Origin of the sequence: Cedecea neteri, from assembly GCF_000758305.1 — a bacterium.
GTDB lineage: Bacteria > Pseudomonadota > Gammaproteobacteria > Enterobacterales > Enterobacteriaceae > Cedecea > Cedecea neteri_C.
The window spans coordinates 2,695,710-2,811,052 of the sequence record NZ_CP009458.1; the positions used below are offsets into that span (position 1 = coordinate 2,695,710).

Consider the following 115,343-nt stretch of genomic DNA (forward strand, 5'->3'; position numbering starts at 1 on the left):
GTGGAGGGGCTGTTAGCCTGGCATCGAGTGGATAGCAGCGGCTGTGTGGGGAACGTCGACAGCACTCAGGAAAATATCTGGCCGCATTGGTACCGGCAGCGGGTTGAAGTGCTCTGGACTACGCTCAACCAGTACCAGAACACCGGGTTAACAATGCAGGACAAACGCATTTTGTTCCGCACTCGCGAATGTTTGCCGCGTATGTTTGAAGACTTCAGCGATAACTGCGTGCTTATCCACGGCAATTTTTCCCTTCGCAGTATGCTAAAGGATTCCCGAAGCGATCAATTGCTGGCAATGGTTAACCCCGGGGTTATGCTTTGGGCACCACGAGAATATGAGCTGTTTCGTCTGGCTGAGCCCGGCCAGGCCGAAAGTCTACTTTGGCATTATTTACAGCGTGCTCCGGTCGCCGAATCTTTCCTCTGGCGGCGCTGGCTATATGTGCTGTGGGATGAGGTTGCGCAGTTGCTGCAAACCGGCCGCTTGAACAGGCCGGTTTTTGACAATGCCTCTAAGTCATTGCTGCCCTGGCTCTCCTGAAGGGCTCTTCAGCCACTGCCACAGGCGCCCGAGGGTTTCATAGCCTACGCGTTCACTGTGCATCAGCCACACCGGGTCGGGGATAGCCTTTTCCCACGGGTTTAGCGGAGAGGTTATCGCCAACTGATTAGCCGGGGCGGGAAGAGGATTCAGCCCGGCCCGGGTAAAGAAGATCATCGCCCGTGGCAGGTGTGAAGCTGACGTCACCAGAATAAACGGCTGCTGGCCTATCAGCTTCGCGACGGCATGTGCTTCCTCTTCTGTGTCTTTTGGCGAGTCCAGCGTAATGATGTCGTCTCTGGCAACACCGAGGCTTTCCGCAACCCTGGCGCCCGCTTCCGCGGTACTGACGGAGTTTGTCATCGCTCTGGCTCCGGTAAAGATAAGTTTTGCCCCCGGATTGAGCTGTTTCAGACGAATCGCTTCGGCGAGCCGCGGTAAACTGTTATCGATCAGATTTGAGCTGGGGGCCCAGTCCGGGTTCCAGGTATAACCGCCCCCCAGCACAACGATGTAGCGAGCGTTGTCCCCGTGCTGACGAGTGGCGTAAGTGTCCTCGATAGGCTTTAGCATCCAGTCCGCGACGGGCTGCAGGCTAATCAGAAAAAGCACCAGCCAGCTGGCCGTAAGTAACCCTTTGGCTGTTTTTTGCCAGCGGGTAAACCACAGCAGCGCCAGAGCCACGCCCATGGTTAACAGCAGGAATGGTAGGGGAAGCAGCAGACCACCAATGATTTTTTTCAGTATAAAAAGCATGAAATTCGGATCCTTTTTAACCATCCAGCAGGTAAACCCCCGTGATATTACACCAGATGGGTTCATTCTCGCCCCGCCTGTGCCAAAATAGCGGTTTTGTCAGATGACCTCTTTTGCCACGGAGCTGTACCCATGGGTGACCGCAATTTTGACGATATTGCCGAGAAGTTTTCGCACAATATCTATGGCACAACCAAAGGCCAGTTGCGGCAGGCGATTCTCTGGCAGGATCTGGATGCTTTCCTGGCAACACAGCCCGCAACCCTAAAGGTGTTGGATGCCGGTGGTGGGGAGGGGCAAACGGCTACCCGTTTTGCTGAACGGGGTCACGAAGTCGTGCTTTGTGATGTCTCCGCCGAAATGATTGCACGTGCAAAAATACTCGCTCAGGAGAAAGGTGTGAGCGACAACATGCATTTTGTACAATCTGCCGCTCAGGATATGGCTCAACATTTGGAAAGCCCGGTTGATCTGATATTGTTTCATGCGGTGCTTGAATGGGTCACCGATCCTCAGGCCGTGCTAAAAGCGCTTTGGGATTGTTTGCGTCCCGGCGGCACTTTGTCGCTAATGTTCTACAATGCAAACGGCCTGCTGATGCGAAACATGTTTGTCGGAAACTTCGAATATGTACTGCAGGGGATGAAAAAAAATAAGCGCAAAACCCTTTCGCCCGACAATCCGCTGCAGCCAGAACAGGTTTACCACTGGCTGGAGCAAATTGGCTGGCAAATTACCGGTAAAACCGGCGTGCGGGTGTTTCACGATTACCTGCGAGATAAACACAAACAACGAGATGGTTTTGACGATTTGCTGACGCTGGAGACGCGTTATTGTCGGCAGGAGCCGTTTATCAGTCTCGGCCGCTATATTCACGTAACCGCGTTTAAGCCGCAGAGCCAAGGATAAATTATGAGTGATTTTTCCCAGACAGTGCCTGAACTGGTTGCCTGGGCCAGGAAAAATGATTTTTCGATCTCGCTACCTACGGAGCGCCTGACGTTTTTGCTGGCCGTGGCCACCTTAAACGGCGAGCGTCTTGATGGCGAGCTGAGCGAGGGAGAGCTGATTGATGCTTTTCGTCACGTCAGCGATGGTTTTGAGCAAACGAGCGAAACCATCAACGTGCGCGCTAACAACGCCATCAATGATATGGTTCGTCAGCGTTTGCTAAATCGCTTTGTAAGTGAGCTAACCGAAGGCAATGCCATTTATCGCCTGACGCCTCTGGGGATTGGCATCACTGACTACTACATTCGCCAGCGTGAGTTTTCCACGCTGCGTCTGTCTATGCAGCTTTCTATTGTTGCGGGCGAACTTAAGCGCGCAGCTGATGCGGCCGATGAAGGTGGCGATGAGTTCCACTGGCATCGCAATGTTTATGCGCCGCTGAAGTATTCCGTGGCGGAGATTTTCGACAGTATCGATCTCACCCAGCGCATCATGGATGAGCAGCAGCAGCAGGTAAAAGATGACATTGCCCAACTGCTGAACAAAGACTGGCGAGCGGCGATTTCAAGCTGTGAGTTGCTGCTGTCAGAGACATCCGGCACGCTACGTGAACTGCAGGATACGCTCGAAGCCGCAGGGGATAAGTTGCAGGCCAACCTGCTGCGCGTTCAGGATTCAACGCTGGGCCGCGACGATCTTCACTTTGTAGACCGCCTGGTGTTCGACCTGCAAAGCAAACTCGATCGCATTATCAGCTGGGGCCAGCAGGCTATTGACCTGTGGATTGGCTACGACCGCCACGTGCATAAATTTATCCGTACCGCTATCGATATGGATAAAAACCGTGTCTTTGCTCAGCGTCTGCGTCAGTCGGTGCAAAGCTACTTCGATGCGCCATGGGCGCTGACCTACTCCAGCGCCGATCGCCTGCTGGATATGCGTGACGAAGAGATGGCGCTGCGGGATGAAGAGGTCACCGGCGAGTTGCCAAGTGAGCTCGAGTTTGAAGAATTTAACGAAATTCGCGAACAGCTGGCGGCGCTGATTGAAGCGGCGCTGCAGGTCTACAAAACCCAACAAGCTCCTCTTGATTTGGGCGTTGTGGTACGTGACTACCTCGTGCAATACCCGCGCGCGCGTCACTTCGACGTGGCGCGTATTGTTGTAGACCAGGCGGTACGTCTGGGCGTAGCGGAAGCGGATTTCACAGGATTGCCTGCCAAGTGGCAAACCATTAACGATTACGGAGCCAAGGTACAGGCGCATGTCATCAACAAATATTGAACAAGTGATGCCGGTTAAACTGGCACAGGCGCTGGCCAACCCTCTTTTTCCTGCGCTCGACAGCCAGCTGCGCGCCGGGCGTCATATTGGCCTCGAGGAACTGGACAACCACGCCTTTTTGATGGATTTCCAGGAATATCTGGAAGAGTTTTACGCGCGTTATAACGTTGAGCTGATTCGTGCGCCGGAAGGATTTTTCTATCTGCGTCCACGTTCCACTACGCTAATCCCGCGCTCAGTGCTTTCCGAGCTGGATATGATGGTGGGAAAAATCCTGTGCTACCTCTATCTCAGCCCGGAACGACTGGCCAACGAAGGGATCTTCACCCAGCAGGAACTTTACGACGAGCTGCTAACGCTAGCGGATGAAAACAAGCTGCTGAAGCTGGTGAACAACCGCTCCACCGGGTCCGACCTTGATCGCCAAAAGCTGCAGGAGAAAGTGCGTGCTTCACTGACGCGCCTGCGCCGCCTCGGCATGATCTGGTTTATGGGGCATGACAGCAGCAAATTCCGCATCACAGAATCAGTCTTCCGCTTCGGTGCTGATGTGCGTACCGGCGATGACCCGCGTGAAGCTCAGCTGCGCATGATTCGCGACGGTGAAGCCATGGCGGTCGAAAGCCGCCTGCAGCTCAATGATGAGAGCGATGAATCGCAACCAGGACTGGATAACGCGGAGGATGAACAGGAATGATTGAACGCGGAAAATTTCGCTCGCTGACGCTGGTTAACTGGAACGGTTTCTTCGCACGCACCTTCGATCTCGACGAACTCGTCACTACGCTTTCCGGCGGTAACGGGGCGGGTAAATCCACCACCATGGCGGCCTTCGTCACGGCGCTTATCCCGGATTTAACCCTGCTGCACTTCCGTAATACCACGGAGGCCGGTGCTACCTCAGGCTCTCGCGATAAAGGTCTTCACGGTAAGCTGAAAGCGGGTGTGTGTTACTCCACGCTGGACGTCATCAACTCGCGCCATCAGCGCGTTGTGGTGGGGGTTCGCCTGCAGCAGGTCGCCGGGCGCGACCGTAAAGTCGATATTAAACCGTTTGCTATTCAGGGCTTGCCGACCTCTATTCAGCCGACGCAGTTACTGACTGAAACGCTGAACGAGCGTCAGGCTCGCGTACTCAGCCTGCAGGAACTGAAAGATAAAGTTGAAGCCATTGAAGGCGTACAGTTCAAGCAGTTCAACTCCATCACCGACTACCACTCGTTGATGTTCGATCTGGGTATTGTGGCTCGTCGTCTGCGCAGCGCCGCAGACCGTAGCAAATACTATCGCCTGATTGAAGCCTCGCTGTACGGCGGTATTTCCAGCGCGATCACCCGTTCCCTGCGTGATTACCTGCTGCCTGAAAACGGCGGCGTGCGTAAAGCCTTCCAGGATATGGAAGCAGCGCTGCGTGAAAACCGCATGACGCTGGAAGCGATTCGCGTCACCCAGTCCGACCGTGATTTGTTTAAGCACTTAATCTCGGAAGCGACTGACTACGTGGCGGCGGACTATATGCGTCACGCCAACGAACGCCGTATCCACCTGGATAAAGCGCTGGAATTTCGTCGCGAGCTGCTTATCAGCCGGCAACAACTGGCCGCCGAACAATATAAGCACGTTGATATGGCGCGCGAGCTGGGCGAGCACAGCGGTGCGGAAGGCGATCTGGAAACGGATTACCAGGCCGCAAGCGATCATCTGAACCTGGTGCAAACGGCGATTCGCCAGCAGGAAAAGATCGAGCGCTACGAAGCGGACCTCGACGAGCTGCAAATTCGTCTTGAAGAGCAAAATGAGATCGTTGCCGAAGCGCACGAGCAGCAGGAAGAAAATGAGGCCCGGGCCGAAGCCGCCGAGCTGGAAGTGGATGAGCTGAAAAGTCAGCTTGCCGATTACCAGCAGGCGCTGGACGTGCAGCAGACCCGCGCGATTCAGTATCAGCAGGCGCTACAGGCGCTGGAGCGTGCTCGAGAGCTTTGCCACCTGCCAGATTTAACCGCAGATAGCGCCGATGAATGGCTGGACACTTTCAAAGCGAAAGAGATCGAGGCAACCGACAAGCTATTGTCGCTCGAGCAGAAAATGAGCGTCGCTCAGGCGGCGCATAGCCAGTTCGAACATGCTTACCAGCTGGTGACGGCGATCAGTGGCCCGGTGAGTCGCAGCGAAGCCTGGGACACCGCGCGTGAATTACTGCGCGACAGCAGCAACCAGCGCCATCTGGCCGAACAGGTCCAGCCGCTGCGTATGCGTCTCAACGAGCTGGAACAACGCCTGCGCGAACAGCAGGAAGCTGAGCGTTTGCTCGCTGACTTCTGTAAACGCCAGGGCAAACAGTTCGATCCGGAAGAGCTCGAAGCGCTGCATGAGGAGCTGGAAGAGCGAATCGGCGCGCTGCAGCAAACCGTTTCTGATGCAAGCGAGCAGCGTATGGCGCTGCGTCAGGAGCTGGAACAGATTCAGGCCAGCATCAAAACGCTGAACCTGCGCGCGCCAAGATGGATTGCGGCGCAAACCAGCCTGACTCAGCTGTGCGAGCAAAGCGGGGAGCAGTTCGAAGCCAGCCAGCAGGTAACTGAGTACATGCAGCAACTGCTGGAGCGCGAGCGCGAATCCACCGTTGAGCGTGACGAAGTCGGGGCGCGTAAGCGTGCCGTAGATGACGAAATCGAACGTCTCAGCCAGCCTGGCGGTGCCGAAGACCCGCGCCTCAACGCGCTGGCCGAGCGTTTTGGCGGTGTGCTGCTGTCTGAAATTTATGACGACATCGGCCTTGAAGACGCTCCGTACTTCTCCGCGCTGTACGGCCCGTCCCGCCATGCCATTGTGGTGCCGGATCTTTCTCTGGTGCGTGAGCAACTGGAGAATCTGGACGATTGCCCTGAAGACCTGTACCTGATTGAAGGGGACCCGTCTTCGTTCGATGACAGCGTCTTCACCGTTGAAGAGATGGGTACGGCAGTGCTCGTCAAAACCGCTGAACGCCAGTGGCGCTATTCACGTTTGCCAGAACTGCCGCTGTTTGGCCGCGCCGCGCGTGAAAACCGCCTTGAAGCCCTGCATAACGAACGTGAGTCACTGGCCGAGCGCTTCGCGACGCTTTCTTTCGATGTGCAGAAAAACCAGCGTCTGCACCAATCGTTTAGCCGCTTTATCGGCCAGCACCTGGGCGTAGCCTTTGAAGACGATCCTGAGGCGGAAATTCGCCACCTCAATAGCCGTCGCGGCGAGATTGAGCGGGCGATCAATAACCACGAAAATGATACTCAGCAGCAGCGTCAGCAGTTTGAGCAGGCGAAAGAGGGCGTGGCCCAGCTTAACCGCCTGCTGCCGCGCATTAGCCTGCTGAATGACGAAACGCTGGCCGATCGCTGCGATGAAATCCAGGAGCGCCTGGATGAAGCCGAAGAGTCAGCTCGCTTTATTCACCAGCACGGCAACCAGTTGATCAAGCTGGAAGGTGTTGCCAACGTGCTGCAGAGCGACCCTGAACAGTTTGAACAGCTCAAAGACGACTATGCTCATGCGCAGCAAATACAGCGTGATGCCCGTCAGCGCGCGTTTGCGCTGACCGAAGTCGTGCAGCGTCGCGCCCACTTCAGCTATAGCGATTCTGCCGCCATGCTGGACGGTAATAGCGACCTGAACGAGAAACTGCGTCAGCGTCTGGAACAGGCTGAAATAGAGCGGACGCGTTCCCGTGAAGCCCTGCGTCAGCATGCTCAGCAGTTAGGCCAGTACAGCCAGTTGATGGCGTCGCTGAAAAGCTCGTTTGATACCAAGAAAGAGTTGCTGACCGATCTGCATAAAGAGCTGCAGGATATTGGGGTTCGCGCGGATACCGGTGCAGAGGAAAGAGCGCGTGCACGTCGCGATGAGCTGCATACCGCGCTCAGCAACAACCGCTCTCGCCGTAATCAGCTTGAGAAACAGCTGACTTACTGCGAAGCAGAGATGAACAACCTGACACGCAAACTGAAGCAGCTGGAGCGTAATTACTTCGAAATGCGCGAGCAGGTTGTGACGGCTAAAGCAGGCTGGTGCGCAGTCATGCGTATGGTGAAAGATAACGGCGTTGAACGCCGTCTCCACCGTCGTGAACTGGCTTACCTTTCCGGGGACGATCTGCGTTCCATGTCGGATAAGGCGTTGGGTGCGCTGCGCCTGGCGGTGGCTGACAATGAACATCTGCGCGATGTACTTCGTCTATCGGAAGATCCGAAACGCCCTGAACGTAAGATTCAGTTCTTCGTCGCGGTTTATCAGCATCTGCGCGAGCGTATTCGCCAGGACATCATCCGTACTGACGATCCGGTTGAGGCCATCGAGCAGATGGAAATTGAGCTGGGCCGCCTGACAGAAGAGCTGACGTCACGCGAGCAGAAGCTGGCGATCAGCTCCCGCAGCGTGGCGAACATCATTCGCAAGACGATTCAGCGTGAGCAGAACCGTATTCGCATGCTCAACCAGGGCCTGCAAAGTGTCTCCTTCGGTCAGGTGAAGAGCGTTCGTCTGAACGTCAACGTGCGTGAGGCTCACGCGACGCTGTTGAACGTACTTTCCGAGCAGCACGAGCAGCATCAGGATCTGTTTAACAGCAATCGCCTGACCTTCTCAGAAGCACTGGCGAAGCTTTATCAGCGTCTGAACCCGCAAATCGACATGGGGCAGCGCACGCCGCAGACCATCGGCGAAGAGCTGTTGGATTATCGTAACTACCTGGAAATGGAAGTTGAGGTAAACCGTGGTTCGGACGGCTGGTTGCGTGCAGAGAGTGGGGCGCTATCCACCGGGGAAGCTATCGGGACCGGGATGTCTATCCTGGTGATGGTTGTTCAGAGCTGGGAAGATGAATCGCAGCGCCTGCGTGGGAAAGACATTTCCCCTTGTCGCCTGCTGTTCCTTGACGAAGCGGCGCGACTGGATGCCAAGTCCATCGCCACGCTGTTTGAGCTGTGTGAACGCCTGGAAATGCAATTAATTATTGCGGCTCCAGAAAACATCAGCCCGGAAAAAGGGACCACCTATAAGCTGGTGCGTAAGGTCTTCCAGAACAGCGAGCACGTTCACGTTGTTGGCCTGCGTGGCTTTGCGGCCCCGGCGCTGCCAGAGCCGCAGCAAGGTTCGGAAACGGCGGACGCCTCGTAAACTACCGAGGCGGGATGCGAAATTACCAAGCGGGCTACGGCCCGCTTTTTCTTTGTCGCGAACAGTCTTAATCTTTAATTTTCTTTACATTTTGTCAGGCAAATGGTTTTTACTGTTTATATACTAGTGGTGAATACTTCCCGCCTTTGACGGTGAGCACAGTAAAAAAACAGGGGGCAAGGGATGTTGCTTAGAAAAGTTAAAGATTTTCGATTGTCGGCAGTCGGTTACTGCCTGGCGCTCAGTTTCGCTCCGCTGTTTGTGGCCCAGGCCGACGAGCCTGCCGTCGTTCCCTCCGACAGTTCTGCTTTCCAGACCGATCGGCCCACGGAACTCAATCAGCCTTTGGCACAGTCTACGGCGACGGCCACGATGGCCGGGACTTTGCCAACAAACACCTCCACGATGTCGGCGGCACAAAGCCGGTCGCAGCTTATTGCAGGCCTGCCTGCAGGATACACGCCGGTTTATCTCAACGCCCTGTCGGCCTTCTATGCCGCGCGTGATATGAAGCCGATGTGGGAAAACCGCGATGCGGTTAAAGCCTTTCAGCAACAGCTGGCGGAAGTGGCCATTGCCGGAATACAGCCGCAGTTTAACCAGTGGGTTGAGCTGTTGACCGACCCAGCAGTGACCGGTATGGCGCGAGATGTGGTGCTTTCTGACGCCATGATGGGCTACCTGCAGTTCGTTTCAGGGATCCCGATCGACGGCAATCGCTGGCTTTATAGCAGTACGCCTTACAAGTTAAAAACGCCGCCTTTGTCGGTGATTAACCAGTGGCAGGTGGCCGTTGATCAGGGTTCTCTGGTGAACTTTATCGACAGCCTTGCGCCTCAGCATCCGCAGTACGCCCAGCTGCATCAGTCGTTGATTCATCTGCTGGCTGACACCCGTCCGTGGCCGCAGATGGCTGGCAAAGAGACGTTGAGGCCGGGGCAGTGGAGCAACGACGTGGGGGCGTTGAGAGAAATTCTTGCCCGAACCGGCATGCTCCAGGACAAGTCATCGGGGGTGACCAGCGTAGCCGATGTCACCGTAAGTCCGTCCGCGATTAACGTCGAAGACGCATCTCCTCAGGCAGGCAAGAAGAAATCTCAGGCTGCAGCCCGCGGCGTTTACAGCCGCGATCTAGTGGATGGCGTTAAGCGCTTCCAGCAATGGCAAGGGCTAGGCTCGGATGGCGCGATTGGCCAACTGACGCGCGACTGGCTTAACGTCACGCCTCAGCAGCGTGCGGCGCTTGTTGCATTGAATATTCAGCGTTTACGACTGCTGCCGGACAAACTCGAAACCGGCATTATGGTGAACATCCCTAACTATTCGCTGGTGTATTACCTTAACGGTAATGAAGCGTTGGCTTCTCGCGTTATCGTTGGGCGCCCGGATCGTAAAACCCCGATGATGAGTAGCGCGCTGAACAATGTCGTGGTTAACCCGCCGTGGAACGTGCCGCCGACGCTGGCGCGCAAAGATATTTTGCCAAAGGTTCGGCAGAATCCGGGTTACCTCGAGCAGCACGGCTATAGCGTGATCCGCGGCTGGAGCAACAATGCCGAGATGATCGATCCGTGGCGCGTAGACTGGTCGACGATCACCGAGAATAATCTGCCGTTCCGCTTCCAGCAGAAGCCCGGCACGCAGAACTCGCTTGGGCGCTATAAGTTCAATATGCCGAGTTCTGACGCCATCTACCTGCACGACACGCCAAATCATAACCTCTTCCAGAAGGATGCAAGGGCGCTGAGTTCAGGTTGTGTGCGCGTCAATAAGGCGTCCGAACTTGCAAATATGCTCCTCCAGGATGCCGGGTGGAATGATTCCCGGATATCCAGCACGTTGCAGGAAGGTAATACCAAATACGTCAATATCCGCCATAACATTCCGGTTAACCTCTACTATTTGACCGCTTTTGTCGGAAAAGATGGCCGTACCGAGTTTCGTACAGATATTTACAATTATGATCTCACCGCGCGATCTGGCGCACAAAACCTCGCAAAAGCCGGGTTATTAATCCGCTAAACGCAACATTTCTAATGAATTAGTGGTCGTAGAAAATGTAAAACTCAGCCGGGTCCTCTACAGGGCCCGCCGTTGCTGGGTTTTATCGTGCCTTGACTCCCCGGATTCGGGCAGTTATGGTGCGATGGCTGTGCGCAAAAGTGCATATTAAACCATCATTTTATTACCTGTAGACCTGGATATCATGGACAAATTTGACGCTAATCGCCGCAAGCTACTGGCTTTGGGGGGCGTGGCTTTCGGTGCCGCTCTCATGCCTTTGCCGTCGTTTGCCACCCTCTCGACACCACGCCCGCGCATTTTGACTCTCAATAACCTGCATACTGGAGAGTCACTGAAAGCTGAGTTTTTTGATGGCAGAGGCTATATTCAGGATGAATTAGCAAGACTTAATCACTTCTTCCGGGACTACCGGGCGAACAAGATTAAATCTATCGATCCTTCTCTGTTCGACCAACTCTATCGCCTGCAGGGGCTTTTGGGGACTAACAAACCGGTCCAGCTGGTTTCCGGCTACCGTTCCATTGACACCAACAATGAACTTCGTGCTCACAGCCGCGGTGTGGCGAAAAAAAGCTACCACACCAAAGGCCAGGCGATGGATTTCCACATTGAAGGCGTTTCGTTAAGCAATATTCGCAAAGCAGCATTATCTATGCGGGCAGGTGGTGTAGGATACTACCCCAGCAGCGACTTTGTGCATATTGATACCGGGCCGGTAAGGCACTGGTAAAACAACGGAATCCGGCTTTGTTGTCGGTAATGGAGCAGCATGAACTATCACATTATTCCGGTCACGGCTTTTGCCCAGAACTGTTCTCTTATTTGGTGCGAGGAAACGCAGCAGGCGGCGCTGGTGGATCCCGGCGGTGACGCGGCGCGCATTAAGCAAGAGGTGGCGCAGAAAGGCGTGCAGATTAGCCAAATCCTGCTGACGCATGGTCATCTCGATCACGTCGGCGCGGCGGCTGAGCTGGCGGCACATTATGGCGTGCCTGTTGTGGGACCGGAAAAAGAAGATGAGTTCTGGCTGCAGGGACTGCCGCAGCAAAGCCGAATGTTTGGCCTCGACGAGTGTCAGCCTTTGACGCCGGACCGCTGGCTAAATGAAGGGGAATGTGTCTCCGTAGGGAATGTAACTTTACAGGTGTTGCATTGTCCGGGGCATACGCCCGGCCATATCGTTTTCTTCGATGCGGCCTCTCGTTTGCTGGTCTCGGGAGATGTCATCTTTAAAGGCGGAGTGGGGCGCAGCGATTTCCCGCGTGGCGATCACGCGGCGTTGATTAATTCGATCAAACGTAAGCTGCTGCCGCTGGGGGATGATGTAACCTTTATCCCCGGTCATGGTCCAATGTCTACGCTGGGTTACGAGCGCCTGCATAATCCGTTTCTGCAGGACGAGCAGCCGGTCTGGTAAAACGGATTTTCAGTAAAAAAAAAGAGCCGCTTATGCGGCTCTTTCAGACTGCTGATAAAACTCTGATGACAGAAGAAATACCAGACGGCTTTTTAAAGAAAACAGGAAAATCAATTTATTGGTTTTCGGCTGATAACCACAAAGAGGGAAAAACCACGTTTTTTCCCTCTTTGTCAGCAATATTAGAGCCGCTTATGCGGCTCTTTTGCTATGCATGGCTGTTACAGCACGGCAACGATGGCTTCGCACAGCGGCGCCATGTTATCCGGCGTCATGCCCGCCACGTTAACGCGGCCAGATGCGACGGCGTAAACGCCAAACTCTTCACGCAGGCGCAGCACCTGTTCTTTGGTCAGACCGCTGAACGAGAACATCCCGTTCTGATTAATGATGAAGCTAAAGTCGCGGTTGGCGCCTTTCTCCTGCAGGGTATTCACAAACAGCTGACGCATGCGGTGAATGCGCTGGCGCATATCGGTCAGCTCTTGTTCCCACATGGTACGCAGTGCGTCGTTGCTCAGAATAGTCGCCACAACGGAGGCACCGTGCGCTGGCGGGTTGGAGTAGTTGGCGCGAATAACCGATTTCACCTGGCTGAATGAACGGTCAGCGGTGTCGGCATCGGCGGCAACCAGCGTGAAAGCACCCACGCGCTCGTTGTACAAACCGAAGTTCTTGGAGTAGGAGCTGGCCACCAGCAGTTCTTTGTGACCGGCTGCGAAAATACGTAGGCCTTCGGCATCTTCTTCCAGACCACGAGCAAAGCCCTGGTAAGCAAAGTCAAACAGCGGCAGCCAGCCTTTGGCCAGCGACATCTCCGCCAGCGTTTTCCACTGTTCAGCGGTAGGATCGATCCCGGTTGGGTTATGGCAGCAGCCGTGGAACAGCACTACATCACCGGCTTCCGCCGCCTGCAGGCTGGCCACCAGGCCATCAAAGTCCAGGCTGTGATTTTCCGCATCGTAATAGGCGTACTCTTTCACTTCCAGGCCCGCGGAGTTAAACACGCTTTTGTGGTTAGGCCAGCTTGGATTACTTACCCAGACGCGTTTTGCCGAGGTGTTTTTCGCCAGGAAATCAGCGGCGACGCGCAGCGCACCGGTCCCGCCTGGGGTTTGTGCCGTACGCGCGCGTTTGTCAGAGATAAGCGCGTTGCTTTTGCCGAACAGCAGCTCTTGTGTGCAGCGGCCAAACTCTGGAATACCATCAATGCCCAGATAGTTTTTGGTGGTCTCATTTTCCAGCAAATAAAGCTCTGCTTTTTTCACGCTGGTCAGGACAGGGGTCTTACCGGTCTCGTCCTTATAGACCCCGATGCCGAGGTTAATTTTGGTTGGACGGTCGTCGGCGCGAAACAGGTCGGCCAGACCAAGAATAGGATCGGCAGGGGCAGCGGTAATGTTCTCAAACATGACGGGTTCCATTAGTGATATCGGGGGAAATCGCTTTCAGGTTAACTGCTGTTTTACGAATTGCCAACCGTTTGCGACAAAAAGAGACGGTTAGCGATAACATCGGGTTTATTCTACTTTTTTGCCATAAAAAAACAGGGCCGAAGCCCTGTTTTTAAACATTTCAGACAAACAAATGGCTGAAATTAGAACTGGTAGGTCACGCCAACTGCTGCCTGGTCGTCAGAACCAACCCAACCGCCGTCAGTTTTAGCTGCTTCGCTGTCGCTCAGCAGGTTGAAGCGGTAGTCAAAGTAAACGTTGAAGTTTTTGTTGAAGTAGTAAGTCGCACCAGCTTCGATGTATTTAGCCAGATCAGCGTTGCCGCCGTCTACGCTAGCCAGTTTTTTGCCTTTGGACTGAACGTATGCCAGGGATGGACGCAGGCCGAAGTCGAACTGGTACTGAGCGATAACTTCAAAGTTCTGAGTCTTCTTCGCTACGCTGAAGTAGTTCGGGTTATCAGCCTTTTCTGGGCTGTTATAAACGTTGTTGCTCAGACGGCTCATGTTACGCGTTTCGGCATAAACCGCGGCCAGGTAAACGTTGTTCGCGTCGTACTTGGTACCCAGAGCCCACGCTTCAGCTTTGTTGCCGTTGTCGTCTAATTTCTGCTTGGTGGTGCGGTTGGAGTTGCTGTATGCACCAATTGCAGAGAAGCCAGCACCGAAGTCATAGCCCAGAGAGTAGCCTACGCCGTCGCCGTTTGATTGGGCTGGGTTTGCATTCTCATTTTTGGCCTGGTACTGAATACCGACGTTCAGACCGTCAACCAGACCGAAGAAACCGCTGTTGCGGTAGGTCAGCAGACCGTTAGCACGGCTGGTCATGTAGTTATCTACATAGCCACCGCCCCAAGTTTCGCCAGACCATGATGGTGCCATATCGGTATAGGATTCAACATCGTAAACGATACCGTAGTTACGGCCGTAGTCGATGGAACCACCGTTAGCGATTTTCAAGCCTGCGAATGCCAGACGGGTAGAGTTAGTCTGGTTGCCTTCGCCGCCGTTTGCACGAGCACGATATTCCCACTGGCCATAACCGGTCAGATCGCTGTTGATCTGAGTTTCGCCTTTAAAGCCGATCTGGCCGTAGTTGACGTCGGTATTGCCTTTACCACCGGTGGTGGTGAAGTCACGCTCACCAACAACTTTACCGTACAGATCCAGTTTGTTGCCGTTTTTGTTGTAGATTTCTGCAGCGTTAGCTGCACCGGCTACCAGCAGAGCAGGGATTACCACTGCCAGAATATTGCGCTTCATCATTATTTATTACCCTCATTGTGGTTTTTATGGACACCTGCCACTGCCGTCAATAATTCTTTACGGAACTATTGATGATAGTTTGGTGTCTTTCTGTATCTGTCAGGCATCTTTCCATCCATGAAACCGTTTCGCTAGCCTGAAAGTGCTACAAATGTCTAAACTGAGTTTCAAAAAGAAAATATGTGTAACTAAATATTAATTTTAGGGAACTTTGTGAACCATTTCAAATTTCACTCTCAGTGCAACTCGAATGTGTGTTTTCTAAGCATATATATATGAATTACTTATGTTTAATTTGCATAAAGTTATGAAGTGAATATTTCTTGTTCACAATTGTTCATTTTTTGACTTATTTTTGGATGGCTGGACGTCTGTGTGAAAAGTGAGCAAATATGCTATGCCAATCACTATTTAGAAGTGCTAGCAAACTTAAGCGCAATTTTTGTTAAAGAGTGTGAGACAGAAATAGTTGGTAACGGGGCAGTTGGGAATGAGGGTTGAAATTGACGTTTGTTTAATAAGCGTTGAAGAAAATAGACCTTTTGTCCTGATATGTAAAAAAGGCCAGCGGAAGCTGGCCTTTTGTTTTCTTTAACTTAGAAGCTTGCGTTACGCGGCGTACGTGGGAACGGAATAACATCACGCACGTTCTGAACACCGGTGACATAGGCGATCAGGCGCTCAAAGCCCAGGCCGAAACCGGAATGTGGCACGGTGCCGTAGCGGCGCAGGTCGCGATACCACCAGTAATCTTCTTTATTCAGACCCATTTCAGCCATACGCGCGTCCAGCACATCCAGGCGCTCTTCACGCTGGGAACCACCGATGATTTCACCGATACCTGGAGCCAGAACGTCCATAGCGGCAACGGTTTTACCGTCTTCGTTAAGGCGCATATAGAAAGCTTTGATGTCTTTCGGGTAGTTTTTCACCACCACCGGTGCCTTGAAGTGCTGCTCGGCCAGGTAACGTTCGTGCTCGGAGGAGAGATCGACACCCCAATAAACCGGGTTTTCGAACTTATGCCCACAGTTCAGCAAGATCTCCACCGCATCGGTGTAGTTCACCTGAGCAAAGTCTGCGGAGATGAAGCGTTCCAGGCGCTCAATGGCCTCTTTGTCCACGCGCTCGGCAAAGAACTTCATGTCGTCCATGCGTTCTTCCAGGACGGCTTTAAAGACGTACTTGAGCATCGCTTCGGCCAGGCCGGCAACGTCGTCCAGATCGGCAAAGGCCACTTCTGGCTCCAGCATCCAGAACTCCGCCAGGTGGCGGCTGGTGTTGGAGTTTTCTGCACGGAAGGTTGGCCCGAAGGTATAAACCTTGGACAGCGCGCTCGCATAGGTTTCGCCGTTAAGCTGGCCGGAAACGGTCAGGAAGGCTTCTTTACCGAAGAAGTCTTTATCAAAATCGACTTTGCCTTCTGCGGTGCGAGGCAGGTTTTCCAGATCCAGCGTTGAAACGCGGAACATCTCGCCGGCGCCTTCGGTATCGGAAGCGGTGATCAGCGGGGTAGATACCCAGAAATAACCATTTTCGTGGAAGAAGCGATGCAGAGCCTGAGCCAGCGTGTGACGCACGCGCGCTACGGCACCAATCATGTTGGTACGCGGGCGCAGGTGAGCGACTTCGCGGAGGTATTCGATGCTATGACGTTTGGCCGCCATCGGATAGGTATCCGGATCGTCAACCCAGCCGGTCACTTCGACTTTGGTGGCCTGAAGTTCGAAAGCCTGGCCCTGGCCCTGAGACTCGACGACCACGCCGGTAACAATCACGGAGCAGCCGGTGGTCAGGCGCAGAACGTCTTCATTGTAATTGGGCAGAGAATTATTAATGACGGCCTGTACAGGATCAAAGCAGGAACCGTCGTAGACGGCGAGGAAGGAGATACCAGCTTTTGAATCTCTTCGAGTACGTACCCACCCGCGCACGGTGACTTCGCTGTCAACGGCGGCACGGCCCTGGAGTACGTCGGCTACAGGCACAACGCTCATAGTTTTCTCTCTATTAAATGGTCAATGACAAAAAAAATAGTAACCCACAGATGGGGGTTATCTATGTTACCTGTCGCGCGCCATCAGACAAGCAGAATTCGCGTTACTTATGAAGAAATAAAGGAAAGAGAGAAGGGCGGTGAATAGCGAGGTCGCTATTCACCGATTATCGCGGAATCAGCTGGCTTTTTTAACCAACGGTAAGTCAAAGGCTTTGCGTAAGGCTCGCACAAAGGCTTTATCGTGGCAGATGGTTTTTCCCGGGCTGTCCGAGAGCTTCGCGACGGGCTTGCCGTTGCACTCTACGAGCTTAATCACGATGTTCAGCGGCTTAACCTGCGGAATGTCGCAGGTAAGACGGGTGCCGATACCAAAGCTGAGGTTCACCCGGGATGAGAAGCGGCGATATAGCTCCACGGCTTTGTTTAAATCCAGGTTGTCGGAAAACACCAACACTTTGCTTAACGGATCGATACCAAGCTTTTGGTAGTGGGCAATGGCTTTTTCTCCCCACTCAACGGGATCACCTGAATCGTGGCGCAGCCCCTGATAGCGCGTGGCAAACTCTTTGCCGAAATCGCGCAGGAAAGCATCCATGGTGATGCAGTCAGTCAGAGCAATCCCGAGCTGATCGGGATATTCGTCCAGCCAGGCCTGCAGCGCCGCACGTTGACTGTTCGCCAGGTCCGGGCTTATCTGCTGATGCGCCTGGAACCACTCGTGGGCCTGAGTGCCCATTGGCGTAAGGTCGAGGCGGCGAGCCAGATCGTAGTTGCTGGTGCCGATAAACCACGGCTCCTGCTTGAGGCGCTCTACAATGGCCTGCTGTACTTCCCGAGAGAAACGGCGGCGGGTGCCAAAGTCCATCAGGCGGAAATGTGAAAGATCGAGCCCGTCAGTCAGCGCGTTAAATTCCCGCAGCTTACTTTCCAGGTGATCCAGCGCCATTTTTGGCGTCACGCCGGGGGCGCGATGCTGGTGAACGACTTCACTGATTACCGCCAGCAGGGGAACTTCCCACATGATGACTTCGCGCCAGGGGCCGCTGAGGCGGATATCCAGATGACCATGATTATTGGTCACCTGAACCTGGGAAGGGTCATAGCGGAAATCACGCAGCCAGTCGAGGTAATCGGCTTTGAAAAAGGGCAGGCTTTTCAGCCACTGAAATTCTTCGTCGCTAAGGCGCAGGTGCTGCATAGCCGCAACCTGCTCACGAATAGCCTCGGCATGAATGCCCAGCAGATCGTCGCCGCGGCAGCGGAATTCCGCTGCGACATTTACGTCGTAATAGCGGTGATAAACCGCTTGCTGCATATGAAGCTTATAGGCGTCAGTATCCAGAAGCGTTTGCAAAATCGGGGAAGCGTGTCGTGTCATGGCGCGTTTCAGCATCCTCTCACAGGAGCGTTTCCATCAGTCCGGGCAAATTAAGACGCGGGAGTATACCCTGATTATCTGTTTATTGAAGCAGGATCACAACAATAGGGAGGCAGCCTCTGGAGTGGTTTATGGCCTCTTTAGCGCGAGAATATAGTTCAATGCGTTGAATTAAATGGTGTTTAGAGTACTAAACAAAACGTGCGACATCCTTTTCTCAGTGAAATCACCGGCGGTGAATGGCCGCCGATGTGTACTGGCAATTAACGAATGCGAAGACTGCCGTTCTCCGCTTTTTCACGCAGGGTGTGATTCAGAGATTGAAGTTGTTCGAGCGTCATTCTGCCCATATTCGTTGTGCCTGACCCCAGCAGCGCGTGACTAAATCTGGCGAGTGCGGATGCATCCAGATACAGCGCTTTCAGCCCATGCTGTTTTTTTTCATTCGGGGTGGGGTTGATACGAATCAGGGCGTCTTTCGGTAACGCGACGTTTTGTACCTTACAGGCAAGCGTCAGCGTGGCGAGATCGGCCAGGGATTTCACTTCAATTTCTTTCAGCTTGCCGCCGTTGGCCGTCCCGCTCAGGGGATGATTTTCAGCCTGATAGTTGAACATCGAGGCGGTGTTGCTCAACGAATTATGGATGGTATGCGTTTTCAGGTTATTCACTTTACTGAAGCCAAACACCAGCGGCAGGGTTTGCCCATCGTTGAGCAGATTCAGAAACGGTAATTTCCCACTCACCATTTCGTTTTCAATACGCTGAAAGGCGCTACCGATCAGTTTCCGCGTTTGTTCCGCGGAAGGCGGGTGGCTGTTATCAACGAATTTGATATGCGCCGGGACACCGGTTTGCTGCAGGATTTGCTCCGGTGTTTCCTTTTTTAGTCGATAACCGCTATTCGACAAAAGACGTACCAGGCTGTCATACACCGCCTCTTCCAGATTATTGCTGCTTTTTAGCGTCAACGTTGAGGCCGGGAAATGGCTGGCAGAAGAAGCATGATTGATGGCTTTGCTCAACACATACAGGTTTGATCGCGTCTCTACGGTGGTGGGCTTAATGCCCAGTCCTTTGGCGTACACGCGTGGTTTCTGGCGAAGATTCTCACGCGTTTCAAATTTGTTGCTCGATTCCCGCGTCCTGTCTGAGAAAAATACTTTTCCCTCCAGCGACTGTGAACCGCCTTTAGGATCGTTCACGCCGCCTTTCAGCGCGCCGCTGCGCAATATTTCAAAGCCCCAGGGAGAGCCATGAAATGCTTCCGGCTTGATATAGCCCGGCGGCGCACTGGGATTCAGCGAAGCCAAAAGGCTGTGGTAAAGCCGCGCCCGCGAAGTGCCGTCAATATCACGGCGGTTAGCCAGCGCATCCAGCGGCGAGTTTCCGTGCTGGTCCAGGGCGACAGGTTTGTAGCCCTGCTGTCTTAGCTTTTGGATAGTTGCAATATCGTTTTGGGCAACGGCCTGATGAAAAGCCATGGGGCCGGAAGGGGGAATACGCATATTAAGCTCTCTCAGGAGGAAGGGGCGACATTGAGTGGCGGAGAAAAAGGAAGAGTTCCGTGCCAGAAGGTGCAGGAGAGAAAAGCGTAATACCGCATAAAGCGGTAAAAAATTTGGGCTATCGGCCGCCAAAGATGAAGATTCTGCGTAGCAACATTCCGGCAACAGGAATAGACTGAAGTTCGTTATCTTACGGACGATGTATAAGGTTTTTTATGACACAACAGCCACAAGCCAAATATCGCCACGACTATCGCGCGGCGGATTATACGATAACCGATATCGATTTGACCTTTGACCTTGATGCCGCAAAAACGCAGGTCACCGCAGTTAGCAAAATTGTCCGTCAGGGCGAAGCGGGCGCCCCGCTGCATCTTGATGGTGAAGACCTCACGCTGGTTTCCATTGCCGTAAACGGTAGCGCCTGGCCGCACTATCGCCAGGAAGATGGCGCGCTCATTCTGGAGCAGGTCCCTGACGTCTTTACGCTGACGATTGTGAACGAAATCAGCCCGGCAACCAACACCGCGCTTGAAGGACTGTATCAATCCGGCGAAGCGTTATGTACCCAGTGTGAAGCTGAAGGCTTCCACCACATCACCTGGTACCTGGACCGCCCGGACGTCCTGGCGCGCTTCACGACCAAAGTCATCGCTGACAAAAACAAATATCCGTATTTGCTGGCTAACGGCAACCGCATTGCCGAAGGCGAGCTGGAAAATGGCCGTCACTGGGTGCAGTGGCAGGATCCGTTCCCAAAACCTTGCTACCTGTTTGCGCTGGTGGCGGGTGATTTTGACGTCTTGCGCGACAGCTTCAAAACCCGTTCTGGCCGTGACGTTGCGCTGGAGCTGTTTGTTGACCGCGGGAATCTGGATCGTGCTGACTGGGCGATGACCTCGCTCAAAGCGTCTATGAAGTGGGACGAAACCCGCTTCGGCCTGGAGTATGACCTCGACATCTATATGATCGTCGCCGTCGACTTCTTTAATATGGGCGCGATGGAAAACAAAGGGCTGAATATCTTCAACTCGAAGTATGTCCTGGCCCGAGCCGAAACCGCGACTGACAAAGACTACCTCGACATCGAACGCGTCATCGGCCACGAATATTTCCACAACTGGACGGGCAACCGCGTCACCTGCCGTGACTGGTTCCAGCTTAGCCTGAAAGAGGGCCTAACCGTCTTCCGCGACCAGGAATTCAGCTCTGACCTGGGTTCTCGTGCAGTTAACCGTATTCAGAACGTGCGCACCATGCGTGCGATGCAGTTCGCCGAAGACGCCAGCCCGATGGCGCACCCGATCCGCCCGGACAAAGTTATCGAAATGAATAACTTCTATACCCTGACGGTGTATGAGAAGGGCTCAGAAGTGATTCGTATGCTGCACACGCTGCTGGGTGAAGAAAACTTCCAGAAGGGCATGCAACTTTACTTTGAACGCCATGACGGCAGCGCGGCAACCTGTGATGACTTTGTGCAGGCGATGGAAGACGCGTCCAACGTTGACCTGTCTCATTTCCGCCGCTGGTACAGCCAGGCCGGGACGCCGGTTGTCACCGTGCGTGACGACTACAACCCGGAAACTGAGCACTACACGCTGACTATCAGCCAGATGACGCCGCCGACCGCCGAACAGCAGGAAAAACACCCGCTGCATATCCCGTTTGATATCGAGCTTTACGATAACGAAGGGAAGGTCATTCCGCTGCAGAAGGACGGTCACCCGGTGCACCACGTACTGAACGTGACCCAGGCCGAGCAGACTTTCGTTTTCGACAATGTCTACTTCCAGCCGGTGCCATCTTTGCTGCGTGAATTCTCTGCGCCGGTGAAGCTCGAATACAAATGGAGCGACCAGCAGCTGACGTTCCTGATGCGCCACGCACGGAACGACTTCTCCCGCTGGGATGCGGCGCAGAGCCTGCTGGCAAATTACATCAAGATCAACGTGAACCGCAGCCAGCAAGGGCAGCCGCTTTCTCTGCCGCTGCACGTGGCCGATGCATTCCGCGCCATTCTGCTGGATGAGAAGATCGATCCGGCGCTTGCCGCGGAGATCCTGACGCTGCCTTCGCAGAATGAAATTGCCGAGCTGTTCCAGACCATCGATCCAATCGCCATTGCTGAGGTTCACGGGGCGCTGACCCGTACCCTGGCCGCAGAGCTGGCTGATGAGTTCCTGGCTATTTATAACGCCAATAAGCTCGACAGCTATCGTGTGGATCACGGTGATATCGGCAAGCGCGCGCTGCGCAACACTTGCCTGCGCTATCTGGCGTTTGGTGACGTTGAACTTGCTGAGCAACTGGTACGCGAGCAGTATCAGCAGGCGGACAATATGACCGATTCTATCGCCGCGCTGTCCGCAGCGGTGGCCGCGCAGCTGCCATGCCGTGAAGCGTTGCTGGCTGAGTACGATGAGAAATGGCACAAAGATGGCCTGGTGATGGACAAATGGTTTGTGCTGCAGGCAACCAGCCCGGGTAGCAACACGCTGGCTAAGGTTCGCGAGCTGCTGACTCACCGTTCCTTCAGTCTGGGTAACCCGAACCGCGTACGTTCTCTGATTGGCGCGTTTGCTTCAGCTAACCCGGCCGCGTTCCACGCCAAAGACGGCAGCGGCTATCAGTTTATGGTAGAGATGCTGACCGAACTGAACAGCCGCAACCCGCAAATTGCTTCTCGTCTGGTAGAGCCGCTGATTCGCCTGAAGCGTTATGATGCAGAACGTCAGGCCAAGATGCGTGCCGCGCTGGAGCAGTTGAAAGGCCTGGAGAATTTGTCCGGGGATCTGTTCGAGAAAATCGCCAAAGCGCTGGCGTAAGTTCTGTCCCTCTCCCAATGACAAAAGGGAACGGCAAGTTTCCCCCTCTCCCTCCCAGGGAGAGGGACGGGGTGAGGGTATAAAATCAGCCGGTGCGCACCGCGCGCGCCGGCTCCTCTGAACCTCGTTTCATCACTCTGGCAAGCACCTCAGCCTCCAGCTCCGCAAGCTTCACCGATCCCAGGCGGCGCGGGCGCGGTAAATCAACCGTGAGATCCAGGCCGATTTTTCCTTCTTCTATAAGCAACACGCGGTCGGCCATGGCGACGGCTTCGCTAACGTCGTGGGTGACCAAAAGCACGGTAAAACCGTGCTCCTGCCACAAAGAAACAATCAGTTCCTGCATCTCAATACGCGTCAGGGCATCCAGCGCGCCCAGCGGTTCGTCTAGCAACAACAAACGCGGGCGGTGAATGAGCGCCCTCGCCAGTGCCACACGCTGCTTTTGCCCGCCGGACAGTGCCGCCGGCCATTCATTGGCCCGATTTTCCAGACCTACGGCGGTAAGGGCCTGAAGTGCCGCGTCACGCCAGTTATTTTTAAGCCCGAGTCCGACGTTATCTATCACCGTTTTCCACGGCAGCAGCCTGTCGTCCTGAAACATCAGCCGCGTATCGTCCTGACTGTCTCTCAGCGGTGCACTGCCTGCGAATAGCGCCCCGTGATTAGGGTTTTCCAGCCCGGCAAGCAGACGTAATAGCGTACTTTTGCCGCCGCCGCTGCGGCCGACCACCGCCACGAACTGCCCTGCGGGGATACGCAGTTCTAGTTGATTGAGAATGCTTTTATCGCCGTAGCGTTTGCTTACGCCGTTGAGCCACAGCGGTGTGCCCTGGTTCAGACGAGCAGTTGTCATACCGTCTCCTCCTTTAATTGATAAGCTGGATGCCAGCGTAGCCAGACGCGTTCCAGCAGGCGGGCGCTGACATCGGCGAGTTTGCCCAGCAGCGCATACAGCACGATGGCCACCACCACCACGTCGGTTTGCAGAAACTCCCTGGCATTCATCGCCAGATAGCCAATCCCGGAATTTGCCGAGATCGTTTCGGCGACAATAAGCGTCAGCCACATCAGGCCCAAAGCGAAGCGCACGCCGACCATAATGGACGGCAGCGCGCCCGGCAGAATGACGTGCACGAACAGGCTAAACCCGGAAAGGCCGTAGCTGCGGGCCATTTCCAGCAGCCCGCGATCGATATTGCGGATGCCGTGCCAGGTATTGATGTAAATCGGAAATAGCGTGCCGAGCGCGACCAGAAAGATCTTGGCCGTCTCATCGATACCAAACCACAGGATCACCAGCGGGATCAGCGCCAGGTGTGGGACGTTGCGTAGCATCTGAATAGAGCTGTCCAGCAGGCGCTCTCCCCATCGCGACAGGCCGCTGATCAGGCCTAAGATCAGACCCAACGATCCGCCGATGCTGAAACCAATCACTGCGCGCCAGGAACTGATAGCCAGATGCTGCCAGAGTTCACCGCTGGCTGAGAGGTTCCAGAAAGCCAGCACTACGCCCTCGGGAGAGGGTAAAATACGGGTGGAAAGCCAGCCTGCAGACGAAGCTAATTGCCAGAGAAGAACGATAGCCACCGGCAGCGCCCAGGGGGCCAGGCGCAGCAAGACTTTGTGCACGGACGCTTGCATGGTGCCTCCCTAGCTTTGCGCCACTTTACGCGGGATAAAGTCGTTAGCGACAACTTCGCCTTTTTCCTGAACCTGTCGCGGCTGAGGAATTTCTGGGATGGCCACGTCAAGGTGGGGGAACAGCAGCTCGCCTGCGCGGTAGGCTTCCTCCAGGTGCGGATAGCCGGAAAGAATAAAGCTGTCGATACCCAGGTCGGCGTACTCGTTTATGCGGGCCGCGACGGTGGGTCCATCACCCACCAGCGCGGTGCCTGCGCCGCCGCGGACCAGACCGACACCGGCCCAAAGATTCGGGCTGATTTCCAGTTTGTCTCGTTTACCGCCGTGGAGGGCGGCCATACGCTGTTGCCCGACCGAATCGCTGCGGGCAAAGGCGGCCTGTGCTTTGGCGATTGTGATGTCATCGAGGTGAGAAATAAGTCGATTAGCTGCCTGCCAGGCTTCTTCGTTGGTTTCCCGCACGATAACGTGCAGTCGGATACCAAAGCGAACCTGCCGCCCCTGCGCTTCAGCTTTCGCCCGCACTTGCTCGATCTTTTCTTTTACCAGATGGGGAGGTTCGCCCCAGGTCAGATAAAGGTCAACCTGCTCGGCCGCAAGATCCTGGGCAGCCTCGGAAGAACCGCCAAAATATAGCAGTGGGCGAGGTTGCTGAACCGGAGGATAGAGCAGTTTCGCTCCTTTCACTTTGATGTGCTTGCCGTCGTAATCGACGGTTTCGCCTTCGAGAACGCGCCGCCAGATGCGGGTAAACTCTGCTGATGCCTCATAGCGCTCTTCATGGTCAAGAAATACCCCTTCTGCAGCCAGTTCCTCGGCGTCACCTCCGGTCACCAGGTTGAACAATGCCCGCCCGTTGGAAAGGCGGTCCAGCGTGGCGGCCTGGCGAGCGGCAAGAGTAGGGGAGACAACGCTCGGGCGCAGCGCGACCAGGAACTTAAGTCGTTGAGTGACCGGGATCATTGAGGCGGCGACCAGCCAGGCATCTTCGCAGGAACGGCCGGTCGGGATCAGCACGCCGGTGAAACCGATGCGGTCGGCGGCCTGGGCGATTTGCTGCAGATAGCCGTAGTCGACCGGACGCGCGCCCGTATCGCTGCCAAGATAGTGACCATCACCGTGGGTGGGTAAAAACCAGAACAGGTTAAGACTCATGACTTAGCTCCTTGTGTCGCGCCAGCGGGTTGCCAGATGCGGGTTCGGATATCGACTTTCTTTGGAACAAGGCGATTTTCATAAAACAGGTCGGCGGTATTTTGCTGTTTTGCGGCCGTCGCTTCGCTGACCGGCGTAATTTCAGAAGGAGGGCGATGGTCGAAATAAGTGGCGATCACCGCCTCTGGCAGGCCCATCGTTTTGGCGAGTAGAGCGACACTTTCTGCCCGCTGCGTGCGGGTGAGTGCATCGGCATCGCTAAAGGTTTTCAGGACCTGTTGAAGAAACGGGCCATTCGCTTCCGCATAAGGGCGGGAAGCTAAATAGAACGATCCGGTTTGGTTCAGTTCGCTGCCGTCCGTTAAGACGCGAACGCCGCCGTTTAACAGTGCGGCCGAATAGTACGGATCCCAGATAGCCCAGGCATCGACATTCCCCTGCTGAAAGGCCGCGCGGGCATCGGCGGGGGTCAGGTAAGCGGGCTGAATATCGGAAAACTTCAGTCCGGCTTTTTGCAGCGCGCGCAAAACCAGGTTGTGGGAGCTGGAGCCTTTCTGGAAGGCAATCTTATGGCCTTTTAAATCCGCCACGGTTTTCAGGGGGCTATTTTCGGGGACCAGGATCACTTCCGCTTTCGGTTTAGGCGGCTCGGCACCGACATACAGCAAATCTGCCCCGGCGGCCTGTGCGAAAATAGGCGGGATATCACCTGTGCTCCCCAAATCAATGCTGCCGACGTTCAGCGCCTCCAGCATCTGTGGCCCGGCGGGAAACTCAACCCACGAGACTTTGGTGTTCGGATATTGCTTCTCCAGGAGCTGGTGGCTCTTGGCTAACACCATACTGACGGAGCCTTTTTGGTAACCAATGCGCAGCTGTTCCGGGCTGCTGTCTGAGGCATTGCTGTAGGTTGAAAAGGCGAGCAGGCCGGCAAATGCCAGCCACGGAGAGCGGCGTTTGAGCAGATTAAACATGGCTCACCCCCCGGGCGTCAAACGGCGACGGGACCGCAAAGTCACGGCGGTGCAGAGCCTGCCAGAAGGTTTCCAGCGCTTCGTCCAGACGTTTTTGTAGGTTGGGCGTGAACTGAGGTTTGTGTTGGTAATCGGCTATCTGGCTGTCGTCGGCAAAAACGCCGTGCAGAATCTCCTGCGCTTTGAGCGCATTCAGCACCGGCTTAAGGGCATAGTCCACGGCGAGCATATGCGCCACGGTACCTCCGGTGGCGAGAGGCAGGACAACCTTCTTCTCTAATGCACGCTCGGGGAGTAAATCGAGCAGCGTTTTTAGCGCCCCTGAAAACGAGGCTTTATAGACCGGGGTGGCGATAATCAGGCCATCGGCGGTGCTGAGTTGTTCGGTGAGTGCCAGCAGCGCCGGGCTGTCGAAGCGGGCGTAGAGCAAGTCTTCCGGCGCGAAGTTCTGTAAGTGCCAGTGATAAACTTCAACATCCAGGGCGCTCAGCTTCTCCCGCGCATACTCCAGCAGCGAGCTGGAACGGGACGGGTAGTGAGGGCTTCCGGCCAGGGTAATCACACGCATCACGACTCCTTATAACTAATTGTTTGCTTTTATCTAACATTGATAACAATTAGCGTGATACTCGCAGAGATGATTTCCGTGGCTAAGTGATTTTTCCGGGATAGATTTGCGAAAAAGCGCATATTGCGCGGCGGATAAGAAAACGTTTGCTTCTATTCAGGCTTTTTTGCGACAGGTCAATTCCAATCATCCCCGGGATCGTGAATAATAACGCCCCGGTCTGCACACCGGGAATCCAGGAGAGTTCATGTACTACCCCTTCGTTCGTAAAGCCCTTTTTCAGCTCGATCCAGAGCGCGCTCATGAGTTAACTTTTCAGCAATTACGCTTTGTCACCGGAACGCCGCTTGAGTGGCTGGTGCGTCAGAACGTGCCGTCAAAACCTGTGACCTGCATGGGGTTAACGTTCAAGAATCCGCTGGGCTTAGCCGCGGGCCTGGATAAAAACGGGGAATGCATTGATGCCTTCGGGGCGATGGGCTTTGGCTCCATTGAGATTGGCACCGTCACGCCGCGCCCGCAGCCGGGGAACGATAAGCCGCGTATCTTCCGTCTGGTGGAAGCCGAAGGGCTGATTAACCGCATGGGGTTTAATAATCTCGGGGTGGATAACCTGGTCGAAAACGTAAAAAAAGCGCATTTCGACGGCGTGCTCGGGATTAATATCGGCAAGAACAAAGATACCCCCGTTGAACAGGGTAAAGATGATTATCTGATCTGCATGGATAAGATTTATCCATATGCTGGCTATATTGCGATCAACATCTCATCACCGAATACGCCAGGGCTGCGTACCTTGCAATACGGTGAAGCGTTAGACGATCTTTTAAGCGCCATTAAAAATAAGCAACAAGCGCTGCAAGCGATCCACCATAAATATGTTCCCGTGGCAGTGAAGATCGCGCCGGATCTTTCTGAAGAGGAATTGATCCAGGTGGCAGATAGTTTAGTTCGCCATAATATTGACGGGGTCATTGCAACCAATACCACTTTAGACCGTAGCCTTGTCCAGGGCATGAAGCACTGCGATGAAACCGGGGGCTTGAGCGGGCGTCCTGTGCAATTAAAAAGCACGGAAATTATTCGTCGTCTGTCTCAGGAATTAAATGGTCGGTTACCGATTATCGGCGTCGGTGGTATTGATTCAGTCGTCGCCGCTCGCGAGAAGATGGCAGCGGGAGCTTCACTGGTTCAAATATACTCAGGTTTCATTTTTAAAGGCCCACCGCTGATTAAAGAAATCGTTACCCATCTCTGATCATTTACCTTTTACAGACAACCAGGGCTTTATTTTCAGCCCTGGTTGTTTTATATTCCGCTACTGTTGCTTATTTAAACATATTGGTCTTTTATTAATATGGTGAGAATTTGAGTAGCAATTCAGCAGCGGGATAAATGAAGGGTAAGCATTATGCGAATAAAACCGGACGATAACTGGCGTTGGTATTTCGATGAAGAGCACGATCGAATGATGCTCGATTTGGCCAATGGTATGCTTTTCCGTTCGCGCTTTCCTCGCAAAATGCTAACCCCGGATGCCTTTGAAAATTCAGGCTTTTGTGTGGATGATGCGGCACTTTATTTTTCTTTTGAAGAAAAATGCCGTGATTTACCGTTAGGGAAAGAACAGCGTGCCGAGCTGGTGCTCAACGCCCTGGTCGCGATTCGCTTCCTCAAGCCGCAGATGCCGAAAAGCTGGCATTTTGTCTCGCATGGTGACTGTTGGCAGCCGGGTATCGGAGATGGTGCCTGCGTGTGGCTAAGCGAAAATATGCAGCAGGTTAACCTGCTGGTGGTTGAAACCGGTGATAACGCCGCGCTTTGCCTGCTTGCTCAGCAGGGGCTCACGTTAGCGGGCCGAACCATGCAGCTAGGGGATGCCATTAAAGTCATGAATGACCGACTGAAACCGCAGCCTTTAAGCAGCGGCCTCAGCCTCGATCAGGCCGTTTAGCGCAGCGCCACGCTCACATTCCCTGCGGGCACGCAGCTGCAGCATAAGATGGTGCCGTCCGCGCCAATCGCGCCTTTCTTCAATGCCTTCACTTCGCCATTCAGTAACCGAATCCGACAGCTTCCGCAGATCCCGGCCCGGCAGGAATAGGGGACGCGGATCCCTTTATTTTCCAGCTGTTCCAAAAGGATCTGTTGGTTATTGCCCTGGAATGTCGTGCCTTCCCAGTCAATATTGACGCTACTTTCAGGCTGGCTCTGAGGTTCGAGGCTTTCCACCACTTCACCTGGGCCATAAACATTCGCCGGCCTGTGGGCCAGGACTTCCAGTTCGTCACCCACACGGATAACTCCGCTGTTGCGGGCAATTAAATTCTGACCGAAATCTACTGCGCCACTATTATCCTGCGCGGTGCGGAACCCCTGCAGCGTTTTGAGCGGTTCTCCGCTCGGATGTTTCAGGCCGCGCTCCGGGCTAACCGTCGTAAAGATACAGCGGCTGCAGGGTTTAGCCACGTCGAACGTCACACCGCCAATGCGCACAACTTTCCAGGTATCTTCCGCCCACGCAGCAGCCCCGGTCACCACGATATTCGGGCGAAACTGGGTCATTTTAACGCTGGCGGGGCAGCGGTTTTGCAGGTCGCGCAGCGAAGCTTCGTTGGTCAGTAAATAAGGGAAACCGTCGGCAAAAGAGAGCGGCACTTCTTCATGTCGTTTCACCCGGCGAGTGGGCTGCTCGCCAACCCAGCGCAGCTGCACCGGACGGGAGAAGAACCCGCTCAGCCACTGATTAATTTCATCGGGAGCAATAAGCGCGGTAAAGTGCGTGCCCCAGACTTCGGTTGGCTCCGGCGTTGCGGCGAAATCAGCAAAGCGAATGCTGGCCGAGCTGCCGTCCGGGGCGGATAAATAAAGGCCGTCATGTAGGAATGCGGGAGTGAACAGCACCATCTGCGGATGCTGGCGGGCGGTAATAAAGGTGCCATCCAGCTCGGTAATCATAAAGATGCGGTCAAAAGCCAGGCCGCTGATAGTTGCCTGCGCGTGGGAGAGCGCCAGGCCGCGCATGGATTTTACCGGGTGAACATAAAGTTGAGACAGAGTAATCACGACGCCCTCCGTGGGAAGTAAATATAAGAGGGCAACTTTATGACATGCGTTGCGGATTAGCTATAATGCGCCACAATTTTCTTTTTACCTGATAAGTGACGATATGAATTCTCTGTTTGCCAGTACGGCGCGTGGGCTTGAAGAGCTGTTAAAAACTGAACTAGAAAACCTGGGGGCCCAGGGCTGCCAGGTGGTTCAGGGCGGCGTACATTTCCAGGGGGATACTCGTTTACTCTATCAAAGCCTGATGTGGAGCCGCCTGGCTTCGCGCATTTTGCTGCCGCTCAGCGAATGCAAAGTTTACAGCGATCTCGACCTTTATCTCGGGGTGATGGCGATCGACTGGCCGGCGCTGTTCGGGCCGGGTGCCACGTTTGCCGTGCACTTCAGTGGCCTGAACGAAACCATCCGCAACAGCCAGTACGGGGCGCTGAAGGTAAAGGATGCGATTGTTGACTCCTTTACCCGTAAAAACCTGCCGCGTCCGGATGTCGATCGCGAGCAGCCGGACCTGCGCATTAACGTCTGGCTGAATAAAGATACCGCCAGCATTGCCCTGGATCTCAGCGGCGAAGGCCTGCATCAGCGCGGCTACCGCGATGCAACCGGTGCAGCTCCAATTAAAGAAACGCTGGCGGCGGCTATCGTGATGCGTTCCGGCTGGCAGCACGGCACCCCGCTGTTGGATCCGATGTGTGGCTCCGGCACGTTGTTGATTGAAGGGGCGATGATCGCCACCGATCGTGCGCCGGGTCTGCACCGTAAGCACTGGGGCTTCCTGAACTGGGCGAAGCATGATGCTGACGTCTGGAAAGAGGTGGTAACCGAAGCGCAGGTTCGCGCCCGTCGCGGCCTGACTGAATATCAGTCTCGTTTCTATGGTTCAGATAACGACAGTCGTGTGATTGAACGCGCCCGTGCCAACGCCCGCCGTGCGGGTCTGGCGGACGTGATTAGCTTCGACGTTAAGGATGTGGCTAACCTGGTCAATCCACTGCCGGAAGGCCCGGCGGGGACGGTTATCAGCAACCCGCCATACGGCGAACGTCTGGAAAGCGAGCCAGCGCTGATTGCCCTGCATAGCCTGCTGGGCCGTCACCTGAAAAACCAGTTCGGTGGCTGGCATCTGTCGCTGTTCAGCGCCTCCCCTGAACTGCTGAGCTGCCTGCAGCTGCGCGCCGACCGCCAGTTTAAAGCGAAAAACGGCCCGCTGGATTGCGTACAGAAAAACTATCAGCTGGCGGCTAACCCTGCTGGCGTTGCCGCGGGCAGTGGCCAGATTGCCGAAGATTACGCCAACCGCCTGCGTAAAAACGTCAAGAAGCTCGACAAGTGGGCGCGTCAGGAAGGCATCGAATGTTATCGCCTGTACGACGGCGATCTGCCTGACTACAACGTGGCGGTTGACCGCTACGGCGACTGGGTCGTGGTGCAGGAGTATGCGCCCCCGAAAACCATCGACCCAAACAAAGCGCGTCAGCGCCTGTTTGACGTCATCGCGGCAACGCTTGCGGTGCTTGAGCTGCCGACCAACAAGCTGGTGCTAAAAACCCGTGAACGTCAGAAAGGCAAAAATCAGTACCAGAAGATGGGCGAGAAGGGCGATTTCATGGAAGTGAGCGAATATGACGCTCGCCTGTGGGTCAACCTAACCGACTACCTGGATACTGGCCTGTTCCTCGACCACCGTATTGCCCGTCGCATGCTGGGGCAGATGAGCAAGGGCAAAGACTTCCTGAACCTCTTTTCCTACACCGGTAGTGCCACGGTGCACGCGGGGCTGGGCGGAGCGAAAAGCACCACGACGGTAGATATGTCCCGCACCTATCTTGAATGGGCGGAGCGTAACCTGCGCCTGAACGGCTTAACTGGCCGCGCCCATCGCCTGGTGCAGGCTGATTGCCTGGGCTGGCTGCGCGACAGCGACGAACAGTTCGACCTGATCTTTATTGACCCGCCGACATTCTCCAACTCCAAGCGTATGGAAGACTCTTTCGACGTGCAGCGTGACCACATTGCGCTGATGAAAGATCTGAAGCGCCTGCTGCGTCGCGGCGGCACCATTATGTTCTCCAACAATAAACGTGGCTTCAAAATGGACTTCGCCGGCCTGGCGGAGCTGGGCCTGGTTGCACAGGAAATCACACAAAAAACGCAGTCGCAGGACTTTGCGCGCAACCGCCAGATCCATAACTGTTGGTTAGTCACTCACGAATCCCGGGATTAATAGTCATGTCATTAATTAGTATGCACGGTGCCTGGCTGTCGTTTAGCGACGCGCCGCTGTTAGATAACACTGAATTACACATCGAAGAAAACGAACGCGTTTGTCTGGTCGGCCGTAACGGCGCGGGCAAATCAACGCTGATGAAGATCCTCAACCGTGAGCTGCCGCTGGACGATGGCCGCATGGTTTATGAGCAGGATCTGATCGTCGCTCGCCTGCAGCAGGACCCGCCGCGTAACGTTGCGGGCACGGTGTATGACTTTGTTGCGGAAGGCGTGGAAGAGCAGGCGGAATACCTGAAGGCCTACCACGACATCTCCCACAAAGTGATGAGCGATCCGAGCGAGAAGAACCTCAACGAGATGGCTCGCATTCAGGAAATCCTTGACCATCAGGGCCTGTGGCAGCTCGACAGCCGCATTAATGAAGTGCTCGAGCAGCTTGGTCTGGAAGCGGATACCGAGCTGTCTGCGCTGTCCGGCGGTTGGCTGCGTAAAGCGGCGCTTGGGCGTGCGCTGGTCAGCTCTCCGCGCGTATTGCTGCTGGACGAACCGACGAACCACCTCGATATCGAAACCATTGACTGGCTGGAAGGCTTCCTGAAAGAGTTCCAGGGCAGCATTATCTTTATCTCCCACGACCGTTCGTTTATCCGCAATATGGCCACCCGCATTGTCGATCTCGATCGCGGCAAGCTGGTCTCCTACCCTGGCGATTACGATCAGTATCTGCTGGCGAAAGAAGAAGCCCTGCGCGTGGAAGAGTTACAGAACGCCGAGTTTGATCGCAAGCTGGCCCAGGAAGAAGTGTGGATCCGCCAGGGCATCAAAGCGCGCCGAACCCGTAACGAAGGGCGCGTTCGTGCCCTGAAAGCGATGCGCCGCGAGCGCGGTGAGCGTCGTGAAGTGATGGGCAGTGCGAAGATGCAGGTGGAAGAAGCGAGTCGCTCGGGCAAAATTGTCTTCGAGATGGAAGACGTTAACTATCAGGTTGCCGGTAAAACGCTGGTGCGTGATTTTTCCGCGCAGGTGCTGCGTGGCGATAAGATCGCGCTGGTAGGACCTAACGGCTGCGGCAAAACGACTCTGCTGAAGCTGATGCTGAGCCAGCTTCAGGCCGACAGCGGCCGCGTACACTGCGGCACCAAGCTGGAAGTGGCCTACTTCGATCAGCACCGCGCCGAGCTGGATCCTGACCGTACCGTGATGGATAACCTGGCGGAAGGTAAGCAGGAAGTGATGGTGAACGGTAAGCCGCGCCATGTGTTGGGTTACCTGCAGGACTTCCTGTTCCATCCAAAACGCGCGATGACGCCGGTGCGTGCGCTTTCTGGTGGAGAGCGCAACCGCCTGCTGCTGGCGCGTTTGTTCTTAAAACCTAGCAACCTGCTGATCCTCGATGAACCAACCAACGATCTGGACGTCGAAACCCTGGAGCTGCTGGAAGAGCTGATTGATGGTTACCAGGGCACCGTGATGCTGGTTAGCCACGATCGTCAGTTTGTCGATAATACCGTGACCGAATGCTGGATCTTCGAAGGACAGGGCAAAATTGGTCGCTATGTCGGTGGTTACCATGATGCAAAAGGGCAGCAGGGTTCCGCTCAGCCGCTGCGTCAGGCTGCTGCGACTAAATCCGAGAAGGTCGAATCGCAAAAAGCAGAACCTGTTAAACGTGCCAATAGCAAACTAAGCTATAACCTGCAGCGCGAATTAGAGCAGTTGCCTCAACGGCTTGAGCAGCTTGAAGCTGATTTGGGCACGCTGCAGGCGAAGGTCGCTGACGCTGATTTCTTCAACCAGCCGCACGATGTCACCCAAAAAGTCTTGGCGGAAATGGCCACGGCTGAACAGGCTCTGGAAGAAGCATTTGAACGCTGGGAGTACCTGGAAGCGCTGAAAAACGGCTCGTAATCTAAGGAGAGTTACGATGTGTGCCACGCACCACCATCGCTCGCATATTCTGTGTCGACAATGTGATTTGCTGGTGGCGCTGCCCGCCCTGCAGGATGGCCACAAAGCCTCCTGCCCGCGCTGTGGCACTCCGTTGGTCACGCAGTGGTATTTGCCGCGCCAGCGGCCAACGGCTTACGCTTTAGCGGGGCTGTTTATGCTGCTGCTGGCTAACCTGTTTCCTTTCATCAATATGAAGGTGGCCGGGATCAGCAGCGAAGTCACGCTGATGCAAATTCCTGGCGTGATGTTTTCTGAGGATTACGCCAGCCTCGGCACCTTCTTTCTGCTCTTTGTCCAGGCCGTCCCGGCTTTTTGCCTGATAACCATCCTGTTGTTAGTCAATCAGGCCAAATTGCCTTTTGGGCTTAAACGCTGGCTGGCGCGGGTGCTGTTCCAACTGAAGAGTTGGGGTATGGCGGAAATCTTTCTCGCCGGTGTATTGGTCAGCTTCGTGAAGCTGATGGCCTACGGGGACATTGGCGTGGGCAGCAGCTTTATTCCCTGGTGCCTGTTTTGCATTTTGCAGCTTCGCGCTTTCCAGTGCGTGGATCGGCGCTGGCTTTGGGATGACATTGCACCTATGCCGCCGGTACATCAGCCGCTAAAAGTCGGCGTGTCGGGCATGAAACAGGGGCTGCGCTCATGCTCTTGCTGCACGGCAATCGTTGAGGCGGATACGCTTGCTTGCCCACGTTGCGGAACACACGGTCACGTTCGCCGCAGGCACAGCCTGCAGTGGACGCTGGCGCTGCTGATCACCTCTATTATGCTTTATCTGCCGGCCAATATTTTGCCGATCATGATTACCGAAATGCTGGGGAATAAATATCCCTCTACAATTTTGGCTGGGGTGATCCTGCTGTGGAGCGAAGGATCTTATCCGGTGGCGATGGTAATTTTTATCGCCAGTATTATGGTGCCCACGCTAAAAATGATTGCTATCGCCTGGCTGTGCTGGGATGCAAAAGGGCACGGCAGGCGCGATAGTGAGCGAATGCACCTGATTTATGAAGTTGTTGAATTTGTTGGCCGCTGGTCGATGATCGACGTGTTTGTGATTGCCGTTCTCTCCGCGCTGGTGCGCATGGGCGGGCTGATGAATATCTACCCGGCTATGGGGGCGTTAATGTTTGCGTGTGTGGTGATTTTGACGATGTTTGCTGCGATGACCTTTGACCCTCGTTTGTCCTGGGATCGCGCTGACGATGTAACTGATGAGGAGTCTTCCGAACATGGAAAATAAGCACGGCGAGGCGAAAGTGCAGAAGGTAAAAAATTGGTCGCCGGTTTGGATCTTTCCCATCGTAACGGCGCTGATTGGCGCCTGGATCCTGTTTTATCACTACAGCCATCAGGGGCCGGAAGTGACCCTGATCACCGCCAACGCCGAAGGAATTGAGGGCGGTAAAACCACCATCAAAAGCCGTAGCGTAGATGTCGGGATCGTGGAGAGTGCACAGCTAACGGACGATCTACACCATGTAGAAATTAAGGCGCGGCTAAATTCCGGGATGGAGAAGCTGCTGCACAAAGATTCCGTGTTCTGGGTGGTTAAACCGCAGGTGGGTCGTGAAGGGATCTCCGGGCTCGGCACACTGCTGTCCGGTGCCTATATTGAGCTGCAGCCGGGGACCAAAGGCGAGCAGCCGGAAAATTATGCTTTGCTGGATGCTCCGCCGCTGGCACCACCTGATGCTAAAGGCATTCGTATTACGCTCGACAGTAAAAAAGCGGGCCAGCTTACCCCCGGGGACCCGGTGCTGTTCCGCGGCTATCGCGTAGGCTCGGTGGAAACCAGCACCTTCGATACCAATAAGCGAGCGATTAGCTACCAGCTGTTTATTGCGGCACCCAACGACAGGCTGATTACCAGCAACGTTCGTTTCTGGAAAGACAGCGGCATCGCCGTGGATATGTCCGCCCAGGGGATGCGCGTGGAGATGGGGTCTTTGACCACGCTGTTTAGCGGGGGCGTCAGCTTCGACGTGCCTGAAGGCTGGGAGTGGGGCAAGCCGGTTGAAACGGGCGCTGACTTCCAGCTGTTCGACGATCAGAAAAGCATTCAGGATTCGCTGTATACCAACCATATCGATTACCTGATGTTCTTCAAAGATTCGGTGCGTGGCCTGCAGCCGGGTGCGCCGGTGGAATTCCGCGGTATTCGCCTGGGGACGGTGGCACAGGTTCCGTTCTTCAACGAAAAAATGCGCCAAAGCCTGAATGACGATTTCCGCATTCCGGTGCTGATCCGCATTGAGCCAGAACGCCTGAAAAATATGCTCGAAGATGGCGCGGATATTTCGACCAATCTGCAGGTACTGATCAAGCGCGGGCTGCGTGCCTCGATGAAAACCGGGAGCCTGGTGACCGGGGCGCTGTTTATCGATCTCGATTTCTATCCGAAAGAGAAAGCGCTGGGCGATCTGCCTCAAATCGCGGGCTACCCGCTTATTCCAACGGTGAGCGGCGGCCTGGCGCAAATTCAGCAAAAACTGCTGGAGACGCTGGATAAAATCAACAATCTGCCGATTAACCCGATGCTGGAGCAGGCCACGAATACGCTGGCTGAAAGCCAGAAAACGATGCGCCACCTGCAGCAGACGCTGGACAATCTGAACAAGATTACCTCCAGTCAGTCGATGCAGCAGCTACCGGAAGATATGCAGAAAACGCTTCGCGAGCTGAACCGCAGTATGCAGGGCTTCCAGCCGGGCTCCGCGGCCTATAACAAGATGGTGGCGGATATGCAGCGTCTTGATCAGGTGCTGCGCGAGCTGCAGCCGGTATTGCGTACGCTGAACGACAAGAGCAACTCGCTGATATTTGAAGCGAAGGATAAAAAGGATCCGCAGCCGAAGAGGGCACAACCATGAAAAAGTGGCTCACGCTAGCCGCCGTCTTAGCGCTTTCCGCCTGTAGTGGGAGCGATAATGGCAAAACGTACTACCAGCTGCCGCAAACTTCACAGCCTGCTATGCAGGCCGTGAGCCAGCCTGGAAGCCACTTACTGTGGGTCGATCAGGTCACCGTGCCTGATTTCCTCGCCGGCACAGGGGTGGTTTACCAGACAACCGATGTGCAGTATGTCATCGCCACCAGCAACCTTTGGGCCAGCCCGCTTGACCAGCAGCTGCGTAATGCGTTGGTCAGTAATCTCAGCAGCGCATTGCCAGGCTGGGTGGTTGCCTCCCAGCCGCTAGGCCACGATCAGGATGCGCTCAGCGTGAATGTGACCGGCTTCCACGGCCGCTACGATGGCAAGGTTATCGTCAGCGGAGAGTGGCTGCTGAAGCGCCAGGGCGAGATCATTAAGCGCCCGTTCCATATCGAACTGAAGCAACAGGATGACGGCTACGATTCCACGGTGAAAACCCTGGCTCAGGGCTGGCAGCAGGAAGCGAAGAGTATTGCTTCGGCGCTCACACGCCTTAATTGATAGGTAAAATGATTTGTACAAAAAAGCTGCGATTTTCACCTTCGGGTGGTCGCAGCTTTTCTTTTTTGCTGAACCGGTTAGCGGCAGGCGCGCCACAGTTTTTGTCGAAAAGATAACCAGAATATCGCGGAAATATGACATTGGCGTGAATTTTGCGCATTGACGGTCGCGGAATTTCGCGTTATTGCTTATCCGTGGTTGCACATTTTGTAATCACTGTTTTCTTTTCCACCAGACAATGTAATGAGGGAAACGAGGCATGAAGAGACAAAAACGAGATCGCCTGGAACGGGCACATCAACGTGGTTATCAGGCAGGTATCGCCGGACGCTCAAAAGAGATTTGTCCATATCAGACTCTGAATCAGAGGTCCTACTGGATGGGAGGCTGGCGAGAAGCCATGGAAGACAGGGCGGTTACTGCGTAATCACTGTCTCTTTAGAAAAAGAAACCTCCGCCTCGCGGAGGTTTCGCCTTTTATAACCTTTGCAAAATCAATCAGGGCTTAGGGAAAATCCAGACGTGTTGTTCGGGCAACTGGAGATGATGCGGTTGAGCATCACGCATATCATTGCCATAGGCGCGGATCACGAAATCATCTCCAGAGGTTCGGAAGAGGTATTCCCAGCGGTCGCCCAGGTACATGCTGGTCAACAGCGGTAGCGTCATGCCGTTTTCCCCCGGCAGATCGGCAATTCTTACGCGTTCAACGCGGATCACCGCCGTCCCTTCCTGCCCGGCCACTACGCCAGCTCCAGCTTTGCCCCAGAGCGCCCAGCCGCTGCCCTCAATGCGTGCTTTACCGTCACGAACCTCAGTCACTTTACCGTTCAGGCGGTTATTACTGCCCATAAACTCGGCGGTGAACAGCGTTTGCGGTGAGCCATACATCTCCTGTGGTGTGCCCTGTTGCTCGATTTTGCCGTTATTCAGCAGCAGGATACGGTCGGAAATGGCCATCGCTTCGTTCTGATCGTGGGTGACCATTAATGCCGACAGCCCTAGCTTGATAATCAGTTCTCTCAGGAAGACGCGTGCTTCTTCGCGCAGCTTCGCATCCAGGTTGGAAAGCGGTTCATCCAGCAAAATCACCGGCGGGTTATATACCAGCGCCCGGCCAATCGCGACGCGCTGCTGCTGCCCGCCGGATAGCTGATAAGGGTGGCGCTGGCCGAGGTGCCCAAGCCCCAGTTGATCCAAAACAGCCTGTACGCGCTGGTTGATTTCCGCCGCCGCGACTTTACGCAGCTTAAGTGGGTAAGCGACGTTTTCAAAGACGGTTTTATGCGGCCACAGGGCATAAGACTGGAAGACGAGGCCAAGATTACGTTCTTCAGCCGGGATCTCTTTGCGGGATGCGCCGTCGTACACGTTGCTTTTGCCGATAACAATGGTGCCCTGGGTAGGTTTTTCCAGGCCGGCGACCGCGCGCAGCAGCGTCGTTTTGCCGCTGCCGGAAGGGCCAAGCAGAGACACGACTTCGCCGCGTTTCAGATCCATGGAAACGCCTTTCAGCACGGGGTTGTCGCCGTAGGTTAAGTGCAAGTTCTCGACCGATAACTCAATCATGTAATTTCACTCCAAAACGAAGGGCAATGCCGAGCCCTAACACCACGAACAGAATATTAATAAAGGAAAGTGCGGCGACAATATCGATGGCGCCTGCGGCCCACAGCGAAACCAGCATGGAGCCGATGGTTTCCGTACCGGGAGAAAGCAGGTAGACGCCGGTGGAATATTCGCGCTCAAAGATCAGGAACATCAGCAGCCAGGAACCAATCAGACCGTAGCGTGACAGCGGGATGGTGACGTGGCGGGTAATCTGTCCGCGACTTGCTCCGGTGCTGCGAGCGGCTTCTTCCAGCTCTGGCCCAACCTGCAGCAGGGTAGACGAGATAAGACGCAGACCATAGGCCATCCACACGACGGTATAGGCCAGCCAGACGCTGAATATCGTGCTGCGCAGCGAGCGTAGCCAGACGATAAGGTTATCCCGCAGCCACTGGGACCAAGGCATACCGGAAAGCCAGCCGGACTTCAGCGCGTTATCCAGCCACATAGGCAGGAATAAAAACACCCACAGGAAGGCCAGACCGGCCAGCAGGCCAGGCACAGCACGAGGCACCAGAACGCTGTAGTCAAGGAAGCGGGTTACGTTGTCTGGTTTTCTGTGCATAGCGATGCCGATAAACAGGTAGCAAACCACGGCCAGCGCCCCGCCGATGACGCCAATCGCCATTGAGTTGACGATGGCCCGCAGCAAGTTGGGCTGTTCCCAGATAGTGCGGAAGGTATTGAGCGACAGTTCATCCCACAGTGAAACGCCTACGCCCCAGTTGGAAATAAAGGATCGCAGGATAACGCCAATCAGCGGTACGCCGATGGTGACGGTCAGCCAGAATGCCACGACTGCCCCTGCGACCCAGCGCCATTTCCCCAGCGGCAAGGCTCGCGCCTGAGAGGCTTTGCCTTTGACGGTAACAAAGCGGTTTGCCGTGCGCATCAGTCGGCGCTGCAGCATGACCAACGGGATAGTGATACAAATCAGCACGACGGCGACGGCAGCCATCAGATGATAGGACGGCGTGCCGAGCTTATTGGTGAGTTTGTAGAGGTATGTCGCCAGCACCATGTTGCCTTCCGGGTCACCCAGTACGAGCATCAGGCCGAACACTTCCAGCCCGAGGAAGAACAGCAACACGGTGGCATAAAGCATTGCCGGGCGCACCATCGGCAGGCTGACGGCGGTCATCACCTGAAGCGGCGTTGCGCCTGCAGTTCGAGCCGCTTCCTCTACATCGGAACCTACGCTGCGCAGGGCCGAGGATATGTAGAGATAGGCGTGGGGAACATGTGTCAGGCCTGCGATCACCACGATGCTCGACATATCGTAGATATTCCACGGCACGAAGCCAAGCAGCGACTGCGCCCACAGGGAGAAGAAGCCCACCGGGCCTGCGGCCACCACGTAGCCGAATCCCAACACCATCGGTGAAACAAAGATAGGCACCAGAATAAGCGGCTCAATGATGCGCCTGCCCGGCAGGTCAGTACGCACCATCAGGAAAGCCAGAATGCCGCCCAGCGGGATGGCAATCACCACCAGGCCAAAGGCCAGAATAAAACCGCTCTTCAGTGCCAGGTAAAAATCGGAGTCGGTAAAGATAAATTCAAAAGATTCGAGGCTCCACTCCTTCGACGGGGAAAAGAAGGGGGCCGAGAGAAAACTCTGTATAACGATAAACGACAGCGGAATATAGATAACCAGCGCAGTTATCAGCACCACAATGCCGCGCGGCAGGCTCTGCCACTTTCTGCGTAATGCATCCATGTAACGATCCCTCAGGTCAGTTAGCCTGAATAGCCTAATGTGTTCGGATTAAGCGAGGCGCAGCCGGACGGTGCGCCTCATCAAAGGATTATTTCGCGGCGGCTTCGCGCCACTGTTTGATGTAGTCCAGGCGTTTTTTCTGCTGCAGGTATTCCAGCAGGGTTTCATCCACCGGGATTGGCTTCAGGGCATTGCCCAGCTTCTTAGTCATGCCGTCGATGTCGTTGTCACCGTCGATATCATTGCGAATAGACGGGATATCAGCCTGGTTTGCGAGAATATTTTGCCCTTTCTCAGACAGCACGTAGTCGATCCACAGCTTCGCCGCGTTGCTGTTTTTCGCTTCATTGCTGATAAAGGAGACGCGTGACAGCACCAGGGTATAGTCCTTCGGATAAGCAATGCCGAGGGAAGTGTCCGTTTTGGCGCGAGCCTCGGCATAGGATCCCAAAATGTTGAAGCCAATCAGGTTTTCACCCGAGGAGACTCGCTCCATCATGGTACCGGTTGAGGACTGGACCGAAAGGCCGCCTTTGGCTACATCGGCGAGGGTTTGGAAGTAATTTGGATCGGCTTTGTGATCCTGTACCGAAAGCATAAAGCCGAGACCGGATTTTTCGATATCGTAGGTGGTGACTTTTTTGCTGAATTTATCGGGCTGGCTGGCGATAAGTTTGGCCAACGCTGCATGGCTGTCAGGCACTTCATTGGCCGGGATCAGGCGTTTGTTGTAGATAAAAATGACCGGCTCATAGGTGGTGCCGTAGGCCTTGTCTTTCCACACTGCCCACTTCGGCAACTGGCCTTGCTCCGGGGATTTGTATTCCTGGGCATAATCGGTGGCGAGTTTTAATGCCGTGTCCATGGAGGAACTCCAGACCACGTCACCGCTGGTACCGCCGGCGGCCTGTTCGCTGATATAACGGTTGTACAGCTCGGTGCTGTTCATGTCGTTATATTCTACTTTGATGCCCGGATATGCAGCCTCAAAGCCTTGAATAAGCGGGGCCGCGGTTTTGGTGTCGGTGGTGGAGTAGAGCACCACTTTGCCTTCTTTGGTCGCGGCATCGATGATTTTTTGATAATCCGCCGGATAGCCCTGAGGCACGGCAGAAAACGCGGAGGTAGAGAGCAGCACGGCAGAAGCAAGGCAAGATATACGTAACTTATTCGACATTATTGTTAACCTCTAGTTACATTTGAGAAACTAAAAATCAACATAACGCATAACGTTTTTCAGACAAGAGGGGGCGTTTTTTATCTTCACGATTTGTGATTTCGAACGTTGTTTAAGCAATTAACGCCATAAAAACCACGACAAGAAAGCGTCACTCAGGCGGACGGCAGAAACAAAAAAGCACCCATTGTGAACAATGGATGCTTTCGAGGTGAAGCCAGATAAAACGGTATTAGAAAGCAGAGGTGTCTTTGAAAAGACCCACTTTCAGGTCGGTTGCGGTGTAGATCACACGGCCATCAACCAGCACTTCACCGTCAGCCAGGCCCATAATCAGGCGGCGATTCACTACGCGTTTGAAGTGAATACGGTAGGTAACTTTCTTCGCGGTAGGGAGAACCTGGCCGGTAAATTTCACTTCGCCCACGCCCAGCGCACGGCCTTTACCTTCACCACCGAGCCAGCCGAGGTAGAAACCAACCAGCTGCCACATGGCATCAAGGCCCAGGCAACCAGGCATCACCGGGTCGCCAATGAAGTGGCAACCAAAGAACCACAGGTCAGGGTTAATATCCAGCTCGGCTTCCACGTAACCTTTGTCAAAGTTACCGCCGTCCTCGGTCATCTTGACTACGCGGTCCATCATCAGCATGGAAGGTGCTGGTAACTGCGGGCCTTCAGCACCAAACAGTTCGCCACGCCCTGAGGCAAGAAGATCTTCTTTCGTATAGGATTCGCGTTTATCTACCATGTCTACAGTAAGCCTTTTTATAATGAAGCACGCAGGTTAGCTAACACGTGTACGCTCAACAAGTCCGATCAGTTGTGGTTGAACCAGTTGAGCCAGCGTAGCGGCCACGGAAAGCGCTGGCGAACATCCGGCGCCGAGGCCTGAGCAATACGCTCCTGCACCGCACGCATCAGGGTGTTTTGCCCTTCGCCATCCCACGGGAGATTGGTCAATAACGGCAGGGCATCAGCCACGTCGTCAATGGCCCAAATCGAGAATTTATTTTGCTCGACGGCCTCCAGTACATCTTTGTGCAGCGACAGGTGACGCACGTTCGCCAGAGGAATAATCACCCCCTGAACGCCGCTAAACTCACGCTGCTGACAGATACGGAAAAAGCCTTCCACTTTTTCATTCAGCCCGCCAACCGGCTGTACGCGGCCGAACTGATCCACAGAGCCAGTGATAGCGATGTGTTGATAAATTGGAACGTTAGCCAGGGCGCTTATCAGCGCACAAAGCTCAGCCATGGAAGCGCTGTCGCCGTCGACTTCGCTGTAAGATTGCTCGAAGGTGATGGATGCTGAAAACGGGATTTGCTGGTCAAGCTGCAGCTCTGACATCAGAAATGCCTGCATGATCATCATCCCTTTGGCGTGAATGTTGCCGCCAAGTTCTGCCTTGCGTTCTACGTCCGTAAATTCCCCATCACCGACGTGAACCACGCAGCTAATACGAGAAGGTTCGCCAAACGCCCGTGGATGACCAGGGAATTCAATGACCGACAGAGCGTTGATCTGGCCAACCATTTCGCCTTCGGTTTCAATCAGGATTTGCTCCATCAGGATTTCATCCCGCATGCGCTCGGCCAGGAAACCTTCGCGCCATTCACGCTGCTCGAGCATTTGCTGGAGCTGTTCGGCGTTAAAGCTGTTTTCTTCGGTAAACGGCGCGACTTCGCGCAGCTGGCGTGAAATCCAGGAAGGGCAGAGCGGCAGCATTTCCTGATCGCCCGTGTAGCGGACGGCCTCACGAATCAGCGGTTGCCAGGCATCGGCTGCTGGTGCAGGCAATGATTTCTCAGCGGCAATGGCATAGATCCACTGACACCAAAGCGCCATTTCATCGGCAGAAACAATTTGCAGATTGTCTTCAAATTCACTGTAGATAGCGGCCGAAGCCAGATCCATCTCCATTTCCTGGAAATCTGCCAGAGAGTCGCGCTCGCCAACCAGCACCAGTTTGAAATCCAACGCTAATGACGGGATTTTCACCGGCAGTGGACGAGTTTCGTCAGGTGAAATCCAGTCAAAACGCCCCTGGATCATGATTTGTTTCAGGCGCAGCCACAGCAGCGGCTGGGCAAGGACGCTACGCATCGACAGCACCAGGACGCCACCGTTCACGCGATGAATCAGACCAGGCTCCAGCGACACTTCACCTGCAAACTGGCGCACACAGCCAAACAGTTGTTCCGGTTCAACCCAGTCAGCGGCAATTACTTCTCCGCTGGACGCAAAGTTATCGTCAGTGTGCTCGGCCGGTTGCAGCGTGACCCGGCTACCTTCAATGAGATAGTGTCCGCCAACAATCTCGTCCTCTTCGTCACGGGATGCTTCAACGGCCGCGGCGATAAGATCCAGATACTCTTGTTCTTCCGGAGCTTTTATCAGCATCAGATCGACGGAAGAAACGGAAAGGTTGAGTTGCTCAATCCCGTAAACTAAACGAGGTTGAATCGCAGAAAGAGGGGCAGCGTCTGTATCATAAGGCTGTGCAAAAATTTCCTGATAGCTTTCGGTATCAGGCACCAGGGCACGCCAGTCAAGTCGATTAGTCGTCAAAGTCGCTATATTTTTTAATGAGATGTCAAAGGCGCGATTATACAAGAATCGCTCGGGTAGCACACGGATAAAGCAGTAACACAGTTTTATCCCCCTCACAGCTTTGATTTTCAGTTCAGCGAATGGCGGAAAAACTGTTATTCTGAACTAAGTTACACGGTCACACTGAGATCACAATGAAATATCAACAGTTGGAAAATCTCGAGAGCGGCTGGAAGTGGAAGTATCTGGTTAAGAAGCATCGCGAAGGGGAATTAATCACGCGATACATTGAGGCCAGTGCAGCCCAAGAGGCGGTAGAGCAGCTCCTGACGCTGGAGAATGTGCCGGTTCTGGTTCAGAGCTGGATTGATCAGCATATGAACCCGGCGCTGCATAACCGCATGAAGCAAACGATTCGTGCCCGGCGTAAAAGGCATTTTAACGCTGAGCATCAGCATACCCGTAAAAAATCTATCGATCTGGAATATCTTGTCTGGCAGCGTCTGGCCGGGCTTGCACAGCGTCGTGGCAATACGCTTTCGGAAACGGTTGTTCAACTGATTGAAGATGCGGAACGCAAAGAGAAGGTGGAAAGTAAGATGTCGACGCTTAAGCAGGATCTGCAGGCTATGCTGGGCAAAAAATGACGCGATGAAAGCGCGTGTGACTGAGTCACCGTGAAACTTCAAGCAATAAAAAACCCCGCCATGGCGGGGTTTTTGTTCAAGGAAGAGTAACTTATGCCGCAGGCTGAGTTACAACTTCTTTGATACCTTTAACTTCGATCTCAACGCGACGATCTGGAGCCAGGCAGTCGATCAGTTTAGCTTTAGGCGCTACGTTGTCACAGGTGTTGCCGGTAACTGGGTTAGCTTTGCCCATGCCACGTGGAGAGATTTTGTTCGCTGGGATACCTTTAGAGATCAGGTAATCAACAACGCTCTGTGCACGTTTTTCAGACAGTTTCAGGTTGTACTGCTCGGAACCGATACGGTCGGTGTAGCCCAGAACAACAACGGAACCATCTTTAGGATCCAGGTTGCTCAGCTGGGTGTACAGCTGATCCAGTGCCTGCTGACCTTCTGGTTTCAGGGTAGCTTTGTTGAAGTTGAACAGAACGTCAGACTTCAGAGTGAAGTGTTTGGTCTGTACTTCTGGAGCTGGAGCCGGAGCTGGCGCTACAACTGGAGCAGCAGCTTCCTGCTGACCGAAGCGGTAGGAAACACCTACGCTCAGCATGCCGTTGTCTGGACGAGTACCAACGGTCTGTGCATCACCGATGTTGTTAACCCACTGGTATTCCAGACGGGTAGCGATGTCACGGGTAACAGCCCACTCAACACCACCAGCGAATACTGGAGAAACACCGGTGTCGTGGTCTTTCAGACGCTCACCAGCCGCGTTGTTAGCGGTGGAGTCTGCACGCCATACCATGCCGCCCAGACGGGTGTAGATGTCCAGGTCGTCAGTGATTGGGTAACCCAGTTTAGCGGTCAGCTGCACGCCCTGAGCTTTGAAAGCACCGTTTTCTGGGGTGCCTTTGTAAGGCATACGGCCCAGCCAGTCATAACCCATTTCGAAACCAACGTACGGGTTAACCTGGTAACCACCGAATGCACCAGCACCCAGTTGGCTTTCGTGGGTCGGACCACTGCCGATACCACGGTCATAGCCGTTACCGTAGAAACCGGTGTCGTGGTACTGGGACCAGCCCAGTTTACCACCTGCATACCAGGTGTTATCTTTCGGTGCGGCCTGCGCTACGGTAGCGAAGCCAGCCAGTGCCACTGCAATCGCGATAGCTGTCTTTTTCATTTTTTGCGCCTCATTATCATCCAAAAGGCCATGAGCTCTAAACCAATTTAAAGCCCAGGGTTAAATCCTTCGCCCGGGTTTACGCTCAATTGTTACTCTACCGATATATCGGTGTTATGAAGAGCAACCCTGGCGAGGTAAAGTCTACAACGTAGTTGAAAAGTTACAAGTGTGAAGTCCGTCAGGCATATGAAAAAAAACGACTTGCATACATATTTTTTTACAAAACGGATTGTTTTTTGAACGAGCTCTCTATCAAGAGAACCCCGTCAAACCGCCATATGGCGGGCATTTTTGAGTCATGGCAGCGGATTGTATGGCATACGTAAAAAATTCCAGGATTTCTCCTAAATTTACTTAATGATACAAACTAGAATGAATTTTTAGGCCATTTCGTGGTCTTGAACCGGATGTCCTTCTGCTGGTTGGACGCATTATAAAGCCCATCGCGTTACCTGTTTCCGCTGCGATCGTTAGCCGTGAATGTTCTTCATCTGTTAATTCTTCTGGTAGCCAGCCGATCACAACGCTGTAATTTCCTGTCTGTAAAGCTTTCACCATGGCGTCAACGGTACAAAGCGGATCTAACTGACTTGCCTGCATCACTTTTGCCAGCGGCAGCCCAGCCCCCTGCAGCCATGCGCGGCTCAGTTTTTGCTGTGGCGTCAGCCATAGCTGCCAGCGAGATTGTTGTCCCAACTGCTGTAATAAAGGTAGCAGAATAAACTGGGTAACCCATGGGCTCTCTTCACTGTAAACCACTTCACTGATTAACCCCTGTACGCTGTTATCAGAGAGAGACTGCGCCGGGGAGTGCGGAGTAACTACAACATGATGAAAGTGAGCTTGAGCGTTATGTGAGTGCATAGTGAGTCCCGCCTAATGGGTTACTGTATGCATATACAGTAATGCCTGTGCGAACAAAGATCAACCGGAATTTCGGAAAGTGTCTCGCATTTTCGGTACGCAAAAGCGCTATAGATGAAATTGTCATTGCCATTATCTTTAACCTTACTTATTTTCAGGGATTAAGAGGGCGGGTAACCAGAACAGCTATTTACCAGTTGATATATAAGGACATATTATGAAAAAGGTGACATTTATTAGAATTCATAAATCACGGGAATATCTTTCGTCACTGGGGAAAATCGGTTGTCGACCGCTATTTGGTGGTTATAGTCTGACCGTTGACGGCGTGGTGTTTGCTATGGTGGCTGAAGGTGAACTTTATCTGCGGGCTTGTGAACAGTGCGCGGAGTATTTTATCCAAAAATCGGCGCCTCCTCTGATGTACAGTAAACGCGGGCTTCCTGTCGCGCTGAATTACTACCGTGTCGATGAAGAACTTTGGGAAAATCCGGAAAAACTCGTCCAGCTCTCTTCTCTGGCGTTAAGAAGCGCCCAACGTGAGAAGAAACAAATCAAAATACGTTCTCGTCGCCTTAAAGACCTCCCCAATCTTTCCCTGAATATTGAAGTTATGCTTCGTGAGGTGGGGATCAATGATCCACAAACGCTTCAACTCTTTGGTGCCAAACGGTCATGGCTAAAATTACGCAACACCAGGAAAACGGTAGGTATTAAAGTCCTGCTCTCGCTTGCAGGTGCTATTCGTGGTGTTCATGAGGCGGTACTGCCTGCTGAGGTTCGGAAAGAATTGACGGAATGGTGGCGCTGCTATGAGCAGCGCCAGCAAGCTTACTCTGAACACTGAGAGATTTGCTGTTGAAGACGTGAGATCTCAGGCAGAAGAGCAATCAATAACCCAATTTGTTGCAGAACCAGGGGTTCTTTTGTGTCTGCCCGAGTCTCAAGCTGTGAGATGCGCGCGGAGAGCCCTGCCAGAGCAGTCTGAACACGCTCCTCATCAACAGGCAGGTGATGTAATGCGTCATCAACATAGCAGACGGCGTCATCGAGTAACACTAACGTATCACCGTGGTTGAGTTTTTCCCTGTGTGCACCTAATGCAGAGATATAGCTATTAAAGGAGTGATTCAGGCAAAGCAGGCGAAACGCCGCTTCGCGCATGTCATCTGAGACGCGAGGTTCAGATGACATATTTGAAACAACTGAGGCGAGATCAGCGTCTCTGTTATGGGCATCTCGCCGGGCAATACGATATTCAAGACGGTTATCACGCCCCTGGTGGTACTGTTCAAGAATCGCATCCAGATAACGACAATTAGCGTTGAACGCACGTTCAACGACTCGTGAAAGCCGGCGGAATCGCCAGTCAGGCCAGATGAAACTCACTGCAGCCCAGGCTATTGCACAGCCTAAAAGTGTATCAATCACGCGCGGGAGAGCGACTTCAAATCCTTCACCCAACAGGTTAAAGCACAGCAATACCAGCAGCGTAATAAACATGGTGGCATGGGCGTATTGCACATTACGGAAAGCGAAGAACAGCACGCCAGTAATAACGATAAGTATCAGCTGACCTTCGAGAGACGGAACAAGCCAAAGCAAGGGCAGGCCAACGGCCACCCCAACCAGTGTGCCGATGATACGCAGCGCTAAGCGTCTTCGGGTTGCACTGTAGTTGGGCTGGCAGACAAACAAGCTGGTCAGAAGTATCCAGTAACCGTGTTGCAAACCCGTAAATTGAATAAACGCATAGCCCACACAGAGTACCAGTGACATCCGTACCGCATGGCGAAAGAGTGCGGATTCTGGCGTGAGGTTAAGCTTTAGCCGCTGCCAGATATCATCGAATCCGGTTAGCTTGTCGTCGGCTAAACGGTGCTCGGGATCGTTCTGTGGCTCAGCAATAGCCTGTTCTGACTCAATGTTTGCCAGTTGCGCATCAATTGCCTTCAGATTTGTAATCAGAAAGCCCAATGCTTTTATCTCTGAAGCGGTTGCATGACTCACACGAATTCGATCCAGCGCGGAGTCCAGATGGGTAAATGCGCGTTCAAACCGTGGGTCGTGCTGATAAGGGACTCGCAACAGGATTGATCGAGAGAGCTGCTGACAGGCCTGTGACTGCATCGTTAGCAGGCGCTGAAAGCGGAACATCACGTCGCTGTAGCGAAACTTATCGCGCAAAGCCTGGTACTGAATATGGGAAGAACTCGCTCGTTCGTGAATATCCTGGGCTACGAAATAATAGTGAAGTGTCCGGCGAGTGCCTCTCTGCCCCCGGTCGCCGCGAAGGCGAGTCAGTAATGAGCTTTTTGTCTGATTTAGCGTGGTCACTAATTGGCTGTTAGCCATGGCCAACTGGAGCATTGGAGCCTGACTGTCTTCTTCTATATCAGGATCAAATAGCGTGGCTTTAATTTCAAGAAAGCTCGCGAGGCTTTCATAACAGCGTGCCAGATTGTCCTGCAGCGGGCGAATAGGGAAAATCAAATGGCCTGCTAACGTCAGGAAGTTGTACCAGACGGCGCCGGCTAAAAGGAACAGCGGTTGCTGATACCAGTGCTCATAGAGGGAAATACCGAGCATCGTGTAGATGGCGATAAGCAGCGCGCCAAAGGCAATGGTGGCATAGCGTTGCCCTAATCCGCCAAGGAGGATGAATCCGCTGGTGGATACCGTTAAACCCACTGCAAACAGCCACGGCCAGGGGAACAGTAACTCCACGGATGCTGAAGCAATAAAAAAGCTGACTAAAGTGATCAGTAAATTTCGTAGCCTACCACTCACTCGGTCGTCGAGATCGGCCAGGGCTGCAGCCACAACGCCAAGCGTGAGGGGAATCGTCAGCTTGACCTCACCAAGCCACCACGGCAGCGCCGCAGTGCCTGCAAGGGCAATAAATATGCGCAAGTTATAAAGCCAGGCGCTGTTCCAGGTATAACGACGTACCAGTGGGCTTAGGGTCAGCACAATGGCTCCTTACTGGAAACGGCGACGAGCATTGGATTCGCGAGCAGCTCTGGCTACTTCAACTGGCACAACCCGGCGGCCAACGGGCCATAATGCGATAGCGGCAATCTTGAAGTTCGCAATTCCTACAGGGATCCCTATAACGGTAATACACTGCGCGATGCCCGCCATAATATGCATGATGCACAACCACCAGCCGAAGAAGATCAGCCAAAGAACATTTAACAGGGTGCCCCCGGTATTTAGCAGCGTATTTTTACCCTGTGGATTAAGCTCATCGACATGCACGGCTTCATTGCCGTAGGGCACAAAGGAAAGCTTGGTTATTTCCCAGCAGGAGCGAGTCAGCGGCAGAGTGAAAATCAGCACAATGCTTACCAGCGTGGCAAACAACCATGAGAGGGTGGTCAAGAAGCCTCCCAGCACAAAGTTCAGAACATTAAGTACGGTACGCATAGAGACGCTTCCCTGACAGAAAAATAAAGAGTGATTAACCTTAGAAATTATAACGCGTTTTTACTCTGGAGCGTCATTCCATCGGCAGTTAAACTTGAGTCATAATTCCCACATCGGATCGGGCAACGTAATGGAACTCAAATCAACTTCTCTCGGCAAGCATTTGGCACAGCACCCTTATAATCGGGTCAAACTGTTACCTGCCGGCGTTGAGGTCAAAGGCGACCGCCATGAATATCTTATCCCATTCAATCAGTTAATAGCGATTAACTGTAAACGTGGTCTGGTTTGGGGCGAGTTGGAATTCGTTCTTCCTGAAGACAAGGTTGTTCGCCTGCACGGTACAGAATGGGCGGAGACCCAGCGTTTTTTCCACCATCTGAATTCGCTTTGGCTTAACTGGAGCGCGGAGATGAGCGATGTGGCTGCTGAAGTTTTAACCGCTCAACGTGAAGAGATAGCGAGGCGTACCCGAAAAGAGGTGTGGTTCCGGCGAAGTGATATGCAGGCATTACAAGATAATCTGCGTGCAGCTATTTCAGCTCTCCCACTGCCGCATGCCCGACTCGGTGAGTTTGAAAACTGTCGCGAAGCGTGGGCCATATGTAAAGCCTGGCTTGAACAGGGTGAAGAGCGTCGACATCAGCGCAATAACGTTTACACCGAACGGATGCTGGAAAAATATGCTGCTTTCTTTGATCAGGTTGAAAGCTCGCCGCTGAATCCGTCCCAGGCCCGTGCCGTGGTGAATGGAGAGGATTCCCTATTGGTACTGGCTGGGGCCGGTAGCGGCAAAACCTCTGTGCTTGTGGCGCGTGCTGGGTGGTTGCTACAGCGCGGCGAAGCAACAGAGGAGCAAATCCTGCTTTTAGCCTTTGGCCGTCAGGCCGCACAGGAAATGGATGAACGTATAGTCAGCCGCCTTAATACAGAGGCTATTTCCGCCAGGACCTTCCACTCACTGGCGCTGCACATCATTCAGCAAGGGAGTAAAAAAGTTCCTCGAATCAGCGAACTAGAGAGTGATACTACGGCTCGTCATCAGTTGCTGATTGACAGCTGGCAGCAGCAATGCCGGGAAAAAAAAGCGATGGCCAAAGGTTGGCGGCAGTGGCTTAGCGAAGAGCTGGAGTGGGATGTTCCGGAGGGTGAATACTGGCAGGACAAACGCCTGGCGAAGAGGCTTGCCAGCCGGCTCGATCGCTGGCTCGGCCTGATGCGGATGCACGGAGGTTCTCAGGCAGAAATGATAGACAGCGCACCGGAAGAGGTCAGGGAGCTTTTCACTAAGCGTATTAAGCTGATGGCACCGTTGTTAAAAAGCTGGAAGGCTGCTCTTAAAGCCGAGGAGGCGGTTGATTTCTCCGGTCTTATTCATCAGGCAATTAACGTGCTCGAAAAGGGCCGGTTTATCAGCCCATGGAAGCATATCCTTGTCGATGAGTTTCAGGATATCTCCCCCCAGCGGGCCGCCTTACTAGCCGCGTTAAGACGGCAGAACTCCCATACCTCACTTTACGCAGTGGGGGACGACTGGCAGGCTATCTACCGGTTTAGCGGGGCGGAAATGACGCTCACCACGGCATTCAGCCACCATTTTGGGGAAGGCGACAGCTGTGCGCTGGATACCACGTATCGCTTTAACGATCGCATCGGCGAGATTGCGAACGGTTTTGTACAGCAAAACCCGTATCAGCTGCGTAAGCCCCTCAATAGCCTCTCCAAAGGGGACAAAAAAGCAGTGACTCTGCTTGCCGATGACAGGCTCGATGATTTGCTGGACAAACTTAGTGGGTACGCTTTGCCCGAACAGCGAATTTTGGTGCTGGCGCGGTATCACCATTTGCGCCCGGAAAGCCTGGAGAAAGCCTCGACGCGATGGCCTAAGCTCAATATTGATTTTATGACCATCCATGCGAGCAAAGGACAGCAGGCAGACTATGTGATCATTCTTGGTTTACAGGAAGGAAAAGATGGTTTTCCTGCGCCCGCGCGTGAGTCAATCATGGAACAGGCGCTCCTGCCACAGCCGGAGGATTTCCCGGATGCAGAGGAGCGGCGTTTACTTTATGTCGCGCTAACGCGAGCCCGCCATCGGGTCTGGCTTATGTTCAACAAGCAGGAACCTTCTGTCTTTGTTGAGGCACTTAAACGGCTGGGTGTACCTGCGGCTAATCGCCCCTGATTATTTCAGGCGTTCATTCAGGTAGCGTTGGTAATCCGGGATAAGAATATCCACGCTTTCATTGAAGCCCGGTGAATGAATAATAAAATCGGCGGTAGAAAGGTTGGTGGCGACCGGGATATTCCACACGGTCGCCAGGCGCAGCAGGGCCTTAACGTCAGGGTCGTGAGGAACGGCATTGAGCGGGTCCCAGAAGAAAATCAGGACATCAATTTTGCCTTCAGAAATTAAGGCTCCTACCTGCTGGTCTCCCCCCATTGGGCCACTGAGCATGGCGTTGACTTCAAGGCCAGTTGCTCGCTGAATTAAATTACCTGTTGTCCCGGTGGCATAGAGTGTGTGGTTGGCAAGCGTTGCTTTATGACGCTGTACCCACTTCAAAAGCGCGTCCTTACAATGATCGTGGGCAACCAGTGCGATATGTTTTTTTACCGCAAGGGTGCGGGTAGTCAGTTCCATTCTCTTTTCCTGGGTAGTTTTAGGCTGCTAACAGATTACTCAAAGCCCCAGGAGCTGCAAGAGTAGAACGTCAAAAAAGCGAGGTATCTCGAGGCATTGCTATGGATTGGGTGTCTCATTTACCCAGTGTAAAAAACGTGCCCGCGTCGGCTTATCGGCTTGACTGAACCAGTATCTCAGCCGCTGCTCTGTGAGTGCTTCAGATTGTGCAGGTGGAAAGTCGGGATTCACCAGGGAAAATAGTTGCATACTTTCGTTGACCTTGAGGTTCGCGAATCCGGGCATTGACGCTTTTTTCCCTGATTTATTATAGCGCTGAGTTTCTTCTTCATAATCCGTTCCGGTTGGGTCGGGCTTTATCTCCAGAATATCGGTTCGGATGGGAATGGGGTGAGCCTGGCTATCCAGCAGCTTAATTTGAAAAGCGGCTGCCGAATGATTGGGATCTTTTAGCGGCAGAACAATATTGACCTGGTCTATCTCTTTGGTGTCAAAACTGATCACCAGCGGCGGAGATATCGCTGGGGGGCGGTTGCGAGTGCTGAGCGACTTTTTTTCAATTCGCAGAACGAGCTGGTGCGGCCCATTATCTATTTCGATGCTGTCAGCCCCTTTAAGAAGCGAACTGGAAACCCTTTTACCATCCAGGACCAGTAAATCCACGTCGGCGGAAAGACGCAGTGTGGTTCCCCATACCAGGGTTGGTATCATCAATAATAGCCCTGCAAGTGGCAGACCTGCTCTCATTTCACTCTCCCTGGTGAACATGCTGAGTGGATGTTTCAAAATTTTTCCTAAGACCTATTTATTAACATATAGACATATTTTCAGAAATTGCGCGCCTGAGTTTCCAGTAGAAAGATGGCTGGGGGGCGGGCTTTGGCATACACTTCAGACAACATCTTAGGGGGCGCTATGAAACAAAGTGATATCGAAAATATCCTGAAAACTACCCGTACCATTGCTCTGGTGGGGGCCAGCGACAAGCCCGATCGTCCGAGTTATCGGGTGATGGATTACCTGATTAAACAAGGCTATGAGGTTATTCCCGTGTCGCCGAAGGTCGCGGGTAAAACGCTGTTAGGGCAGCAGGGCTATGCCACGCTTGCGGACGTCCCGAAGAAAATTGATATGGTTGATGTGTTCCGTAATTCTGAGGCAGCCTGGGGTGTGGCGCAGGAAGCCATCGCTGTGGGAGCGAAAACACTCTGGATGCAGCTTGGCGTGATTAATGAGCAGGCCGCGGTGTTGGCGCAGAATGCGGGATTAAGCGTTGTGATGGATAAATGCCCGGCGATTGAAATACCTCGTCTTGGGCTGGCGAAATAAGAAAAACCCCGCTTAGGCGGGGTTTTTTATCAGTTACGCAGGCGTGGGGCCTGAAGCTGTTGGCGTATCGAGGCAGCCAGTTCGTCCATCGACGGCTGTTCGGGGTGCTCGTCGTCATCTTCAGAACTGAGCTGAGCTTCGGCGAGATAGGTATGAATCGCCTGGCCATCCTCATCTTCCATGACAACGTGGTACCACGGCGCCGCGCGGAGTGCGCTATTGTCGGCCAGATCGTCTTCCTGCGGCTCATCGAGCGAATACTCGGGGTCAATGTCGACCACTACGCCCAGATAGCCCAGTAAAGAATGGCGAACCTGCTGGCCAATACCGAATTTGCTGGCAATCATAGTCACCTCCCGGGAACATTACTCTGCATACGAATATGCGGGCAATTTCCGCCTTTTCAAGCTACATGACTCGACAGGCAAACCCTTTCAGATACAGCCCTTCCGGGTAGGTTGCGATCACCGGGTGATCGGCCGCCTGACGGAACTGCTCTATAAATTGTACATCACGCCCGGCATCTACGGCGGCATCGGCGATGATTTTCTGGAATAAATCTGTGGTCATCAGCCCGGAGCAAGAGAAGGTCATCAGAATACCGCCTGGATTCAGCAACTGAATCGCTAACATGTTGATGTCTTTATAGCCGCGGCAGGCGCCCGCCAGCTGGTTTTTGTTTTCAACAAATTTAGGTGGGTCCATCACTATAACGTCGAACTTCTCGCCCTGGTCGCGATATTTGCGCAGCAGTTTGAACACGTCATCACGAAGAAACTCGGCTTTGCTGAGATCAAGTTTGTTCAGCTCTACGTTTTTTCTGGCGATATCCAGCGCATCCTGGGAAGTATCCACACTGACCACCTGGCTGCAGTTACCCATCAACGCAGAAACGGCAAAACCACCGGTGTAGGAGAAGCAGTTCAGGACGCGTTTATTATCAACGTAGCGGCGAGTGGCGAAACGGCTGTCTCGCTGATCGAGGTAGTAACCTGTTTTATGCCCGCCCTGAATGTCTACCAGCAGCTTCATGCCGTGTTCTTCAATAGGCAGCAGGGCAGGAGGCAGTTCACCGCTGACCGGCCCCTGAGTCAAAGCCATGCCTTCTTTCTTACGTACGGTTACGTCGGAACGATCGTAAACAGAACATTCAGGGTAGAGAGATTGCAGGGCGGCAACGAGGGCTGGACGCTGATATTCTGCGCCGGCAGACAACAGCTGCAGCACCAGGAAGTTGCCAAAACGATCGATGGTCACGCCCGGTAGGCCGTCAGACTCACCGGCGATCAGACGGTAACTGTCCAGTCCATCACGCTTAGCCAGCCAGTCTCTCCACTGCTGGGCCTGCTGCAGGCGGCGGGTAAAGAAGGCGATATCAATACTTTCAGCCTGATCAAAGGTCCAGACGCGGGCGCGGATTTGTGATTCAGGGGAATATGCCGCGCGGGCTAGCCACTTGCCCTGGCTGTCCACCACATCAACCGTTTCACCGAGACTGGCCTTGCCTTCCAGGCGCGCAACGGCCCCAGAGAAAACCCATGGATGACGGCGCAATAACGACTTCTCACGCCCTTTGGCTAACACTAAACGTACGCTCATAATTTATTTGCTGCTTCGCTAAGAAATGGGCGCCATTTTCCGGTCTGAGGCCGCTAATTGCAATTTATTCGCGTGAAAAGCCTCACTGTGTGGGTTGCTACCAAAGAAAAAGTGGCGCGGTTTGTTAGACTGAGAGCAAGTTTGAGCGTTCAGACAGAGGCAATGATGAGTTCAGAAAAACAGTGCGTGAAGTGTTGGGTACACGGGATGGTCCAGGGCGTGGGTTTTCGTTACAGCACGCAGCGTGAGGGCGAAAAACTGGGCTTAACCGGCTATGCCCGTAACCTGGATGATGGCAGCGTGGAGGTGGTGGCCTGCGGAGAGGCGGAGCAGATTGAAAAGCTGCTGGCGTGGCTAAAAGCCGGCGGGCCACGTAGCGCCAGGGTTGATAAAGTTCTGACTGAACCGCATCAACCCGAACGCGAATGGGTCAACTTTGGTATCCGCTACTAGATACACTTCACCGGTTTTGGCAGGCCAGCGATTTTTGTGGCCTGTTTGGCCGGACCTTTCGGGAACAGGCGATAAAGATAGCGGCTGTTGCCTTTCTCTTCGCCGAACTTGTTTGCCATGGCTTTAACCAGCATGCGAATGGCTGGGGAAGTATTGAACTCCAGATAAAACTCGCGCACAAAGCGAACCACTTCCCAGTGCTCTACCGCCAGGGTAATGCCTTCTTTGGCGGCAATCTCTTCCGCCAGCGGTTCGCTCCACTCCTGGCTATTTTTCAGGTAGCCATCGGCGTCTGTCTCTATTTCTCTGCCTTCAAAGGTCAACATAGTTATCCGCTATTTACGTCAAATCGGGCGAAGTGTAGCAAATTTTCTCTGTGGGCTTAAGGGCGGAATGCGGCAGGATTGAGGGCAAAAAAAAGAGAATGCACAAGGCATTCTCTTTTAGGGGTTACTGCATCAGTTAGTCGCGGCTGGCAAAACCAAGGATGCTCAGCAGGCTAACGAAGATGTTGTAAAGAGAAACATACAGGCTGACGGTCGCGCGGATGTAGTTCGTCTCGCCGCCGCGGATGATGTTGCTGGTCTCAAACAGGATGGCGCCAGAAGAGATCAGGATAAACACCGCGCTGATTGCCAGGTGCAGAGCCGGGAGCTGCAGGAAGATGTTAGCCACCATACCTATCAGCACAACCACCACGCCCGCCATCAGCATGCCGCCGAGGAAGGACATGTCTTTACGGGTAGTCAGCACATAAGCAGAGCAGCTAAAGAAGACAAGTGCGGTACCGCCCAGCGCCAGGCCAATAACATCCCCCATGCCTGCGGACAGATACGCATTCAGCATTGGCCCCAGGATATAGCCCAGGAAGCCGGTAAAGGCGAATGCAGACAGAATGCCCACCGGTTTATCCGCAGTTTTGTAGGTCAGGAACATCAGGCCATACATACCCACCAGCGTCAGAATCAGCCCTGGAGAAGGCAGCATCAATACGGTGCTGGCGGTTGCCGTCAACGCGGAAAATGCCAGCGTTAAACTCAGCAGGAAATAGGTATTACGTAGCACCTTGTGGGTGCTGAGCAGTGACGAACGGTCACGCGAGGAGGTAATAATGCGATCCATTCTAAACTCTCTCTTTTACAGGTGTTTTATGGTCATGAGCATAATGCCCGCCTTTATTAGACAAAAGCCTTTTTACCCATCTTTACCTCGTGCACTTTATCACATTGTACAAAATTAATGCCATAACACCCACTTATAGGTGGCTGAAAAATATTGCTTTATTACCTAAAGCCGACTAAGAGTGTTAGCCGTACCGTCGTTAAATAACATTAATAAGGCGTAGGTCATGAAAGCAAACAACAACACATTTTCAAAATCATTGGTTGCTCTGGGTCTGCTCAGCGCTATTTCCAGCGCATGGGCAGCAGACGTTCCGCCAGGAACCGAGCTTGCAGCCAAACAGGAGCTGGTGCGTAACAACGGCAGTGAGCCGGCATCGCTGGATCCCCATAAAGTGGAGAGCGACGTTGAAAGTAATATCATCGGCGACTTTTTTGACGGCCTGATTCGCGTCAAAAACGATGGCTCTATCGAACCTCATCTGGCTGAAAAATGGGATAACCAGGACAACAAAGTCTGGACGTTCCATCTGCGTCCGGGCATTAAATGGTCCAACGGTGAACCTATCACCGCGCAGGACGTGGTCTGGAGCTGGAAGCGTTTAGTCGATCCTAAAACGGGTTCCCCTTACGCGACTTATCCGGGCACGATGCACATCGAAAATGCCAATGACATTGCTGAAGGTAAAAAGCCGGTCGATAGCCTGGGCGTGAAGGCGCTGGATGCCAACACCGTTCAGGTGACGCTGGACCAGCCAACGTCGGCCTTCCTGCTGATGCTCGGCCACACCTCTATGGTACCGGTGAGCGAAGCTGCAGTAGAAAAATTTGGGGACAAATGGACCCAGCCGGCCAACTTTGTGAGCAGCGGTCCGTATAAGCTGTCGCAGTGGGTGGTGAACGAAAAAGTCGTCGGCGAGCGTAATAAGCAGTACTGGGACGATGCGCATACGGTGATTAATAAGGTGACTTATTTGCCTGTGACTTCGGGTACAGCAGATATAAACCGCTATAAAGCGGGCGAGATTGATATCACCTATACCGTGCCTGAAACGCTTTTCGCCTCACTTAAAAAATCCATTCCGGATCAGGTCCATATCACGCCTTATCTGTCCACTTACTATTATGAATTCAATACCACCAAAGCGCCGTTTAACGACCCACGCGTTCGCCTGGCGCTGAATCTGGCCCTGGATAAAGACATCATCGCCGGTAAGGTGTTAGGGCAGGGGCAAAAGCCCGCGTGGCTGGTTAGCCAGCCTAAAATTGGCGGGATAACACTTAAGCCTGCGGAGTATGGCAGCTGGAGCCACGATAAGCGTGTCGCTGAGGCGAAGAAATTGCTGGCAGAGGCGGGCTTTAACGAGAAGCATCCGCTGCAGTTCAACCTGCTTTATAACACCTCGGAATCGCACCAGCGCATTGCCATTGCGGCTAGTTCAATGTGGAAGAAAAACATCGGCGTTGAAGCGAAGCTTCAAAACCAGGAATGGAAAACCATGCTGGATACCAAACGTACCGGTAATTATGACCTGGTGCGTTACGGCTGGATTGCCGACTACGATGATGCGGCGACCTACCTGAACAACTTCCGTACTGGCGATAGCCAGAACAGTTCCAAATACAGCAATCCTGCCTACGATGAGATTATCGCTAAAGCTTCACAGGCCACTACCCAGGAAGAACGTGCGAAGTACTATCAGCAGGCCGAAGATATTCTTGCGAAAGACGTCCCGACCATCCCTATCTACCACTATGTGAAGGTTCAACTGGTGAAACCTTACGTAGGGGGTTATGCACCGAGCACGCTGGGCAAATATTTAACCCAGGATCTCTACATCAAAAAGCACTGATGCCGACGCTGCCCTCCCCGGAGGGCAGAAAAAGCGGTTTGAAACTGAACATGTTGCTGCTGTTTCAGGCAAATAACACAAATATGATGAAATTTCAGGCGATTGAACAAAATCGTGCTTTACATGAAGTATGGGTATGTTTATAGTTCGCCTCGTTGGAAGTGTGGCCGAGCGGTTGAAGGCACCGGTCTTGAAAACCGGCGACCCGAAAGGGTTCCAGAGTTCGAATCTCTGCGCTTCCGCCAACATTCGAAGGGGTTGCCGAAAGGCAGCCCCTTTTTGTTTTGGGCTGTTTTGGTATCGTGTTGGTATATTCACTTGGTATATTCTTGCCTTCAGCTCCCTCATTCTCCCTCTGTTTTGCTCAATACCGGTGCCGCGAGTGTTGGTGAAATTTTCACTTTGCGGTCATACGTCGTCACCTGACTTTCAGTTTTATGGCCAGAGAAAAGCTGCTTGTCTCTGCTGCTTCCTTCGTAATCTGAAATAGCCTTCGCTTTGATATCGTGAAACGTTCCAGGAACGGTGCGACCCAGCTTTATCGCTGCTGCTTTCTTTGCCTTGTTCCACCAGGTGTTGAACGTTTTCTTATTCATGGCTCCGCCTGATGGCCCGGGAATCAGAAAGCCGGCCGCAGACCTTCCGGACAACTTCTCAATAGCCAGGTCAACCGCCGACCGGAGGCGAGGGGACCACTGCTTGATCTGTTTTTTACCCGTTTTATTTTGCTCAATAAAAATCTCTTCATGCCTGACGTCTGCGATCCGCAGATCCAGTACGTCTCCTTCGCGCGCGGCGCATGTGCTTCAGCTCAGAAGGGGAAATCCCGCCATATTTTTTTCGCCAGGTGTAAAACGTGGCATCGGAGATGCCCAGCTTACGGCAGACTTCGGGCACACTCATACCCAGTTCGGCCTGTTTCAGGGTAAAGACAATCTGTTCGTCGGAAAAACGCTTCTTCATGGGAATGTCCTCATGTGGCTTATGTGACCCTGACCCGAAATCCTGCTCCATTCAGAAACAGAATTCCGGCATGATCTACACTCCCTGAACGGAGGTGGTGCCGATGAAAAAATCACGATTCACCGAAGAACAGATTGTTTTTGCCCTGAAGCAGGCTGAACTGGGGACGTCCGTGCCGGACGTCTGTCGCAAACTGGGCATCTCCGATGCCACGTTCTATACGTGGCGCAAGAAATACGGCGGGATTTCTCCTTCGGAGCTGAAGCACATGCGGCAGCTTGAGGAAGAGAATCTCAGGCTGAAGAAGCTGGTTGCCGATCTGAGCCTCGACAAGGCCATGCTGCAGGATGTACTGGCAAAAAAGACCTGACGCTGGCGCGTCTGCGTGAATGGGTCCGGGACTTGCAGGCACGCTACGGGGCCAGCGAGCGGCAGGTCTGTTTTGCGCTACGGATCAGCCGCAGCTCTTTCCGCTATCGTTCTGTGGCAGCAGACGACAGTGCGCTACGCCTGCGTATCAGGGAGATCACCGAAACCCGGGTCCACTATGGCTACCGCCGGGTTCACGTCATGCTCAGGCGGGAGGGCTGGCGGGATAATCATAAACGCATTTACCGGCTCTACAGTGAGCAGGGGTTGTCCCTGCGTCTCAAACGCCCGCGCCGGAATAAATCGGCACAGCGTCGGCAGCCCCAGCCTCAGGGGTTGTATCCGAATCATATCTGGGGCATGGACTTTGTCTCTGACGCCTTATTTGACGGGCGTCGGTTACGTCTGCTGACGGTAATTGATCTCTACACCCGCGAATGTCTGGGGATCTGCGTGGGCCAGAATCTGCGCTCAACGGAGGTCGCAGAGATGCTGAACACCATTGCGCTCAGACGGTCCTTACCACAATTACTGAAAACCGATAATGGCTCTGAATTTGCAGGGAAAATGCTGGACAAATGGGTATATGAACGAGGGATCCGTATAGACTTCTCACGCCCGGGAACACCGACGGACAATGCCACTGTGGAGTCGTTTAATGGCAGGCTGCGGCAGGAATGTCTGAACGAGAACTGGTTCATGTCCCTGGAGGATGCACGGTGCAAAATCGAGGCCTGGCGCATACACTATAACCAGAGACGTCCCCATTCTGCGCTGGGCTGGATGACGCCATCTGAATTTGCCGAGAAGTCTGTCGGTTGCAAGAATATGCAGCCAACATGAGGCCGGTTATTCCTGATTATGACTGGAGCATATTCGGGGTCAGGGTCATATGAAGACATTACTAACATCGGTGTGTATTAATCAACGGGGAGCAGGTCACAGAAATATCAAAAAGTGCGTGGAACTAAAACGGTTGTGCTTACACAAGAAGCTGCTTGACCCATAACTTAATTACGGGCTTAAACTAAAAAGTAGCTATCTCCTAACATGTCGGCTACTGTACCTCAATTATAATTTATTCATAATCTTGATACTTGTTCATTCAGTGGCAATCTGAGAGGAGGTAACGCCAGAGCATAAGCGGTGAATTTATGACCAGGCGTAGAGGCAACAAACCAGATCTCTAAGAGTAGTACATACATACTTTACAAAATTAAGTATAAAAATCTGATCTACTATCACTCTCTAATATGGTGTTCTATGGAAAATATTGTAACGATAAAGTGTGTTGGCGATTTTCTAAAGGTTGTGAAGGAGTTCTATCCCTCAGAAAAGGGCAAGGATGTTTATTATAGAGGGCAAGGAAACGCAAGTTATGGAATAAATTCGAGTTTAAGTCGTTTGCTTAATGGAGCTAAATTAAATCCGATTAATTTGAGGAGATATAACTTCATTACTGGGGTTATGCATACTGACGATATTTCTAAGTATGGTTTAGCACATGAGCTTTTCGCGGAGTTCAGAGATCAGCATGTTATCTTTCCTGATGTAAACATCATTAATGGTTATAGCATGAATGAAATGGACTACCATGTGACTGCACAGCACTATGGTTTATCGACGAGAGTTATTGACTGGACATATAGTCCTTTGGTTGCATTATACTTTGCTACCGAAAAAGAAAAGCATTGTAACAAGTGTACTAGCGCAGATAATACAATAGATGAAGATGCGGCCGTTTTTGCTCTTTGGAATGAACCTGATAATTCTGTCGTTGAATGTACAAGTGTCAATTTTCTTGAGAGAATTGAAGCGGCTAAGTCTGTTAACAAAAATGTATATGGTTTATGTGAAGCATTCTATCTCGAAAATTACATGGCATACACTAATACAAAGAATTCATATTCAAAATGGGAAGAGATTACCAAAGGGTTTTATAGTTCAATTATGCCCTATATGAATGATTTCGGTGCGGGACGTCTTGTTGAGTTGAACTCTCAAACAAATATATTTGATTTGTATAGTAGAGTGACTTTGCGAAATAAAACTGTGGAAGGGTCTCTCGCAGAACATGTTTTTAATTGGCTTTGTCTATATCTTTCAGATATGAATTCAAATTATAGCAGAAGTCATGATGTAATTGATATCTATAATGATCATATAACAATAATTAAACCATTGCCTATTAATCAGAGGGTGAAGAACCAGCAGGGAGTACTTATGTTTTGTGACAAAATTGAAGGGGGTGTTTTCCCGCCATCAAAATTTGATGAAGATAATACAATTCTTGAAATTGACCATGACTCGTTATCAAAGATACCGAAAAATAGTGGCTTGATTAAAATTGTAATCCCAAAGGATAGTGTGATTGATATTCGAAATGAGTTGGAGATTTACGGTTTCAATAAGAAATTTATTTACCCTGAGATAATGTCGTTCACGGAGGTTTTGCAAGGGGATATTGTTTCAAAACGTAGTATATAAGACTGCACAAATATTCACTTTCCACAAACGGAGACTTAGACTCCGTTTTTTATCCCTGCATAAACACCTCCTCCTATGGAGGTGGCCAAATTCAGTAAACCACTTCACGGTTGAAGTCTCAACCCCAGGTAGATGAATTGCCCGAAGGATAGTTCCAACCGTGGCATGCTGTTCAACTGACTTAGTCAAAATATCAAGATAATGGATATCCAAATAGCCTCCCTCATTGAAATGATAAAACCACTTACTATCAATCGCGGATTCATAGCCATTGATAAAAGTAATTTTCCACAAGGGAGGCGATTCCATGCCAAACATTGCGAGGCGAATTTCATTCCGTTTTATATTATTCATGCAGCTACAAAGCATTTGAACCTCCGAGTGTAAGTACACCCACTTTAGTTCCACGCACTTTTTGAGACTTCCGGGTTTACAGCCATCAGACGGTACTCTTCCTGTAAGTACACCCACCCACGAAAAATTCGGTTGTATTACCGGGTTGATATGTGTTGGCAAGTACCGACCCGAGACTGGAACAGGAAGTATTTACTATGTAAATTGCCAAGCATTTATCAATGCAGTAACAGCTTCTCTTGTTCCTTTGGTTATCTCAAATTGGACAGGGCTACCGGTTTTCTGTTGCAACACCGTTGCTCTGCTTGAAACAGAGCTATCATATGCAACATCAGATACTTTGAGTTTGACCAGAACACAGCCTCGTAGCTTACTGTCCAAGGCCATATTGAATAGAGCTAAATCACGCGTTTTACCTTCCAGTTCAAGCCGGATTCGGATCCCCCAGATATGAGATATCTGAAGTGGTCTTTTTTGGCCGATGATACGGTCTTTGTTCCACGGTGACGTCTTCATACTCAAATCTCCTGCAATGTGGGAGATTTGAGTATGGTTGTCCATTATGAGCGATCTACGGACACAGAGGACCCTATGGAGGGAGTTATTAATCAAAAAAGCTATGGTTAATTACTACAAGGCGACGACCGAACATGCTCAAAGTGAGGCACCATTTAAAGGATAAAAGTCAGGCATTGCATAAGCGATTAAGTTTTAGGATTAAAAGAAGATGCAAGCTTCTCTGCGACTTGTAAGGGAAGGTTAGATGAGACTGAAAGAATATCCTGCATGGTCGCATCGCCAAAATGACCACTTAAGCTTCTGATGTGTTTTGCCCGACTAAACAGATCTCCATCAATCCTTGAGAATAATGTGTTGGCTATTTTGTATTTTTTTACATGCACCTTTTTGTTCTGATTTCCAGTTGATCGTGAAACAGCGAGAGAAAAGTTAACAGCTAGTCCTTCTTCGAACCAAGTTGCACCTTTACCGACAGGATAGCCCGGACGGGGATCCAAGAGATGAACCGTCTCGTGCGCGAGTTCATAGATAGCTGTAGGCCAATATCCAGCAGCATTGAAACTGAGCTCCGCATACCCACCATCCAGAGGCAGAGTGTTACGTACATGCGGACCATCAGCGACGAACGTAGGTTGAAGAAGATTTTTGTGTGGATTTCTTGGCCCAAAAAGCTCCTGAGCGCATTCATCGAGCTTTATCTGTAACTCCCACATTTCTTGTGGCGATTCATCTGGTCTTTTTTTGGGAGAAGTAAAGTCTATATTCAGATACATTTTAAACCCTTCAGGGGTTGGATATCTTAGAAGAAAAGAATAAATCACTCTGTATCAGAACAGGGGCTTTACTCTCAGGATTTTTATTATCTATTCTTACACGAGGGTGATACTTTCCATTTCACACTCTATTTTCTTCCTGAATTGGTTCAGTTTGTTTAATGTCGTAATCTGGCCTTTTTTTGCATTAATCAGGTGGCCAAGAATTTCCAGACTTAGTCGATATGACATGTGAACAATAGAGTTAGATGTCAGGCCCGCGCCGATGTTTGATTTAACATATATTACATTATCCATTGAAAAGAAAGTAAAGTTCCCATATTTTTTAACAATGCTGCAGGTCATATCACCAATCACCAATTCTGATATGTTTTCTGATGCGCTGTTATAGTCAGCCTCTAACAGTTTCTTGATGGTTTTATTCTTAAATAAATACTCACTCTCATTGGTAAATAACAGGAAATGACTCTTAATGAATTCTTCTCGGGTTGAGCGTATCTTAAGGTAGAATCCGCGTAGTCGACCATTATGTTTAATATGGTTATTGATTTCAAAAAGTACATCGTAACGGCCGCTTATAATAAATTCTAAATATTTATCGAAATGTTCACTGCATTTTTTGCGATGCGCCTTTTTAAAATTATCATCCCCTTGGGTTAGCTCTCCAATCCTGAAGTTTCTGAAGATTTCTTTTTTTCTTTGCTCTAAGTTAGATTCATCGAGACCTCTGAATTCGACTTTTTTGGGCTCATCAATAATTGTACTAATAAGCGAGTAAATAACATTGGAATAATAAAATTCAACTAAGGTGGCTGTTGCTGTTACTAATGTGTCCAATGAGAAATAAGTGTCATGATCTAAATCATTTACGTGTGTATCTGTTTTTAATTTTTCTCTGAATTTCTCAGCACACCAAATTACTTTCTCGAGTTGATACTCCAGAGAAAGTTCATACTCTACTTTAGCTAGACTTGTTCCAATCCTTGGTTCATACCCAGGGAGTAACATATTAATCACCAGACCTTATCATTTTTATTAACAATTCACTGAATTAGAGCGATCCCCTCAGGCCAGTTAATATTTTTGAAGGAAAGCACGCTATCGGCTGATTGCCCTCATTAAAAGAGACTGGGTCAGGCAGGTCTGGAAATGCCAGTCGAACCGCCAGGAGAGTTTCAGTGAGAAAATTACAGAATATTTTTCTAATTTAATGATTTCTATAATGAAATGCATAAAATTAGCTAAATGATGCTGTGAGCCCATTCCATTCATGATGAAATATCCTGTTCCCTGATTATTTACGATATGCAGAACTATAACGGCCGATAACACTAAAACTTTAGTCAGAATAGGTGTTGAGCATTGCCTGAATAGACAGCCAATAGCGTGTCAGGTTATCAGGTTCTACTTCTGAATCGCTACGGACAAAGACCTGCTCCCTGTTGTTCAACACATGCTGTTGTTAACTTCTTCCGCTTCTGGCACTCAGCAGACAAGCACGTGAAGCTGAAGGTCTGCTGAGAGCGAATAGCGGAAGTTCGCAATTCTTTTCACAGCCACTTAAAGCACAATTTGCAATACGAAGTGTTGTAAGACACCAATACTTTTTAGTTTAACCAGAAGACAGCCCTGTAGCATCCTTTCCCAAGTAATCTTGAGCAGAGCCAGATCGCGTGCTTTACCATACAATTTAAGTCTACCCCGGAAACTTTTCCGGGGTTAGGTAGGGCTGCTGGCCCTGTCCCCAAATCCTGCTCCATCAAGAAACAGAATTCCGGCATGGTATTTACTTTCTCCACCGTTCTATGACCTTTTCGAAAGCCACATCGCGCCATAGCGATTGCCACTCATTATGAACTTTAACGCTTTGGGAGTGCGGTTCTGGCACCGGCAATGGCATTTTGATAACTGCAGGCAGTAATACCGCATCACCCACTACCACGCACTCACCGGGAGCAAGGTTTGGTAAAATCTCTGTGATACCATTGGAATTGTCAGGAAATAGTCGTCGCACATAAGACTGATCGGCATCATTTGTCAGACGTAGCGAGATGAAGTTGTTGCATTGAGCAAAAATAGTTTCAGAGACCTCTGAGGGACGTTGACTTACTACCATCAGGCTCAAGCCATATTTTCTGCCTTCTTTTGCTATGCGTTCAATAGATTTCCTTGATGCCCGATAAGATGCGTGTCCGTCCCTAGGTACATAGTTGTGTGCCTCTTCACAAACCAACATCACCGGGATGTCATTAAGCTTGCCGATGGCATGTTGCAGCTTTGAATAATGGAAGCAAAAGTCGAAAATCAGGCGAGAGATCAGACTGACTGTAACGCTGAGAACTTCAAATGGCACACCGCTTAAATCGATGACAGTCACGTTTGATTTATCCAGATAGCCAATGAATTGTTTCATCAACGTCTCAAAGTCGTCTGTAACATGTGCATTTCCGTCAGTTTTCTTGGCATTCAAAAGAAATCGCAGCCGTTTATCTGTAAGTTTTGATTCCAGCCGCGAAGCAAACCTGTTGAACTCACCACTGAAAGGACCGACGGTTGCCTTAGTTGCTACCGCAGACGAGGTAGCGATAAAGTCTTGAATTTTTTCGAAATAAATCGTTCGATCTGTGACTAGAACTCCACTAGCCAGCTTTGGTTTATCTTCCCCCACCAGTCGACCAATCACTTCTCGATTCAGGTTTTCTATGTAGTTGTATACCTCTTTAATCGAGAAATATACAGGCGTGTCATACGTAACTTCCGTAATGGTCGGATTATGCTTTTCTTTATTCAATACAACGGCATGCTTGAATTGGCTAACCTGATTATGAGAGTTGTTCTCATTACTTTCGATGAACATGCTTTCAAGTTCTTCAGAGTTCATTAGCCAGTAGGGCAGTTGTAAGGTATCAATATCTAGCCGGGTGAGAGTGAACGATTCCTCTTCTTGCAAACTGAATGCGGCAGAATATTCATCGTGAATATCGAATATCACCACATGCGAGTTATTCTGCCGATCTTTATGGCTGTTTTTACACTCAGCAATTCCAACAATCCTCTGCAAAACGCTCGCAACTGTGCATGACTTACCAGAACCCGTGGAACCTACGATAGCAATGTGTTTACTGAAGAATCTGTTACCGCTGATCATGAGGTCGGTATCTTTATTCATGGAAAGCTTGCCGAGAGGGAAGTCGTGCTCACTATCCGCTGAAAAAATTTTGTCTAAGGTGTCATTTTCAGCAATGAATGCATGTTCAGTTGGGACCGGCAGCAGCAGACTACTACGGTCAAAATTATTATCATCCATCAGCGTTCCGATAGCCTGACACTCAATCTGGAAGCTCCAGGCTGGCTTGCCTTCTGGATCAGTGGTGTTAGTACCTTTGATATTACGGATGGTGGCAATTGTAAAATCGTGATTACCTTGGGCAATTTTCAGAAAGCGCCCAACCTGAAGGTTCTCTTTATTAGTTTCAAACGTCTCAAGACTATCTACTGCAACGATGACAGCCTCTGGCGCGCACGACAGTACAGCTCCAATTTTAGTAGCCATTACTGATCCCCATCATATATTTAACTTCATCAAATTTTTCGGCACCCAAAGCCTCAAGATTTACATCCCGAAGATCCAACTCTGTCACATCTCCATCTCCGATTACAAAAAAATCATCCGCCTTAATTTTGGGATGAAGGTTTCTGTAATCGTCCCAGCGAATAAAGCGAAGAACAAATTCTTTTTTATCTCGTGTAACAATAGGTTCACTGAAAAACTTTTTTTCGGAGAAAGAGTTAACATGGCGTCCAATATTTGGGATCACATCCTTGTTGTATAAGCGTTCTGCAATATCATCAAATTCAGACTGAGGAACATCCAATATAAAAATGGGAGTGTGGGTATGAGCCTGTTTAAAATGATATTTATCAATAAAGGATTTTATAAAAAGGACTATTTGGTTATCGAACTCCTCAAGGAGTTCAGGGAATACTACTAAGAAACGCAGGCGTGCATTTAAATTTAGATTTTCTTTCAGTTGCTTTCGTCGGGAATCCAAAACCTTCTGTCGTGTTTTTAATGCAAGGGTCCATTGTGAAATAGCTGTAGATCTAATTCGACGCAATTCTTCCAGAAATAATTTTTTGGTGATTTTCCTCAATTTTTCATCATGTTTGATACTTAGCTCACCAATTATTTGAATGGCATTAGGATAAAATAACGCTTCAACCTCACTCTTACTGAATCCCAAAGCGATAAGAAGTTTAGTGTTCTCCTCCATCAAGTCGTCATACTTTGGTGTAATCGTGATGGAGAATACTTCAAGAAACTTTTTAATATCGACACCTTTGGCATCAGCTATAAGTGTTTTTAAGTTTTGATTACTTGAATTCAGAGCACCTTTAAGCTCAACATCGGTTATAGTTACCGTGGGGCTGTTTGGGAAGTGTGCGAAGAGATGATATTTTATTTTTGCAGTTGGATTTGACTTAAAGTGTTTCATCATCTGAAGCAAAGGGTCATAAAGTATGCTTATGGAATACTTAGACTGCGCCTCATGGTATTTACATTGTATGGCTTTAGTACCTGTAAATGTTGCCACCTCAATATCTTCTACAATTCCTTCAATTGTAATTTCCGCCTCGTCTGCCGCTTTAAGCAGTTCAGAGAGCGTCATATTGAACTGATACAGGAACCCTTGGATGGTGTAATCGGCCGAACGTCCCATTTTGACCTCAGTATGTAACAACGTCAGATGCTAGCTGCACTTTCACATTGCGTTACACTATAATCTGACAACTCAGATTTCGCTAGCTTGACTTTAATAATACTCATGAAGCTGCCAGATCTAGTGCTCTGAACAATAGCAATTTTAGCGCTGTCGTTTAAGACTCCATCGTACTCAGGGTTTGCCATCGCGGGTACCACCATAGAAGTAGATTAAGATAAGCTTCAGCGGGACTGCTCCCAGTTAATCAAAGCAGTTGATATCAGCAACGTCTGCTACTGGCACTTAGCTGACCTTGGAGGAAAGCTCAATCCCGCGTATCGCGGAATAGCGAGCATTTTGAAGACTATTAATCAAAAATTCCTTGATAACAAAAAAAGCAGGATCGGCAAAGGCGATCCTCCTTGTTTGTTATCCACCTAATGGAGAAACGTAATCTGCCCAGGCTTGCATCAGAGGGCGTCGCTGCTCCAGTAAGTCAGCTCGATGATACGCAGCTTCAACCTTATTCTGGACAGTATGCGCCAAAGCACGTTCTGCAAGATCGCGGGGATAGCCATGTTCACTACACCAGTCACGAAAGCTTGAACGAAATCCATGCGCTGTTGCAACCCGGTCTGGAACGTCATTTTTCGCTTTAACTCTGCGGAGAAAAACAGTCAACGCCATGTCCGACAGAACGATCTGTTTACGTGGCGAGGGGAAAACCAGTTCCTTATGCAGACCTCGCATATTTTCGATTATTGCCATTGCCTGCTTTGACAGCGGTACTCGATGCATAAGCCCTGCTTTCATTTTTCTGCAGGAATAGTCCAGACAGCATTTTTGAAGTCAACCTCAGACCATCTCATGGCTCGGGCCTCTCCTGAGCGACAGGCAGTAAGAATGACAAAACTCAGCAATGTTTTGCTGACATTGTAGGGTTCATCGTGTCGGATATGGGTAGCCAGAAAAAGAGGGATGCTCTTCCATGGCATGGCTGGTTGATGAACCCTTCTGAGTGCTCCACTCGGCTGTTGAGGTAACAAATGCCCAACGACATCCACTGGGTTGGCAGTGCAGAAGCCATGGGCCCAGCCCCATGCAAGTACCGTATGAATACGCTGCTTCGTTCTTTTCGCCGTTTCAGGATGAGACAGCCAGACAGGACGGAGAACCGCTGCAACGTTTGCTGCCGTTATATTGTTAAGCAGTATCGACCCGATATGCTGAAAAGCATGCTTCTCAAGAGTGGTTAGCCATTGCTTGCCATGCTTCTCATTTTTCCACCCGGACTTCAGTTCAGCATGGACTGTGCGTGCAGCTTCCTCAAAAGTAGGGATCACTATCTTCTCGGCATGTAGTAATTCGAGAGGGGCGACACCGGAGGCTATTTGTTCTCGCATCTCATTTGCTATTTTACCGGCTTCCGCAATGCTGATTTCAGGATAGATGCCCAGACCTGCATTGCGACGCTTTTGCGTTTGCGGGCTTACAAAACGTAGCACCCATTTGCCCTTGCCACGTTTTGAGGAGGGATGCAGAGTGAGCCCTGTGACAATGCCGTGAGGGATGGGTTTATCATCTGGTTTTAAGTTACGTGCTTTGGTATCGGTAATTACAGCCATGGTTTTACCTGCAAATTCAGTATGCCATTGGGTATGCCATCGGAAGTGGCTTTCAGTGGATGTGATTGAACAGCTTTATATGAGGATTGTAAATAACTCGCTGATATTGAAGGGTTAATTAGATTGTATTGGACTGAATTAGTTTTGTAGAAAGCAGTCTGCGCTTCCGCCAACATTCGAAGGGGTTGCTGAAAAGCAGCCCCTTTTTGCTTTGGGCTGTTTTGGTATCGTGTTGGTATATTCTTGCCCTCCGCTACCCTATTTACTCTCCTTTTTGCTCAATAAAAATCCCTTCATGCCTGACGTCTGCTATCCGCAGATCCAGGACGTTACCCTCACGTGTGGCGGAAAGATATGGCATCTCTAGGGCCATCTGAATCTCTGGGACAGCGCATTCGTACACAGCAAGGTAATCTTCATCTGTGTATTTGCTCAAACGTTACCGGAAGAAAATTCCTCAAGTGAGAAATTAATAAAAGCCCGAATTTTGGGTGTCATTCTTTTATTCCTGAGATATAACAGCCATACCTGCCTTTCTCTTATCTGCCATCCCTGAAACAGACGTACCAGTCTCCCCGAGATTATGTCCTCCGACAGAAGTATTTCTGGCTGCATAACAATTCCAAGTCCTGACCGGGCCGCCATCCGCAGCGCCTGCCCATTGTTAACAGTCAGTTTGCTCTCTACAGGAATTTCAACTTTCTCTTCACCTCGGCTCAGCTTCCATGGTGAACGGGATGACGTAGAGAGAGAAAGCAGTTGGTGCCCGAAAAGTTCAGAAGGATGTTCAGGGGTTCCATATACATTCAGGTAGTCCGGTGATGCACAAACTGCCATGCGATATGGCATTAATGGTCTGCCAATCATACTGCTGTCATCAAGTTCCCCAATCCTGAAAGCAATGTCTATCCCTTCATCAACCAGATCAATGACGCTGTCAGTCAGAGTAATCTCGATTTCAACATCCGGTGCCATTTTCCTGTAACGCTGCAGTGCGGGTATGAGACATTCTGTGCCGAAAGATACCGCAGCGGTTAGCCTCAGTTTTCCACCAAAGGAATGCTGCAATCCCTCTGCCTGTGTTTCGGATATAGCAACTCTTTCCAGTATGTCATGGCACTGTTCAAGATAACTGCTCCCGAAATCGGTCAGCTTCTGCCTGCGCGTTGTCCGATTCAGCAGCCGCATTCCCAGCCGATCTTCCAGTGCCGCTATATGCTGGCCCACCATTGCCGGGGTAATGTGCAGCTTTCTTGAAGCAGCACTCATTGATCCGGCTTTGGCCACTTCGGCAAAAACAGTCATCGCCCGGAAAAGATCCATTCGATACCTTTACTTTAAAGTTATTAAATTTATAGGCCAATTATCTTTAAAAAAGTATTTTATTACCATCCCTGATGCGCTTCACTACATCCGGAGAAATTATGAATAAATTACGTTTCGTGGACAAAACTGTTGTTGTTACAGGAGCCGGTAGCGGCATGGGACGGGCGGCGGCAATAAGGCTCGCATCAGAAGGTGCAAAGGTAATGCTCCTTGGCCGACAGTCGGGGATACTCGAAGACGTACGGGATGAAATAAATCATACCGGTGGTTTTGCTGAGGTTTTCCCCTGTGATATCAGAAATGAAAGCCAGGTTAAAGAGACCTTTACACAGATGGGTTCTGTTTTCCGGCATGTGGATGCTTTGTTTGCGAATGCAGGATATCTGGGCGGTTTTAAACCACTGGGTGAAGCCGATGTAGCAGATTTCAGTGAGCCACTGGAAACTAATCTCAAAGGAACATTTCTGACAATCCGTCATTGTCTGCCCCTGATAAATAAAGGCGCTATTCTGATCAATGCTTCCTGGACCACGGGGGGTGTAATGCCCGGAGCCGGGATTTACGCAGCAACTAAATCAGCGTTGCTTGCAATAATGCGTACGCTAGCCGTGGAATGTGGCCCCCGGGGCATAAGAGTTAATGCTGTTAGCCCCGGGGTCATTCTCACGCCAATGGCAGCATCAGCATTACCCAAAGATACAGTTAATGCACTCGCTTCACGCTCATTGTTACAGCGCAATGGTGTTCCTGATGACATTTCCGGCACAGTGGCATGGCTACTTTCTGATGATGCCAGCTATGTTACAGGACAGGAAATTATGGTCGATGGCGGTTTTAACATAGGTGGAATGAGGCAATAGATTTTAAATCAAGGCCATGTGATTAAGATCATTTTTATCACATGGTCGCTGGTGATCACTCCGATTTCTCCCCCGGGGGCGGGATAACGCGTCGAAAGTGCCGATTTTGTTCATCACCCCCGTACACCTTTAGCCTTCCTGTAAGTTCCTGGCGACATCTTAAAGCTGCGGGTAAAAAGTCGGTTAAAACTCTGCTGCGAATCAAATCCGTACTTTACCGAAATATCGACGATTCGCTCTTGGGTGTTTTTGAGATCTTGTGCCGCCAGCTGTAATTTTCTGATTCTGATGTAACGGCCTATGCTTTCGCCTTTATAATATAAAAAAATTCTCTGGAAGTGCCATTTGGAATAACCAGAATAGCGAGCAACATCCTCTATTCGTAATCGTCGGTGAATATTGTTATCGATCCACCCGGAGATGGTTTCAATGACTTTGGCGGAAATTTTCATGCTCTTATCTCTCTCTGTTAGTAAATGATTATTTATGCGTTGAACGCAGCAGTAGCGACCTAATGAAATTTCTAAGATGGCAGGATAAAAAATAATGATTAAGATTTTTTGTTTTATCTGTATTACAACGTTTGATGTTGTTTTTATATAAGGGTGATTTAGTGTGATGTTTTGAATGTATGCTTTTAACGTGGGTATTATTACAGGCGTTAAAATCACCCTTTGCATACAGGCACGCTTTAATATCATGGATTCCCGTTGAGGAGGGGAATGCCACGAAGATGAAAATCACAATAAGTGCGATCTTCATAATTGAACTTCGGCCTGCTGTTTTAATGAATACACGATGGCATAAGCGATCAGAAAGTATAATTGATGGCAAGCGTGCCGCTTGTGCCGTCTTTTCTCATAACGATGGGGCTGTTGGAAGCCTTTTTATCAAGCCAGGCATAGCTCAGATTAAACAAGCCTCCCCAGTGCTCGCTGAACTGGTGGGTCAGCGTCAGGTTGGTTTCCGTGCCGTAAAACCCGCCGGCGCTGCTGTAGCGCGAGAAGCCTGAACGGCTGTGCTGCTGTTCATTGACCCCATACCAGGTATTCATGTAACGAGCATCACCGAATAACGCGCTGGCTTGAAATGTCAGCGTATTATCTTCGTTCATAATAGGAATATAATTAATTGATGTGGAATAAGATACGCCCTGGCCATCGTTTAACGGCAGCGTTGTTTTACCTTCAAAAACCAGCCAGGGGGCGGCTGCCCATCCCAAAGCTATACCCGAATTGACCGTGGAAGAAATATCCCCCATACCTTTAAGTTTATTTGAGCCTTTTCGCCAACCTGAATTTTTATCCGTGCGGCCTGAATCGTAGCCTAATGTTGGCTCTAAATATAAGCCATTATCGCTTTGAAGGTGAATGCCAAGCCCATTCATGGAATCAAAAAAGATATTGCTCTTCTGAATATGTATCAGTGGAATAACACTGGTGCTTTGTTCATTAGCTCCGCTGTATCGCGGCGAGGATATAGCACCAAGGCCAAAGGTTGTCACAGTTTCATCAGAATTAAATTCGCTTGCATACGCAGATGAAATACCGGAGATTATCAGCGGCGTGATTAGGTATTTTATGCTTTTCTTCGTTAACATTATGATTCTCATCGTCAGGTGTTTATATTTTTGTGCATACTTAACTCAGTCAGTAAAAGGATTATGCTGGGGGCTTATCAATGAACAACCAGGGATTTGTGAAGAAACTGTCAAGGTAACATTTAATGAAAAATAAACGGGTCCTGGTGATTGAAGACGACGCCGACGCGGCAAATGTGTTAGAGGCCTATCTTAAACGCGAAGGCTATAGCGTTTCGGTGGCAGGGGATGGCCTGGCGGGTATGAATACGGTGGTCACCTGGAAGCCCGATCTTATTTTGCTGGACGTCATGCTCCCCGGGATGAACGGCACGGAAATTCTTGCGGCCGTCAGGCGAAAGGGCAATACCCCGGTCATCATGATCACCGCCATGGGCGAGCCTTATGACAAGATCGGCGCTTTGCGCTACGGCGCCGATGACTATGTGGTCAAGCCTTACAATCCCGGCGAAGTCATGGCCAGGGTGCAGGCTGTGCTCAGGCGCAGCCAGGCCAACCAACTCCCCGCAGAAGATATTTTACGTTGGGGTGCACTGGAGGTTGATGTTACCAATATGGTGGCACAGGCTTTACCTGAGGGAGCTCCCCCGTTACGCCTGGATTTAACGCTAACCGAGTTTTCTATTTTGAAAACGCTAATGCGTGCTCCGACGAGGCCGCTCAGCCGCCAGTTTTTGCTCGAAGAGTGCCTCCCGGAAAGCGACGCTCTGGAGCGAGTGGTGGACACGCATGTCTATAACTTAAGGAAAAAGCTTGAGGCAGCGGGAATCGATAATCTCATTCTGAACGTGCGCGGCATTGGCTACAGGTTCTGCAAACCATGAACAACAAAAAGAGCAAATCGCTCCTGGTGTGGATATCGATTCGTATCATCGTGGTGGCCGTCAGCGTCCTGTTTTTCATCGTGCTGGCGATGTGGAGCATCTATGCGGTGCAGTATTACTGGGTTGTGCACCACATGTCGCCTGCCGCTTACCAGGAGTTTCTGACGCTGCGGGCGAACCCTGATTTAGACATTGTTCGTTTCCATCAAATTGTGGACGCTCGCTGGGGAATTGAATACAGCACGCCTTCCATCAGCTCTCTCAACTGGGGCTGGCTGTTCATCTTTATTTCGATGGCGACCCCGTTTGTGATTGTCAGCTGTTTACGAGCCACGCGCCCGCTTGCCGCGCAGTTTCGCAGCCTGACGGACGTCGCGGAGATAGTGGCCCAGGGGGATTTCAATCAACAGGCGAAACGTGTAGATGAATGCCCGGCGGAGGTGACTCGCTTTGCCAGCAATTTCAATAAAATGATCAGCCAGCTGGCGCTGTACGAGCGGGAACTGAAGGCCGCGCACGTAGCGGCTGCACATGAACTACGTTCACCGCTCACCGCCGCGATGGGACGACTGCAGGGCATGATCGATCATGTGTTTCCGGCGGATGAAAAACAGCTGAATATGGTGATGACCCAGCTAAAAAACCTCAGTCACCTGACCGATGATTTGCATTTCCTTTCCCTGGCGAGCGCGGGGCAGCTCTCGCTCCAGCACGGCGTATTCTCGCTTTCTGAAGTCCTGAACGAGCGGCTAGCATGGCTAAAACCCCAGCTGGAAGCGGCCGGGATGTCGGTCGCCGTTGAGGCGGAGGATGAATTCTATTACTCAGGGGATGAAGCTCGCCTGGGGCAGGTCTTCACCATTATCATTGAGAACATGCTTCGCTATTGCAGCAGGGGCGATCGCATGTCTATTTGTTTTAGCCATCTTGACCAGCGCATTGAAATCCAGTTTCTTGATACCGGGCCGGGCGTCGCCGGGGATTATCTGCCTCATATTTTTGAGCGTTTCACCCGTGGAGAACGTTCGCGGGCAAGAGATTCAGGCGGTAGCGGGCTTGGGCTTTCTATTGCCAGAGAAATCTGCCACGCGCACCACGGGGATATCCGCGCCAGTTTGCCTGCTGAGGGCGGGTTGCTGATGACGATAAATTTGCCCGTGCCGCTCAGCGAAGATGAAACCTGACTTACTCGTACCACGCCGGTGCCAGGGTAAACTGCAGCTATGCGTCGGGATGCTGTGCTGCGTCCCATCGACCCCAAAATATAAACTGTCCGATTTTTTAAATTTAGAGGATGAGCATTTTTCACTAATACCACGATAATTGATAGGTTATATGAAAAGCGTTTTTAGAATGCTTGTGCTATAACACCTGAAATTATTAACTACTGAGTTATGGATGAACAGAAAAGTATATTTACTGGCAGCTACTCTTTTGATTGGATGCCAGGGGAATGACCAACAATCACAAAAACAGAAACAAGAATTTCGTGTGGTAAACAGCTGGGCAAATGACTTTATAAACGCTGTAATGGGGGACTTTTCTGACATTAACGAGTATGCGGGACGTTCATGCACAATACGTGTTCATCAGCCTAAAGGATCTCACAAAATCACTGGAATGCGTGTAGTCGAAGGTGACACTAGATTGTGTATTGCGGCAACCAAAGCGATACAGGCAGCCAGTGACAAAGGCGTATTACCTCTTACGCCGGGTCCTGTGGGCGAGGAGTTCCCATTGGATATCAACCCATAGAAGTTATTTATTCAGGCATGGTAAAGGGACGACGTATTATGGATAAAATATTATTGTTTTTTATTGTATGACAATATGGAGTCATGACACTGTGCAATATTTACAAGCGCTGATTAAACGCTAAAAACGCCAGCAGAATCACTGGCGTTTTACCTATGCCAGGCTCTCAGGCCACAAACGCGGGGGGATCAAACGCGGTAATCGGCGGGAGAGCTTCTTGCCAAAGCTCGATTTCTACCCGGCAGCTTTGGGCGCTGCAACCCTGACCCAGGCGCGAAGAGCCGCGATCCTCCGTCAACACATTCGGATTGCCGTGTTTATCTAAAGAGCCCGGCGTGGAAGGATCCATCGGGTCATACCAGGCCCCGGTTGAGATCTGAACCACCCCCGGCAGGATCTGATCGCTGATATGAACACCGGCCAGAATGGCCCCCCGGCCATTAAAGACTTTGACCACTTCCCCTTCCTGGATCCCGCGTTTGTGCGCATCAGTCGGATGCATCCACAGCGGCTCTCGCCCCTGAATTTTAGTGGCCCGGCTCACGCTGCCGTGGTCGTACTGGCTGTGGAGCCGGGTGCGTGGCTGGCTGGAAAGCAGGTGCAAAGGCCATTGCCTGGCCTGCAGTTGCTGATAAGCGGCCTCTTCTTCATCCCAGAAGGGAAAGCCCGGACACTCCCGGTAGCCGAACCCGGCCACGGTTTCTGAATAAAGCTCAATTTTTCCCGACGGCGTGGACAGCGGGAACTGTTGCGGATCTGCTCGGAAATCGGCCAGAAAAACTTGTGGCTTAGCGGGCGGCGTGAACTCCAGCTTTCCCTTCTCCCAGAAGGCGTCAAAAGTGGGAAGCTCTACGCCGTCTTCCTGCGCTCTCTCCCGTGAAGATTCATACAGATGCGGCAACCAGTCGGCGGCGGTCCGCCCTTCGCTGAAGGCCTCGTAAAAGCCCAGTTTTTTCGCGAGCGCGCAGAAAATGGTGTAGTCATCCTGTGCTTCCGCGAGGGCCGGGATCTGCTGGCGCATGGCAATCATAAAGCCATCATGGCTGCCGCTGCCGATATCGTCGCGCTCAAGAGATGTTGTCACCGGCAACACAATGTCGGAAAACTTCGCCTGCGCCGTCCAGTACTGCTCGTGGGCAACGATGGTTTCCGGCCGACGCCAGGCTTCAACGAGGCGGTTAAGATCCTGATGATGATGGAAAGCGTTGCCGCCAGCCCAATAGACGAGGCGAATATCGGGGTAGTGGCAGAGCTTGCCATCAAATTCATATTCACCCCCGGGATGTAACAACATGTCCGACAGGCGAGCCACGGGAATAGCCGTTTTTATCTTGTTTTCTCCTGCGGGAAGGCGAGGCCCGGAAAAAGGCACGCGCGCAGCACCTGCAAGGTTGGTACAGGCATAGCCGAAAGCCAAACCTCCACCAGGCGTGCCTATCTGCCCGAGAAGAGAAGTCAGCGCCACAGTTGCCCAGTACGCCTGTTCCCCCTGGCGAGCACGCTGAATGGACCAGGAAATATTGATCATCGTGCGCTTGCCCGCCATGGTACGCGCGAGCGTTAAGATTTGTTCGGCATCAATGCCGGTGATATCTGCCGCCCAGTCAGCGGTTTTAGGCACGCCGTCGTGCTCGCCGAAAAGATAACGGCGCAGCTGCTCGAAGCCGACGGTATGGCTGCTGATAAAGGCCATATCGTGCAGAGACTCCGCAATCAGCGTATGGCAAAGCGCCAGCAGCAGTGCGGTATCGGTGCCGGGGCGAATCGCCAGCCAACGGGCGTTTTCTACGGCGCTGAGATCGTTTTGTACCGGGCTGATGTTCACGAACTGCACGCCATTTTGCGCCAGACGTTCAAGCCAGTGCTTCAGCATGTGGTCGTTTGCGCCGCCGCCGTTGACCTGAGCATTTCTGAGCGGCAATCCGCCGATGGCCACAAACATCTCACAATGTTCTGCCAGCACGGAGAAATGGGTGTGTTGTTTATGCAGGGGGCTCAGCGGGCCAAGAATATGTGGCAGAATTCTTTCTCCAGCCGCGCTGCTGTAGGTATTGGTACTGGCGGTGTAGCCGCCAAAACCTTTAAGAAAACGATGCAGCTGGCTTTGGGCATGGTGAAAGCGCCCGGCGCTGGCCCAGCCGTAAGAGCCGCCAAAAATCGCTTCGTTGCCACATCGCTCCTGCACCGAGCGGAGATCCCGCGCTAGCAGATCCAACGCCTGTTCCCAGCTCACCTCAACAAACGGCTCCTTGCCCCGGCCTTCACGAGATGCCGGGCCGTTTTGCAGGTAGCCGAGACGAACCGCCGGGCGACGAATTCGGGTATTCCCGGTGACGGCGTCCGCCAGAGACTGGCCGATGCGGGAAGGATTTTTGTCCCACGAGACGGGAGAAACGGCGGCGATACGCTCGCCCTCGGTGGTGACCTGGTAGGTTCCCCAGTGCATTACCGCCAGCTGATGTTCCGCTTTCATGCTTATACCATGCGTTTTCAATAGGGCTGATGCGGCATCATACGGGGAGGTGGGAACAAAGAGGAAATTCATCCGGCGATGAAAAATAAGGCAAATTGGTCGAACTTTAGCGAATACTGTTTCATTTATATTAGTCGACAGAATTTATAATTAAATGACGAGAATATATCATCGTTTAATTTTATTTTAAGGGGTTTGGTTTTTACTCTAAAAATAATTAACCCGCGATTTTAATGTGGTTGAATTATTTTCTTGTTGTCTGTTTTACATGTGTTTTTTTCATGTTTGTTTACCTCATTCTAAAGTGACTTAATGACATGGCTGTGAAAGTATAAGATATATCTATTTTTTATTTTGGCTTGATAATGCTTGTTGTCATGCTGTCGCTTAATGGTCTTTTTTTTGCCGGAGGCCAGGGCGATCGCGACATTTATTGCCTCAAATAAGTGTCGCCGAATAAGCCTTTGCTGCCAGGCTGAAACCCGGATCATCAGGCGTAAGTGTGAATAATAACTACAGGATAACTATAGCAATGAAGGGTAAAAAAAGACTTCTGTCTGCCGCCGTAGGCCTGGTGTCGCTGGCATCAGGTGCTGCTTTCGCCGCAGACACGCTCTCATTACAGGGGAAAACAATCGGGGTCGCCGTCGTAGGAACTCAGCACTTCTGGGATCGCGAAGCCTATAAGGGCGCGACCGAAGAAGTGGAAAAACTGGGCGGCAAGGTTATCGGCGTTGATGGTGGCAGGGACAACCAGGTTCATGCCAATAACCACGATATCCTGCTGTCCCGTAAGGTGGATGCCGTAATCAGTATTTTGGGCGACAGTGCCGTTGAACCTAAATTTAAAGCATTGCGCGATGCCGGTATTCCGGTTTTTACCGTTGACCATGTTTCTCAGTATTCCGTGAATAACACGACATCTGACAACTACACTTTGGGCTCAACCATTGGTCGTTATATGGCTGATGCGCTTGGCGGCAAAGGTAATGTCGCGGTATTTAATGCCTTCTCTAATTCATTACGTATTTGCGGCATACGTTATGACCAATGGAAATATGTCCTGAAGGACTACCCGGACATTAAAATTATTCAACCGGAGCTGGCAGAACAATTCGCTAACTCGCCGGAGGATGCCCGTAAGAAAACCCTCGAATTACTTAGTCAGTATCCGAAAGGCAAGCTGGACGCTATCCATGTTGCCTGCTGGGACCAGCCGGCTATCGGTATCGTACAGGCTCTGGAAGAGACCGGGCGTGATAAAGATGTGAAGGTCACCGCCATCGACGCAGGCCCGGAAACGCTGGAAATCATGGCGGAAAAAGACAGCCCGCTGGTGGCCAACGTTGCCCAGCAGCCTCATCTGATTGGCCAGACGTCTGCCGAAAACGTGGCGCGTTACTTCGCAGGGCAGAAGCTGCCAATTCAGACCTTTATCCCGGTTATCCCGGTGAAAGGCCCGGATGAAGCCAAAGCCGTGTACAAAAAACTGGGTTACGGTGAGCTGAAGTAGTGAACGCGACAAAAACGCAGCGCGGTCTGGTGATGGACCGCATCAGTAAACGATTTGCCAATGTGACCGCGTTAAACGCGGTCACGCTGACGATAGGCCCCGGCGAAATTCACGGGCTTATCGGTGAAAACGGCGCGGGCAAATCCACCTTAATTAAAATTCTTGCTGGGGTTTACCAGGCTGATGGCGGCGAGGCCACGCTTGACGGCGTCCCGCTTCCGCTTGGTAAGCCTGCGGCGATTGAGGCCCAGGGAATACGCGTTATCCATCAGGAGCTCAATCTAATCCCACATTTTACCGTTGCCGAGTCGGTGTTTCTGGGGCAGGAATATCGCCGGGTGGGTGGGCTGTTGGACAGCCGCCGTATGCGAGAGGCGGCGAGAGACTTTTTCCTCCGCACCTGGCAACTGGATCTCGACCCAGACCGTCTGATCAGGCAACTGAGCCTGGCCGAGCGAAAGCTGGTGCAAATCGCCAGGGCGCTGATTGACGGCGCGGCAAAGCTGGTGGTCTTCGACGAACCTACGGCGCCGCTTGAAGCTCACGAAGCGAGTCTGGTGTCTGACGCAATCCTGCGGCTCAAGGAGCAGGGCATCGCGATTCTGTACATCTCCCACTATCTCAACGAAATCGCTGCGCTGTGTGATGCAGGCACCGTGCTGCGCAACGGGGAAGTCGTGGGCTACCCGGATCGCGACCTGCTGCAAAATACTGATGCCATCATTCATATGATGGTCGGCAGAGAAATTGACCGACTTTATACCCCTCGTCAGCACGAGGCTGACGCCACGGCTGGAGAAACACCGCTGCTTGAAGTGCGTTCGCTGTCTGACGGGCAGCAGTTGCACGACATTAGCTTTGAAATCCGCAAAGGTGAAATTGTCGGCGTGGCGGGGCTTCTGGGCGCCGGGAGGGACGTGCTGGTGGATACGCTTTACGGACTGAACACGGCGAAAAAGGGCGAGATCGTCATAGAAGGGCGCTCCCGCCGTATTCGCTCCCCGCGGCAGGCTATCCGGGCCGGTATGGCGCTTGTACCTCGTGACCGCCGTCATCAGGGGCTTATCCTGCCGTTTTCAGCCACCGATAACATCAACCTTGCGTCGCTGCCGGACACGGCAACGTTGGGCTGGGAGCACAGGTCCCGGGCGCTGCAAAAAGCCCAGGACTGGATTGCGCGGCTGAGTATTCGTCCTGCGCTCCCGGCGCTGCCCGTGCGCTTTATGAGCGGAGGGAATCAGCAAAAGGTGATTCTTGCCCGCTGGCTTGGAACTGATGCCCGCCTGTTTATTCTTGATGAGCCCACGCTCGGCGTCGATATTGGCGCACGCAGTGATATCTATCAGCGCACCCGACAACTTGCCGAACAGGGGCGTTCGGTGCTGGTTTCTTCCAGCGACGCAACCGAACTGCTGGGCCTGTGCGACCGTATTCTGGTGATGTGGCGCGGGAAACTGGTGGCGAACTTGCCCACTCAGGGACTGACGCTTGACGCGCTACTGGCAACGATTAACGGTGGGCAGGAGCATGCAGCATGATGACTGAAATTCGTCGTTTTGGGGCAGGTCGCTCCGTTGCGTTGTTTGAAAAATTCCCGCTGCTGCTGTTTATTGGCCTGCTGGTCTGGTTAAGCATTCAATCGCCGTGGTTCCTTAGCTGGCAGAACATTAGCCTGATGCTGGTGCAAAGCGTGCCTCTGGCGATCCTGAGTTTTGGCCTTGTTTGCGTGATTGCTGCCGGAGGAGATGACGTCGTTTCCGGCGGAATCGATCTTTCCCTCCCGGCCATCGCCGTGTTCGGCGTGGCGCTGTTAAGCCTGGGCATGAGCGAGTGGCTGACGCCGTGGCCGCTGCTACTGCTGCTGGTGGCAGCGCTGAGTCTGCTGTGCGGAGGCATCAATGCGCTGTTAGTACTGATCGCCGGGCTGCCCCCACTGCTGGCGACGCTCTCCACTTCGGTGGCCTTTACCGGCCTGACCGATCTGCTGACCGGGCAGCGCCGGATTAGCGTCAGTGACCCGCTGATGGTGGCGTTTCGCGACGGCAGCGTGCTGGGCATTCCTTATGCGCTGATTTATCTGCTGTTGGTTTTCGTGGGCTTCCAGCTTTTGCTGCATCACACCCGTTTTGGCCAGCATTTGCAGGCGACGGGGGGCAGCAAAGACATGGCGCAGATGTCCGGGCTTAACGTGCGCCGTCTTATCCTCGCGTCCTGGCTTATTGCCGCCGTTGCGGCCGGGCTGGCGGTCTTCCCGCTGCTGGCGCAGGGGTCGGGCAGTTCCAGCGGAACCGCTACGCCTTTACTGATGGAGACGGTGCTGGCGACCTTCCTTGGCGCAGCATTTTCACGCCGCCGGGTAGTCACCGTTTGGGGGGCATTACTGGGCGCTATCCTGGTCAATGCTTTGTCTAACGGCCTGGGGCTGCTGGGGGTGAATATTTTCTGGGTGGGGGCGATTAAAGGCGTGCTGATTCTCGTGGTGCTTGCGGCTTCAGCCTTGCAGCAGAAAGGAGCCAATAAATAATGAAAGTTTTTTCTGCTCTGGCGGCAACGCTTCCGACCGGTGAGTCCGGGAGAAAACCGCTGGCCTGGCTGTCGCGCGCGGGTTTTGCGCTGGTCACGCTGTTTTTCATCGTCCTGTTTAGCTGGTCAAACCCCGTTTTCCTGACGCTGGATAACTGGAGCAATTTGCTTCAGGGCAGCGCCATTCTGCTGATTGTGGCGCTGGCGATGACGCTGATTGTCAGCGCCGGGGCGATTGATCTCTCCGTTGGGGTGGCTATCGACTTTGGCGCTATGATGGCTTTAATTGCGCTCAAAACCTGGCAGCTTCCCTGGCAGGTGGCAGTGCTGTGCGCTCTGTTGGGCGGCGTGGTGATAGGCCTGGTCAACGCTTTTCTTATCCTCGCCTGCCGCATTAAGCCGTTTCTGGCGACGCTTGGCACCTGGTTTATTGCCAGCAGCACCGAGCGTATTTACACCGACGGCGGCGGGGCGATTTCCTGGCGGCGCATGGCCCCGGAATATCACGATTTAGCCGTGGGAAATGTTGGGGGGATCCCCACGCCGGTGCTTATCGTGCTGGTGGTCTGGCTGGCGGCCTGGCTGCTGACCGAACGGACGCTGTTTGGTAAGCGGGTGCGTGCGATTGGGCAAAACAGTGAAGCCGCGCGTATAGCCGGGATAGCCGATAAGCGAACCCTGTTCTGGGTGCTGATTGCCGCTTCGGCAATGTGTGCTGTGGGCGGTATTATTCTGTCCGCCAACCTGCGGCAGTTCACGCCTCTCGCCGGGCAGTCTTACTTGATGGATGCTATTGCCGCCGTGTTTATCGGCACCGCTTTTCAGCGGCAAGGGCGCGTGAGCATGGGGGGGACGCTTGGCGGCGTGCTGTTCCTCGCGATTATTGATAACGGGCTGAACCTGATGGGGCTGAATTACCTGGTGAAAGATGCACTGGTGGGTGTGATCCTGGTGGTGGCGCTGGCCGTTTCATTCTGGCAGGCGCGACTGCGCCAGCAGCACCGGTGAGGGCGTTATGAGCAAATTTGACGCTGTTTTTGTGGGCCTGACCATTCTGGACATTGCTGGCCGCCCTGTCGTGGAAATCCCCTCTGGCGGTGGCGTACAGTTTATTGAGCAAATCCGCCTCAACCCGGCGGGAACCGCAGCCGGAGCGTTGGTAAATGCCGCCAAACTGGGCATTCGCACGTCAACCGTGGCCTGCCTGGGCGAGGACGAAAAAGCTGAATTTATTCTGGGCAGCTATCGCCGGCTGGGAATTGATTGTTCACTGGTTCAGCGCACGTCGCAAAAAGAGACGTCGGCGACGATTTTGCCCATTCGTCCGAACGGCGAGCGGCCTGCGCTGCACTGCCGGGGCGCATCGGATGAGCTGTTCGTCGCTGAGGCCGATTTCGATAAGGTGCTCAACACGCGTTACCTTCACCACGGTGGCACCGGGCTACTTGCGAGTATGGATAGCGGCCAGAGCGCTCGTTTACTGGCTGCGGCGAAAGCGCGGGGTGTCATCACCAGCTTTGATTTAATCGCACCGGATAGCAATACGCTGGCGCTCTTACGCCCGCTGTTGCCTCATGTGGACTATTTTATGCCCGCACTCGAAGAAGCCGCGTTTATCTCCGGGCGACAGACAACCGCAGAGATTGCGGATTTCTTTCTCGCGCTGGGGGCGAGATGCTGCATTTTTAAAGACAGCGTGCGCGGCTCCTGGCTGTTCAGCCGCGAGAAAACCCGGCATTTCCCGGCTTATAGCGTGATTGCCAGCGATACCACTGGCTGCGGAGACAGCTATTGCGGCGGGTTTATTGCCGCCCTGGCCAGGGGACTTTCGGAAGATGAAGCCTGCCGGGTCGCGTCTGCGACTGCCGCGCTGGTGGCGACCGGATTAGGCTCCGATGCGGGCGTGGTGAACTGGGAGCATTTGCAGGATTTTATGGCAACCACGCCTTTGCTGGCATAAAAAACGGCCCTTCGGGGCCGTTTTTCTGTTTTAGCGCCAGGCGTACAGCAGCGGCTCACCAGCCACAAAGCGCTGGAGATCGGCGGCAATCATCGCGGTGTGTTTCTGGATACTTTCTCGGGTTGCCCCGGCGATGTGGGGCGTAATGATGACGTTTTCCAGCTCGCTGATAAACGGATGCTCACGCCACAGCGGCTCCTGGTGGTAGACATCCAGCGCCGCGCCGCCGAGTGGCCCGTGACGCAAGGCTTCGATGAGATCGGCTTCCACCACCACGGAGGCGCGGGACGTATTGATAAGTTTCGCGCCCGGCTTCATGCTTTGCAGTAGGGACGCGTTGACCAGGCCGTCGCTGTGCGGCCCGCTGCTTAAATGCAGGCTGACAATGTCTGACTCGCGGAACAACGCCTCGAGTGTGGTTTTATGCAGCCCCGGCTCGTCAATATCTTCGGCGGCGACAAACGGATCCACCACCAAAATATTCATCCCAAAAGCGCGGGCAATGCGAGCCACGCGGCGGCCAATATTGCCGTAGCCAATCAGCCCCAGCGTTTTATTACGCAGCTCGCCGCCCTTGAACACTTCATAAGGACTTTCCGGGCTGACGTCCCAGACCACATCTTTGCGCAGGCCAGACTGGGTTTGCTGCTCGCTTTGGCTTTCGCGGGTAAATGCGCCGCGCTTTAGGGCAGCATGGGATTGTGGAATATGGCGCATCAGGCCGAGCATCAGGCCCAGCGTGAGTTCGGCAGCGGCATCGGCGTTGCGTCCTGGCGTGTAAAGCACGGTGATATTACGTGCCCGAGCCGCCAGAACATCAATATTTACCGGGTTGGCGCGAGTGCAGGCAATCACTTTCAGCTTAGGACAGCTGTGGATCACTTCGGCGGTGATATCGTCATAGCTGGTGACAATCACCTCGGCATCGTGGGCGAGGTCGATAATCTGTGAGGCCTGAAGTTTAGGTTTACCGATGGCCCAGCCTTCGATAATCAGTTCGCCCAATTGACTAAACGGTTCAAGGCTGCCCGCATACTCGGCGGTAAAGACGATTTTCATTGTGCATTATCCTGAGAAAGACGTTGTAAAGCCTGGTGTCTCGCCTGCCACACCGGCTGGAGCTGTTCGCGCAGCAGGCGGAACACCGGGAACAGCGCCCGATAGGCAGCATGAGCCTGAGGCTGGGGCTGATAGCGGGTTTGTTCGATAGCCGGATAGTGTTCCAGCGCGCCTACGCTTCGGGCTGCCAGCAGCGCCGCGCCCCGGGCGCTGAGCTCATTAAAGTGGCTGGAAATAACGGTGCGCCCGGTACAGTCGGCGATAATTTGCAGCCACGTAGCGGAAGCCGCGCCGCCGCCAGTGAGGTAAAGATCGCCCTCGTTGGCATAGCCCGTGAGTGAATCCACAATCGCGTAGGCCAGTCCTTCAAAAACGGCGCGCTGAAGCGCCGCGCGGGACGTGTGCTGGTCGACGCCAAAGAACCCTGCGCGGGCAGTAGGACTGTAAAACGGTGCGCGCTCGCCGTTCAGATAAGGCTGCCAGAAAACGCCCCCGCTGCCCGGCGGAATAGCAGCAATCTCTTTTTCCAGCGCCACCAGGTCCGGCGTCAGCGAAATGTGCTGCTGTAGCCAGTCGATATTGGGCGTCCCGGCCTGCATCGGGAACAGGTTAATAAAGCTGCCCTGTTCGGTATGGGTGACAAAGCGGGTGCCGCTGCTGACGGTTTCGCGCCCGTGGCAAACCACGCCGGTGCAGCAGGTGGTACCGAGAATGGTATAAATATCGCCGTCATGAATGGCCCCACAGCCCAGCGCTGCGCTGCACACATCGAGTGCGCCTGCAGCAACCGGTGTTGCGGGCGGCAGGCCGCAAAGCAGCGCGGCGACTTCACTCAAGCTGCCGGCCTGGGCGTCAGGGCGAAGCAGGGGCGGAAAACGTGTTTTCAGGTCGTCGATGCCCAGCGCCTGAAGCGCGAAATCGGAAATCTTACCGCTCGACTGGTTCAGCAGTGAAGCGCTGGTATCAGTCAGCTCAAGGGCGGCGACTTGCGTCAGCCGGAAGCGAATCCAGTCTTTGGCGAAGAAAATATAGTCGGCGGCGGCCAGGCGTTCGGGCTGATTTCGCTTGAGCCAGCAGAGCTGCAGGCTGGTGTTACACGGCTGGAGCTGAGAGCCAGTTTCATCGAACAGCGCTTTGTCGAGTCCCGGCGATTGCAATAATTCGTCCATCAGCGCCCGGCTGCGGGTGTCGCTCCAGAGTATGCCCGGGCCCACGGGATCGCCGTTTTTGTCGCTCAGCCAGACACCTTCCCCCTGGCCCGCCAGGCCGATGGCCTTGAGTTTGCCTTGCTGCAATGCCGGGCTGTCGGCTACTTGCCGTAGCGTACGCACGACGGACAGCCAAAGCTGCTCCATATCCTGTTCGGCAAAGCCCTGTGGGGAAAGTGTGGGAGAGGTGTTTTCCGCCGCGCTGGCGACCGCATGAAAATTGCAGTCAAACAGCACGGCTTTGACCCGCGATGTGCCGATATCAATACCCAGGAAATACTCCATACCTCAAGCCTCACGCTAGCGAACAGACACAGGAAGATAACGGTTAATCGCGCTCGTAAAGGCGGCGCTGCATTTCGCATTCGAACAGGAATTCAAGCCCTTCAAGCTGGCGGCGCGCTTCGGCAACGTCTTTGCCCCAGCAGGTCAGGCCGTGGCCACGCAGCAGGAAACCGTATTTCAGGGGAGCCTGTTCGGCATAATGCGCAATACGTTGTGCCAGCGCGTCGATATCCTGATCGTTATCGAAGATGGCAATGGGCACCGTGTCCAGGTGCGTCTGCTGTCCGGTCAGGGTTTTTTGCATTTCATAGCCGCTGATGTTCAGCGCAGGGCCTTTCTCAATTCTCGACAGCACGGTGGCGTTCACGGTGTGAACGTGAAGCACGACATTGGCCTCAGGAAACAGACGATAAACCAGCGTGTGCAGCCCGGTTTCGGCGGAGGGTTTACGCCCCGATGGCGCCTGATTAGTGGCAATATCTACCTGCAGGAAATCCTCGCTGGTCAGGCTGCCTTTGTCGCGCCCGGATTCACTCAGCCAGCACCACTCGGCATCCTGACGAATGGACATATTGCCGCCGGTCGCCGGAGCCCAGCCCTTAGCGCCAATCCAATGACAGGTGGTGACCAACTGCGCGAGCCTTTCTTGCCACATACGGTATTCCTCAATGCTTTTTAGTTTAACAGTCTAGCCGTCTAAATGGCTGTTTACATGATGCTATCATTGTGTGAACACTCGGGCAACACTTGCCCGGTTATAAGATATATCGAGCCAGTCAGCGGTTTTTCACCGAGTTTTCTCCTGTGACCGGACGGTTTCGCTTTACGGTCAAACGTCGCTTTGCATAAATTTGTTTTGTTATGTTATAACGTAACAAATTCAAAATAAGACGATGTGCGATATGACAGCCACTCCAATGTTATGCCCCAAAATGCTGCCTGATATTCAGTCACTCAGAAGCCACGAATTCGACACGGCTCTGTCCTGGGTTGGTATGGAACAAATCGATCTTCCGGTGGAAGTGGCGGGTCGCCCGCTGACGGCGAAAGTCAACGCCGGGATCAATCTTCTCAGTTCCCCGGAAGCGGAAAAGGGCATTCACATGTCCCGAATCTATCTGCTGCTGGATGAGCTAACTCAGGGCGAGATTACGCCTGGGGTATTGCGCCATTTGCTGGGTGAATTTTTGGTCTCGCACCAGCGCAGCAGCGACCGCGCGAGCGTAGAAATTGCCGGCGAACTGCTGCTGTCGCGCAAATCTTTAACCTCAAATCACTTTGGCTGGAAAGCTTATCCCATCCGCATCCTGGCGGAGCGTGGGGAAGATTTTGCCGTCACGATCCGGGTCGGGATCCCGTATTCATCTACCTGTCCGGCCTCGGCGGCGCTGAGTCGCAATCTCGCTCAGCAGCAGTTTCAGCGGGACTTTGGCTCGCGAAAGGATGGCGTGTCTGTCGATGAAATGCTGGCCTGGCTGGGCGAGAAAGGCATGCCAGGTACGCCCCACAGCCAAAGAAGCTGGGCGTGGGTAAGCTGCCAATTGAAGCCGGATGTCGCCACGTTGCCGTTTCTGGCGCTTATCGACCGCTGCGAGGCCGCGCTCGGGACGGCGGTACAAACGGTGGTTAAGCGCAGTGACGAGCAGGCTTTCGCCCAGGCCAACGGCCAAAATTTAATGTTTTGCGAAGACGCCGCTCGCCGCCTGAACAAGGCGATGCTGGACGCCTCTTTTAGCGCCGCTTTTACCCTCCGCGTTGAGCATCAGGAAAGCCTCCATGCCCACAACGCGGTGGCCCGTATTCACTGGACAGGAAATCATCATGCTGCGTAAAAACCCTTCAGGCCATCTGCCGCAGGTCTCTCCCAAAGCGTACATCGACCCCACGGCGGTTATTTGTGGCCGGGTCATTATTCATGACTATGTTTATGTCGGGCCTTACGCGGTGATCCGCGCCGACGAGCTTAACGCCGAAGGTGACATGGATCCTATCGTGATCCATTCCCATTCGAATATTCAGGACGGCGTGGTTATTCACTCGAAAAGTGGAGCACCGGTGACCATTGGCAGCGGCACGTCGATTGCCCACCGAGCGATCGTGCACGGGCCTTGTCGGGTCGACGAGCGGGTGTTTATCGGCTTTAACAGCGTGCTGTTTAACTGCCACGTACAAACCGGCTGCGTCATTCGCTACAACGCGGTGGTGGATGGGGTGACATTGCCGCCGCAAACCTATATTCCGTCCACCGAGCGCGTAGGACCCGACTCTGATTTAACCCAATATTCTCGGGTTGACCCGGCCTCGGTACAGTTTTCTGAAGAGGTGGCCAATACCAACGTCAAGCTGGTGGAAGGTTACCAGCTGCTGCGCAACGAGTTCTGAGCATGTTTTTGTCATCCGCAGAGCCAGAGTTAAGCGTTTCCCTGCGGGCTATTGCCCGTCCGCAGGGCACAGCCTGGCCGGTGGCGATTCATTTTCAGCTGCGAAAAGGGGAGCGGCTCAGCGTAATTGGGCCAAACGGCAGCGGCAAAACGTCGCTGCTGCGGGCGCTGGGCCAGGAGTTAAAGGCCGAAGGGGAGATAACGCTTGCAGGGCGTGCCTTAAGTAAGCTCCCCCCTCTGATGCGGGCAAAGCTCGTGGCGGTCATGTCACAAAACGATCTCCCCGATTTGCGTTTGTCCATTGAAGATTATGTCGCCTTAGGCAGGCTCCCGTTTGCCCGGGATATGCCCGAGCCAGAACACCGCTGCATTGTTTGTGGGGCGATGAAAGAGGTTGGTGTGCTCGGGATGCGGCATAAATCGCTGGCCTGCCTGTCCGGCGGGGAAAGACAGCGGGCGATTCTGGCGCGAACGCTGGCGCAAACGTCCCGGCTGCTATTGCTGGACGAACCGACTAATCACCTGGACCTGGCGGCGCGAGAAGAACTGCTGGCGCTGGTCAAAGCTCGCGGCACAACGGTTATTGCCGTCCTGCACGATCTCAACTTAATTGAAGGGTTTGCCGACAAGGTCCTTATTTTGTCGGCGGGGCAACAGCAGGCTTTTAACGTGCCCGATGCGGCGCTGAATACCGAAACCCTTCGTCCTATCTTCGGCCTCGACAGCTTTACCGTTGACCATCCTGGCCAACAAGGCAGACGAGTCCGTTTTTTTGAACCTTCACGCCCACGATAAATTTTCAGGGATCGCTATGATGTTAAAAATCGCTACCGGCTTCTGGCTTGCCTTTGTTTCTTCAGCCGCTTTTGCTTCCGGCTTCCCGGTGACCATCACTAGCTGCGGTAAACCCATTGTCTTTACCGAAGCGCCAAAGCGGGCGGTAATCAACGACCTGAACATGTCGGAGATGGCTTTCGCCCTGGATTTGCAACCGCAGATTGTGGGTCTGACGGGTATCTCCGGCTGGTACAAAATGACGCCTGAATTTAAGCGGCAAATGGGGACGATCCCCGAGCTTGCACCCAAATACCCTTCGCTTGAAACGCTGCTGGCCGCCGAGCCTGATTTCTTTTTCGCGGGCTGGAATTACGGCATGAAAGTCGGGGGCGACGTCACGCCCCAAAGCCTTGCCAGATATGGTATTAAAACCTTTGTGCTCAGCGAAAGCTGTACGATTTCCGGCGAAAGCAAAACCAAAGCGACCCTGGATCTGCTCTATAACGATGAGCTTACGCTTGGCAAAATATTTGGTAAGGCAGAGGCTGCTCAGAAGCTGGTTGATGGCTGGAAAGCGCGGCTGGCGGCCCTCCCCAAAGCACAGCCGGGCGCAAGGCCACTGAAAGTCTTTGTGTTTGACTCAGGGGAAGACAAGCCGTTCACCAGCGGAAAATACGCCATGCCGCAGGCCATTATCGAGGCCGCAGGTGGCAAAAACGCCATGGAAGGGCTGGACACCAGCTGGGGCACAACCTCCTGGGAAAATGTGGCGGCGACAGAGCCGGATGTCATCATCCTGCTGGATTACCAGACTGGCGGCGGCGCAGATTCGTTGCGGCAGTTTCTTGAACGCCACCCGCTGATGAAGCTCACCCCGGCGGTGAAACAACACCGCTATCTTAAGCTGCAGTACGCCGAGTTGACGCCTGGCCCGGCAAATATCGCCGCGGTTGAGAAGCTCGCTCACGCTCTGTTCGCGGCACAGTGATGTTTTTAGCTTCTCGTTATTGCCGGGCCGCATGTCTGGCTGGGTTTCTCGTCATGCTGTTTACGGCGCTTAGCTTAACGGAAGGATCGGTCCGGCTGAGTCTGAATCAAGTGATAAACGCGCTTCAACCCACTGGCACGGACATTTCGCCGATGATCCGTGGGATTGTGCTGGACATCCGGCTGCCAAGAACGCTGCTCGCCCTGATGACCGGTGCGGGGGTGGCGGTGGTGGGTGCGCTGCTGCAAACGGCTACGCGCAACGAGCTGGCGGACCCTTTTTTGTTCGGGCTTTCTTCGGGCGCATCTGCTGGCGCCGTGCTGGTTTTTACCCGCTTTGGAGACTTCTTCGGCGTCTGGACGCTACCGGCGGCGGCTTTTGCCGGCGGGCTGCTTTCTTCCGTCGCGGTGCTGTCGTTATTCCAGCTCAAACGCGAGCGGGGCGCCGAAATGCTGATTATTTGCGGGCTGGCGATCTCTTTCTTGTTCGGGGCGTTAACCAGCTACCTGATATTCGCCGGTGACCAGCGCACGGCCAGCTCGGTTTTATTCTGGTCGCTCGGCGGCCTGGGGCTGGCGCGGTGGGATAACCTGGGATTTGCGTTGGGCGGTTTGCTGCTGTTGGCCACATTTTGCCTGCTGAGATGGCGATCGCTGGATGGATTACTTGCAGGGGATCGCACCGCATTTTCGCTGGGCATTAACGTCAACCGCCTGCGCACCGAAATTTTTCTGTGCTGCGCTTTTTCGACCGCCATTTTTGTATCGCTGACCGGCGTGATTGGCTTTGTCGGGCTGATGGTGCCGCATCTTTGCCGCCATTTTTCCGCCATTAAGCACGCCAGGCTGCTGCCTTTGTGTGCCCTGGCCGGGGCCTGTTTGTTGTGCGGCGGTGATCTGGCCAGCCGGGTGCTGGTTGCGCCGCAGGAATTGCCCATCGGCATTATTACCGCCGGAATTGGCGGGCTGTTTATTGTTGTGATGGTTGCCCGACGCTAGCGCAGCCTTTTTACGCCGGAGAAAACGACTAATGAAACCTCTGTTACTGACCAACGCGCTGATGATGAATGAAGATCGGCGTTACCAGGGCGATTTGCTCATCGTGGACGGGCGAATTGAAAAAATAGCCGCTGCGATCCCGGCTCGCGCCACGTGGAATGTGCGCGATCTTGCCGGGAAATGGCTACTACCGGGCATGATCGACGATCAGGTGCATTTTCGCGAACCCGGGTTGATGCATAAGGGCACGATAGCCAGTGAGTCACGCGCGGCGGTGATGGGCGGGATCACCAGCTATATGGAAATGCCCAACGTTTCACCGCCGACCACCACCAGACAGGCGCTGGAAGGCAAATTTCAGCGGGCCGCCGAATGTTCACTGGCCAATTACAGTTTCTATTTCGGTGCCACCAACGACAATCTGGAAGAACTTAAGGCGCTGCCAGCCGGTGCGGCCTGTGGCGTAAAAGTGTTTATGGGTGCCTCCACCGGCAACATGCTGGTGGATGATGAACGCATTCTGGAGGCGATTTTCCAGCATGCGCCGGGGCTGGTGGCCACGCATTGCGAAGATACGCCGACGATCAAACGTAATGAGGCGCTGTGGCGGGAGCGATATGGGGAGCAGATCCCGGCCGCAGAACACGCGGCTATTCGCTCGGTTGAGGCCTGCCTGCTTTCATCTTCGCGGGCGGTTGCATTGGCGAAAAAGTACGGCACGCGGCTGCATGTGCTGCATATCACCACGGCTGATGAGCTGGCGTTGTTTGAACCTGCACCCACGCTCGAGGCCTTACGCAGAAAAACAATTACGGCGGAAGCCTGTATCCATCATCTCTATTTTAATCAGGATGATTATGCCGCGCTTGGGCACAAGCTGAAGTGCAACCCTTCGGTGAAGGGCCAGGAACACCAGCAGGCACTATGGCAGGCGGTTCAGGCGGGCGTGATTGATATTATTGCGACCGACCATGCGCCGCACTTGCTGGCGGAAAAGCAGAATGATTATTTCTCGGCTCCGTCGGGATTGCCGCTGGTACAGCACGCGCTGCCTGCGTTGCTTGATATGTGTGCCAGAGGGATTTTCACGCCTGAACTGATCGTCAGAAAAACCAGCCACGCGGTAGCCGAGCGTTTTCAGATTAAAGATCGCGGCTATATTCGGGAAGGTTACTGGGCCGATCTGGCGGTGATTAACCCCTGGAAACGCGCCAGTATTGAGGGCAGCAACATTGCCTACAAATGCGGCTGGTCACCCTTCGAAGGGCACACCTTGCAGGGCGGTGTGGTTGAAAGCACGCTGGTGAACGGCCACCTCGTCTGGGACGGCGAATCAGTTGCCGGGGAGATTTACGGCCAGGCGCTGGCGTTTAACCGCTAGCGTTCGCGAGGTTTGAACAAATCTTCGATGTAGTGCATCAGCTCAGACATGTGTTGCAGGATATTGGCGCTGTCCACAATCAGCGCTCCCCAGAGCACAATCAGCGCGGCAACCATGCCGGCGGCTGAATAGTAAAACAGTTTCATCACAGCATCATATTGGCAGGAATTTGCCTCATTATAGCGAGACATAGCGGCCTGTCAGTAAATGATGGGCAGATGCCGCCGACATCTGCCCGAGAAAATTAGCGGGCGTAGCGAGGCGCTGGCTGCCCAATGCCTGCCGCATCAAACATGGCCTGCGCCGTTGTGGCATAGGTTTCCCACAGGCTGAGATCGTGCAATGGCGGGATGGTGACAGCTTCCCCGCTGTCCAGCCCGGCCAGAGCGGAATCCACCAAATCATCCACTTTCATGACCGCACCTTCCGGCAGGGAGTCCACCGACACGCCAGCCCGATCCCAAATTTCCGTTGCCGTAGCCGCGGGCAGCACAGCCTGAATACGAATGCCGGTGCCGGCAGCTTCGGCCTGCAGAACTTTCGTCAGGTTCAAAACATAACCTTTTGTGCCGCTGTATACGGCACTACCTACCCAGCTCTGCACCGCCAGAATCGAGGAAATATTGATCAACGTCCCGCTGTTTTTTTGCTGGAAATTGAGCAGGGCGGCATGGCTCAGGCGAGTTAGCGCCGTGATGTTCAGCGTGATAAGTGCCTGATGCTGCTCCACGCTGGCGGCGGTAAACGCTGCGCTGTGGGCGGTGCCCGCGTTGTTAACCAGCACGCTGATGCGTGGATCTTTCAGGGCTTCCTCAACGGCGGCAATGTCCTGGTCGTTAACCAGATCGGCTTTTAGCGTAGTCACGGTTATGCCGTGGCGGGCTTCAAGCTTCGCGGCCAGATCGCGCAGGCGATCTTCGCGCCGGGCAACCAGCAGCAAATCAAAACCTCGGGCCGCAAAACGATCGGCATAAACCGCACCAATACCGGAAGACGCGCCGGTAATTACTGCAATAGAACGAGAGCTAGCCATAAAACACCTCACAAGAAGTAGAGTAACGTTAATGTGGTTTCATAATGAAACCTTGGGGTGAATGTAGATTTGTTGGTTTTATTATGCAACCAAATTAGAGGCTATTTTTTCGTTATGCGCAGAAATTGCTAAAGGGACTATAAGTAAGCACCTGAATAACAGATGCTTATTGGTCAGGAGGAAGGGCGTGCCAGGGTGATGATTTCTTCCGGTTTTAGCTCACGACCATCTTCGGCCTGCAGGGTTAGCTTGCGGATAGGGCGATGTTGCTGGCTGTCGACGAGGACGCTGCGAGTCTCATCTTTGGCGTAGAGGTTTTCGCAGCCCCATTGTGAAAGTGCCGCTAAAACGGTCTGTAGCGCACGGCCTTTTTCCGTCAACACGTATTCGTTCCAGGCGCTGCCGTCCGACGCCGGGCGAAGCTCAAAAATACCGTTATCGACGAGCTGTTTCAGGCGAACGGTCAGCATATTTTTGGCGATGCCGAGATTTTTTTGGAATTCACCGAAGCGAGACATGCCGTTCAGCGCATCGCGCACGATCAGCAACGACCACCAGTCGCCGATTACGTCCAGCGTGCGGGCAACCGAACAGACGCTGTCTTCAAGGCTTTTGCGTTTCATCATTCCTCCTGATGGGCTTGTCAGGTTCTATTATAAAACTTTTTGTTGGCAGACTGAGCGGTAATTTCAACACCGGAGATAGCAATGCCTTTATCGACAAAGACGGGTTACAACGCTATGTGGATCTCTCGCGGCAGCGCTTTGAAGCGCAGCTGAAACAACAAACGGAATAATAGGGCTTTTGCGATCCGCCAGGCAGGCCGGCTGTCATTTTTCTGTCACAATATATTCTTCACATTCTATTAATCACCCCCTGAGGAATAAGTAATGAAGAAGAAAATTGTTGCCTCATTGCTGGCCGCCGCCTGTCTTGCCCCAGGCCTGGCGACGGCGGACACCGTGCCGGACGGTTATCAGCTTCAGCAGGTTTTGCTGATGAGCCGTCATAACCTGCGCGCGCCGCTGGCCAACAACGGCAGCGTGCTTGAACAGTCTACCGCGCAGGCATGGCCGGAATGGGATGTGCCGGGCGGGCAGCTCACCACCAAAGGCGGCGTGCTGGAAGTGTATATGGGGCATTACATGCGTGAATGGCTGGCGAGCCAGAATCTGGTAACCAGCGGTGAATGCCCTGCGCCGGAAAGCGTTTATGCCTACGCCAACAGCCTCCAGCGCACCGTCGCTACCGCGCAATTCTTTATCACCGGGGCTTTCCCTGGCTGCGATGTGCCGGTGCACCATCAGGAGAAAATGGGCACCATGGACCCGGTGTTCAACCCGGTGATCACCAACGACTCGCCAGAATTTAAAGCCAGCGCCGTTCAGGCGATGGAAAAACAGCGCACCGAATACAAGCTGGCGGACAGCTATAAACTGCTGGAGCACATCGTCGGCTATAAAAACTCGCCAACCTGCAAAGAGAAACAGCAGTGTGAACTGAACGGGCCAAAAGACGTCTTTAGCGCTAATGCGACTCAGGAGCCGGGCGTTAATGGTTCCCTGAAGGTGGGCAATGCCCTGGTTGATGCGTTCACGCTGCAATATTACGAAGGTTTCCCGATGGATCAGGTGGCATGGGGAAAAATCAAAACGGCGGAACAGTGGCGTGTGCTTTCCCAGCTTAAAAACAGCTACCAGGATACGCTGTTTACCTCCCCGGAAGTGGCCCGTAACGTCGCGGCTCCGCTGGTGAAATACATTCAGAACGCGTTAACGTCCAAAGAGGCCGCTTCCGGGCCGAAAGTGACGCTGATGGTGGGGCATGACTCGAACATTGCGTCGCTGCTGACCGCGCTGCAGTTCAAGCCTTATCAGCTGCCGGGGCAGTATGAGCGCACCCCGATTGGCGGCAATATTCTGTTCCAGCGCTGGCATGATAAAACCAACAATCGCGACCTGCTGAAAGTGGAATACGTTTATCAGAGCGCCGAGCAGCTGCGCAATGGCGATGTATTAACCCTGAAGCATCCGCCAAAACGCGTCACGCTGCAGCTGGAAGGCTGCCCGACGGACGCCAACGGCTACTGCTCGTGGGATAAGTTTAGCGAAGTGCTGAATGACGCCGTGAAGTAAGAAGAGGCTGCCCCCGGAAGGGGGCAGCGGAGAGATTAAACGTTTTTGCGCTCGATGGTCTGTTCGCCCCAGAAGAGCGAATCCTTATCGGTTTTAGCAAAGGCGAGCACCAGCACTTCATCGCTCCCTTCTTCCCAAATTTTTTCGGCCAGCTTTTCGTCGTATTTCGCCAGCTCAAAAATGGCTTCTGCAATTTCGGGTGAGGTCTGGCGTAAACTTGCCCATTCGCCAACGTGATGGGCTTTTGATTGCGATGTGGTCATCACTCCTCCGTTAACCTTTCAGTTTTACTGCCAGGCCTGCGACGTGCTCTCCCTGGTAACGGGCAATTGCCAGTTCTTCCTGACTTGGCTGACGTGAGCCGTCGCCGCCGGCAATGGTTGTGGCGCCGTAAGGCGTGCCGCCGCGAACCTGAGAAACATCAAACAGCTCCTGCGCCGCATAGCCGATAGGCACAATTACCATCCCGTGGTGGGCGAGCGTGGTCCAGGTGGAGGTGATGGTCTGCTCCTGGCCGCCGCCGGTGCCGGTGGAGCTGAATACGCTGCCCAGTTTGCCGTAAAGCGCGCCGGAAGCCCAAAGACCGCCCGTTTGATCGAGGAAGGTTCGCATCTGCCCGGCCATATTGCCGAAGCGGGTAGGGGTACCGAAGATGATAGCGTCGTAGTCGGCCAGCTCCTGCGGCGTGGCGACCGGCGCGGTGTGGGTTTTGCCCCCGGCTTTAGCAAAGACTTCCGGGGCCATGGTTTCGGGCACGCGCTTTATCGTCACTTCCGCCCCATCGACTTTCTGTGCACCTTCCGCCACGGCTTTAGCCATAGTTTCGATGTGTCCATACATTGAATAATAAAGCACCAGTACTTTAGCCATCTTGCTTCACTCCTCAGTTGAACTGCAGTTTGACTGCGCTCCTTTAAAGATATGACCTGTGGCGCAGAGTGCAAACCTGAGTGACCTTTCCTTGATACATCACAAGCGCAGATGAAATTTTGACCCTGTAGCATTAGCTAACATTTTATTGGCTGTTTTTTGACCATGGATAAGAGGGGCTTATGGCGTTACGTTTGAAGGGCAAAAAGATAAGCTCACCGGCATGTTTCTGGATATGTCTGAACAGAAGTCCGACCGCGCCGGTGCACTAAGCTTAGACCCACGCGGTAACGTTGGCGGCAAGCCCGCCTGGCCGCGTGCAAAAGCGTTCTCTTTATTGAATGCAATATGATGTCCTAAATCCGGAGGTTAGAAATGGCAAACCATCGTGGTGGTTCAGGTAATTTCGCTGAAGACCGTGAAAGAGCATCAGAAGCAGGCCGGAAAGGTGGCCAGCACAGCGGCGGTAATTTTAAAAACGATCCGCAGCGCGCCTCAGAAGCTGGTCAAAAAGGGGGTAAAAACAGCCACGGCAGCAAAAATAAATAGCCGTGACTTTGTGAAGCGCACGGCGGATTAACGCTTGCGTCGAAATACCCCGACCGCCGGTTAGCCGGCGGTTTTTTATTTTCCCATTGCAACAAAATGTGACTGGAAGCACTATAGACCCTCGACTTTCACCCTGATGTTTCCGGTCTCCCTCATGTCTGCGCCATTAAGCCGTTATAAATTCTCCGTTAAGCCGCAGGAAGCGCTGCTTATCCTTATCACCATGTTCTGGGGCGGTACGTTCCTGGCCGTACAGTACGCCATGACGATGAGCGACCCGTTTTTCTTTGTTGGTCTGCGCTTCGCCACCGCCGCCATTGCCGTCGGGCTGCTGTCGCTAAAATCTCTGCGCGGATTAACCTGGCTTGAAATCAAAGCGGGGATGATGATCGGCGTGGCGATTGCCATCGGCTACAGCATGCAGACCTGGGGGCTCCAGACGATCCCTAGCAGCAAATCCGCCTTTATTACCGCGATGTACGTGCCCGTTGTGCCTCTCCTGCAGTGGATTTGCCTTGGCCGTATGCCGGGGTTGATGTCCTGGATTGGCGTCGCGCTGGCGTTTGTTGGCCTGATTTTTCTTGCCGGGCCGGAAGGCACCAGCCTCTCACTAGGGGCAGGGGAAATCATTACGCTTATCGGTGCCGTGGCCATTGCCGCCGAGATAATCCTGATCAGCGCCTGGGCGGGGAAAGTGGATATCAAGCGTGTGACCGTGGTGCAATTGGCAACGGCTTCGCTGGTGTCGTTCGCGGCGATGGTCCCAGCCGGGGAAAGCGTGCCGCATTTCAGCCCTGGCCTGGTGGTGATTGCCCTGGGGCTGGGGATTTTCAGCGCCATCATTCAGGTAACGATGAACTGGGCGCAGCGCAGCGTGTCACCGACCCGTGCCACGGTTATTTATACTGGTGAGCCAGTCTGGGCGGGGATCTTTGGCCGCATGGCTGGCGAGCGCCTCCCGGTGCTTGCGCTGGTCGGCGGGGCGTTGATCGTGCTCGGCGTGTTGGTGAGCGAATTGAAGCTTAAGCGCAAGAAAGCGGCAAACGCGGAGCGCGGCTGGCAGGAAGATACCGAAGGCGAGGGCGTCTGAGCTATACTTCAGGCCAGCGAAAAAAAGGAGAGCTCGCATGGCCGCTGCCAATGATATCAAAACCCCTGGACGCCGCTCGAAAGCCGTCGCCGCCAAAAAACAGGCCATTCTTGACGCTGCGCTGGCGTTTTTTTCGCAATACGGCATCCACGGCACCAGCCTTGAGCAGGTAGCCGAGCGGGCCGAGGTGTCAAAAACTAACCTGCTTTATTACTACCCTTCCAAAGAAGCGCTCTACATCGCGGTGCTGAAGCAGATCCTGGACATCTGGCTGGCACCGCTGCGGGCCTTTCGGGAAGATCTGCAGCCGCTGGTGGCAATTGGGGAATACATTCGCCTCAAGCTTGAAGTTTCGAGGGATTACCCGCAGGCCTCTAAGCTGTTTTGCCTGGAGATGCTGCAGGGCGCGCCCCTGCTGAAAGGCGAGCTGACGGGCGACCTGAAAGCGCTGGTAGATGAGAAGTCGGCGATCATTGCGGGTTGGGTCGCGAGCGGTAAACTGGCGGCGATCGATCCGCATCACCTGATTTTCATGCTTTGGGCCACGACTCAGCACTACGCGGATTTTGCCAGCCAGGTTGAGGCCGTCACCGGCAACACGCTGCAGGATGAAGATTTCTTCCGCCGCACGGTGGAAAACGTGCAGCGGATGATTATTGAGGGGATTCGGGTGAGGTAATGACGCTTACTTAGGAGGCAGGACGCAGCTTACGTCGCCCTCTTCACACTCCAGCGTGCCTTTCAGCAGCTCGGTACGTTCCAGCGTTTTATCCGCCAGGCAGTTGGCGCGTACCATAGGGTAGACCGAACCTTGTTCCGCGCCAGAACTCATAAAATCACAGTCCGCATCGCGGAAGGAAATCCACGCGTTCTGCGCCTTTTTGAGCATTTCTTTTTGCTTGTCGGTTGCCCGGGACATCACTTCTTTGTAGGTTTTATTCAGCCGCTCGTCCTGCTTTTTATACTCTGCGGCATAACACTGGTTCATATCGGCCTGGGTGGCGGCGGAATCACAGCCGTCGGCCAGGGCGACTCCGCTCAGCAGCAGCCCGCCAACAAGTAAACACACGCGTTTCATTTCGCTGTCCTCAAATAAAAAAGGGCTCTCAGATGAGAGCCCTCGTAGGGTAGCGGAGTGTTAACCGATTGTCATCAGGCTGGCGTTGCCGCCGGCAGCAGCGGTGTTCACGCTCAGAGAACGCTCTACGTAGAGACGCTCAAGCAGGATGTTACTTTCCCCGCGCGCGAAGCCCTGAACGGAAACAATTGCTCCGGTGCGGGCCGCGACGGCTTCGCAAAGTTTGCGCAGTTGGTCGGAGTCGCCGTGGTAAATCACCGCCTCAAACGGCTGCTTCAGCAGATCTTCCTGCCTGGCAAAATCAACCTGCTGCTGCACGGCTTTAGGCAACTGCTTCACCAGGTCGCGATGCAGGCTGTCATCCGCCCACAGCACGCGGCTGCCCACGCTGGTGACTGCTGCCAGCTGCACTAATGCATCGCGCTCATCGTCGGCGACGCAAAGAATGCGTTCACGCGGCAGCAGGGCGTAGGTGTTGCGCTCCCCGGTTGGGCCCGGCAGCACACGCAGCGTCCCGCTTTGCGCCAGCCCGCCAAACTGCTGGCAAACGGCTTTCAGCTCCTCGCGGTTGGTCGCCCACTCGCTTAGCGCCTGATGGGCAACCTGCAGATCGCTCTTCAGGGAGGCATCCACTGGGGTTTCCGCATCGTGGCGGTTGAAGGTAGTTTGCAGCGCATTTTCCGGGCGGCTGGCTAGCAGGCGGTACAGGTACAGCGGACCACCGGCTTTAGGGCCTGTGCCGGACAGGCCTTCCCCGCCGAATGGCTGAACGCCAACCACGGCGCCGACCATGTTGCGGTTAACATACATGTTGCCGACGTGGGCGGAGCCGGTGACCTGGGCAATCGTCTCGTCGATACGGGTATGCACGCCGAGCGTCAGGCCATAGCCTGCGGCATTGATCTGCTTAATCAGCGACTCAAGATTATTGCGGCTGTAGCGCACCACGTGCAACACCGGGCCGAACACTTCTTTCTTCATCTCGTCGAAGCTTTCCAGCTCGATGAGGGTTGGCGCTACAAACGTGCCGGACTGCCATTCGCGCGCGTCCACGCTGTTTTCACGCACGGCCTGGAATACAGTGCGGCCTTTGGCGCGCATCGCCTGGATGTGCTTCTCAATATTCTGCTGCGCTTCAGCGTCAATCACTGGCCCAATGTCGGTGGTCAGGCGGCCAGGGTTACCCATACGGCATTCCGCCATGGCGCCGCGAAGCATTTGCAGAGTGTGGTCTGCCACGTCTTCCTGCAGGCACAGCACGCGCAGGGCGGAGCAGCGTTGCCCGGCGCTGTCGAACGCGGAAGAAACTACGTCTACCACAACCTGTTCAGTCAGCGCGGAGGAATCAACGATCATCGCGTTAAGGCCGCCGGTTTCCGCAATCAGCGGCGTTGGGCGACCCTGAGGATCGAGGCGGTCGGCGATATTACGCTGCAGCAGAGACGCGACTTCAGTTGAGCCGGTGAACATCACACCACGTACGCGCGAGTCGCCTGTGAGCTGTGCCCCGACGGTTTCACCGCGGCCAGGCAACAGCTGCAGTACGCCTGCAGGCACGCCAGCTTCAAGCAGGATCGCCACGCCCTGAGCGGCAATCAGCGGGGTTTGTTCCGCAGGCTTGGCCAGGACGCTGTTCCCGGCGGCAAGCGCGGCGGCAATCTGGCCGGTAAAGATAGCCAGCGGGAAGTTCCACGGGCTGATACAGACCACCGGGCCAAGTGGACGATGCGTTTCATTGTCGAAGTCGTCACGGACCTGGCCTGCGTAATAGTGCAGGAAGTCCACGGCCTCACGCACTTCGGCGATGGCGTTGCTGAAGGTTTTCCCGGCTTCACGCACCAGGATGCCGATCAGCTGCTGCATGCGGCTTTCCATCATCACGGCGGCGCGTTCGAGAATAGCGGCGCGTTCCTGCGGCGGGGTGGCAAACCAGATTGGCGCGTGATTGACGGCATTCTCAAGCGCGAGGGAAACCTCTTCGCTCGTGGCTTCGCGGGTGTAGCCCACAATGTCGGTTGGCTCAGCCGGGTTTTTCACCGGCGTTAATTCGCCTTCAATAACCGGCTGTTCCAGCACAGGCGTGGCCTGCCATTTCTGCGCGGCGCTGTTCAGCAGGGCGGAAGAAAGCGACGCCAGGCGGTGTTCGTTAGCCAAATCAAGGCCGCTGGAGTTGGTACGTTCCGCGCCGTAAAGCGCTTTTGGCAGGGCGATTTTAGGGTGCGGTAATCCTGGCTGGCCTTCTTTGGCGGCCATGGCTTCCACCGCGCTTACCGGGTCGGCAACCAGCTCGTCCAGCGGCAGGGTGGCATCGGCAATGCGGTTGACGAAAGAGGTGTTAGCGCCGTTTTCCAGCAGGCGGCGCACCAGGTAAGCCAGCAGCGTTTCGTGTGTACCCACCGGGGCGTAAATACGGCAAGGGCGGTTCAGTTTGCCGTCGGCAATTTTCCCTACCACCTGCTCATACAGCGGTTCGCCCATGCCGTGCAGGCACTGGAATTCGTACTGGCCTGGGTAATAGTTCTGCCCGGCCAGGTTATAAATCGCGGCCAGCGTGTGGGCGTTATGGGTCGCAAATTGCGGGTAGATCAGGTTCGGCACGGCCAGCAGTTTTTTGGCGCAGGCGAGGTAGGAGATGTCGGTGTACACCTTGCGGGTGTAGACCGGGTAGCCTTCCAGGCCGTCAACCTGGGCGCGTTTGATTTCGCTGTCCCAGTAGGCGCCTTTGACCAGGCGAATCATCAGACGGCGACGGCTGCGGGTGGCCAGATCCACCAGGTAATCAATCACAAACGGGCAGCGTTTTTGGTAGGCCTGGATAACAAAGCCAATGCCGTTCCAGCCCGCCAGTTCAGGTTCAAAGCAGAGTTTTTCCAGCAGATCGAGGGAGATCTCCAGGCGATCGGCTTCTTCGGCGTCAATGTTAATGCCAACGTCGTACTGGCGCGCCAGCAGCGTGAGGGACTTCAGGCGTGGGTACAACTCTTCCATCACGCGGTCGTACTGCGCGCGGCTGTATCGCGGGTGCAGGGCGGAAAGCTTGATGGAAATACCCGGGCCTTCATAAATACCGCGGCCGTTGGACGCTTTACCGATGGCGTGAATCGCCTGCTGGTAGGAAACCATATAGGCCTGCGCGTCGGCGGCAGTCAGCGCAGCTTCGCCCAGCATGTCGTAGGAATAGCGGAAGCCTTTTTCTTCCAGCTTGCGGGCGTTAGCCAGCGCTTCGGCGATGGTTTCGCCGGTCACGAACTGCTCGCCCATCAGGCGCATCGCCATGTCCACGCCTTTACGCACCAGCGGTTCACCGCTTTTGCTGATGATGCGGTTCAGGGAGCGGGAAAGGCTGGCTTCGTTATGGGTGGACACCAGGCGGCCGGTAAACAGCAGACCCCAGGTCGCCGCGTTAACGAACAACGACGGGCTGCGGCCAATGTGCGAGTGCCAGTTACCGTTGCTGATTTTGTCGCGGATCAGCGCATCGCGGGTGGCTTTATCCGGGATACGCAGCAGCGCTTCCGCGAGGCACATCAGCGCCACGCCTTCCTGAGAAGACAGGGAGAACTCCTGCAGCAGGCTCTGAACCATGCCCGCGCGGCCGGAAGCCGTTTTCTGGTTGCGCAGCTTGTCGGCCAGCTGGTAAGCCAGCTTTTGCGTCTGTTCGGCGATGGCCGGGGCCAGGCGAGCCTGCTCAAGGATCATCGGGACTGCGTCGGTTTCAGGGCGACGCCACGCGGCGGTAATTGCGGCCCGGCTGACGGACTGCGGCAGAATTTGCTCGGCAAAGTCGAGGAACGGCTGCGCCACTTCTTCAGGCTGCACCGGAGATTCTTCACTCTCATTGGCCGCCCCGGCCAGCAGGGCTGGCAGCTCAGGCAGTTCATCGCTGCTTTCCAGTCGCTCAAGGTAATTAAAAATCGCCTGCTTAATCAGCCAGTGTGGGGTGCGGTCAATGCGCGAGGCGGCCTCTTTAATGCGCTCGCGCGTCGCTTCATCCAGTTTTACGCCCATCGTGGTGGTGCCCATACGACAGTCTCCAGGTTAATGATGATTCGGGGTTGTGCTTTGTTAGCCAGCAATATCTATGAAGTTGCAACTTTGTGCAACCTTGTTAAATCGAAGCCGATGAAGGGCTCGCAAAAAAGGTGATTTGTTACCAGTAAGATAAGAAATTCGTCTGACAGGGTAGTAAGCGGAACGCTAGATTTATTGATGAAGTTAACACTTTTAAACGGTGCAACCGCTAAAAGTGTGAGTAAGTGCAACCTGGTGAAAAATGCTTACCTAAGGCAGATGCAAACGATGTAAATGCCGTGTTAAATCGTTTGTGAAAAATAAAGGGTTCCGGCAGGATGCATTCCCCATTACATCACGATAACAACACAGCGCCTCGTTCCGGCGCGAAGCAGCCTGGTCAGAGAGAGCAGGCGTAATAGCTATGGAGAAGTCTGAATGACAATTAGCACACCGATGCTGGTGACCTTCCTCGTTTATATCTTTGGCATGATTCTCATCGGCTTTATCGCCTGGCGTTCAACCCGCAGCTTTGACGACTATATTCTTGGCGGCCGCAGTCTCGGGAGCGTGGTGACCGCGCTGTCGGCTGGCGCCTCGGATATGAGCGGCTGGCTGTTAATGGGGTTGCCAGGCGCAATCTTCATCTCCGGCATTTCAGAAAGCTGGATCGCCATCGGCCTGACCCTGGGGGCATGGATCAACTGGAAATTAGTGGCGGGGCGCCTGCGCGTTCACACTGAAGTGAACAACAATGCGCTGACGCTGCCGGATTACTTTACCGGGCGCTTTGAAGACTCCAGCCGCCTGCTGCGTATTATCTCGGCGCTGGTGATCCTGCTGTTCTTCACCATATATTGTGCATCCGGCATTGTGGCCGGGGCGCGCCTGTTTGAAAGCACCTTTGGCATGAGCTACGAAACGGCGCTGTGGGCCGGGGCGGCGGCGACAATCCTCTACACCTTCGTGGGGGGATTCCTGGCGGTGAGCTGGACGGATACCGTGCAGGCCAGCCTGATGATCTTTGCCCTGATTCTGACGCCGGTAATGGTGATCATTGCCGTCGGCGGCCTCGATGATTCCCTGATGGTGATCAAGCAGAAGAGCATCGAAAACGTCGATATGCTGAAAGGGCTGAACTTTGTCGCTATCGTTTCGCTGATGGGCTGGGGCCTGGGCTACTTCGGCCAGCCGCATATTCTGGCGCGCTTTATGGCGGCGGATTCACACCACACCATCGTAAACGCACGCCGCATCAGTATGACCTGGATGATCCTCTGCCTGGCGGGCGCCTGTGCGGTGGGTTTCTTCGGGATTGCCTACTTTAACAACAACCCTGAGCAGGCCGGGGCGGTGACGCAAAACGGCGAGCGGGTGTTTATCGAACTGGCGCAAATTCTGTTCAACCCGTGGATTGCCGGGATACTGCTCTCCGCGATTCTGGCGGCGGTGATGTCCACGCTGAGCTGCCAGCTGCTGGTGTGCTCCAGCGCGATTACCGAAGATCTGTACAAAGCTTTCCTGCGTAAAGGGGCGAGCCAGAAAGAGCTGGTGTGGGTAGGGCGCATGATGGTGCTGGTGGTGGCGCTGGTTGCGATTGCCCTGGCCGCTAACCCGGAAAACCGCGTGCTTGGCCTGGTCAGCTATGCCTGGGCCGGTTTTGGCGCAGCGTTTGGCCCGGTGGTGTTGTTCTCGGTGATGTGGTCACGTATGACCCGCAACGGGGCGCTGGTGGGGATGATTGTCGGGGCGGCAACCGTGCTGGTCTGGAAACAGTTTGGCTGGCTGGGGCTGTACGAAATCATTCCAGGTTTCGCTTTCGCCAGCCTTGCGATAGTGGCGGTGAGCCTGCTGGGCAAAGCACCTTCAGCCTCCATGCAGAAGCGCTTCGCCGAAGCCGATGCGGTTTATCACACCGCGCCGCCGAGCAAGCTGCAGCCTGAGTAGCAGGCAATGTTTTACAGGGGCCGGTTAATCCGGCCCTTTTTACATCTGGTCATAAATATGTAATCCCCGTCTCTTGTTTTTCTTTTCGGCGCTAATGATAATCACAATCGTTATGGTTTACTTTTCTTTACGTCAATTGACTTGTATTCACATCTGAGGTGTCAGGCATGTTTGTTCCGTTTCTCATCATGTTACGCGAAGGGCTGGAGGCAGCGCTCATCGTCAGCCTGATTGCCAGCTACCTGAAGCGTACCCAGCGCGGCCAGTGGATAGCCGTGATGTGGATTGGCGTTTTTGCCGCCGCTGCACTTTGCCTGGGCCTCGGTATCTTTATCAATGAAACCACCGGCGAGTTCCCGCAGAAAGAGCAGGAGCTGTTTGAGGGGATCGTGGCGGTGATCGCCGTGTTTATTCTGACCTGGATGGTGTTCTGGATGCGTAAAGTGTCCCGCAACGTCAAGGTGCAGCTGGAGCAGGCGGTGGATAACGCGCTGCACAGCAAAGGCAACCACGGCTGGGCGCTGATCATGATGGTCTTTTTCGCCGTCGCGCGCGAAGGCCTGGAGTCGGTGTTCTTCCTGCTGGCAGCTTTCCAACAGGACGTTGGCATTTGGCCACCGCTAGGGGCGATGCTCGGCCTGGCCACCGCCATCGTTTTAGGCTTCCTTATTTACTGGGGCGGAATTCGCCTCAACCTGGGGGCATTCTTTAAATGGACCAGTCTGTTTATTCTGCTGGTCGCCGCAGGCCTTGCCGCCGGCGCCGTGCGCGCATTCCACGAAGCCGGGCTGTGGAACCACTTCCAGGATATAGCGTTTGATATGAGCAACACGCTCTCCACCCACTCGCTTACCGGCACCTTACTTGAGGGGATTTTTGGCTATCAGGAAACCCCAACCGTGAGCGAAGTGGCGATGTACTTCATCTATCTGATTCCGGCGCTGGTGCTGTTCTTTATGCCGCCGCGCGTGAACAACCAGGCGACCAATACGGCTCGTTAATTGATTTCCGGCGGGCCGACCCGCCGTTCAGTGATAACTACTCATTGCTTAATAGGGATAGGTCATGACCAAACATTTTCGTCTGAAGGCACTGCACGTTGCGCTGCTCGCGCTTGTCTCTTCCACGTTTGCCGCGCAGGCAGCGGACATTCCCCAGGTAAAAGTCACCGTCACGGATAAACAGTGTGAGCCGATGAATGTGACCGTGAACGCCGGGAAAACCCAGTTCATTATCCAGAATAACAGCCAGAAAGCGCTGGAGTGGGAGATCCTGAAAGGGGTGATGGTGGTGGAAGAGCGTGAGAACATCGCGCCGGGCTTCTCCCAGAAACTGACCGCCAACCTGCAGCCGGGTGAATACGACATGACCTGCGGCCTGCTGACCAACCCGAAAGGCAAGCTGGTGGTGAAAGCGACCGGCAAACAGGAAGCGCCTAAATCCGATCTGCTGGCCCTGACCGGCCCAATCACCGAATACAAAGCTTATGTGACCGCTGAAGTTGCTGAGCTGGTGAAAGGCACCAAAGCCTTTACCGATGCGGTGAAAGCCGGCGATTTAGAGAAAGCCAAAGCCCTGTATGCGCCAACCCGCCAGCATTATGAGCGTATTGAGCCGATCGCCGAGCTGTTCTCTGACCTCGACAGCAGCATCGATGCCCGTGAAGACGATTTCGAGAAAAAAGCGGATGACCCGAAATTCACCGGCTTCCACCGCCTGGAGAAGATCCTGTTTGGCGACAACACCACCAAAGACGCCGCGCAGTTTGCCGACAAGCTGAACGCCGACGTGCTGGATCTGCAGACTCGCGTTTCCGAGCTGGCCTTCCCGCCGAGCAAAGTGGTTGGTGGCGCAGCTGGCCTGATTGAAGAAGTCGCGGCGACCAAAATCAGCGGGGAAGAAGATCGCTACAGCCACACTGACCTGTGGGACTTCCAGGCGAACGTCGACGGCGCACAGAAAATTGTTGACCTGCTGCGTCCTCAGTTGACCAAAGAGAACCCGGCTCTGCTGGCGAAAGTGGATGCCAACTTCAAGAAAGTTGACGCCATTCTGGCGAAGTACCGCACCAAAGACGGGTTTGAAACCTACGACAAGCTGACGGATAACGATCGTAAGGCGCTGAAAGGGCCAATTACCACGCTTGCGGAAGATTTGTCTCAGCTGCGTGGCGTGATGGGCCTGGACTAAGCATCATGAGCAATAAGGATAACACCGGCGCGCACCAACCGGCGCGCCGCCAGCTGCTGAAAACACTGGGCGCCCTTGGGGGCGCTTTTGCCGTGGGCGGCGGCTGCCCGATGGCGGCCCATGCGGCGAATCCGGCCTCTTCGCCGGGCACGCTGCCGCCGGATGGTCGTCTTGAAAGCCAGCCGCTGTATGGCGAACACCAGGCCGGGATTCTGACACCTCAGCAGGCTGCCATGATGCTGGTGGCGTTTGACGTGCTGGCCAGTGACAAAGCTGACCTTGAACGTCTGTTCCGCCTGCTGACTTCTCGCTTTGATTTCCTGACCAGCGGCGGTCCGGCGCCGGATACGCCAAATCCACGATTGCCGCCGATGGACTCCGGTATTCTTGGGGCGGAAATCTACCCGGATAACCTGACGATCACGGTTTCCGCCGGCAGCTCGCTGTTTGACGAGCGTTTTGGCCTGCAAAAGCAGATGCCGAAAAAGCTACAGGCAATGACCAGCTTCCCGAATGATTCGCTGGATGCCAGCCTGTGCCACGGCGATTTGCTGCTGCAGATTTGCGCCAACACCAACGACACGGTGATCCATGCGCTGCGCGATATTATTAAGCACACGCCAGATCTCCTCAGCGTGCGCTGGAAGCGGGAAGGGTTCATTTCCAACCATGCGGCGCGCAGCCGGGGGAAAGAGACGCCGATTAACCTGCTGGGCTTCAAAGACGGCACGGCTAACCCGGACAGCCATGATAAGCCGCTAATGGACGACGTGGTGTGGGTGACGAAGCAGCAGCAGGAGCCGGCCTGGGCTACCGGTGGCAGCTATCAGGCCGTGCGCATTATTCAGTTCCACGTCGAGTCCTGGGACCGCACGCCGCTGAAAGAGCAGCAGACTATTTTCGGGCGTGACAAGCACAGCGGGGCGCCGCTGGGCATGAAAAATGAGCATGATGTGCCGGACTACGCCGCCGACCCTGACGGTGATGTGATCGCGCTGGATGCCCACATTCGCCTGGCAAACCCAAGGACGAAAGAGACGCAATCGGGGCTGATTATGCGGCGGGGTTACAGCTATTCGCTGGGCGCCACCAAGTCCGGCCAGCTCGACATGGGGCTGCTGTTCGTCTGCTACCAGCATGACCTTGAGAAAGGCTTCCTTGCGGTGCAGGGCAGGCTGAACGGCGAGGCGTTGGAAGAGTACGTGAAGCCGATTGGCGGCGGGTATTTCTTCGCGCTGCCGGGCGTGCCGGATAAGCAACATTATCTGGGGCAGGGGCTGATAGAGGCGATATAAGCTGGAACCGCGCTTGGCTTTATGTCGGTACGCGCTATAACTGCAACGTCGCGGCTGGTTTTTACCCTCACCCTAACCCTCTCCCTGGAAGGGAGGGGGGATAAATGAAGCAGTCTTAAGCTGTTTTCCCCCTCTCCCCGTTGGGGAGAGGGCCGGGGTGAGGGGAAGATTTGGGGTATGATAAATACCTCATCGAATAGTAAACGAAAACTACCTGGCCCTGATGCCCCTCATTTTTCATTTGCTAACAATTCATCGGCCGGATTATTTATCACAATTCCCTATGACTATCCCGCTGATATATTTCTGTAATATTGATGTGCGAAAAGGGTACACAGCAGCGGATTGCGATTAAACGTTACTTAAACGTAAAATTTATGTTGCGTTTTGGGTGATGTTTGTTGTACTTAAAGCATGAGCGGTAGTTCCCTGCTGTGACGTTTAATCACTACGGAGATCGCGAATGGTTGGGTCCTGTACTGGACGGTTACTTAAACACTTTACCCGCACTACCCAGCGCGGAGGCCTCTCCTCCGGCTTCGCTATCTTCGCCGCTAAATTTCCCCATTCAGAGTCAAATCAGCGTCCTAACGGTGCGTCAGGCAACGTTTCGCGTTCGCTTAGCGCACCCTCTCAACCGGCAGTTAATGGCTTACAAGGAAGCCAAACCTCATCCGTTAGTGGCCATAATCGCGCTTGTTCAGACGGCGCGGGAAATGAAACCAACTGTAAGGTGCCATCCATGGGAAGACAGAAAGCTGTGATCAAAGCTCGTCGCGAAGCAAAACGTGTGCTGAGACGGGATTCACGTAGCCACCGGCAGCGTGAAGAGGAATCGGTCACCACGCTTGTGCAGATGAGCGGCGTAGAATCTATAGGCATGGCGCGCGACAGCCGCGACCATTCACCTATCGAAGCGCGTAATGAAGCTCAGGCGCATTATCTTAATGCCATCGAGAAAAAGCAGCTGATATTTGCTACCGGCGAAGCCGGCTGTGGCAAGACGTTTATCAGCGCGGCGAAAGCCGCTGAGGCCCTGATACATAAGGATGTCGACAGGATTATCGTTACCCGTCCGGTGCTGCAGGCCGATGAAGATCTCGGCTTCCTTCCCGGTGATATCTCAGAAAAGTTCGCCCCGTATTTCCGCCCGGTGTACGATATCCTGGTGCGACGTTTAGGGTCGTCTTTTATGCAGTATTGCCTGCGGCCTGAAATTGGTAAGGTTGAGATTGCGCCGTTCGCCTATATGCGCGGACGCACTTTTGAAAATGCCGTGGTTATTCTGGATGAGGCACAGAATGTCACCGCAGCGCAAATGAAGATGTTCCTGACCCGCCTCGGGGAAAACGTGACGGTTATCGTCAATGGCGATATCACGCAGTGCGATTTACCTGCGGGCGTACCGTCCGGTTTAAGCGACGCGCTGAGCCGTTTTGAAGAGGATGACATGGTCGGTGTTGTTCGTTTTGGTAAACAGGATTGTGTGCGCTCGGCCCTCTGCCAGCGCACCTTGAACGCCTACGACTGACGGTCTTCAACGATTTAGACAAAAGCCCAAACTTCGGTTTGGGCTTTTTTATTTGCGCGAATTATTTGGCCAAACTGTGAAGGGGGTCATAACACCAGGTCAAGGAGAGACAATTTATGAGACCTGGGAATTATCTCTCTCTCGAAACCATGCCGTATACTTTCCTCAAGCAGAGACAATAGTCTCTCTCCACAAACCCGCTTTGGAACAGCAACAATACGCCACGGAAGTCCGTTACAGCGTATTGAGACTTGAGGAACAACTTATGCAAAAGAAAAAAATTTACCTGTTCTGCTCCGCTGGGATGTCAACCTCGCTGTTAGTGACCAAAATGCGAGCGCAGGCCGAAAAGTATGAAGTTCCGGTAGAAATTGAAGCTTTCTCTGAGTCTTTGGCCAGCGAGAAAGGGAAACATGCGGACCTGGTATTACTCGGGCCACAAATTGCCTACATGCAGGCAGATATCAAGAAATTGTTGCCCACCAAGCCTGTAGAAGTTATCGATTCTGCTCTGTACGGTAAAGTCGATGGGCTGGGTGTGTTGAAAGCGGCTGTGGCAGCAATTAAGAAAGCAGCGGCCGAGAGTTAATTTTTTATTCTTGTTTTGTTTAATTTTCCGTCAAAGAGCGACTTACACCTACAGCCGTAAGTAATTACGGCTTTCAAGGATATTTATAATATGAGTAAAGTCATTGATTCACTTGAGAAGGTTCTCCTGCCTTTTGCTGTAAAAATAGGAAAGCAGCCTCACGTTAATGCCATTAAAAATGGTTTTATTAAATTAATGCCATTAACCCTAACCGGGGCAATGTTTGTTCTGATCAACAACGTATTTCTGAGCTTCGGCGCAGGATCATTCTTCTACTCGTTAGGCATCCGTTTAGACCCCGAGACCATTGAAACCCTGAATGGGTTTAAAGCTATCGGCGGCAATGTGTACAACGGTACGTTGGGCATAATGTCGCTGATGGCGCCTTTTTTCATTGGCATGGCATTGGCTGAAGAAAGAAAGGTCGATCCTTTGGCAGCGGGCTTATTATCCGTCGCAGCCTTTATGACCGTGACGCCATACAGCGTGGGCGAAGCCTATGCCGTGGGTGCTAACTGGTTAGGCGGTCAGAACATTATTTCCGGTATGATTATCGGTCTGGTTGTCGCGGAATTGTTCACCTTCGTGGTTCGCCGGAACTGGGTTATCACCCTGCCTGATAGCGTACCAGCCTCGGTGTCCCGTTCGTTCTCGGCGTTAATTCCAGGCTTCCTGATTCTGTCTATCTTCGGGATCATCTCCTGGGCGCTGTCTCACTACGGCAGCAACTTCCACCAGATCATCATGGACTCCATTTCGACTCCGCTGGCGTCAATGGGTAGCGTGGTTGGCTGGGCATACGTGATTTTCAACTCTCTGCTGTGGTTCTTCGGTGTTCACGGTTCTCTGGCGCTTACCGCTCTGGATAACGGCATCATGACCCCATGGGCGCTGGAAAACGTCGCGCTGTACCAGCAGTACGGTTCTGTAGAAGCCGCTATCGAAGCGGGCAAACAGTTCCACTTCTGGGCGAAACCAATGCTCGACTCCTACATCCTGCTGGGGGGTTCTGGTGCGACGCTGGGTCTGATTATCGCTATCTTCATCGCCTCTCGCCGCGCCGATCACCGTCAGGTGGCTAAGCTGGCGCTGCCGTCAGGCATCTTCCAGATTAACGAACCGATTCTGTTTGGTCTGCCGATCATCATGAACCCGGTGATGTTCATCCCGTTCGTAGCTGTACAGCCGATTCTGGCCGCAATCACCCTGATTGCTTACTCCATGGGCATTATCCCGCCGGTCACCAACCTGGCACCGTGGACCATGCCTACCGGCCTGGGCGCCTTCTTCAACAGTAACGGCAGCGTCGCTGCTCTGCTGGTGGCGCTGTTCAACCTGGGTGTTGCAACGCTGGTGTACATGCCGTTCGTTATCCTGTCCAACAAGGCACAGGCGGTTATTGAAGAAGAAGAAAGCGAAGAAGATATCGCTAACGCACTGAAATTCTAAGTTCAGCCGGGGGAGGGAATGCCTCCCCCGTTTTCAGAATCCGGGGAGCACTCTTATGTTTGATTTAGATAACGTTGTTGAAACTGAAGTAGAAGTGGACGATCTCGAAGAAGT

The 115,343-nt window shown here is 53.3% G+C and carries 99 protein-coding genes, 1 tRNA gene and 4 pseudogenes (2 of these 104 cut by a window edge); 53 read left to right on the plus strand and 51 right to left on the minus strand.

The window, feature by feature from the left end; all coding sequences use genetic code 11:
* Positions 1-543, plus strand: the 3' portion of a protein-coding gene (locus LH23_RS12615) for a YcbJ family phosphotransferase (protein WP_039291516.1). Its footprint begins 351 nt before the window's first position; 543 of the gene's 894 nt are visible here — the last part of the coding sequence; the start codon falls outside the window, past its left edge; its stop codon occupies positions 541-543.
* Here LH23_RS12615 and elyC read toward each other — a convergent pair.
* Positions 520-1,299: an envelope biogenesis factor ElyC gene (elyC, locus tag LH23_RS12620; protein WP_039291519.1), complete on the minus strand. Its 780-nt coding sequence runs from the start codon at positions 1,297-1,299 to the stop codon at positions 520-522. The two genes, LH23_RS12615 and elyC, sit on opposite strands and share 24 nt — an antisense overlap.
* Positions 1,300-1,431: 132 nt before the next feature.
* Here elyC and cmoM point away from each other — a divergent pair, with 132 nt between their 5' ends.
* From cmoM to LH23_RS12655, 7 genes are all read left to right on the plus strand, one after another.
* Complete coding sequence (gene cmoM / locus LH23_RS12625; RefSeq protein WP_039291521.1) at positions 1,432-2,208, plus strand: tRNA uridine 5-oxyacetic acid(34) methyltransferase CmoM; 777 nt, start codon at positions 1,432-1,434, stop codon at positions 2,206-2,208.
* A gap of 3 nt (positions 2,209-2,211) precedes the next feature.
* On the plus strand, positions 2,212-3,534 hold the full coding sequence (mukF, locus tag LH23_RS12630; protein ID WP_039291524.1) for a chromosome partition protein MukF: 1,323 nt from the start codon (positions 2,212-2,214) through the stop codon (positions 3,532-3,534).
* Entirely contained in the window at positions 3,515-4,231 is a 717-nt protein-coding gene (gene mukE, locus LH23_RS12635) for a chromosome partition protein MukE (RefSeq protein ID WP_039291526.1), read from the plus strand. The genes mukF and mukE overlap by 20 nt, the downstream gene beginning before the upstream one ends.
* Positions 4,228-8,685, plus strand: a complete 4,458-nt coding sequence (gene mukB / locus LH23_RS12640) for a chromosome partition protein MukB (RefSeq protein ID WP_039291529.1) — start codon at positions 4,228-4,230, stop codon at positions 8,683-8,685. The genes mukE and mukB overlap by 4 nt, the downstream gene beginning before the upstream one ends.
* A 183-nt stretch (positions 8,686-8,868) precedes the next feature.
* Positions 8,869-10,707 (plus strand): L,D-transpeptidase, encoded by a 1,839-nt coding sequence (gene ldtD, locus LH23_RS12645; RefSeq protein WP_039291531.1) that lies wholly within the window; start codon positions 8,869-8,871, stop codon positions 10,705-10,707.
* 184 nt (positions 10,708-10,891) lie between these two features.
* Complete coding sequence (locus tag LH23_RS12650; RefSeq protein ID WP_008461203.1) at positions 10,892-11,440, plus strand: YcbK family protein; 549 nt, start codon at positions 10,892-10,894, stop codon at positions 11,438-11,440.
* Between the two features lie 39 nt (positions 11,441-11,479).
* Complete coding sequence (locus LH23_RS12655) at positions 11,480-12,127, plus strand: MBL fold metallo-hydrolase (protein ID WP_039291534.1); 648 nt, start codon at positions 11,480-11,482, stop codon at positions 12,125-12,127.
* 221 nt (positions 12,128-12,348) lie between these two features.
* On the opposite strand, the gene LH23_RS12660 is transcribed toward LH23_RS12655, so the two are convergent.
* The 5 genes from LH23_RS12660 to LH23_RS12680 form a co-directional block, all read right to left on the minus strand.
* Positions 12,349-13,539, minus strand: coding sequence for an amino acid aminotransferase (locus LH23_RS12660; RefSeq protein ID WP_039291536.1), 1,191 nt, complete (start codon positions 13,537-13,539; stop codon positions 12,349-12,351).
* Positions 13,540-13,724: 185 nt separating this feature from the next.
* Complete coding sequence (locus tag LH23_RS12665) at positions 13,725-14,846, minus strand: porin (RefSeq protein WP_039291537.1); 1,122 nt, start codon at positions 14,844-14,846, stop codon at positions 13,725-13,727.
* A gap of 596 nt (positions 14,847-15,442) precedes the next feature.
* A complete protein-coding gene (gene asnS / locus LH23_RS12670; protein WP_039291539.1) occupies positions 15,443-16,843 on the minus strand; it encodes an asparagine--tRNA ligase in 1,401 nt (466 codons plus the stop codon).
* 177 nt (positions 16,844-17,020) lie between these two features.
* The gene (pncB, locus tag LH23_RS12675; protein WP_039296635.1) at positions 17,021-18,223 is read right to left on the minus strand and encodes a nicotinate phosphoribosyltransferase; all 1,203 of its coding nucleotides are present in this window, start codon (positions 18,221-18,223) and stop codon (positions 17,021-17,023) included.
* A gap of 263 nt (positions 18,224-18,486) precedes the next feature.
* Positions 18,487-19,731, minus strand: coding sequence for a hypothetical protein (locus tag LH23_RS12680; protein ID WP_052050214.1), 1,245 nt, complete (start codon positions 19,729-19,731; stop codon positions 18,487-18,489).
* 215 nt (positions 19,732-19,946) lie between these two features.
* On the opposite strand from LH23_RS12680, the gene pepN reads away from it, so the two are divergent.
* Complete coding sequence (pepN, locus tag LH23_RS12685) at positions 19,947-22,559, plus strand: aminopeptidase N (protein ID WP_039291541.1); 2,613 nt, start codon at positions 19,947-19,949, stop codon at positions 22,557-22,559.
* A gap of 85 nt (positions 22,560-22,644) precedes the next feature.
* On the opposite strand, the gene ssuB is transcribed toward pepN, so the two are convergent.
* The 6 genes from ssuB to LH23_RS24275 all read right to left on the minus strand — a co-directional run bounded on the left by ssuB (position 22,645) and on the right by LH23_RS24275 (position 27,204).
* Positions 22,645-23,415 carry an aliphatic sulfonates ABC transporter ATP-binding protein gene (ssuB, locus tag LH23_RS12690; protein WP_039291544.1) on the minus strand — a complete coding sequence of 257 codons (771 nt, stop codon included), beginning with the start codon at positions 23,413-23,415 and terminating at the stop codon, positions 22,645-22,647.
* A complete protein-coding gene (gene ssuC / locus LH23_RS12695) occupies positions 23,412-24,203 on the minus strand; it encodes an aliphatic sulfonate ABC transporter permease SsuC (protein WP_008461221.1) in 792 nt (263 codons plus the stop codon). The genes ssuB and ssuC overlap by 4 nt, the downstream gene beginning before the upstream one ends.
* A 9-nt stretch (positions 24,204-24,212) precedes the next feature.
* Positions 24,213-25,358 (minus strand): FMNH2-dependent alkanesulfonate monooxygenase, encoded by a 1,146-nt coding sequence (ssuD, locus tag LH23_RS12700; protein WP_039291546.1) that lies wholly within the window; start codon positions 25,356-25,358, stop codon positions 24,213-24,215.
* Positions 25,355-26,332 carry a sulfonate ABC transporter substrate-binding protein gene (locus LH23_RS12705; RefSeq protein ID WP_039291548.1) on the minus strand — a complete coding sequence of 326 codons (978 nt, stop codon included), beginning with the start codon at positions 26,330-26,332 and terminating at the stop codon, positions 25,355-25,357. The genes ssuD and LH23_RS12705 overlap by 4 nt, the downstream gene beginning before the upstream one ends.
* Positions 26,325-26,900 carry an NADPH-dependent FMN reductase gene (gene ssuE / locus LH23_RS12710; protein WP_039291550.1) on the minus strand — a complete coding sequence of 192 codons (576 nt, stop codon included), beginning with the start codon at positions 26,898-26,900 and terminating at the stop codon, positions 26,325-26,327. Before ssuE ends, LH23_RS12705 begins: the two co-directional genes overlap by 8 nt.
* Before the next feature lie 82 nt (positions 26,901-26,982).
* Positions 26,983-27,204 carry a hypothetical protein gene (locus tag LH23_RS24275; protein ID WP_231560200.1) on the minus strand — a complete coding sequence of 74 codons (222 nt, stop codon included), beginning with the start codon at positions 27,202-27,204 and terminating at the stop codon, positions 26,983-26,985.
* Between LH23_RS24275 and pyrD the strand changes: the two genes are divergently transcribed.
* Both pyrD and zapC read left to right on the plus strand, forming a co-directional pair.
* Positions 27,148-28,158, plus strand: a complete 1,011-nt coding sequence (pyrD, locus tag LH23_RS12715) for a quinone-dependent dihydroorotate dehydrogenase (protein WP_039291554.1) — start codon at positions 27,148-27,150, stop codon at positions 28,156-28,158. The two genes, LH23_RS24275 and pyrD, sit on opposite strands and share 57 nt — an antisense overlap.
* Positions 28,159-28,311: 153 nt before the next feature.
* Positions 28,312-28,854, plus strand: a complete 543-nt coding sequence (gene zapC, locus LH23_RS12720) for a cell division protein ZapC (RefSeq protein WP_039291557.1) — start codon at positions 28,312-28,314, stop codon at positions 28,852-28,854.
* Here zapC and LH23_RS12725 read toward each other — a convergent pair.
* Positions 28,851-29,966 (minus strand): YcbX family protein, encoded by a 1,116-nt coding sequence (locus LH23_RS12725; RefSeq protein WP_039291561.1) that lies wholly within the window; start codon positions 29,964-29,966, stop codon positions 28,851-28,853. The two genes, zapC and LH23_RS12725, sit on opposite strands and share 4 nt — an antisense overlap.
* A gap of 103 nt (positions 29,967-30,069) precedes the next feature.
* Between LH23_RS12725 and rlmKL the strand changes: the two genes are divergently transcribed.
* The 6 genes from rlmKL to rmf all read left to right on the plus strand — a co-directional run bounded on the left by rlmKL (position 30,070) and on the right by rmf (position 38,011).
* On the plus strand, positions 30,070-32,193 hold the full coding sequence (rlmKL, locus tag LH23_RS12730) for a bifunctional 23S rRNA (guanine(2069)-N(7))-methyltransferase RlmK/23S rRNA (guanine(2445)-N(2))-methyltransferase RlmL (RefSeq protein ID WP_039291565.1): 2,124 nt from the start codon (positions 30,070-30,072) through the stop codon (positions 32,191-32,193).
* 5 nt (positions 32,194-32,198) lie between these two features.
* On the plus strand, positions 32,199-34,106 hold the full coding sequence (locus LH23_RS12735; RefSeq protein WP_039291568.1) for an ABC transporter ATP-binding protein: 1,908 nt from the start codon (positions 32,199-32,201) through the stop codon (positions 34,104-34,106).
* 16 nt (positions 34,107-34,122) lie between these two features.
* Positions 34,123-35,391: a membrane integrity-associated transporter subunit PqiA gene (gene pqiA, locus LH23_RS12740; RefSeq protein WP_039291570.1), complete on the plus strand. Its 1,269-nt coding sequence runs from the start codon at positions 34,123-34,125 to the stop codon at positions 35,389-35,391.
* Positions 35,381-37,021 (plus strand): intermembrane transport protein PqiB, encoded by a 1,641-nt coding sequence (gene pqiB, locus LH23_RS12745; protein WP_039291575.1) that lies wholly within the window; start codon positions 35,381-35,383, stop codon positions 37,019-37,021. The genes pqiA and pqiB overlap by 11 nt, the downstream gene beginning before the upstream one ends.
* Entirely contained in the window at positions 37,018-37,584 is a 567-nt protein-coding gene (pqiC, locus tag LH23_RS12750; RefSeq protein ID WP_039291578.1) for a membrane integrity-associated transporter subunit PqiC, read from the plus strand. Before pqiB ends, pqiC begins: the two co-directional genes overlap by 4 nt.
* 259 nt (positions 37,585-37,843) lie before the next feature.
* On the plus strand, positions 37,844-38,011 hold the full coding sequence (gene rmf, locus LH23_RS23455) for a ribosome modulation factor (RefSeq protein WP_008461244.1): 168 nt from the start codon (positions 37,844-37,846) through the stop codon (positions 38,009-38,011).
* Between the two features lie 71 nt (positions 38,012-38,082).
* Here rmf and LH23_RS12755 read toward each other — a convergent pair whose 3' ends face one another.
* From LH23_RS12755 to LH23_RS12775, 5 genes are all read right to left on the minus strand, one after another.
* Positions 38,083-39,153, minus strand: coding sequence for an ABC transporter ATP-binding protein (locus LH23_RS12755; RefSeq protein ID WP_039291581.1), 1,071 nt, complete (start codon positions 39,151-39,153; stop codon positions 38,083-38,085).
* Positions 39,146-40,915 (minus strand): ABC transporter permease, encoded by a 1,770-nt coding sequence (locus tag LH23_RS12760; protein ID WP_008461246.1) that lies wholly within the window; start codon positions 40,913-40,915, stop codon positions 39,146-39,148. Before LH23_RS12760 ends, LH23_RS12755 begins: the two co-directional genes overlap by 8 nt.
* A gap of 88 nt (positions 40,916-41,003) precedes the next feature.
* Complete coding sequence (locus LH23_RS12765) at positions 41,004-42,092, minus strand: ABC transporter substrate-binding protein (RefSeq protein ID WP_039291583.1); 1,089 nt, start codon at positions 42,090-42,092, stop codon at positions 41,004-41,006.
* 232 nt (positions 42,093-42,324) lie between these two features.
* Positions 42,325-42,843 (minus strand): bifunctional 3-hydroxydecanoyl-ACP dehydratase/trans-2-decenoyl-ACP isomerase, encoded by a 519-nt coding sequence (gene fabA, locus LH23_RS12770; RefSeq protein ID WP_008461248.1) that lies wholly within the window; start codon positions 42,841-42,843, stop codon positions 42,325-42,327.
* Positions 42,844-42,911: 68 nt separating this feature from the next.
* Positions 42,912-44,666 carry an AAA family ATPase gene (locus tag LH23_RS12775; protein ID WP_039296640.1) on the minus strand — a complete coding sequence of 585 codons (1,755 nt, stop codon included), beginning with the start codon at positions 44,664-44,666 and terminating at the stop codon, positions 42,912-42,914.
* 176 nt (positions 44,667-44,842) lie between these two features.
* Between LH23_RS12775 and matP the strand changes: the two genes are divergently transcribed.
* A complete protein-coding gene (gene matP, locus LH23_RS12780) occupies positions 44,843-45,295 on the plus strand; it encodes a macrodomain Ter protein MatP (RefSeq protein ID WP_008461251.1) in 453 nt (150 codons plus the stop codon).
* Positions 45,296-45,386: 91 nt separating this feature from the next.
* Here the strand turns inward: matP and ompA are convergent, their stop codons facing one another.
* Positions 45,387-46,463 carry a porin OmpA gene (gene ompA, locus LH23_RS12785; RefSeq protein ID WP_039291587.1) on the minus strand — a complete coding sequence of 359 codons (1,077 nt, stop codon included), beginning with the start codon at positions 46,461-46,463 and terminating at the stop codon, positions 45,387-45,389.
* A gap of 357 nt (positions 46,464-46,820) precedes the next feature.
* The gene (gene sulA / locus LH23_RS23460; protein ID WP_071842718.1) at positions 46,821-47,330 is read right to left on the minus strand and encodes an SOS-induced cell division inhibitor SulA; all 510 of its coding nucleotides are present in this window, start codon (positions 47,328-47,330) and stop codon (positions 46,821-46,823) included.
* A gap of 217 nt (positions 47,331-47,547) precedes the next feature.
* Between sulA and LH23_RS12790 the strand changes: the two genes are divergently transcribed.
* A complete protein-coding gene (locus tag LH23_RS12790; RefSeq protein ID WP_039291590.1) occupies positions 47,548-48,177 on the plus strand; it encodes a TfoX/Sxy family DNA transformation protein in 630 nt (209 codons plus the stop codon).
* Here the strand turns inward: LH23_RS12790 and yccS are convergent.
* Both yccS and LH23_RS12800 read right to left on the minus strand, forming a co-directional pair.
* Positions 48,162-50,300, minus strand: coding sequence for a YccS family putative transporter (gene yccS / locus LH23_RS12795; RefSeq protein WP_039296643.1), 2,139 nt, complete (start codon positions 50,298-50,300; stop codon positions 48,162-48,164). The genes LH23_RS12790 and yccS overlap by 16 nt on opposite strands.
* Before the next feature lie 12 nt (positions 50,301-50,312).
* Positions 50,313-50,759 (minus strand): YccF domain-containing protein, encoded by a 447-nt coding sequence (locus tag LH23_RS12800; RefSeq protein WP_039291593.1) that lies wholly within the window; start codon positions 50,757-50,759, stop codon positions 50,313-50,315.
* 130 nt (positions 50,760-50,889) lie between these two features.
* Between LH23_RS12800 and helD the strand changes: the two genes are divergently transcribed.
* The gene (gene helD / locus LH23_RS12805) at positions 50,890-52,944 is read left to right on the plus strand and encodes a DNA helicase IV (RefSeq protein WP_039291595.1); all 2,055 of its coding nucleotides are present in this window, start codon (positions 50,890-50,892) and stop codon (positions 52,942-52,944) included.
* On the opposite strand, the gene mgsA is transcribed toward helD, so the two are convergent.
* Positions 52,945-53,403, minus strand: a complete 459-nt coding sequence (mgsA, locus tag LH23_RS12810) for a methylglyoxal synthase (protein WP_008461260.1) — start codon at positions 53,401-53,403, stop codon at positions 52,945-52,947.
* Between the two features lie 99 nt (positions 53,404-53,502).
* Positions 53,503-54,150, minus strand: coding sequence for a curli synthesis inhibitor (gene csgI, locus LH23_RS12815; RefSeq protein WP_039291598.1), 648 nt, complete (start codon positions 54,148-54,150; stop codon positions 53,503-53,505).
* Between the two features lie 168 nt (positions 54,151-54,318).
* Here csgI and LH23_RS12820 point away from each other — a divergent pair, with 168 nt between their 5' ends.
* On the plus strand, positions 54,319-54,732 hold the full coding sequence (locus tag LH23_RS12820) for a CoA-binding protein (RefSeq protein ID WP_039291600.1): 414 nt from the start codon (positions 54,319-54,321) through the stop codon (positions 54,730-54,732).
* 29 nt (positions 54,733-54,761) lie between these two features.
* Here LH23_RS12820 and hspQ read toward each other — a convergent pair whose 3' ends face one another.
* Positions 54,762-55,079 (minus strand): heat shock protein HspQ, encoded by a 318-nt coding sequence (hspQ, locus tag LH23_RS12825; protein WP_008461265.1) that lies wholly within the window; start codon positions 55,077-55,079, stop codon positions 54,762-54,764.
* A 61-nt stretch (positions 55,080-55,140) separates the two neighbouring features.
* Positions 55,141-56,331 carry a 23S rRNA (cytosine(1962)-C(5))-methyltransferase RlmI gene (gene rlmI / locus LH23_RS12830; protein ID WP_008461267.1) on the minus strand — a complete coding sequence of 397 codons (1,191 nt, stop codon included), beginning with the start codon at positions 56,329-56,331 and terminating at the stop codon, positions 55,141-55,143.
* A gap of 162 nt (positions 56,332-56,493) precedes the next feature.
* Here rlmI and yccX point away from each other — a divergent pair, with 162 nt between their 5' ends.
* Entirely contained in the window at positions 56,494-56,784 is a 291-nt protein-coding gene (yccX, locus tag LH23_RS12835) for an acylphosphatase (protein WP_039291602.1), read from the plus strand.
* Here the strand turns inward: yccX and tusE are convergent.
* Together tusE and yccA are read right to left on the minus strand one after the other, a co-directional pair.
* Entirely contained in the window at positions 56,781-57,110 is a 330-nt protein-coding gene (gene tusE / locus LH23_RS12840; protein ID WP_008461270.1) for a sulfurtransferase TusE, read from the minus strand. The genes yccX and tusE overlap by 4 nt on opposite strands.
* Before the next feature lie 136 nt (positions 57,111-57,246).
* Positions 57,247-57,906 carry an FtsH protease modulator YccA gene (gene yccA, locus LH23_RS12845; RefSeq protein ID WP_039291604.1) on the minus strand — a complete coding sequence of 220 codons (660 nt, stop codon included), beginning with the start codon at positions 57,904-57,906 and terminating at the stop codon, positions 57,247-57,249.
* A gap of 226 nt (positions 57,907-58,132) precedes the next feature.
* Between yccA and LH23_RS12850 the strand changes: the two genes are divergently transcribed.
* Positions 58,133-59,758 carry an ABC transporter substrate-binding protein gene (locus tag LH23_RS12850; protein WP_039291607.1) on the plus strand — a complete coding sequence of 542 codons (1,626 nt, stop codon included), beginning with the start codon at positions 58,133-58,135 and terminating at the stop codon, positions 59,756-59,758.
* Between the two features lie 157 nt (positions 59,759-59,915).
* A tRNA-Ser gene (locus LH23_RS12855) sits at positions 59,916-60,003 on the plus strand.
* Between the two features lie 99 nt (positions 60,004-60,102).
* On the opposite strand, the pseudogene LH23_RS23090 reads toward LH23_RS12855, so the two are convergent.
* Both LH23_RS23090 and LH23_RS23970 read right to left on the minus strand, forming a co-directional pair.
* Positions 60,103-60,558, minus strand: a pseudogene (locus LH23_RS23090) (tyrosine-type recombinase/integrase); the annotation flags it as partial.
* Positions 60,554-60,721, minus strand: a pseudogene (locus tag LH23_RS23970) (transposase); the annotation flags it as partial. The pseudogenes LH23_RS23090 and LH23_RS23970, both read right to left, overlap by 5 nt.
* A gap of 103 nt (positions 60,722-60,824) precedes the next feature.
* Between LH23_RS23970 and LH23_RS12870 the strand changes: the two are divergent.
* Both LH23_RS12870 and LH23_RS12875 read left to right on the plus strand, forming a co-directional pair.
* A protein-coding gene (locus tag LH23_RS12870; RefSeq protein ID WP_374733224.1) for an IS3 family transposase occupies positions 60,825-61,933 on the plus strand; the annotation gives its coding sequence in 2 pieces (ribosomal slippage) (positions 60,825-61,086 and positions 61,086-61,933; 1,110 coding nt in all).
* Positions 61,934-62,353: 420 nt separating this feature from the next.
* A complete protein-coding gene (locus LH23_RS12875; protein WP_039291615.1) occupies positions 62,354-63,577 on the plus strand; it encodes an FRG domain-containing protein in 1,224 nt (407 codons plus the stop codon).
* Here the strand turns inward: LH23_RS12875 and LH23_RS24390 are convergent.
* From LH23_RS24390 to LH23_RS12910, 8 genes and pseudogenes are all read right to left on the minus strand, one after another.
* Positions 63,560-63,946 (minus strand): DUF6678 family protein, encoded by a 387-nt coding sequence (locus LH23_RS24390; protein ID WP_331280454.1) that lies wholly within the window; start codon positions 63,944-63,946, stop codon positions 63,560-63,562. The two genes, LH23_RS12875 and LH23_RS24390, sit on opposite strands and share 18 nt — an antisense overlap.
* Positions 63,947-64,071: 125 nt before the next feature.
* Positions 64,072-64,447 (minus strand): annotated as a pseudogene (locus LH23_RS12880) (integrase); the annotation flags it as partial.
* Between the two features lie 188 nt (positions 64,448-64,635).
* On the minus strand, positions 64,636-65,223 hold the full coding sequence (locus tag LH23_RS23095) for a hypothetical protein (RefSeq protein WP_052050218.1): 588 nt from the start codon (positions 65,221-65,223) through the stop codon (positions 64,636-64,638).
* A gap of 96 nt (positions 65,224-65,319) precedes the next feature.
* Positions 65,320-66,240, minus strand: a complete 921-nt coding sequence (locus LH23_RS12890; RefSeq protein WP_156108032.1) for a hypothetical protein — start codon at positions 66,238-66,240, stop codon at positions 65,320-65,322.
* A gap of 769 nt (positions 66,241-67,009) precedes the next feature.
* Positions 67,010-68,776, minus strand: a complete 1,767-nt coding sequence (locus tag LH23_RS12895) for an ATP-binding protein (RefSeq protein ID WP_039291620.1) — start codon at positions 68,774-68,776, stop codon at positions 67,010-67,012.
* Positions 68,766-69,944: a hypothetical protein gene (locus tag LH23_RS12900; RefSeq protein ID WP_039291623.1), complete on the minus strand. Its 1,179-nt coding sequence runs from the start codon at positions 69,942-69,944 to the stop codon at positions 68,766-68,768. The genes LH23_RS12895 and LH23_RS12900 overlap by 11 nt, the downstream gene beginning before the upstream one ends.
* A 411-nt stretch (positions 69,945-70,355) precedes the next feature.
* A pseudogene (locus LH23_RS12905) lies at positions 70,356-71,551 on the minus strand (tyrosine-type recombinase/integrase).
* Positions 71,552-71,983: 432 nt separating this feature from the next.
* Entirely contained in the window at positions 71,984-72,856 is an 873-nt protein-coding gene (locus LH23_RS12910) for a LysR family transcriptional regulator (protein ID WP_231560123.1), read from the minus strand.
* A 119-nt stretch (positions 72,857-72,975) separates the two neighbouring features.
* Here LH23_RS12910 and LH23_RS12915 point away from each other — a divergent pair, with 119 nt between their 5' ends.
* The gene (locus tag LH23_RS12915) at positions 72,976-73,737 is read left to right on the plus strand and encodes an SDR family NAD(P)-dependent oxidoreductase (RefSeq protein ID WP_039291630.1); all 762 of its coding nucleotides are present in this window, start codon (positions 72,976-72,978) and stop codon (positions 73,735-73,737) included.
* Between the two features lie 113 nt (positions 73,738-73,850).
* Here the strand turns inward: LH23_RS12915 and LH23_RS12920 are convergent, their stop codons facing one another.
* Positions 73,851-74,189 carry a helix-turn-helix domain-containing protein gene (locus tag LH23_RS12920; protein WP_039296651.1) on the minus strand — a complete coding sequence of 113 codons (339 nt, stop codon included), beginning with the start codon at positions 74,187-74,189 and terminating at the stop codon, positions 73,851-73,853.
* Between the two features lie 359 nt (positions 74,190-74,548).
* Complete coding sequence (locus LH23_RS12925; protein ID WP_039291633.1) at positions 74,549-75,337, minus strand: MipA/OmpV family protein; 789 nt, start codon at positions 75,335-75,337, stop codon at positions 74,549-74,551.
* 125 nt (positions 75,338-75,462) lie between these two features.
* Between LH23_RS12925 and LH23_RS12930 the strand changes: the two genes are divergently transcribed.
* The 3 genes from LH23_RS12930 (at position 75,463) to LH23_RS12940 (ending at position 77,916) form a co-directional block, all read left to right on the plus strand.
* Entirely contained in the window at positions 75,463-76,161 is a 699-nt protein-coding gene (locus tag LH23_RS12930) for a response regulator (RefSeq protein WP_039291636.1), read from the plus strand.
* Entirely contained in the window at positions 76,158-77,345 is a 1,188-nt protein-coding gene (locus LH23_RS12935) for a sensor histidine kinase (protein WP_039291639.1), read from the plus strand. The genes LH23_RS12930 and LH23_RS12935 overlap by 4 nt, the downstream gene beginning before the upstream one ends.
* Positions 77,346-77,559: 214 nt before the next feature.
* A complete protein-coding gene (locus LH23_RS12940) occupies positions 77,560-77,916 on the plus strand; it encodes a cell envelope integrity protein TolA (RefSeq protein WP_039291642.1) in 357 nt (118 codons plus the stop codon).
* 166 nt (positions 77,917-78,082) lie between these two features.
* On the opposite strand, the gene LH23_RS12945 is transcribed toward LH23_RS12940, so the two are convergent.
* Entirely contained in the window at positions 78,083-80,389 is a 2,307-nt protein-coding gene (locus LH23_RS12945) for a molybdopterin-dependent oxidoreductase (protein WP_039291646.1), read from the minus strand.
* A 532-nt stretch (positions 80,390-80,921) separates the two neighbouring features.
* Here LH23_RS12945 and LH23_RS12950 point away from each other — a divergent pair.
* The 5 genes from LH23_RS12950 to LH23_RS12970 are packed head-to-tail and all read left to right on the plus strand — an operon-like array spanning position 80,922 to position 86,385.
* Positions 80,922-81,902: a sugar ABC transporter substrate-binding protein gene (locus tag LH23_RS12950; protein WP_039291649.1), complete on the plus strand. Its 981-nt coding sequence runs from the start codon at positions 80,922-80,924 to the stop codon at positions 81,900-81,902.
* Between the two features lie 32 nt (positions 81,903-81,934).
* Positions 81,935-83,440 carry a sugar ABC transporter ATP-binding protein gene (locus LH23_RS12955; protein ID WP_052050475.1) on the plus strand — a complete coding sequence of 502 codons (1,506 nt, stop codon included), beginning with the start codon at positions 81,935-81,937 and terminating at the stop codon, positions 83,438-83,440.
* A complete protein-coding gene (locus LH23_RS12960; protein ID WP_039291654.1) occupies positions 83,437-84,426 on the plus strand; it encodes an ABC transporter permease in 990 nt (329 codons plus the stop codon). The genes LH23_RS12955 and LH23_RS12960 overlap by 4 nt, the downstream gene beginning before the upstream one ends.
* Entirely contained in the window at positions 84,426-85,433 is a 1,008-nt protein-coding gene (locus tag LH23_RS12965; RefSeq protein ID WP_039291657.1) for an ABC transporter permease, read from the plus strand. The genes LH23_RS12960 and LH23_RS12965 overlap by 1 nt, the downstream gene beginning before the upstream one ends.
* A gap of 7 nt (positions 85,434-85,440) precedes the next feature.
* Positions 85,441-86,385, plus strand: a complete 945-nt coding sequence (locus LH23_RS12970; RefSeq protein ID WP_039291660.1) for a carbohydrate kinase family protein — start codon at positions 85,441-85,443, stop codon at positions 86,383-86,385.
* A 30-nt stretch (positions 86,386-86,415) separates the two neighbouring features.
* On the opposite strand, the gene LH23_RS12975 is transcribed toward LH23_RS12970, so the two are convergent.
* The 3 genes from LH23_RS12975 to LH23_RS12985 are packed head-to-tail and all read right to left on the minus strand — an operon-like array spanning position 86,416 to position 89,592.
* Positions 86,416-87,444 (minus strand): NAD(P)-dependent oxidoreductase, encoded by a 1,029-nt coding sequence (locus tag LH23_RS12975; RefSeq protein WP_039291663.1) that lies wholly within the window; start codon positions 87,442-87,444, stop codon positions 86,416-86,418.
* The gene (locus tag LH23_RS12980; protein WP_039291667.1) at positions 87,441-88,937 is read right to left on the minus strand and encodes an FGGY-family carbohydrate kinase; all 1,497 of its coding nucleotides are present in this window, start codon (positions 88,935-88,937) and stop codon (positions 87,441-87,443) included. The genes LH23_RS12975 and LH23_RS12980 overlap by 4 nt, the downstream gene beginning before the upstream one ends.
* 43 nt (positions 88,938-88,980) lie before the next feature.
* Positions 88,981-89,592, minus strand: a complete 612-nt coding sequence (locus LH23_RS12985; protein ID WP_039291670.1) for a methylthioribulose 1-phosphate dehydratase — start codon at positions 89,590-89,592, stop codon at positions 88,981-88,983.
* Between the two features lie 247 nt (positions 89,593-89,839).
* Between LH23_RS12985 and folE2 the strand changes: the two genes are divergently transcribed.
* From folE2 to LH23_RS13015, 6 genes are read left to right on the plus strand one after another with little or no spacing between them, the layout of a single operon-like run.
* Positions 89,840-90,769 (plus strand): GTP cyclohydrolase FolE2, encoded by a 930-nt coding sequence (gene folE2, locus LH23_RS12990; RefSeq protein ID WP_039291673.1) that lies wholly within the window; start codon positions 89,840-89,842, stop codon positions 90,767-90,769.
* Entirely contained in the window at positions 90,759-91,319 is a 561-nt protein-coding gene (locus LH23_RS12995) for a carbonate dehydratase (protein ID WP_039291676.1), read from the plus strand. The genes folE2 and LH23_RS12995 overlap by 11 nt, the downstream gene beginning before the upstream one ends.
* Positions 91,320-91,321: 2 nt before the next feature.
* Positions 91,322-92,113 (plus strand): ABC transporter ATP-binding protein, encoded by a 792-nt coding sequence (locus LH23_RS13000; protein ID WP_039291679.1) that lies wholly within the window; start codon positions 91,322-91,324, stop codon positions 92,111-92,113.
* A gap of 19 nt (positions 92,114-92,132) precedes the next feature.
* Positions 92,133-93,083, plus strand: coding sequence for an ABC transporter substrate-binding protein (locus tag LH23_RS13005; protein ID WP_156108090.1), 951 nt, complete (start codon positions 92,133-92,135; stop codon positions 93,081-93,083).
* Positions 93,083-94,081, plus strand: a complete 999-nt coding sequence (locus LH23_RS13010; RefSeq protein WP_039291685.1) for a FecCD family ABC transporter permease — start codon at positions 93,083-93,085, stop codon at positions 94,079-94,081. Before LH23_RS13005 ends, LH23_RS13010 begins: the two co-directional genes overlap by 1 nt.
* Positions 94,082-94,112: 31 nt before the next feature.
* A complete protein-coding gene (locus LH23_RS13015) occupies positions 94,113-95,462 on the plus strand; it encodes a dihydroorotase (RefSeq protein ID WP_039291687.1) in 1,350 nt (449 codons plus the stop codon).
* On the opposite strand, the gene LH23_RS13020 is transcribed toward LH23_RS13015, so the two are convergent.
* From LH23_RS13020 to LH23_RS13030, 3 genes are all read right to left on the minus strand, one after another.
* A complete protein-coding gene (locus LH23_RS13020; RefSeq protein ID WP_156108033.1) occupies positions 95,459-95,608 on the minus strand; it encodes a hypothetical protein in 150 nt (49 codons plus the stop codon). The genes LH23_RS13015 and LH23_RS13020 overlap by 4 nt on opposite strands.
* A gap of 98 nt (positions 95,609-95,706) precedes the next feature.
* On the minus strand, positions 95,707-96,495 hold the full coding sequence (locus LH23_RS13025; RefSeq protein ID WP_039291694.1) for an SDR family NAD(P)-dependent oxidoreductase: 789 nt from the start codon (positions 96,493-96,495) through the stop codon (positions 95,707-95,709).
* A 173-nt stretch (positions 96,496-96,668) separates the two neighbouring features.
* Entirely contained in the window at positions 96,669-97,118 is a 450-nt protein-coding gene (locus LH23_RS13030) for a winged helix-turn-helix transcriptional regulator (protein ID WP_039291697.1), read from the minus strand.
* Positions 97,119-97,385: 267 nt separating this feature from the next.
* Here LH23_RS13030 and agp point away from each other — a divergent pair, with 267 nt between their 5' ends.
* Entirely contained in the window at positions 97,386-98,630 is a 1,245-nt protein-coding gene (agp, locus tag LH23_RS13035) for a bifunctional glucose-1-phosphatase/inositol phosphatase (RefSeq protein WP_039291700.1), read from the plus strand.
* Positions 98,631-98,665: 35 nt separating this feature from the next.
* On the opposite strand, the gene LH23_RS13040 is transcribed toward agp, so the two are convergent.
* Together LH23_RS13040 and wrbA are read right to left on the minus strand one after the other, a co-directional pair.
* Positions 98,666-98,893 carry a YccJ family protein gene (locus LH23_RS13040; protein ID WP_039291703.1) on the minus strand — a complete coding sequence of 76 codons (228 nt, stop codon included), beginning with the start codon at positions 98,891-98,893 and terminating at the stop codon, positions 98,666-98,668.
* A gap of 10 nt (positions 98,894-98,903) precedes the next feature.
* Positions 98,904-99,500 carry an NAD(P)H:quinone oxidoreductase gene (gene wrbA / locus LH23_RS13045; RefSeq protein ID WP_039291705.1) on the minus strand — a complete coding sequence of 199 codons (597 nt, stop codon included), beginning with the start codon at positions 99,498-99,500 and terminating at the stop codon, positions 98,904-98,906.
* Positions 99,501-99,875: 375 nt separating this feature from the next.
* Here wrbA and LH23_RS13050 point away from each other — a divergent pair, with 375 nt between their 5' ends.
* From LH23_RS13050 to rutR, 3 genes are all read left to right on the plus strand, one after another.
* On the plus strand, positions 99,876-100,049 hold the full coding sequence (locus LH23_RS13050; RefSeq protein WP_008455651.1) for a general stress protein: 174 nt from the start codon (positions 99,876-99,878) through the stop codon (positions 100,047-100,049).
* A 154-nt stretch (positions 100,050-100,203) separates the two neighbouring features.
* A complete protein-coding gene (locus LH23_RS13055) occupies positions 100,204-101,139 on the plus strand; it encodes a DMT family transporter (RefSeq protein ID WP_039296654.1) in 936 nt (311 codons plus the stop codon).
* Positions 101,140-101,176: 37 nt separating this feature from the next.
* Entirely contained in the window at positions 101,177-101,818 is a 642-nt protein-coding gene (rutR, locus tag LH23_RS13060) for an HTH-type transcriptional regulator RutR (RefSeq protein ID WP_039291708.1), read from the plus strand.
* A 6-nt stretch (positions 101,819-101,824) separates the two neighbouring features.
* Here the strand turns inward: rutR and LH23_RS13065 are convergent, their stop codons facing one another.
* A complete protein-coding gene (locus LH23_RS13065; protein ID WP_039291710.1) occupies positions 101,825-102,217 on the minus strand; it encodes a lysozyme inhibitor LprI family protein in 393 nt (130 codons plus the stop codon).
* A 60-nt stretch (positions 102,218-102,277) separates the two neighbouring features.
* Positions 102,278-106,240: a trifunctional transcriptional regulator/proline dehydrogenase/L-glutamate gamma-semialdehyde dehydrogenase gene (gene putA / locus LH23_RS13070; protein WP_039291713.1), complete on the minus strand. Its 3,963-nt coding sequence runs from the start codon at positions 106,238-106,240 to the stop codon at positions 102,278-102,280.
* A 426-nt stretch (positions 106,241-106,666) separates the two neighbouring features.
* On the opposite strand from putA, the gene putP reads away from it, so the two are divergent.
* The 8 genes from putP to chbA all read left to right on the plus strand — a co-directional run.
* On the plus strand, positions 106,667-108,175 hold the full coding sequence (gene putP, locus LH23_RS13075) for a sodium/proline symporter PutP (protein WP_039291714.1): 1,509 nt from the start codon (positions 106,667-106,669) through the stop codon (positions 108,173-108,175).
* A 167-nt stretch (positions 108,176-108,342) separates the two neighbouring features.
* The gene (gene efeU / locus LH23_RS13080) at positions 108,343-109,176 is read left to right on the plus strand and encodes an iron uptake transporter permease EfeU (RefSeq protein ID WP_008455644.1); all 834 of its coding nucleotides are present in this window, start codon (positions 108,343-108,345) and stop codon (positions 109,174-109,176) included.
* A 64-nt stretch (positions 109,177-109,240) separates the two neighbouring features.
* Positions 109,241-110,365 carry an iron uptake system protein EfeO gene (gene efeO / locus LH23_RS13085; RefSeq protein ID WP_039291717.1) on the plus strand — a complete coding sequence of 375 codons (1,125 nt, stop codon included), beginning with the start codon at positions 109,241-109,243 and terminating at the stop codon, positions 110,363-110,365.
* A 5-nt stretch (positions 110,366-110,370) separates the two neighbouring features.
* Positions 110,371-111,660 carry an iron uptake transporter deferrochelatase/peroxidase subunit gene (gene efeB / locus LH23_RS13090; RefSeq protein WP_039291720.1) on the plus strand — a complete coding sequence of 430 codons (1,290 nt, stop codon included), beginning with the start codon at positions 110,371-110,373 and terminating at the stop codon, positions 111,658-111,660.
* Between the two features lie 742 nt (positions 111,661-112,402).
* Positions 112,403-113,191, plus strand: coding sequence for a phosphate starvation-inducible protein PhoH (gene phoH / locus LH23_RS13095; protein ID WP_039291723.1), 789 nt, complete (start codon positions 112,403-112,405; stop codon positions 113,189-113,191).
* Between the two features lie 265 nt (positions 113,192-113,456).
* Positions 113,457-113,780, plus strand: a complete 324-nt coding sequence (locus LH23_RS13100) for a PTS sugar transporter subunit IIB (RefSeq protein WP_008455640.1) — start codon at positions 113,457-113,459, stop codon at positions 113,778-113,780.
* A 90-nt stretch (positions 113,781-113,870) separates the two neighbouring features.
* Complete coding sequence (chbC, locus tag LH23_RS13105) at positions 113,871-115,229, plus strand: PTS N,N'-diacetylchitobiose transporter subunit IIC (RefSeq protein WP_008455639.1); 1,359 nt, start codon at positions 113,871-113,873, stop codon at positions 115,227-115,229.
* A gap of 55 nt (positions 115,230-115,284) precedes the next feature.
* Positions 115,285-115,343, plus strand: partial view of a PTS N,N'-diacetylchitobiose transporter subunit IIA gene (gene chbA, locus LH23_RS13110; RefSeq protein WP_039291725.1) — the start only. It continues 292 nt past the right edge of the window; the window shows 59 of its 351 coding nt (coding positions 1-59); its start codon is at positions 115,285-115,287; its stop codon lies beyond the right edge, outside the window.

What these genes read in the sequence shown, in the direction of transcription:
- elyC (WP_039291519.1), bottom strand. Translation starts at nt 1,299, where the DNA reads ATGCTTTTTATACTGAAAAAAATCATTGGTGGTCTGCTGCTTCCCCTA.
- cmoM (WP_039291521.1), top strand. Translation starts at nt 1,432, where the DNA reads ATGGGTGACCGCAATTTTGACGATATTGCCGAGAAGTTTTCGCACAAT.
- mukF (WP_039291524.1), top strand. Translation starts at nt 2,212, where the DNA reads ATGAGTGATTTTTCCCAGACAGTGCCTGAACTGGTTGCCTGGGCCAGG.
- mukE (WP_039291526.1), top strand. Translation starts at nt 3,515, where the DNA reads ATGTCATCAACAAATATTGAACAAGTGATGCCGGTTAAACTGGCACAG.
- mukB (WP_039291529.1), top strand. Translation starts at nt 4,228, where the DNA reads ATGATTGAACGCGGAAAATTTCGCTCGCTGACGCTGGTTAACTGGAAC.
- ldtD (WP_039291531.1), top strand. Translation starts at nt 8,869, where the DNA reads ATGTTGCTTAGAAAAGTTAAAGATTTTCGATTGTCGGCAGTCGGTTAC.
- LH23_RS12650 (WP_008461203.1), top strand. Translation starts at nt 10,892, where the DNA reads ATGGACAAATTTGACGCTAATCGCCGCAAGCTACTGGCTTTGGGGGGC.
- LH23_RS12655 (WP_039291534.1), top strand. Translation starts at nt 11,480, where the DNA reads ATGAACTATCACATTATTCCGGTCACGGCTTTTGCCCAGAACTGTTCT.
- LH23_RS12660 (WP_039291536.1), bottom strand. Translation starts at nt 13,539, where the DNA reads ATGTTTGAGAACATTACCGCTGCCCCTGCCGATCCTATTCTTGGTCTG.
- LH23_RS12665 (WP_039291537.1), bottom strand. Translation starts at nt 14,846, where the DNA reads ATGATGAAGCGCAATATTCTGGCAGTGGTAATCCCTGCTCTGCTGGTA.
- asnS (WP_039291539.1), bottom strand. Translation starts at nt 16,843, where the DNA reads ATGAGCGTTGTGCCTGTAGCCGACGTACTCCAGGGCCGTGCCGCCGTT.
- pncB (WP_039296635.1), bottom strand. Translation starts at nt 18,223, where the DNA reads ATGACACGACACGCTTCCCCGATTTTGCAAACGCTTCTGGATACTGAC.
- LH23_RS12680 (WP_052050214.1), bottom strand. Translation starts at nt 19,731, where the DNA reads ATGCGTATTCCCCCTTCCGGCCCCATGGCTTTTCATCAGGCCGTTGCC.
- pepN (WP_039291541.1), top strand. Translation starts at nt 19,947, where the DNA reads ATGACACAACAGCCACAAGCCAAATATCGCCACGACTATCGCGCGGCG.
- ssuB (WP_039291544.1), bottom strand. Translation starts at nt 23,415, where the DNA reads ATGACAACTGCTCGTCTGAACCAGGGCACACCGCTGTGGCTCAACGGC.
- ssuC (WP_008461221.1), bottom strand. Translation starts at nt 24,203, where the DNA reads ATGCAAGCGTCCGTGCACAAAGTCTTGCTGCGCCTGGCCCCCTGGGCG.
- ssuD (WP_039291546.1), bottom strand. Translation starts at nt 25,358, where the DNA reads ATGAGTCTTAACCTGTTCTGGTTTTTACCCACCCACGGTGATGGTCAC.
- LH23_RS12705 (WP_039291548.1), bottom strand. Translation starts at nt 26,332, where the DNA reads ATGTTTAATCTGCTCAAACGCCGCTCTCCGTGGCTGGCATTTGCCGGC.
- ssuE (WP_039291550.1), bottom strand. Translation starts at nt 26,900, where the DNA reads ATGCGTGTGATTACCCTGGCCGGAAGCCCTCACTACCCGTCCCGTTCC.
- pyrD (WP_039291554.1), top strand. Translation starts at nt 27,148, where the DNA reads ATGTACTACCCCTTCGTTCGTAAAGCCCTTTTTCAGCTCGATCCAGAG.
- LH23_RS24275 (WP_231560200.1), bottom strand. Translation starts at nt 27,204, where the DNA reads ATGAGCGCGCTCTGGATCGAGCTGAAAAAGGGCTTTACGAACGAAGGG.
- zapC (WP_039291557.1), top strand. Translation starts at nt 28,312, where the DNA reads ATGCGAATAAAACCGGACGATAACTGGCGTTGGTATTTCGATGAAGAG.
- rlmKL (WP_039291565.1), top strand. Translation starts at nt 30,070, where the DNA reads ATGAATTCTCTGTTTGCCAGTACGGCGCGTGGGCTTGAAGAGCTGTTA.
- LH23_RS12735 (WP_039291568.1), top strand. Translation starts at nt 32,199, where the DNA reads ATGTCATTAATTAGTATGCACGGTGCCTGGCTGTCGTTTAGCGACGCG.
- pqiA (WP_039291570.1), top strand. Translation starts at nt 34,123, where the DNA reads ATGTGTGCCACGCACCACCATCGCTCGCATATTCTGTGTCGACAATGT.
- pqiB (WP_039291575.1), top strand. Translation starts at nt 35,381, where the DNA reads ATGGAAAATAAGCACGGCGAGGCGAAAGTGCAGAAGGTAAAAAATTGG.
- pqiC (WP_039291578.1), top strand. Translation starts at nt 37,018, where the DNA reads ATGAAAAAGTGGCTCACGCTAGCCGCCGTCTTAGCGCTTTCCGCCTGT.
- rmf (WP_008461244.1), top strand. Translation starts at nt 37,844, where the DNA reads ATGAAGAGACAAAAACGAGATCGCCTGGAACGGGCACATCAACGTGGT.
- LH23_RS12755 (WP_039291581.1), bottom strand. Translation starts at nt 39,153, where the DNA reads ATGATTGAGTTATCGGTCGAGAACTTGCACTTAACCTACGGCGACAAC.
- LH23_RS12760 (WP_008461246.1), bottom strand. Translation starts at nt 40,915, where the DNA reads ATGGATGCATTACGCAGAAAGTGGCAGAGCCTGCCGCGCGGCATTGTG.
- LH23_RS12765 (WP_039291583.1), bottom strand. Translation starts at nt 42,092, where the DNA reads ATGTCGAATAAGTTACGTATATCTTGCCTTGCTTCTGCCGTGCTGCTC.
- fabA (WP_008461248.1), bottom strand. Translation starts at nt 42,843, where the DNA reads ATGGTAGATAAACGCGAATCCTATACGAAAGAAGATCTTCTTGCCTCA.
- matP (WP_008461251.1), top strand. Translation starts at nt 44,843, where the DNA reads ATGAAATATCAACAGTTGGAAAATCTCGAGAGCGGCTGGAAGTGGAAG.
- ompA (WP_039291587.1), bottom strand. Translation starts at nt 46,463, where the DNA reads ATGAAAAAGACAGCTATCGCGATTGCAGTGGCACTGGCTGGCTTCGCT.
- sulA (WP_071842718.1), bottom strand. Translation starts at nt 47,330, where the DNA reads ATGCACTCACATAACGCTCAAGCTCACTTTCATCATGTTGTAGTTACT.
- LH23_RS12790 (WP_039291590.1), top strand. Translation starts at nt 47,548, where the DNA reads ATGAAAAAGGTGACATTTATTAGAATTCATAAATCACGGGAATATCTT.
- LH23_RS12800 (WP_039291593.1), bottom strand. Translation starts at nt 50,759, where the DNA reads ATGCGTACCGTACTTAATGTTCTGAACTTTGTGCTGGGAGGCTTCTTG.
- helD (WP_039291595.1), top strand. Translation starts at nt 50,890, where the DNA reads ATGGAACTCAAATCAACTTCTCTCGGCAAGCATTTGGCACAGCACCCT.
- mgsA (WP_008461260.1), bottom strand. Translation starts at nt 53,403, where the DNA reads ATGGAACTGACTACCCGCACCCTTGCGGTAAAAAAACATATCGCACTG.
- csgI (WP_039291598.1), bottom strand. Translation starts at nt 54,150, where the DNA reads ATGAGAGCAGGTCTGCCACTTGCAGGGCTATTATTGATGATACCAACC.
- LH23_RS12820 (WP_039291600.1), top strand. Translation starts at nt 54,319, where the DNA reads ATGAAACAAAGTGATATCGAAAATATCCTGAAAACTACCCGTACCATT.
- hspQ (WP_008461265.1), bottom strand. Translation starts at nt 55,079, where the DNA reads ATGATTGCCAGCAAATTCGGTATTGGCCAGCAGGTTCGCCATTCTTTA.
- rlmI (WP_008461267.1), bottom strand. Translation starts at nt 56,331, where the DNA reads ATGAGCGTACGTTTAGTGTTAGCCAAAGGGCGTGAGAAGTCGTTATTG.
- yccX (WP_039291602.1), top strand. Translation starts at nt 56,494, where the DNA reads ATGATGAGTTCAGAAAAACAGTGCGTGAAGTGTTGGGTACACGGGATG.
- tusE (WP_008461270.1), bottom strand. Translation starts at nt 57,110, where the DNA reads ATGTTGACCTTTGAAGGCAGAGAAATAGAGACAGACGCCGATGGCTAC.
- yccA (WP_039291604.1), bottom strand. Translation starts at nt 57,906, where the DNA reads ATGGATCGCATTATTACCTCCTCGCGTGACCGTTCGTCACTGCTCAGC.
- LH23_RS12850 (WP_039291607.1), top strand. Translation starts at nt 58,133, where the DNA reads ATGAAAGCAAACAACAACACATTTTCAAAATCATTGGTTGCTCTGGGT.
- LH23_RS12875 (WP_039291615.1), top strand. Translation starts at nt 62,354, where the DNA reads ATGGAAAATATTGTAACGATAAAGTGTGTTGGCGATTTTCTAAAGGTT.
- LH23_RS24390 (WP_331280454.1), bottom strand. Translation starts at nt 63,946, where the DNA reads ATGCTTTGTAGCTGCATGAATAATATAAAACGGAATGAAATTCGCCTC.
- LH23_RS23095 (WP_052050218.1), bottom strand. Translation starts at nt 65,223, where the DNA reads ATGTATCTGAATATAGACTTTACTTCTCCCAAAAAAAGACCAGATGAA.
- LH23_RS12895 (WP_039291620.1), bottom strand. Translation starts at nt 68,776, where the DNA reads ATGGCTACTAAAATTGGAGCTGTACTGTCGTGCGCGCCAGAGGCTGTC.
- LH23_RS12900 (WP_039291623.1), bottom strand. Translation starts at nt 69,944, where the DNA reads ATGGGACGTTCGGCCGATTACACCATCCAAGGGTTCCTGTATCAGTTC.
- LH23_RS12910 (WP_231560123.1), bottom strand. Translation starts at nt 72,856, where the DNA reads ATGACTGTTTTTGCCGAAGTGGCCAAAGCCGGATCAATGAGTGCTGCT.
- LH23_RS12915 (WP_039291630.1), top strand. Translation starts at nt 72,976, where the DNA reads ATGAATAAATTACGTTTCGTGGACAAAACTGTTGTTGTTACAGGAGCC.
- LH23_RS12920 (WP_039296651.1), bottom strand. Translation starts at nt 74,189, where the DNA reads ATGAAAATTTCCGCCAAAGTCATTGAAACCATCTCCGGGTGGATCGAT.
- LH23_RS12925 (WP_039291633.1), bottom strand. Translation starts at nt 75,337, where the DNA reads ATGTTAACGAAGAAAAGCATAAAATACCTAATCACGCCGCTGATAATC.
- LH23_RS12930 (WP_039291636.1), top strand. Translation starts at nt 75,463, where the DNA reads ATGAAAAATAAACGGGTCCTGGTGATTGAAGACGACGCCGACGCGGCA.
- LH23_RS12935 (WP_039291639.1), top strand. Translation starts at nt 76,158, where the DNA reads ATGAACAACAAAAAGAGCAAATCGCTCCTGGTGTGGATATCGATTCGT.
- LH23_RS12940 (WP_039291642.1), top strand. Translation starts at nt 77,560, where the DNA reads ATGAACAGAAAAGTATATTTACTGGCAGCTACTCTTTTGATTGGATGC.
- LH23_RS12945 (WP_039291646.1), bottom strand. Translation starts at nt 80,389, where the DNA reads ATGAAAGCGGAACATCAGCTGGCGGTAATGCACTGGGGAACCTACCAG.
- LH23_RS12950 (WP_039291649.1), top strand. Translation starts at nt 80,922, where the DNA reads ATGAAGGGTAAAAAAAGACTTCTGTCTGCCGCCGTAGGCCTGGTGTCG.
- LH23_RS12955 (WP_052050475.1), top strand. Translation starts at nt 81,935, where the DNA reads ATGGACCGCATCAGTAAACGATTTGCCAATGTGACCGCGTTAAACGCG.
- LH23_RS12960 (WP_039291654.1), top strand. Translation starts at nt 83,437, where the DNA reads ATGATGACTGAAATTCGTCGTTTTGGGGCAGGTCGCTCCGTTGCGTTG.
- LH23_RS12965 (WP_039291657.1), top strand. Translation starts at nt 84,426, where the DNA reads ATGAAAGTTTTTTCTGCTCTGGCGGCAACGCTTCCGACCGGTGAGTCC.
- LH23_RS12970 (WP_039291660.1), top strand. Translation starts at nt 85,441, where the DNA reads ATGAGCAAATTTGACGCTGTTTTTGTGGGCCTGACCATTCTGGACATT.
- LH23_RS12975 (WP_039291663.1), bottom strand. Translation starts at nt 87,444, where the DNA reads ATGAAAATCGTCTTTACCGCCGAGTATGCGGGCAGCCTTGAACCGTTT.
- LH23_RS12980 (WP_039291667.1), bottom strand. Translation starts at nt 88,937, where the DNA reads ATGGAGTATTTCCTGGGTATTGATATCGGCACATCGCGGGTCAAAGCC.
- LH23_RS12985 (WP_039291670.1), bottom strand. Translation starts at nt 89,592, where the DNA reads ATGTGGCAAGAAAGGCTCGCGCAGTTGGTCACCACCTGTCATTGGATT.
- folE2 (WP_039291673.1), top strand. Translation starts at nt 89,840, where the DNA reads ATGACAGCCACTCCAATGTTATGCCCCAAAATGCTGCCTGATATTCAG.
- LH23_RS12995 (WP_039291676.1), top strand. Translation starts at nt 90,759, where the DNA reads ATGCTGCGTAAAAACCCTTCAGGCCATCTGCCGCAGGTCTCTCCCAAA.
- LH23_RS13000 (WP_039291679.1), top strand. Translation starts at nt 91,322, where the DNA reads ATGTTTTTGTCATCCGCAGAGCCAGAGTTAAGCGTTTCCCTGCGGGCT.
- LH23_RS13005 (WP_156108090.1), top strand. Translation starts at nt 92,133, where the DNA reads ATGTTAAAAATCGCTACCGGCTTCTGGCTTGCCTTTGTTTCTTCAGCC.
- LH23_RS13010 (WP_039291685.1), top strand. Translation starts at nt 93,083, where the DNA reads ATGTTTTTAGCTTCTCGTTATTGCCGGGCCGCATGTCTGGCTGGGTTT.
- LH23_RS13015 (WP_039291687.1), top strand. Translation starts at nt 94,113, where the DNA reads ATGAAACCTCTGTTACTGACCAACGCGCTGATGATGAATGAAGATCGG.
- LH23_RS13020 (WP_156108033.1), bottom strand. Translation starts at nt 95,608, where the DNA reads ATGAAACTGTTTTACTATTCAGCCGCCGGCATGGTTGCCGCGCTGATT.
- LH23_RS13025 (WP_039291694.1), bottom strand. Translation starts at nt 96,495, where the DNA reads ATGGCTAGCTCTCGTTCTATTGCAGTAATTACCGGCGCGTCTTCCGGT.
- LH23_RS13030 (WP_039291697.1), bottom strand. Translation starts at nt 97,118, where the DNA reads ATGAAACGCAAAAGCCTTGAAGACAGCGTCTGTTCGGTTGCCCGCACG.
- agp (WP_039291700.1), top strand. Translation starts at nt 97,386, where the DNA reads ATGAAGAAGAAAATTGTTGCCTCATTGCTGGCCGCCGCCTGTCTTGCC.
- LH23_RS13040 (WP_039291703.1), bottom strand. Translation starts at nt 98,893, where the DNA reads ATGACCACATCGCAATCAAAAGCCCATCACGTTGGCGAATGGGCAAGT.
- wrbA (WP_039291705.1), bottom strand. Translation starts at nt 99,500, where the DNA reads ATGGCTAAAGTACTGGTGCTTTATTATTCAATGTATGGACACATCGAA.
- LH23_RS13050 (WP_008455651.1), top strand. Translation starts at nt 99,876, where the DNA reads ATGGCAAACCATCGTGGTGGTTCAGGTAATTTCGCTGAAGACCGTGAA.
- LH23_RS13055 (WP_039296654.1), top strand. Translation starts at nt 100,204, where the DNA reads ATGTCTGCGCCATTAAGCCGTTATAAATTCTCCGTTAAGCCGCAGGAA.
- rutR (WP_039291708.1), top strand. Translation starts at nt 101,177, where the DNA reads ATGGCCGCTGCCAATGATATCAAAACCCCTGGACGCCGCTCGAAAGCC.
- LH23_RS13065 (WP_039291710.1), bottom strand. Translation starts at nt 102,217, where the DNA reads ATGAAACGCGTGTGTTTACTTGTTGGCGGGCTGCTGCTGAGCGGAGTC.
- putA (WP_039291713.1), bottom strand. Translation starts at nt 106,240, where the DNA reads ATGGGCACCACCACGATGGGCGTAAAACTGGATGAAGCGACGCGCGAG.
- putP (WP_039291714.1), top strand. Translation starts at nt 106,667, where the DNA reads ATGACAATTAGCACACCGATGCTGGTGACCTTCCTCGTTTATATCTTT.
- efeU (WP_008455644.1), top strand. Translation starts at nt 108,343, where the DNA reads ATGTTTGTTCCGTTTCTCATCATGTTACGCGAAGGGCTGGAGGCAGCG.
- efeO (WP_039291717.1), top strand. Translation starts at nt 109,241, where the DNA reads ATGACCAAACATTTTCGTCTGAAGGCACTGCACGTTGCGCTGCTCGCG.
- efeB (WP_039291720.1), top strand. Translation starts at nt 110,371, where the DNA reads ATGAGCAATAAGGATAACACCGGCGCGCACCAACCGGCGCGCCGCCAG.
- phoH (WP_039291723.1), top strand. Translation starts at nt 112,403, where the DNA reads ATGGGAAGACAGAAAGCTGTGATCAAAGCTCGTCGCGAAGCAAAACGT.
- LH23_RS13100 (WP_008455640.1), top strand. Translation starts at nt 113,457, where the DNA reads ATGCAAAAGAAAAAAATTTACCTGTTCTGCTCCGCTGGGATGTCAACC.
- chbC (WP_008455639.1), top strand. Translation starts at nt 113,871, where the DNA reads ATGAGTAAAGTCATTGATTCACTTGAGAAGGTTCTCCTGCCTTTTGCT.